Below are 114,460 nucleotides of genomic sequence, written 5' to 3'. Positions count from 1 at the left end.
CGGCCAGCTCGCGCGGCTGAAGGCGGGCATCGACCCGCAACAGTGGAACAACATCCGGCTTTCCCTGATCGACACCTGGCCTCTGGCAAAGGCGGACGATCTTTTCAGTCTCGCGCAAACGGAAAGCGCGCCCCTCACCGTGCTGCTCTACGCGCGGCATCAGGGAAAGGAAGGGATGGCCTGGCTGCAGCGCCATCTGGCCGCCGCCGGCACGGACCCCGCCTTCCAAAGCAGCCTGCTGAGACATCACGACTACCACCAGCTCATGTATCTCAGTCCGGACTACGATTTCGAGAAACGGGCGGAGGTGGTGGCCGGGTTCGAGCCTGGCAAACCCGCCGAGCAGATCCGTCTGGAACTGGGCAGCCGGGATGTGGTGAGCGCGCTGGACGGGGGGCGGGACTGGCGTTTCGCCTTCCGCAACGGGACCGCCACGGCGGAGGAGATCTACCGGGAAATGGCGAAGGCGTTGCCGGACCTGGCGGCGAAATCCCCGGAGGCGCTGAAGCTGCAGCTTTTCAAGGAACTCTCGGAGTTCGGCGGGCCGCAGGCCACCAGCCTGCTGGACCACCTCCCTGCGGAGAAGAAATGGGAGATGGTGATGAAGGCCCCTCAGTGGCAATTTCTGAATGGGAACCCGCAGGATTTTCATGACTTTATCCGCACCATCCCGGCGGACACAGGGAACCCGGAGGTGTGGGAAACCCGCCTGCGGGTGTGGGAGGACAAGACGCGGAGATACCGTGAAAAGCTGGGGGCGGAGCAGTATGACCAGTGGGTGGGAACCCTGCCGGACGGCATCGACCGCGAGATGGCATCCTTCGCCCTCGTCAAGCAGATGAGAAACGGAAAGCCGGAGTTGAAGGAACGTCTCATCAGCCAGATCAAGGACCCGCAACTCAAGCAACGGATGGAGGGCGCGCAATGAAGACGTGGCAACGCAGGGCGCTCACGCATGCCGTGTGCCTGGGGATCGGGCTGGCGGGTGCCGTGGCACTGAAGCAGGCGGCCAACTCCGGAGGGCAGGACGTTCCACCGGCCGGTGGAAATGCAGCGCACGGCGGGAAAGGGGAGTCCATCCCTGATCGGCCCGGCAGACCGGTGGGGGCGGATGTGCTTTCCAAAGGTCCTGCGACGACGACGACCACTGGCGGAAATGATTTCCGGGGCGCATGGGATGCCATCGCTTCGCGCAACCTCACCGTCAGCCAGCGGCTGGAAATGCAGATCGGCGTGCTGCGGGAGTGGGCCATGGTCGATATGGAAGGGGCCATGCGCGCCGCGCTGGACAACGCGTGGGACGGCGGCACGCAGAAGGGTGGCGTGGGTCCGCTGATGGTCGCGTTCGATGAGGCGTTCCGTGCCCGGCCCATGGATGCGTGGGATCTCCTCCAGTCCGGAAGGCTGGGACTGGGGACGGAGCTTTTCCGCCAGCAGTGGATCGCCAGCGCGTCAAAGACGGAGCCGGTCTTTGTTTTTTCCGTGGCAAAGGAGCTCCCATACGCGCTGCGCATGGGAGCCATCCAGATGGCCATGAGGGCTGCCATGGGAAATCCTGAGCTGGAGGACCGGATGAGGCGGAAGATCGCGGACCTGCCGGATGAGCCGGGTTATGACAACTACATCGCCATCGCCTTCAACGCACTGCCTCCCAGTGAGGAAAACGCGGCGGAACTGTCCGGGCGTCTGGCCGCCGCGACGAACGAGCGGGCGAAGACCATGCTGCTGCATGAATTCTCCGCCGCTCTCCGTGAGGCCGGGGCCGCCACCCTCAGCGCGGAGTGGGCGAAGCTGTCGCCGGAGATGCAGAAGCGGGCCGCCGTCGCCTTTCTCAACGGTCCGCAGGGGACGAAGAACGCCCCGGCCGTGCTGGACATGCTGATGGCGACGGACCAGTGGGACCGCGTGACCGCCGCCGGCAACCAACTGACGGAATACAGCCGGAACCTCCAGGACACGAAGCAACTGGCGGAGTGGGGGATGACGCTGCCCGAAAGGCCGGAGGCCGAGTATCTCTTCCGCCGCACCATCGACCCGCTCATCAACCGCGACAACGCCGGAGCGCGGGAGTGGATCGAGTCACTGCCTGCGGGCAGCCCCCGGAAGGACCGCGTGCTGTTCGCCTACACCCAGAACGCGATCTACGCCCGGAATGACGAAGCCCTTTTCCAATGGGCCGTCGAGCGTATGACCGACCCGGACACGAAAGCCGCCGCCCTGCGTTCCTACGACGGCTGGGCGAAACGCCGCGGCCTGGGAGGGAAGTGATCGTGGGAGGCGCTGGGAGTGCCGGTCTCCAGACCGGCACTTCGCTTCGTTGGCTCCTCCTGGCCAAGAAAAACGGCACCCCGCAGGGTGCCGTCAAATATCAGAAATGGGACGGAGCGGCGCTCACCGGTCCATCAGCGCGAACTTCAGCTCCGCTTCGGAGACGACCTCGCCGTTGACCAGGCAGCGGCACTTCGTCTGGCCGATGGCGCCGCGGATCTTCATGATGTCGCTCTCGATGACCACGGTGTCGCCAGGCATCACGGGGCGGCGCCATTTCACGCTGTCCGCGCTCATGAAGTAGCCGATCTTTCCGGCGTTCTCCGGCTTGCGGAGCATGAGGATGGAGGAAACCTGGGCCATCGCCTCGAGTTGCAGCACGCCCGGCATGATCGGGTGGCCGGGGAAGTGACCCTGGAAAAACGGTTCGTTGATGGTGACGTTCTTGATCGCCACGCACTTGTTCTCCTCGAAGTCCACCACGCGGTCCACCATCAGGAACGGATAGCGGTGAGGCAGGATGTTGAGCACCTCGTTGATGTCCAGGACGCTCTCCGCATCCGGGATGGTCACGGCGGCGGGCACCATGGAGCGCATGCGGGCGTATTCCGCCTTGATCTTCGCGGCCATCTGCGTGTTCGGGCCATGGCCGGGCTTCACGGCAATGACGTGGCCGAGGATGCGCTTGCCGGAAAGCATGAGGTCGCCGATGAGGTCGAGCGCCTTGTGGCGGGCGAACTCGTTGTTGAAGCGGAGAGCTTCCTTGGACATCACCTCGTTGCCACGGATGACCACGGCGCTTTCGAGCGAGCCACCCTTGATGAGGCCTTTTTCGAGCAGCGGCTTCACATCCTCATAATAGACGAAGGTCCGAGCGGCGCAGATTTCCTTCTCATAGGTGGTCGGGTTGACCTCGCTGGAGAAATACTGGGTGAAGCGTCCGTCCGGACCGACGTTGGTCACGGAAACGCGGAACGTCTTGCTGGGGACGATGGTGATGAGCGTGCCGTCACCGGTTTCCAGATGGATCGGCTCACGGATTTCCCAGATCTTGCGGAGGGCATTCTGCGGGACGATGCCGGCCTTCTTGATCAGCTCCACGAACGGGAGGGAGGAACCGTCACCGATGGGCGGCTCGTTCGCGTCCATCTCGATGAGGGCGTTGTCCACGCCCATGCCGGTGAGGGCGGAGATTACGTGCTCCACGGTGTGGACCTTTACGGAGCCTTCCGCCAGGGTGGTGGCGCGCTCCACGGTCTGGACCTTGTCCACGTCCGCGTTGATGAACGGCTGGTCCGGCAGGTCGATGCGGCGGAACTTGAAGCCGTGACCCTCCGGTGCGGGCTTCAGGGTGAGGGTGACTTTCTCCCCGGTGTGGAGGGAGGTTCCTTCGAGAGTGGCGGAGCCTGCGAGGGTGTGCTGGACGGCGGCTGACATGAACGGGCAGTTTGTGGCCCCACCGGCAATGTTCAAGCCGGAATAAGGCCGGGATTTCCGCAACCTTCCGGCCCTCAGCCGCCGGTGATGTCCACCTGCGGGAAATGCTCCGTCTTCCAGGTGTCTCCGCTTCCCGCCGCAGCGGCGTTCTTCAGGTTCACGATCCGGCGGACCGCCGCCCCGGAGGCGAAATCCGGCTGGGTCACCAGCCAGTCCGCCGCCTCATCCGGAGAGTTGTTCCAGAGTCGGAAGAACACATGGCCGAAGGCGGCGGCCTTTCCCTCCGCGGTGGGGATGGAGTCGAAGAACACACGGGAATCCCCGCCTTGGTTCGCGAACCGGAACTCGCCGTGCAGGCGCTCCATCATCCAGTTGTATTTCTCCGGATTATCCTTCCATGCGCGGTCCGCCATCGACATCGCGGTCTGCAGGTCCGACGTGCCGATCCGGCCGATGTGGCTGTGCAGGGCGCTGTTATACAGGGCGGTTCCTTTCAGGGTTTCGATGAAAGCGGCGGCCGCCCCCAGGTCCGTCTCCGTCCATTTGTTCATCGCAACGTCGATGGCGAACTGGGTTTTCGTCTCCACGGGCAGGGAGGCGATGTGGCGGGCGCAGCCTGCGGGATCCAGCTCCATCCACCTGCGGATGAGGATCTGCCACTCCAGTTGCTTCTTCGCCTGCGGGTCGGAGGCATCCAGCGCGTTCAGGTAGGCCAGCGCGTTCTCCGCCGTCATCCCGTCCACCTCGCGCACCCACGCGGAGATGCGGTCGGCGGGATTCTTCATCCGGATGGTTTTGGCGATCTTCGCATCGATGGAGACCCGCCCGCCGGAGGCATCATCCGCCTTGGATCTCAAACTGCTCATGGATCGTCCGGGCTTTCCCGTCTCCTCGTCCAGAGAGAGCCAGGCCTCTTTCCGCTGCCGGTCCTTGCTTTCCGTCTCAGCCTGCTCCAGGCGGTTGACATTCATCGCGCCACTGAGTGCGAATCCACCGGCGAAGGCCACGGCCACCCCCACCATCCACGGCCACGAACGGACCAATCCCGGCGCATTGCTCATCCTGCCACGCTCTCCGGCATGGCTGTATGATTCAAGCGGAAAGCTTGTTCATGATGAACTCACCTTCACCAGCAGCCCGCGCTTCTTCGCGGTGCGCAGGGAGAGGGAGAAAACAAACCCGGCCAGGGTCAGGTAGAGCGCGTTCAGGGCGAAGGCGACCGCCATCGACCGCCAGTCCGCGCCACCGTGGGTGAGGATGTGGCGCATGCCCTCGAACACATGGGACGGCGGCAGCGCGTGGGCCACCGGTTGCAGCCAGGAGGGCAGGGCGGATACCGGATAGAACACCGCCGCCACAGGCTGGATCATGAACGGGATGGCCCATGCCAACGACTCCGCCCCGTGTCCGTAGCGCAGGATCAGCGCCGTCACCATCACGCCCAGGCACCAGCCGAACAGCATCAGGTTCACATAGAACAGCACCAGGCTGATCTTGAACTGGAACAGATTGAACGCATACGCCACCCACGCGATGACGATCATCACCACCGTCGTCACGAACACCCGCAGCACGCCCACCACGCAGGTCGCCGCCAGATACTCTGTCATCCTCACCGGCGCGGCGAAGACGTTCAACAGGTTCCGCGTCCATACGTCCTCCAGGAAGGAAATGGCCACACCCTGCTGGGAACGGAACAGCGTGTTCCACAGGATGATGCCGCCGATGAGGAAGGTGATGACTTTCGGGAAATTCCCGCCGCCTTGTCCCTGCAGGTAGCTGGTGAGGAAGCCCCACACCAGGAGCTGGACGATGGGCCAGAAAAACAGCTCCACCAGCCGCACCGGATTGCGCGTGTAGAGCAGCACGTAGCGGGATACCAGGGCGTAGATCGTGTTCGGGTTCATGCCGGTGGGTTCTCCACGGGGTTCTCATGGCCACGGGCCACCTTGATGAAGACGTTCTCCAGATCCTCCTCGTCGAAGTGCGCCACGATCTGTTCCGGCGTCCCTTCCGTGAGGATCTCCCCCTTATGCAGGAAAAGCACCCGGTCGCACACCTCCTCGATGTCGCGCATGTTGTGGGACGTGTAGAGGATGGCCGGGCTGCGCTCCTTCTGGATGCGGCGCACCAGCTTGCGCACCTTGTCCGCGATGTCCGGGTCCAGCGACGCCGTCGGCTCGTCCAGCATCAGAAGGTCCGGATCGTTGAGCAGCGCCTGGCTAGGTTCACGCGGGTGGATTCCCCGGCGCTCAGCCGTCCGGTGATGGAGTCCGCCAGCCGGGTGATTTCCAGCAGTTCCAGCAGCTCGTCCACCTTCTGGTTCGGCTTTGGAACCCCATAGAGCCGGGCGAAGATGCGCAGGTTGTGCTTCACCTTCAGGTTCGACGGCAGGGCGGCGTAGGTCGTGCAGAAGTTCGTCCGCCGCAGGATCTCCAGCCGGTGTTTGGCGAAATCCTTCCCGAACACATGGATGCTCCCGCCGTCTGGGGTGATGAGGCCCAGCAGCATGCTCATCACCGTCGTCTTGCCCGCACCGTTCACGCCCAGCAGTCCCACGACCTCGCCCGGATTGACCGTGAACGAAACATCCTTCACCGCCCTGAAATCGCCGAATGACTTGGCGATGTGGCTGACTGCGAGGATGGGTTCCGGCATGCGGCCGATACTCTAATGGGGAAGGGGAGCTGCGCAACGACGGAAGAGGGGTAGTCGCCCGCAGTCCGGGATTCCTTGATGGGGCTTGCTTCCCGCTTGCGGGCGTTGATCCGGGCTGAATAAGATCGGGGATGTCAGACGTCCACATCGCCGTTCCCGGTGAAGCCCAGCGCACCATATCCGAGGCGGAGGCGCGGGAAACCTCCTCCCGCAAGGGATGGCCTGCAGGAACGCTCTACTGGAAGGACGGCATGCCTGACTGGCGTCCCGTCACGGAACTGGCTCCGGTTCCGGCAGAGTCGCAGTTGAATCCCTACGCGACGCCTACGGTGGCGGAGACGGTCGCTCCGCCGCAGCCCGGGATGTTCACGTTCGTAAAAGATCCGCGTGGTATCACGGTGGTGCTGGTTGTCCTGCTGGGCCTCATTGTTCTCATCGATACGGTCTCCCTGTTGCTCAACTTCTCCCAGCATGTGATGCTGTCACGGTCCTTCACCGATGAGGAAGCGACGGCCAATGACAGCCGGCAGGGCATGGTGTTTGTCGTCCGTCTGATCACCTTCATCGCCACGACCGTCTGCTTCTGCATGTGGATCCACCGGGCGAACAGGAACTCGCGCGGCTTCGGGGCGCAGAACATGCAGTTCACTCCGGGATGGGCGGTGGGATGGTACTTCATTCCTTTCGCCAACCTGGTGAAGCCCTGCCAGTCGATGGCGGAGATCTGGAAAGTCAGTGGTGATCCCTTCGGCTGGACCCAGCGCAAGGCGGGGCCGGTCGTAGCCACGTGGTGGACGCTCTGGATTCTCAACAACATCTCGTCGAATGTCGCAAGCCGGCTCTCCGGAAACGCCCGGAACATCGTCGACCTCCAGGCATCCACTGTTGCCTGGATGGTAGCGATCGGAATTTCCATCGCCTCCGCCGTGTCCGCGATCATCCTGGTCCGGGGCGTGTATCGCCGCCAGGCTGCACTGGTCAGGGGCAGCCGTGATGAGACGGGGGGAGTGTGAACCTCTCCGCTTCATCCGTTTTTCACGGTCACCGCATCATCCCTTCACCCGGGTGGTGGCGGAGTGGTGTCCGTGAACGCCCCGCATCCTTTCCCCCGCACCTCCGCTCCACGCCACGCGCCGTTGCCGCCGGGCGCATCGTGGAAATCTTGTGTATTCACCATCACGGCGCTGCTGCCGGTGCCGGGTGTCTTCATCCTTTATGGCATCGACGGGCTCATCCTCCCGGCGATCATCCTCGGCGGTCATTCGTGCCTAGCCTTCGCCGCCGCCGCCATTGCCGGGATCTTCCTCTGCTTTGCCGCCCGTGAACGACGTGAACCGTGCCGTGGACTGCTGACCCTGGCCCTGGCGGGAAACCTGGCATGTGCCGCGCTGGCGTTTGTGTTCATGTTCCGGCTGCATGAGATCCGCGAGGAACCCGTTCCCAGCAGACCTTCCGTTCTCAGGACGGCGGGTCACTGGCCCGGCAGTCCGGATTAGATCATTCCTGTTTGCTCCTGAGAATCCTCTGGATAAGCCCGCTGTCCGATACGTAGCCGACCACCACCACCAGGGAGAAGAGGAGAAAGCACGAGCCCACAATCCATCTGATCCATTGGGGGCCATCTGCCACCCACTCGCGGGGAAAGATGTCAAAGGAGGCAACCGCACCGATGACGAGAACGGCACCAGACAGGAGGATCAGAATCTTCGCCGGGGTTCTCATGGTCCCATCATCATGAACGACCGCTGTGGAATGCAAGGGGTGTGTTTCCATCGCCTGACCGGCTGATCACCTCGTGGGTGAATAAAAAAAAGACCGGCGTTTCCGCCGGTCTTCTGAAGGATGTAAGGGAGCCTTACTTGTTGAGGATCTTCGCCACGGCGGGAGCGCGCAGGCGATGGGACTCCGGCAGGCCGCCGCCGAGCAGCGGGCGGCAGTAGGCGTGGAACGCCTGGGTGACGCCGTTGCCTTCCGCGTTGATGAACTCGTCGGGCATGTGCTTGGTCTTGCCAGCCACCTTCTTGATGTCCACCAGTTCGTAATCGACGCTGTAGTCGAGTACCGGGCGCTTGATGGCGACGGAACCGTCGACATCGTCCCACATGGCGAACTGGACGGCCTTTTCACCCACCTCGCGGGCTTCGCGGGCGTCGCGGTCGGAGACCACGCCCATGAAGGAACGCTGCAGGTAGCCGAAGGTGTCCGAACGGACGCGCTTGATGCCGAGGCCGTCGCGGATGGTGTTCGCGAGCAGGTCACCGAGGGCACCGGTGCCGGAAAGCTGGATGTTGCCGTGGGAGTCACGCTCTTCCTTGCCGAGCAGCTTGGTGATCATCGCGGTGCCGTTCGCATCGGAGATGCCTTCGGAAGCGGCGATGGTGACCAGGCCGTGCTCCTTGTAGACGCGGTCCACGTCGGCCAGGAACTTGTCCGTGTCGAACGCGCGCTCCGGCAGGTAGATGAGGTGCGGGCCGTCATCCACATACTTGCGGGCGAGGGCGGAGGCGGCGGTGAGGAAGCCGGCATGGCGGCCCATCACGATGCCGATGTAGACACCGCGGAGCGCGCGGTTGTCCAGGTTCACGCCCTGGAACGCCTGGCTGACGAAGCGTGCGGCGGAACCGAAGCCCGGGCAGTGGTCGTTTTCCTCGAGGTCGTTGTCGATCGTCTTCGGGATGTGGATCGCGCGGAGATCGTAGTTCGCGGCCTTCGCCTGCTCGTTGACGATGCGGACGGTGTCGGAGGAATCGTTGCCGCCGACGTAGAAGAAATAGCGGATGTCGTGGGCCTGCATCACCTTGAACATGCGGGCGCAGTATTCCTCGTCCGGCTTGTCACGGGTGGACAGGAGGCCGGAGGATGGGGTGCCGGCGACTTGCTCCAGATTGTGGGTCGTCTCCCGGGTCAGGTCGACGAAGTTCTCATCGATGATGCCGCGCACGCCGTGGACGGCTCCGTAGATGGAGGTCACCTGGCTGAATTTGCGGGCTTCGAGGGCGACGCCGACGACGCTCTGGTTGATGACAGGGGTTGGGCCGCCGCCTTGCGCGACGAGAACTTTTCCTACTAAGCGACTCATGGGGCCGCGAAAATGGGGGAACCGGTGTCAGATGCAAGCCCTGATGCGGGGCGGATTTGCAGAAATTTCGCCATCCGGGGCATGGAAATCATTAACCACAGATGAACACAGAAAATCACAGATAAAGGCAGGCTTGCGATGTGATCAGGACATCAGCAGCACGCCGCAGATGATCCCCGCCACGCACACCGCCTTTGCCCGGAAGTGCTTTTCCTTGAACCCGATGATGCCGATGAGCAGGGAAATGACCACCGCTCCACGGCGCACCGGTGAGATCACGGAGATGAGCGCGTCCGGCTGCGCCACCGCCGTGAAGTAGAGGATGTCCGCCGCCAGCAGCGACAGGCCGATGGCCGGGATGGCCCAGTGCCAATGGAACGCAGGGCCTTTTCTCCGGAAGAACTGCACTGCGACGGCGGGCAGCAGGATGAGGCCCATGTCCACGCTGAACCATGCCTGGACCGTGGAAGGGGTGAGCCCGGCGTTCTGGAGCAGGAACTTGTCATAAAGGGCGGACGCCGCTCCCAGAAACATGGCACCCACCATCCACCACACACCGCGGTCGCGGTGGAAATGGATGCCCTCTTTCCGGCCCACCATCGAGAACGCGAGGAAGGAAATGATGATCAGCGCCACCCCTGCCCACTGCCGGGCGTTGGGGGATTCATGGAATACCAGCACGGCGAACAGGACGGTCCACATGGGGGCGCTGGCACGGATGGGCCCCGCCACGGACATCGGCAGCCGCTTGATGCCGTTGAACCCGCAGATCCAGGAGGTCACCACCAGGACCGCCTTCGCCAGGATCATGAGGTGCTCCCGGCCGGACAGGGCATCCACCCGGAAGAAAGGGGAAGGCAGTGTCGCGGGGGAAACCGCCGACCACACCATGAACGGCAGCCATACCGCCGCCCCGGTGCAGATGCTCAGGAACAGCACCGGCAGCACCGCGTTGTCCCGCACGGCGAGCTTCTTGAAGAGATCATACACGCCCAACAGGAGCGCGGAAAGGATGCTGAGATAGAGCCAGGACACGGGGAACGGCCCCTCCATCGTCCGGATCCGCCCTGCAATCCAGCTTCATTTCCGCCGAAATCTCCGGGAAGGAGCGCCTCCGGCCAAAGTCGGAGCCGGGGCTTCCCGAACAAGGTGCGGATCGCCCTCAATTTAGACCACAGTCGCATTGCCAGCAGGGCAAAAGCACCTAACATTCTGCCTGAAATGACCCCATTGACCGATCTCCTCGTTTCCGCGGTAGCGGAAGGCAAGCTGCTGGAATCCGCCCGCACCAACATCGAGAACCTGCTGAATGGCAGCACCGGGGAGGTCGCGCAGAAGTCGGTGGAGGAGTTGGTCCACTCCGGAAGCTGGGAGGAACTGAACGACCGCTTCTTCAAGACGCTCGCCTTCGGCACCGGCGGCCTGCGTGGCCGCACCATCGGGCGCAAGGTCACCGCTGCGGAACAGGGGATCGGCGGGCCGAACGGGCGCCCGCAGTTTCCGTGCGTGGGCACCGCGACGATGAACTATTTCAACGTGAATCGCGCCGTGCGCGGCCTCATCGAATACACGAAGAAATTCGTCGGTGCGGACCGCAGGCCGTTGATCGTCTTTGCTCATGACACGCGCCATTTCTCCCGCGACTTCGCCGAGTATTGCGCGAAGGTCTGCGCGGACTTCGGCTGCGATGCCTATCTCTTCGAAGGGCCGCGCTCGACCCCTCAGCTTTCCTTCACCGTGCGTGAACTCGGAGCGGATGCCGGCGTGGTGCTCACCGCCAGCCACAATCCTCCCCACGACAACGGCTTCAAGGCCTACTTCAACGCTGGCGCGCAGATCGTGGATCCTCATGCCTCGGGCATCATCAATGAAGTCAACGCCGTCACCAGCGAGCACTACACCCCGGTGGAGGAAGCGGAGCGCGGCACGGTCACGATCCTGGGCGTGGACATGGACGAACGCTACAAGGCGCGGCTGAAAACGCTGCTGCTGAAGCCATCCCTGCTGGAGAACGGTTCGGCGAAGGTGGTGGTCACCAACCTCCACGGCACCGGCGGCCACATCGTCGTGCCGATGCTGAAGGACTTCGGATTCGAGGTGGAGACCGTGCCTGAGCAGGATGTGCAGGACGGACGTTTCCCGACCGTGGAGTCCCCGAATCCGGAAAACGCTCCGGCTTTGAAAATGGGCATCGACCTCGCGGAGGCAACCGGTGCGGAGATCGTCATCGGCACGGACCCGGACGCGGACCGCATGGGCGTGGCCGTGCGTGATCGGGAAGGGAAGATGGTGTTGCTGACCGGCAACCAGATCGGCTCGCTGATGGCATGGTACCGGCTAAAGACCGCGTTCGAGATCGGCTGGCTCACACCATCGAACCGCACCCGCGCGGTGCTGGTGAAAACCTTCGTCACCACGGAACTGCAGCACGCCATCGCGGACGGCTTCGGCGTCAGCATCGTGGACACCCTGACCGGCTTCAAATACATCGCGGAAAAGCTGCGGAAGTATGAGGACGCCATCCCGGCGGACAAGAAGGGGGCGGGCTACCGCACGCTCAGTGAGGAGCAGACCCGCGCGCTGCGGTTGGAATACTCCCGCTTCTTCGTCTTCGGCGGTGAGGAAAGCTACGGCTACCTGGGCTCCGACGCGATCCGTGACAAGGACGCGAACGGCGCCGCCGTCATGTTCGCGGAGGTCGCCGCTTATGCGAAGTCCGTCGGCAAGACTCTGCCGGAGCTGATGGATGATATCTACAGTGAGTTCGGCTACTACCTGGAGCTGGGCAAATCCCTCACGCTGGAAGGCGCTGACGGTGCTGCGAAGATCCAGGCTCTGGCGAACTCCTACGCGAGCAACCCGCCGGAAGTCGTGGACGGCTCCGCGGTCCTGCGCGTGCGGGATTTCTCCAAGCAGGATCTCTTCGACCAGGAAGGCGACCTGATCCCGAAGGAAAAGATGCTCTTCGTGGACCTCGAAGATGGTCGCTCCTTCGCCGTGCGCCCATCCGGCACGGAACCGAAGATCAAGTTCTACCTCTTCGGCAAGGCCGCTCCCGGCGGTGACCTGGGCGCGACCAAGCAGGCGGTCGGCGACGGCCTGGCCGGTCTCTGGAAATGGATCGAGGCGGACGCCGCGACGCGGGCCTGATGCCGCATTCCATGAAAGCGCGGTTCCCTTGGTTGGGAGCCGCGTTTTTGTTGTGGTGGATACCGCTTTCTGATATTGCGGCGGTATGAAACCCATCGCCCGCTTTGACTCCCCGGAAGAAGCCTATCTGTTCCGCTCTTTCCTCGCATCGAGGGGGATCGGTTCGGCGGTGCTGGATGAGTATGTGTCGCAGCTTTTCTGGAACTACCGCTTCGCCACCGGTGGTGTTCGTGTCGTCCTGGAGGATGATGGCGACCGTGAGGATGCGGAGATCCTGAAGGAGGAATATCTGTCGGCTCTATCTCCGGAACCGGAAGAAGAAGTGGTCGGCTGGCCGGTGGTTGCCGTGCTGTCGCTGGTCATGGGCGTGCCGATGCCCGTCTTCGGAAAACGCCGCGTCCCAAGGAAAGACGATGCCGCATGAGTAAGGAGGGGGCACACTCCTGTGCCCCGGCGGCATTGGCGAATGAAGGGGTAGAAATCATCGGTTATAAGTTATCAGCATAAGACGAAGGTTGAGCGCGAATCTTGCGGATCCCGAAGAGATCCGTTTCTCTGCTTTGCGTCCTTTGCGGCTTTGTGGTGAAACTTTTCTGATTCGCCAATGCCGCCGGTGGACAAGAGTGTCCACCCTCCTTTCACCCTCCTCACGCCCCCCGTTTCGCCAGCGCCTCGAACACAGGCCCCGGCACATAGCGTTTCACCGTGTCCTCCCAGCCGACGGGGCCGGTGAGGGACTTGATCATGCTGGAGGATACCTCCGCGATGTCGCGCGGCGGCATCAGGAACACGGTGGTGATGTCCGGCGCCATGTCCGCGTTGAGGTGCTTCATCACGCGCTCGTATTCATAGTCGTGTGAGGACCGGATGCCGCGGATGATGTACTTCGCGTCCATCTTCTTCGCGTAGTCCACGAGGTAGCGGTTGTCGAAGTGCTCGATGGACAGCCGCTCATGCGGCGGGATGGAGGCGCGCAAAAGCTCGATGCGGTGGGGGACTGTGAACGTATAGGTCTTCGACGGGTTCTCACCGATGGCGACAATCAGGCGGTCGAAGAGTTCAAGTCCACGCGCGATCATCCACAGATGGCCGTTGGTGGGGGGATCAAAGGAACCGGCATAGACCGCGGTGCGCATGCGGAAAGAGTGGGATGCGGAGTTCAGGATGCAAGATTCAAGATGGGGTGATGAATGATAGTGTGGTGGTTCTCACAAGCGGAATCCAACCCGACGCCTTTGGTCTGGAAAAGACCACGGTGATGTGGATGTTATCGTCCGTCCCGCCTCGCGCCGCCGGAACGCTGGAGAGAGATGAGTGATATCCCACATGACAGATCCTTGAAATCCGGAGCGGTCAGGTTTCTGCCGGTCATCCTGGCGTGCAGCCTGATCGGAGGCATTCTCACTTGGTCCGTCGCCCGCTCCCACGTCGGACCGGGAGTGAGCTTTTGGCCTTACTTCAAGGATGGCCTCGTCCTCGGGGCGCTGACAGGTGCTGTGACAGCGATATCCCGGTCACCTGCGATAAGGATCATCATGGGGCTGTTGCTTCTGGCAGCCTGCGGATTCCTCTACCACTTCCTCGTTATCGCCATGATGAGCGTTTGAGCGTCCGGATATGTCGGATCCCGCATCCTGAAACCTGTATCTCTTCAAATCGTCCCCTGGTTCAAGGCGTGGACGATCTCCCCGGAGGCGGAGGTGTACTGGTAGGAAGAGCGGAGCGTTTCCGTCAGGTAGTCCTTCGCCGCGGCGACAGCGGCGGGCAGATCATCCCCGAGGGCGAGGCGGGCGGCGATGGCGGCGGAAAGGGTGCAGCCGGTGCCATGGGAGCCGGGGACATCGAGCCGCGGTGTGGTGAAGCGGTGGACTTTCCCATCCTCGATCAGGAGATCGAGGCAGTCCGGGGAGTCGAGGTGACCGCCTTTCAGCAGGACGTTCGTCCGGTAGAGGGTGGCCAGCTTGCGTGCGGCGGGTTCTACGGATGCGGCGTCCGGGATCTTTTCACCCAGCAGGGTCTCCGCCTCCGGCAGGTTGGGCGTGATCACGCGGGCCAGCGGGAAAAGTTGTTCCTTGTAGGCGGTGACGGCACCGGGATCCAGCAGGGTGTCTCCGGTGGAGGCGATCATCACCGGGTCCACCACCAGCGCGGTGGGCGTCCGCTGGCTGAAAATGCGGGTCATCGCCTCGATGTAGGGCGTGGACAGCAGCATGCCGGTCTTCAGCGCGGCGATGGGGAACGTGTCGAACATCAGCTCCACCTGGTCGGTCACGATGTCCAGCGGGGCCGGGTGGACCGCCCGGACGACATTCGCCGTTTCCGAGACGATGCAGGTCACCGCGGTGAGACCATGGACACGGAAGTGCTGGAACGTCTTTAGGTCAGCCTGGATGCCTGCGCCGGAAGAACAGTCGGATCCGGCGATGGTGAGGGCGACAGGCGGCGTGGGCATGCGCGGGATTGAGAACGGAGCCGGGAGGCCGGGCAATGATGAAAGAATGATGGTGGATCGCCGCCACCATCATTCGTGCTTGGCAGCGTGCCGCGCCAGCGGGAGCATCCGCCCATGGCAGATGTGATCCGGGAATTCGACGGCCTGCGGGTGAAGGTGGACGATGTGGTCTACATGCCCAGCCTGGACGCGCCCACGGACAAGCCGCACCCCTTCGTCTATTTCATATCAATCCATAATGATTCTCCGGTTCCCGTGACTATCAAGGGACGTAAATGGGTGGTGAAGGAGGCGAATGGAGAGGTCGTGGTGGTGGAGGGGGACGGTGTGGTCGGCCAGAGGCCGGTCATCCAGCCAGGCGACCATTTTTCCTACAACAGCTACCACGTCGTGGCCGGGAATGCGGAGGCGGCAGGGGCCTTTTTCGGCGAAACCGCCGCCGGGGAATGGATTTTCACCCGGATCCCTGACTTCAAGTTGGTTATCCCCGGATGGGTCTGAAATCCCACGCGATTCGGGCCTTCCGGCAGGAAATCAAAGAAAAAGACGACTTTAGGCTTGCGCCGCCTGGGGGGTAGGGCTATTTCCCGCGTCCCGAATTCTCAATTATGGCAAAGAAAAGTTGGATCGCACGCAACGAGCGCAAAGCAGCAACCGTCAAGAAGTACGCTGAACTCCGCTTGAAACTCAAGAAGGAGAAGGATTATGTCGGACTGTCGATGCTGCCTCGCAATGCGAGCCCGACCCGCCTGGTGAACCGTTGTGAGATCACCGGCCGCCGCCGCGCTTTCCTCCGCCGCTTCCGTCTCTCCCGGATCACTTTCCGTGAACTTGCCTCCGCAGGCATGATTCCCGGTGTGACCAAGTCGAGCTGGTAAGCTGGCACGGGATACGCTATTTTCCGACGCGGAATGGAAATTTCCCATTCCGCGTCTCCTTTATGCCAATTTACGAATACGTCTCCGAAGCCTCCGAAGATCCCGAGCATTCGTGCCGAATCTGTGCCAAAGGCTTTGAATTGAGACGACCGGTGGACCGGGCTCCGTTGGAGGTTTGCCCGCTCTGCAAGAACCCGGTCAAGAAGGTGATTTCCCGTGTGAACTCACCGGTGGTTTCGAAACCCATGTCGGTGACCGATGCCAAAAAGGCCGGCTTCACGATCCTCCAGAAGCGCGATCAGGGCGTTTACGAGAAACTCTGACCTCGTAATGCGATGATCGACCTCATTTCCCATTTCCAGTTCCTTGCCAGCGTCGCGCCGGATCCCGCCACCGAGTTCCCGAGCACGGAAAAGGCGCTGCTCTACATCGCGGGAATCATTTTCTTCCTGCTGCTGAACGCGTTCTTCGTCGCGTCCGAGTTCGCGATCGTGAAGGTCCGGCCCAGTCAGATCGAAGGAGAACTGAAGGAAAATCCGGTGAAGGCGGCAACTGCCCTGAAGGTGGTCAACAACCTCGACGGCTACCTTTCCGCCAACCAGCTCGGCATCACCATCGCCTCACTGGCGCTCGGTTTCCTGGGTGAACCGTTCGTCGCGGCCATGGTATCGCCCCTGCTGATGCAGACGGGCATGTCCGTATGGTGGGTGAAGGGCATTTCCTTCGCCCTGGCCATCGTCTCGTTCACCTTCCTCCACGTGGTCATCGGTGAACTGATGCCCAAGTCCATCGCCATCAGCCGCTCGGTCGGTGTGACGATGAACCTGGCCGCGCCGCTCCATGCTTTCTACAAGACCGCGCACTGGGCCATCCTGGTGCTGAACGGCACCGCCAACTGGCTGCTGAAGAAGCTGTTCAACATCGAGCCGATCCGGGAAGGGGATCACACGCACTCCGCGGAGGAACTGGCCTTGCTGGTCGCGCAGAGCGAGAAATCGCAGGAAGTCACCGAAACCGAGCGCGAGATCCTCATCAACGCCCTTGGTCTGAACGAGCTGTGGGTGCGTGACGTGATGACGCCGCGGAACAAGGTCATCGTCCTGGATGCGGACGCGCCGTTCTCGGACGCGCTCGATACCGCGATGCGGAGCAAGCACACCCGCTTCCCGCTGGTGAAGGGGCACCTCGACCAGGCGGTCGGCCTGATCCATATCAAGGATCTGTTCAAGACGATGCGTGAGCCGGAACCGAGCCTCACCCGCATCAAGCGCGACCTGAAGATCGTCCCGGATACCATGCCGCTGGACATGCTGCTGAAGTTCTTCCTGAAGGAGCACGCGCACCTCGCGCTGGTGGTGGATGAGTTCGGTACGCCGGCGGGTATCGTCTTCCTCGACAACGTGATCGAGGAACTCGTCGGGGAGATCCAGGACGAGTTCGACAACGAACGTTCCCAGTTCAGCCGGATCAATGATGACGAGTTCATCGTGGAAGGTTCGATGACGCTCAACGACCTCGAGGGGTACGTCGAGGAACTGTATCTGGAGAGTGGTGAGGTCACCACCGTGGGCGGTTACCTGACGCAGCAGCTCGGCCGGTTCCCGGAAGTGGGTGAAACCGTCGAGGTGCTCGGCTACGAGGCGAAGGTCACCAGCATCGACGGACGCCGTGTGGGGCAGGTCCACTTCCGCAAGCTGCCGGAACCGAGCGCGGAGACTTCCGCAGCGGTTGAAGATTCCTCCGCCGCCTGATTGTCTCCGGTGATGCGGATCGATATCGTCACGCTGTTCCCTGAGGTCGCGCTCGCTCCGCTGAGCGACTCGATCATCCAGCGCGCGCGCGCGGCTGGGTTGGTGGAAGTGCAGGCCCACCAACTGCGGGACTGGTCCGTGGACAGGCACAAGAGGGTGGACGACACCTTGTGCGGAGGTGGGCAGGGAATGTTGCTGAAACCGGAGCCGCTGTTCGCCGCGGTGGAGGCGCTGAAACAGGCGGATACGCTTGTGGTGCTGATGACCCCACAGGGCAGGCCGTTCAGGCAGGCCGTGGCGCAGGAACTTTCCAAGGCCTCCCATCTGCTGGTCCTTTGCGGACATTACGAAGGGGTGGACCACCGGGTGATCGAGTCCTTGGTCGATGTGGAGCTCTCCATCGGTGACTACGTGCTCACCAACGGAGCCATCGCCGCAGCCGTGGTGTGTGACGCGGTGATCCGTCTGCTCCCCGGTGCGCTGGGCGACGAGCGGTCCCATGTGGAAGAGTCCTTTTCCGATCCCAACCTGCTGGAGGCTCCTTCCTATACCCGACCGATCGAGTTCCGGGGCATGAAAGTGCCGGATGTCCTCACCTCCGGCCACCACGCGAACATCCAGGCGTGGAAGAAGGAAATGGCTCTGGAACGGACGAGGGTCAACCGTCCGGATCTGTTGGATTGAATGATCAACTGGTAGGGGCGGAGGGATGAAGTTCCTCCCTTTTCTGATGGCCCCAGTGATCTGTGTGCTGCTCCCAGCTTGCACGATGGGGAAGACGGTGACGGTGCCGGTGAGCGGGGGATGTGGCTTTTCCGGGTAGGTGATCAGCCCGGATGCGGCTACCTGCAACCCTGATGGGGAGTGCACGGTGTGCAAGAACTGCTAGTACAGCAAAAACTGCACGTCCGGTGGGAAGTGCAGGGTGTGCAGGAATAGGAAGTAAGGGGGGCGGGTTACTTGAGGGATGCCAACCACTTTTCCCGGAATGCGGGATGGCATGCCTCTGTCTCGAATACCCGGGAGAAGGTGAGGTTGTAGAGATCCGCGTTGCGGTCACCCCAGTTGATCTGGTCGCGGACGGAGTCGATCATCTGGCACTGGATGAGTTTGTTGCGCCTGTTGTTGCCGAGTCCGTCGGTGAAGTCGCCGTCGAAGGAGATAGTGAACCGCTTGACCTTCATGCCGTTGGGGTGGGAAAGGGCGGCGAGTTTGAGCATCTGCATCTGCAGGAGCTTCGGATGGTCGGCGTAGTTGTCGGCGTAGGCGTTGATCTGGATGACCCAGCCGTCTTCCCAGACGGCCGTGCTGTCGAGATAGCGGTCTCCGAGCTCTTTTTGGGCGAGGCGCTTGATATTGCTAGGGACGTCGGCGGTCCTCTTTCGCTCCGCCTCTGCTGCTGCGGCGGCCTTTTCGGCTGCGGCGGCTTTTTCCGCGGCTTCCTGGGCTGTCAGCACTTTCCGATACTCTGCTTCTTTCCGGGCCTCTTCGTCGGCGTTGAGGCGGTTCTTTTCGCGGAGGGCGGCTTGTTTGGCCTCACGGGCACGGGCGAGGCGGGCTTTTTCTTCTTCGTCGGCGCGCTGCTCCGGGGTCATGGCTGCGAGGCGGGTTTCCTCGGCGGCTCTGGCGGCGGCGGCTTGTTCCTGAAGGTCTTTCTGAGCTGCGGCTTGCTTTCGGGCGACTTCCTTGTTTGCCATGACTCCGGCGACAGCGATGAGGATGAGAAACGCGACGAAGGCGATGGAGGCCCATTTGAGGAGGGTGAGGCATCCGCCGCGCTTTCTCACGGGGACATGATGGGCGGAAAGGGGAGGAGGAGACATTTCAAGAATATGTATGAAGTTGAATATCACAAATTCACTTCCAAAATAACTCCGCCAGCATTTATGAGTTCTCTAGTGGCGTTCCTTAGAGGAGCTAGATTACTATCTAGCGGAAATAGTTTTACTGCCCCTTCCGGAATACCTGGCCCTTTTCCAAATAGTACGTCATTTCCGTGATTCTCGACAATTCTGCCCAGTTCACTGCTTTTGACCGCCTTCGTTAAAATTAATGCGTAATGTTGAACATCCCGGTCTTGGGTGATCCTGGTTTGCAGTGGCCGATTCTGAGGGGTCGATAGTTTATCCAACCTCTCGAGTATGATCGAGAGCGCGTCCCCTTCTTTGGCATCGGCTCTGATAATGTTTTCTCTCGCTGCCCGATAAATTGGGTTGTCGGGCTTTTCCTCCAATAAAGCGGCTTGAACCTCTGCTTCCAGTTGGGGTTTCAGGACCTCGACCCCCATGATGTCATTATCGAAAAAGATCGTCCTTTCATGGGCGATATCGAAGGGAAGCCGGGTGGACTGGTGAGTGATGCAGACAACGGGAAGTCGTTTCGCGTGACGCACCGCGAGCTCGTACATGACGTTGGGATTAAGGTCGGTGAGGTTTGCGATCACCAACTCCGCCTCCAGCAATCGGCGGACGATGTCGATGCTGATAGAGCCGGTCCCGTTCACTTCATGGGAAGCTCTCACCTCGAATCCCATTGGCTCGAGGACAGGGCGGATGACCGAAGCGAGCAAACCATCGGTGAGGCGTCTGGTGCCGGACGCCCCATCGCCGATAGGCGTTATGAAAAAGCACTGCTTTTTCTTATCCTTGTTTGTCGGGGATGGATCTTCCTGCTTCTTTGTCATGGGAGGGGAATCATCCAACCATATCTCCCCGGGTGATCAAGCTGCTTTGTTAGAGGGCCCCGGGTGGGGTCAGGCTTAGGTGCTGACGATGTTGGAGGGGTAGGAGGCGGCGAGTGAGCGGGCGTTTTCCCGGTTGAGGGAGAACCAGGTGGTGGCGTCTTCCTCGAAGCGGGGGGTTGAGGTAGGTGCCGATGACCATGTCCTGGGTGTGGCCCATCTCCAGGGTGACGGTGGCGATGAAGAGTTTTCCGTCGAGACCCTTGTAGGTGATCTTCCAGCTGCCGGAATGGGCGCCAGTACCGCGCTGGGTGAGCTTGGCCGTGAGTGGACCGATCTTTACGGGCTTCACCACTGCGGAACCATGGGAGGATGGTGCCTTGGTCATGGGTGGAAATTAACCGTCTTTGAAAGCATTTTCAGGAGCTTTCGGAAACAATGGTCCTTATTTTAAAGGGATTTCCCGATTATGCTGGTAGGGGCGGAGGGATTTGAAGCCTCGACCCGGCCCTTATAAAGAACCCGCTCTGACCGCTGAGCTACACCCCCGGATATGATGCCCGGAGCATCATATTCGGTGTGGGTGGCGGGTATTGAGGATCACGGGACGATGAAAGCAGCAGTACCACCGCGAGTCAAGTTGGGTGCGCTGACGGCCAAGCACCATCATGCTGTCTGTGGTCAGAAGGCCATTCGGTTTGACAGTGATGGCTTTGGAGCGTCCGTTGGTCGGAGAGATGGCGTGCTACTACTTGGGTTGGGACATAGGAGCTTGGAGGACAAAGCAGAAGGACGGACTGTGGCTTCTGGATGGAGATGGAAACTCGCTCGGAAAAGCCGCATGCGGGCTGCAGCAAAGCCTCGCAGATGAGCGGGATCTGGACGGGTTTCTGGAATTCTGCTTCGGGAAATGCCTTGGGACCGAAGTGACTCCTCGCCGTGGGGATCGGGTGGTTATGGCGGTGGATGCCCCTTTTGGATTCCCGAAGGATTTCAGATCATTGCTGGGGATAGACGGAGAGGGAGGGTGTTCAGAACGGGTGGATGCGAAAGCCATCGACATCGGTTACCTCTATCGCGGGACGGAACAGTTTGTCGAAAAGAGGATGGGACGGATTCCGCTGTCGCCCGTAATCCACCAGATCGGTTCGCAGACGACGAAGGTGATGCATTTTCTCTGCCGCTTCCTTTTCGATTCCTCGAAGGAGAAAGGAGTTTGGTCGGTCATTAGTCCGGGTGAAGTGGAGGTGACCGTGATCGAGGTTTATCCTGCCACCTGCAAGACGCGGGGAGGCGAAACGGGGGGAGAGGTCGATTGCCCTGAAATTCTGAACGATTTCACGGGAATCAAGTCGGTGTCAGGGAACATTTCAGATGATGAGGAAGACGGCTTGATCTGCGCGCTGTTGGCGAGGCTCTTTGACGGCAATCGCAAGGCATTTCATGAACCAGGGGATGATATTGACCCGGCGGAAGGCTGGATCTGGTATCCCCGGTCCTGCGATAAGTCGGGTAAGTCCTCCGGATCCGGCCGATGCTGACTTTACTTGATCTTCATCAGCTCCTCCGGACTCCATGCGTCGGTATGGCTGGCGGTCGCCTTGCGCACGGCGGTGACTTCCTCAGGCTCCACGGGTGAAGCGGTGTGCCCCCATTCCCTCCGGAGGTAGGTGAGAAGCGAGGCGAGCTTGACATCATCCAGTGCTGCGCCCATGGGAGGCATGTCACCGGTGTGGACTTTTCCAAGCACCATGATGGGTCCACGCACGCCGTGTAGGACGATGCGGATCGGACGGCCGGATGGTCCCAGCACCCACTCGGAATCCAGCAGCGGGGGAGCAAGGCCTTCCAGCCCGCGGCCATTCATCTGGTGGCAGGCGGCACAGACGGAGGCGTAGAGTTCCTTGCCCGTATTGAACCGAGCCTGCTGCTCTGGCGTCAGAGGCTCCGGTCTGAGGGTGGCGGTGACACCCGCTTTATCCGGCCAGACGATGACGTTGGCGAGTGCGATGATCTTTGCTTGGGTCGCCGGATTTTCGGTCAGCGCCTTCCAGCCGGTCGGCTCTTTCTCAAGTTCCAGCGGTCTGCGGGAGGATCCGGAAACAGGCAGCAGGCCGTCCAGCAACGCCACCGCCCGTTTGGCATTCCCGCCCTGGAGGGCTTCCGCCGCCAGTTCCGCGACCTTGCGGCAGTGTTCCGCCTGGCGTGATCCCATCACCCCGCGTGCGAGTTGGGTGAACATGCGGTTGCTGGCTGGCAGATCTTCCTGCCAGGCGGGTAGTGAGGAAAGCTTGGCCAGAATCTGGAACTCCCGGTTTTCCAGGCCGCTCAGGAAGGCGTCCGGCAGATGCTTGTTCTCCGGGTGATTCCGGACCGCTTCCGCGAGCTGCAGGTCCAGTTCCGGGTTCCGGAGTTCTCCCAACGAAAGGACTGCCTGGAGCATCGCCTCCGGTGGTCCTCCGAGAGCGGCTTTCATCACCAGAGGCTGGATGCGGGTGTCCTTCCCATCCTTGAGGAACGGCTCGGAGAGGCGCACGGCGTGGGACAGCAGAACGGAATCCACGCTGCCGAGGGCGGAGACGAGCGTATCGGCATCCAGCGCGCCGTTGCCTAGACCCTCCAGTGTCCACAGGGCATGGACGCGGCCCATGGTGGAGCCTTCCGTGGCCAGCTTCCGCAGGGCGGGGATATGATTGGTTCCGCCCTGTGTCACCAGATGACGCTGGGCTTCCTCGCGCCACCAGTGGTTCGGGTGGGACAGCCGCGCCAGCCATTCGTCGCCCGCCGGAGCAGTGACTCGGCGGGGGATGGCGGCGGCGGGATTTTCCGGGACGATGCGGTAGATGCGCCCGCGGTTCAGGTGCTTGTCCAACTGCCGGTCCAGGATCTGATTGCGCAGATAACTGGTGAGGGAGATACGGTGCTGCAGGATGCCACGGTAGAAATCCGCGATGTACAAGGCACCATCCGGTCCAGTGGTCACGCTCACCGGGCGGAAGCGTTCGTCGGTGGAGGTGAGGAACTCGTCTGAGGAATGGGCATTGGCGGCGACTACCGCTCCATCGGCCTGGGACAGGGTGCTGCGGCGGACGAAATTCCCCGCCGGTTCCGGGATGAAGTAGTTGCCTTTCAGATCGGGCAGCAGATCGCCGTCATAGATCCAGTTGCCCCCGGCGGCGGTGAATTCCTTGAGCCGGCCGTTGCGGAGCATTTCCGGGCGGTAGCCGCGGTTGATGCCGGGGTTCACACGGGCGGGCCAGACGAGCTGGTCCGCGGCGGCGTTCACGTTCGTCCCGGAAAGGGCGGGGTAGTTCGCGTTTCTGGAAAGATAGTGGGAGGGAATGAGGTCCACGCGGATGTGGTCGCTGTTCGAGCAATGGTAGAGGCGGCCGTAGGCATCCTGGGCAAGGCCCCACTGCCCGCGGAAGCTGGTGGGCTCCATCTTCCACTGGCCGCCTGCGGTGAAACGGAACTTCCGCGTGTAGGCGGCACTGTAGATCCAGTTGTCATGGCCCCAGAGCAGGCTGTTGGGCGCCCGCTCCGGATTCGCCAGATGGGGGCGCTTCGGATCGACCTTCACCCCATAGTCTCCGGCGACGGTCTCTCGCTTGTCCGCCTTGCCGTCCCCATCCGTGTCACGCAGGAACTCCAGCAAGGGCGGCGTGCCCACCAGTACTCCATCCGCCACGGGCAGGATGGCCCTCGGCATGACCAGATCATCCGCGAACACCTTGGAGTCTTCAAAGAAACCATCTCCATCATGGTCGGACAGAACCACGACGCGACCGGTGGGCAGATCCTCGCCGTTGCCGTCCACATCCGGCATGTAGCCGCGCATCTCCGCCACCCACATGCGGCCGTCCGGGGTGAATGCCACCGCCACCGGTTCCTGGACCTGCGGCTCGGAGGCGGCCAGCTCGATCCGGTATCCCGGAGCCACCTTCAGCGTCTTCAGCGCGTCCTGTGGCGGGAGCGGCGGTGCGGGCGGGATCTGGTCGGCCGGGACCAATGATTTCTGGACTTCCCCCGGCTTGTCCAATGCATCGCCGATCTGCCCTGGGCAGAGTGGGGAAAACGCGGCGCAGAGCGGCAGCAGGGCGAGCCTGGGAGAGCGTGGGATCAGGAAACGCATGGCGGAGCAAACGAATGGGTTGGGACCGATACCCGCCACTCTGCCAATGGCTTCCAGAGAAGGAAGCGTTCAATGGAAGAACATCGAAGAATGCTTCCGAAAGATCAGCCCGCCACCCGGCGCTCCCGGTGGCTCATTTCCCGAACTTCACCACCCGCACCTTGTGCGTCTCGCTGTCGCCGATGTAGAGGTCGCCGTTCTCAGGGTCGATGCCGATGCCGTGCAGGCGTGCCATGCGGCACTTCAACGGGTCCGGCTGGTCCGGTCCGTCGCCCTTCTTGCCGTCACCTGCGATCAGTTCCAGCGTGGCGGGGGATTTGCTGAGATTGATGGCACGGACGGTGTGGGACTCCGTGTCCGCCAGATAGATCATCTTGCCATCCGGGGAAATGGCGACTCCCTTTGGTCCGGAGAGCGTGGCTTCCTTGGCGGGACCACCGTTGCCGGTGAAACCTTGTTTGCCCGTGCCGGCGACATGCTCGAGGTGGAGCGAGTTCGCATCGATGCGGTACACCGCATTCCCTTCCCGGAGGGCCAGCCACAGATCGCCGTTCGGGGCGATGTCAAGGGCGCGTGGTCCCTTGAGGGGAACCTCCGGACCGACCTTCGCGCCATCCGGGGTCGCGTCCTTCTTTCCGTTGCCGCACCAGGTGGAGATGGTGCCGGTCTTCATGTCCACCGCGCGGATACGGTTGTTGGAGATGTCGCAGATCAGGAGGTTCGAGTAGTCCTTGTCGAACTGGATGGAGTGCGGTTGGTGCATCTGCGCCTTGTCGGCGAGGCCGCCGTCACCGGAGAAGCCCGCTTTGCCCGTGCCCGCCACGGTGCTGACCTTGCCGGTTGCCTTGTCCATCTTCCTCACCACGTGGTTCAGGCGCTCCACCCAGTAGAGGTTGCCCGCCTTGTCGAACCTCAGCTCGTAGGGTTCGTTACAGGTTACTTCGGCAGCAGGTCCACCGTCTCCGGAGTATCCTTTCTTTCCAGTCCCCACCACGGTGGTGATCTCTTCCGTGTGATGGGAAATGCGACGGATCACATGGTTGTTCGTATCCGTGAACCAGATGTCCTTGTCCGGTCCGACGATGACGCCGAAGGGCTGGTTCAGCGTCGCGTTTTTCGCGGAACCTCCGTCGCCATCATAGCCCGTTTTGCCATTGCCGGCGACGGTTTCGATGGTGGCGGCGGGAAGCAAGGTGCTGAGAAGAAGGGAGAGGAAGATGGGTTTCACACCGATGGATGGGGAAGGATTGTCAGAGCGGAACGGGAGACGGGATTCAGCAGGGTTCTCAGGACCTGCGGGATCGCCGGAGGAGAAATGTGAGGCCGGAGATGGCAAGCAGGGCGGATCCGGGCTCAGGGATGACGTCGGCGAGGGTGGTGCCCAGCCGGATTTCATCGAGCTGGATGTTGTTGCCAACGTTGACAATCTGGAGGAAGTCGCCGGATTCGATCTGATCGGTGGATTTGACGGCGTCGGTGTTGGTGGCTTTCGCCGAATATTGCCCGGCCGTGGCCTCGGTCAGATAGGACTCCGCACCGAGGGGGGATTCCATCATGGTCTGGAACTGATCCGTGGTGAGCGCCCAGATGGTGGCGGTGCCGCTGCCCGAAGTTCCCGCCACGTTGGTGAAGGAACTGATCATGATATAGTTGGTGTTTGTCGCAAGCTGGGGATCGGTGGAATCCCCGATTGTGGACAGGGTCCCGGTGTTGTAGTCGGTGCCGATGACGTTGCTGGTTCCCGAGCGGGTATCGGAGAAGGTACGGAAGCGTACGACCTCCGACCCTCCGGCGGTGTCACCGATGCGGACCTCAAAGCCGGCGCTGCCCGACGCGCTGTGGGCTCCGTTGAACCGGATGAGGTGGCTCATCCAGATGGTGCCGGAGAGCGATGACGGGATGGAAAGCGTGGAGCCGAGGACGACCGTGCCACCCGTGTTGACATAAGAACCTCCACTGGTTGGAAGCAGACTGCCGAAGCTGAGACTGCTGGCGTTGATGTTGCCGGCGCCTGTGGAGGCGGTGTTTCCTCCCCAGATGCCCGAAAAACCAATGGCCGAGCTGCTGACAGCCTGGCCATTGAGGAAGCCGGATGTGCTGTAACCTTCGAAACCTTCGTAGAGCAGGAGCGCGGCCCGGGTCTCGGATTGCGAACATGCGAGAGCCAGCAGCGGGAGCAGATATCGGCGGCAGAGGGAGTATTTCATGGGCTTTACCTCTCCCTATTGGCAGGGGTAGGGATTGGCAAGGTTCCGCATATGGTCCTTTTGTGGGGGGGTCAGAGGGACTGGTGGAACGTATCTTTCTCCGAAAGGGAAAGAACGAAGCCGGTGAGCAGCTCGATGGTGTTGGCGATGTCCGCCGTGTCCGCCGTTTCCACCACGGAGTGCATGCAGCGCAGGGGGAGGGAGACGAGCGCGCTGGGGATGCCCTCGCGGCTGTGGAAGATCTTGTCGGTGTCCGTGCCGGTGAAGCGGCTGCTGGCCTCGTGCTGGATGGGGATGTTCTTTGACTCCGCCGTTTCGATCAGACGCTTCACCACATGCGGATGGTTTGAGGTGCCGTGGGTGAGGGATGGTCCGTGGCCGAGTTTCACATGGCCGTGCTTCGTGTGGTCGATGCCCGGAGTGTCCGTGGCGTGGGTGACGTCCAGGCAAACGCAGGCGTCCGGCTTCAGGCGGTAGCTTGCCATCATCGCCCCGTGGCCGCCGATTTCTTCCTGCACGGCGTTCAGGCAGAGCAGGGTAAAGGCGGGCTTCTTTTTCCCGGCGGCGATCTTTTTCATCACCTGGGCGATGATGTAGCCGCCGATGCGGTTGTCCAACGCACGGCTGACCAAACGTTTCTCGGTCATCTGCATCGGCTCATCCTGATAGACGGCCGGGTGGCCGGCACGGATGCCCAGCGCGGCGACTTCCAGCGGGCTGCTCGCGCCCACGTCCACCCACAGATCATGGACGAGGGGAGCCTTCTCATGCCCCGCGTCATCACGGCGGAGATGGATGGCGGTATTTCCGATGATGGCTGGCACCGGACCCTTGTCGCCCAGAATGTTCAGACGGCGGCCCCGCGCGGTCGCGGCGTCCGACCCTCCGACGCGGTCGATACGGAGAAAGCCGCGGTCATCGATGTGTTTCACCATGTAGCCGATCTCATCGGCATGCGCCTCCAACATGATGATTTTTTTCGACTTGCCGGGCAGTGTGGCCCAAGTGGAGCCGTAGGCATCGCACTCCACGGAAGCGGCGTATTTCCCGATGTAGGAGGCCCACACCCTCTGGCCGGGCATCTCAAATCCGGTGGGGCTGGGGGTGGAGAGCAAGTTGAAGAGGAAATCTTTGTCGTCTTTGGTCACGGCAACATTCCAAGCAACTCCGGCGCGGCTGGCAAGGGCGGGCTGAGGAAGCATGTAATGACTACTGCGACCGTCCTTCATGCGGGGTGTTCCCGCTTGATTTGTTAAGGTCTCCGAAATAATCTCTCCGCCCCCGATCTCCAATGGCCAAGCCCCGCTCCAAAGTCCGCAGCGCTTCGTCCCGTCCCTCGAACCAGAGGCGGGGGAGATCCACCTTTCTGGAGGCGCTGGGGGATGTGAACCGCCGGGCGCATGAACATGCCAACCAGCGCAGCGGGCGCCGCGGCATGAAATCCGTGCAGGCGGCGATCGCCGGCAGTGCGCCGATGGCGGATGACCTCCAGCCGGGAGTGGGCAGGAGAATGTTGCGATGGCTTGCGGCCATCGTGCTGCTGCCGCCATGTTGGATCACCGCGTGGACTTTCCTGCAGCAGTTCTCCACGCTGACGATGGAGCATGACTTTTGGAAGAGCGCCGAATTCTTCTATTTCGCGCTGGGGGTGGTTTCCATGGTTGGATGGTTCTGGTCGGGGCTGTTCCAGCCTTTCTTCCTCTACCTCTACGTGCTGGGGCATGAGCTGACCCACGCGGTGTTCGTCTATCTTTTCCGCGGTAAGGTCACCGGCTTTCATGTCAGCACTTCCGGCGGCTATATCACCACGAACAAGACAAACCTGGTCATCGCGCTGTCGCCGTACTTCGTGCCGCTGTGGTCGGTGGTGGCGGCGGTGGTATTCGTGCTGCTGCGGTTGTTCTTCGACCTGACGCGGGCGTGGGATCTTTCCTTTTACGGGGTGATGGGCCTTACCTGGACCTTCCACATCGTCTGGACGCTGTGGATGATCCCGCGCGACCAGCCGGACCTGAAGGAGAATGGCACCTTCCTTTCCCTGGTGGTGATCTTTTTCGGCAACCTGCTGGTGCTGGTAGGGCTGATGTGTGTGGCATCCGCCGCACCGTGGGAGAGCTTCAAGGGCTTCGGCCGGGAGTGGCTGCGGCATGCCGCCGTGTGGGGGGACGTGATGCTGAGGGGAGCCGACGGCCTGCTGCGGGAGCTGCGGACCTATGGAAAATTCTGAGCGGGCTTGGCTTGAAAAGATCGCCCGTCGATGGAAGCTGCCGGGGTGATCTATCTGGACGCCAACGCGACGACGCCACTCCTGCCGGAAGTGCTGGACGCGATGCTGCCGTGGCTGCGCGACGGATTCGCGAATCCATCCGGCGCGTATGCCGGGGCGAAACTGGCACGGAAGGCCATCGACACGGCCCGTGGTCAGGTCGCCGATCTCCTGGGTGCGGATCCGGAGGAGATCATCTTCACCGGCGGCGGGACGGAAAGCGTGAACACCGCGCTATGGTCCCTGCACCGGTTGGCCGGGGAGGGCGCGGTGGTTGTTTCCGCCATCGAGCACAGCGCGGTGTTGCGGTATGTGGAAACACTGGGCCGTGAGGTGAGGCTGGCTCCGGTGGATGCCGGTGGACGGGTGATCCTGGAAAAATTTTCCGAGCTGCTGGATGGCGCGGCCTTTGCATCCGTGATGGCGGCCAACAACGAGACGGGGGTGATCCAGCCGCTGGCCGAACTGGTGCGGTTGTCCAAAGAGAAGGGCGTCCCATTCCACTCGGACGCCATCCAGGCGGTGGGCAAGACCGGAGCTTCACTCACCGCCATCGGTGCGGACATGCTTTCCATTTCCGCCCACAAGTTCCACGGACCGAAGGGAGTCGGTGCGCTCTGGATCAGGAAAGGGCTGAGATTCACCCCGCTGATATCCGGTGGCGGACAGGAAAGCGGCAGGCGCAGCGGGACGGAGAATGTTCCGGGGATCGTGGGCATGGGAGCCGCCTCCGTGGCGATGAAACGGTCTACGGAAGACGGAATGCTCGGACGGGTTCGGGAAATCCGGAACGCCTTTGAAGCGGCGGTGCTGGCAGAGGTCCAGGGCGTTACGCCCAATGGTGCGCGGGATCATCGCCTGCCGAACACCTGCCACCTTTCCTTCGAGGGCTGTGAAGCGGCGGGTCTGCTCATCCTGCTGGATGACGCGGGTGTTGCCTGTTCGGCGGGTTCCGCCTGTATGACCGGAAAGCAGAAGCCGTCCCATGTGCAGCTTGCGATGGGCATTCCGGAGGAACTGGCGAAGAGCAGCCTCCGCATCAGTTTTTCCCTCCTCAGTACGATGGAGGATGCCATGACGGCTGCCGAGGCACTGAAGAAAGCCGTGGAGAAACTCCGGCGCGTCCAGGGACTGGGCGTTGGCCCGGTGCAGGTCTACACGCCCTGAGGGCACAGGCGCGCGCGCTCAGCCTCCGAATTTGAAGATGATGAAGGCGATGAAGGCGGCGATGAGTCCCGCTGCGATCCAGATGGCGGCCTTTTCGCTCGGTTTCATTTGCTTCTTCGGCTTTGCCGGGACCGGCACATAGGCGGCCGGGCGGGTGCCGGGTGTGGCTGCGGTTGGAGCTGAACGGACGGTCGGGGCTGCCGGAGCCGCCTGTTGTACGCTGCCGCCGCGAACTGTAGGCGCGGTCGGAGTGACCTTTGCGGGAGTCGCAAGGCGGGCGGTGGGAGCGGTCGGGGTGGCTTTTGCAGGGGAAGCGAGCCGCGCGGTTGGTGCGGTCGGTGTGGCCATGCGGGCGGTGGGGGCTGCTGAGGCCGCCTTTGCCTGCACCATGGAAGTCGTGGGGCGGGGTGGGACGGTGGGGTCCGGAGCCGGAACCAGGGTGTCTCCCACGAAAACGGAGGAGGTATGGACGCTCGGCTTGAAACCTTCCGGTGGAGTGAGGGTCCTCGGCGCGCTCTGGGTCTTCGCGGCCGGGGCGGTATTCTGGATGGGACCGGTGGGAATCTGCTTCGCGGCAGGGGCACCGGGACGTTTCACGCTGGGAGCCTGCGGCCCCGGGGGCTTCTCCTTCGGTGGAGGAGGGGGCGGTGCGCTCTCGTTCTGGAGAAAGACATGCAGGGAGCGGCGGGCATCCGGCGGACGGTCATCCGACAGGCGGTTCATCTGCCACATCACCCAGTCGCACAACCAGGTGGGAAGGTCGGGCCGCAGCTCTGAGAGAGGCACCACCGTGTGGTGGAGATGGGCGGTCATGACCTCCATGCCGGTTTCCCCGTTGAAAGGATACTCGCCGGTCAGTGCGTGGTAATACACGCACCCCATCGCATACATGTCCACGCGGCGGTCCAGCGGCGCGCGCTCGAACTGCTCAGGGGCCATGAAGAAGATCGAACCCATCACGGAATCGTTCTGGTCGATTTCCTGCCGGGTCGGGGCAGGCATCAGCTTCGCCAGCCCGAAGTCCACGATCTTCACCTGGAACTTCCCGGACGGCAGCCAGTTGAGCATCAGGTTGCCGGGCTTGATGTCCCGGTGGACCAGTTCCAGTTCCTGCGCGGCGATCAGTCCCTCCTGGGTCTGCTTTGCCAGTTCCTTGAAATCCTCGAAAGTGAGTGGGGCGCTCTCAACCAGCTCGTCCAGTGTCTTTCCGCTGATGAGTTCCATCACCACATAGGGGCCGTCCGCGTCCTGATCCACATCATACACGGTGACGATGTTGGGGTGCTGGAGGGACGCCAGGGAGCCGGCTTCTTTCTGGAGTTGCTGGGTGGCTTCCTTCTGCAGTCCCGGATCCCCATCTGCCGAGATCCTCTTGATGGCAACCTCCCGGTTCATCCGGGTGTCATAGCCCCGGTAAACCGAACCGAGACCTCCTTGGCCGAGTTTTCCGCGGATTTGGTAGCGTTCTTGCATGAATCAGGGAGACATCCGTTCAAGCCGCGCTCCACTGGAGGCTGCGTACACGGGGAAATGGACCCCGCATCGTTCGCATCGGGGATTTCCTAGGTTCGGTTTGGGTTTCCGTGGCAGTTGCCATCGTTCCCCAAGGTTAGGAAGCGTGGGGGAAATTTCAACCATTCATCTTGTAAAAACCACCGCCGCTTCCCGCTTGCCCGGCACCCCGGATCATGCTTGCCTCCCCGCCTCATGAAAATTCTCGTCGCCTACTCCGGTGGTCTCGATACCTCCGTCCTGCTCAAGTGGCTCAAGGAAAAGTACTCCGCGGAGATCATCGCCTATTGTGCGGACGTCGGCCAGGCGGATGAACTCGACGGACTGGAGCAGAAGGCCCTCAGCACCGGTGCCTCGAAATATTTCCTCGGTGACCTGAAGGAGGAGTTCGCCGCCGACTACATTTTCCCGATGATCCAGGCGAACGCGATCTATGAGGGCCGCTACCTGCTCGGCACCTCCATCGCCCGCCCGTGCATCACGAAGGGCATGCTGGACGTGGCCATCGCGGAAGGCGCTGACGCCATCGCTCACGGTGCCACCGGCAAGGGCAACGACCAGGTCCGCTTCGAGCTTTCCGCCGCTTCCCTGGCCCCGCAGATCAAGTGCATCGCTCCATGGCGCGACTCTTCCTTCCGCAAGGACTTTCCGGGCCGGGCCGAGATGATCGCCTACGCCGAGGCGAACAACATCCCGATCAAGGCCTCCATGAAGAAGCCTTACTCGATGGACCGGAACCTCCTCCACATCTCGTTCGAGGCGGGCATGCTGGAAGACCCATGGTATGACGGCACCACCCCCGCCGACCGTGAGATGTATGTCCTCTCCACCTCTCCGGAAGACGCTCCGGACAAGGCGGAGTATGTGCAGATCCTTTTCGACAAGGGCAACGCCATCGGCCTCCAGGCGGACGGTCTCGCCGAGATCATTTCCAATCTGGGCGACTTCAAGGTGCTGGGCGAAAAGGACGGCTACACCCTCCTGACCCCGTATGGCATCATGCGCGTGCTCAACTTCCTCGGTGGCAAGCACGGCGTCGGCCGCGTGGACATCGTGGAGAACCGCTTCGTCGGCATGAAGTCCCGGGGTATCTATGAAACCCCCGGCGGCACCATCCTGCTCGCCGCCCACCGCGACCTGGAGACGCTCGTCGTGGACCGCGAGGCGATGCACATCCGCGACTCCCTCATTCCGAAGTACGCCCAGCTCGTCTACAACGGCTTCTGGTTCGCACCGGAGCGCGAGGCGATCCAGGCACTGGTCACCTACACCCAGCAGACCGTCTCCGGCGAAGTGCGCGTGAAGCTCTACAAGGGCAACGTCATGAACGCCGGCCGGAAGTCCCCGCACAGCCTCTACTCCGAAGCCGTCGCCACCATGGAAGGCGGACAGGAAGCGGCCTACAACCAGGACGACGCCACCGGTTTCATCGCCCTCAACGCCCTGCGCCTCAAGGCCAGCGCGCGCCAGGCGAAGTGAGCCGCAACGCTTGGATTTGAAAGAGACGCCATCTCTCGAGGGTGGCGTCCTTTTTGTGCCTGTACAAGGACGCCGTCCCTGTCGTCTGAACGCTTGAAATCGCTGTTAGGTCCGGGCAGCTTGCATGCAGCGGAGCAGGTACCCGTCCAAGGTATGATCAATGATCTCGTTTCAAAACTGAAGGACCGCCACTACGCGGATCTCCTGGCGAAGGGAAGGCTGGTCTGCCCGGACTGCGGTGCGGCCGCGACCGATGCCCCGGATGCAGGAGCCAGCACGATGCGGTGCGCTCGTTGCCGCACTACGGTCCTTCTGGAAGAATGGTCGAGGGCGGGCCGCGACGGACTGATGGTGGGGGACGCGGATTCACCGCCGCCGGACACAAAGATTGTCCGCAGCACGAACGGAGGGGGCACCACTTGGCATATTCCCGCGGGTGGAAAGGGCGGCTGCTTTCTGTTGTTCGCCGGCATCTGGTTGTCTGGCATAGCGGTGGTCAGTATGCCGATGATCTTCGGCTTCATCACCGATCCCACGAAACAGCAGGGAGACATCCCTGGCTGGGCGATCATCCCATTTCTGGGCTTATTTTGGATCATCGGACTGGGCGTTCTGTATTTGGGTTTGAGGGCGCAGTTTGCCCAGTACCTGCTCACGGTGGATGGATCCATGATCGCACTGCGCCGCGAGATGTTCGGACGCGTGAGCGAAAAATCCATCGCGCTCGATGAGGTGGTGAGGATCGTGCAGAAGGAATTCTACCAAAAGAATTACCAGTCCGTATTCGGGATCGAGATTGAAGGAAAGCGCAGCAAACTTCGGTTTGGATCGATGCTGGAGGATGATGAAAAGGCTTGGTTGGTGGCGGATCTGCGGCGGGCGTTCATGCAGCCGGGTGACATCCTGCCACCCATGGCATCGCATGCACCGTTGACGGCAACGCCTCCCGCTGGCAGGCAGTCGTCATTCTCGTTCACGCTGGAAACGCCGTGGCTCGCCATCCTCATCCCCGCGTTGATCGTGCTCCCTGTGGGGATATTTTTCGTCTGCATCGGTTTTTGGGTGATCAATCCCGGAAATCCACAGGACCGGGGGCCCGATTGGGTCAGACTGTTCGGTGCCGCTTGGCTGCTGATGTCATCGGTAGTGACGATCTCGGCTGCCTCCGGAGCTCTGTTCGTCCTGCGCAACCGTGGAGCCCGGAGCCAATTCGATGGCGACGAAACGAACGTGTCCATCCGCTTGATGAAGGGCGAGCGGTCGATTCGGGAAAAATGGTACCCCCGCAGCGAAGTCACCACCGTAAAGGCGGTCACGCGCGGAAAGTATGGCACCACTGAGATGAAGCGGGTGCTGCTGCTGGTGGGCGGGAAGAAAATCGAGATCGCCAAGTGGGTGCCTGCAATCGAGGCGGATCAGTTCGTCCGTGCCGCCAATGCAGCGTTGCATGGAAAATAAGGGTTTGCCGAGATGAGCTGTTTGCAGAAACTCCGGGAAGACGGGTTCGTTCCGGCAGCCTTCATCTCTGATTTGTGCGGTTTTCGCGAAATTCCGGACTAATTCTGCCCAGGTGGCAGCCCGCGATTTGTCTGCAACCTCTGGTTGTCATGGCCCGGGAAATCCCGTTGAATGCCGCCCCTTTCACCCTCATGTCCGCCGAACATCTCTCCACCGCCCTTTTCCGCGAAACGCGGGGGGCTGGATTTTTCCGGGTGCTGGCGGGAAAGAACGCACCGTTCTACGTGGACGTGCTGGATGCCTTGGAGGTGGAAACCTCGGACCGTTCCGACGGCATCGGCCGGGAGGAGGCGGTGGCGTTGATCGTGGAAACGCTGGAACGCCATCCCAACATCGAGTTCGAAGACGAAGAGGGCGAGATGCCAGTCGATCTGCGGGAGAAAGCTCGTGCGCTGCTGGAGTATCTCCTGAAATGCCATTGGCTGGAGGAACCACCACGGCGTGGCTGGCGGCGGAAGATCCATTTCGACGCCCACGGTGCGACCATCCTGACGGCCCTGCGGAAAGTGGCGTGGCCGGATGCGGCGGTGTTCACCGACAAGCTGACCGGCGTCTGCGCCATGCTGGCGGATGAGGTGGAGCTGGCCGAGCGGCCGTGGCAAACCATCGAGAACTGCCTTTCCAGCGTCCGCGAGGGACTGAACGAGCTGCGCTCGATGCAGAAGTCCGTCCAGCGCTTCACCCGCAAACAGCTTGAGGAGGAAACGCTGCGCGGAAATCTCGGTGTCGTCTTCGATGACTACTCGGAACAGATTTCCCGTTCCTGCTATGCGGCGCTCGTCAGAGCGCGTCTGCCCACGCGACTGCCGGACACGGTGCGGCGGATCGCGGAAAGGCTGGGGGATGATCCTCCTTCGCTGGCGGACATGCAGATCGAGGTTCTGAAACGGAACCCCGGACTGACAGCGGAAAGTGCGCGGGCAAAGGTCGCAGGAGAACTGGAGGAGCTGATCGGGATGCTGGAGCGGGTGTTGCCGATGGCGGACGAGATCGACCGCCGCACGGCGGATTTCACCCGGCGGTCGCTCGCACGTTTCCGCTATCTGCAGGATGTGACGGGGGAGCGGCGCACTGAGATCAAAAGCCTTTTCGAAGTAGCCAACCGCCTCATGGCGGGAAAGAAGCTCCAGCGGGTGAACGCTTCCTTGCCGGATCTCCCCGATCTGTTGCTGCCAGCGGTGAAGCTGCCCGCCGGGCTGGATTCACTTTACTCTCCGCCGAACCGCCGGCCTCCGCTGGAGCAGGACGCGTTCGAGGACGCCGTGTCCGATACCGACCGTGAGTCCGGCCTGCATGACATGCAACGGACCATCCGCGAGTCGCTTTCGGTTGCGCGGGCGAACCGGTTCATCCGGGCGCTGCCGGGAGGCAAGGGCGAGCGGATCGAAAGCAACGACCTGGACCTGGGTGACGAACTGAAGGCACCGGACCTGGTCGCGCTGCTGCTCCATGCGGAGGCTCCGGAGGCCCGTTACCGGCTGGAGGTCAGCCGTGTCACCGATGAATTTTCCACCCCTCCCACCGATGAACTCCACGGGGTGAGGGTCGAACATTTCGCCATCATCAAGAAATGAGTGCCGAAGAACCGAACGCTTTCACCATCGACGCGGCTCCGACCTTGCTATCGCTCTCGGAGAGCGACCGCGAGCGGCTTGCCGAAGTGCTGCAGGAGCTTCTCGCCGGAGGCTCGATCAACGGTCTGGAGGCTTCCCGCACGGCCCTCTACCACTGGGCGCGCCAGCACGACGACTGGGTGAAGGAGATCGCCTCGCTCAACGGGCTGGATGTCGCGGTGCATCATGAGGAGCGCCTCATCCAGGCGGTGCCGAAGGCGGCATCCCTGCGCCTGCGGTTGACGCAGGATGCGACGCTGGTGTGGCTGGCCCTGTGGTATGCAGGTGACGTGAGGTGGCGTGATGAGGGCGCGGACCAGGCATTCCTCTCCGTCGCGGAGCTTGGTGACCTGCTGCGGGACCAGTTGCTGCCGGACGTCACCGGGCAGATCCCGAAAGGAAGGTTGCGGGAAATCCTGCGCCAGGCCGCGCGGCTAAACCTCATCAAGCTGACCGCGGCGGAAGCGTTCGAGGACACCGGGATCGAGGTGCTGCCCGCCATCCGCCGCGTCCTGCCATTCCGCGAGCTGGCCGCCTGGCAGGAAACCGCCGCCCACTTCCGCAGTGATCCCGCGGACGAGGAAGGCGATGAAGCCGCATTCCAGGAAGAGGAGGAACTTTCATGAGCCGGGCCATCCGACTGACAAAACTGCACGCGCTCAACTGGTATGGCTACCGGGACTCGCTGCCCGTGCGTGGGAATCTCGTGCTGGCCGGTGTCACCGGTTCCGGCAAATCCATCCTCATGGACCTGCTGATGCTCGTCCTGGTGGGACCGGAGCGGGCGCACCACCATTTCAACCGTTCCGCCACCGGCAACAAGAGCGACCGGACGATCAAGAGTTACTGCCTGCTCGACACGAAGCGTGAGGAGAACGGACAGCCGCAGTATTTCCACGACAAGGGCATCACCACCTACATCGCCGCGGAGTTCACCTGGCCGGACGGCAAGCGGGTCGAGACATGGGGCCTCCGTTTCGAGTTCCGCTCCGCCGCCGAGAACGACGGCACCACCACGCCGTTCTTCTGCGAGGCGGCGCTGGAGAAGTCCGACTTCCTGACGGAGGCGGAGGATGGCAAGCCGCGGCCGAGCGCGCTGGGCGCGTTCAAGCGCATGATCGACTCAAAGGGCGGGCGCTTGTTCTCGTCCCCGCGCGAATACCTGCGGGACATGTCGAACCCGCAGCACCTCAACTTCAACAAGGATGTGCTCCAGCGCCTGCTGCCCAGCGCGATGTCGTTCACCAACCTCAAGAGTTTTGACGATTTTTGCCGCCAGTTCGTGCTGCCGGCGGAGGCCGTGCCGGTGGAGGATGTGGTTTCCTCTTTCCGCGATTTCCAATCTTATGAAAGGGAGCTTGCCTCGCTGACGGCGCAGCTCGACCGGTTGGTGCGCATCCGGGATCTCTCGACAACGCTGCGCGATGCGGAGCGAGATCAGGCGGTGGCCACCTATCTGGCGGCGGAGTTCGCCCATCTCCATGCTTCCACGGAGATGGAGCAGACATCGCGCCGTCTGGGCGACCTGCGGAAGGCGAACGAAAAGGACGAGGCGCGGCTGGAGGAACTGGCGGAACTGATCGAGGCCGGCAACCGCCGCCGCGAGTCGTTGACGACCTTGCTCAACGAATCCTCCGACGGACGCCTTTACAAGAAGCTCTCCGATGACATCGGCAAGCTGGAGCAGGAGATCGAAAAGCTCCGGGACATCGCCAGCCGCCTCGGCAACGGCCTGGGCAAGCGCATCAAGTCCGCGAAGTCATGGATGGAGCAGGTGGCGAAGGCTCCGCTGCATCCCTTTGTGGACACCACCCGTCTCGGAAGCGCCATCCGCTTCCTGGAAGACTGCGAGCGGGAACAGACCGCGTCTTCCCTGTCGTTGCTGGCGGAAGCCGCGAATGAGACGGTGAAGGGCATCCGCTCCCGCTTCGAGCCGGAGCGCGAGGAGCTGCGTGTTCTGAGGAACGAGAAATCTGAGCTGAAGGCGCAGATCGACCTGCTGCAGCGGGGCGTCTCGCCGGGGCCGCAGCCGCTGCTTTCGGCGCTGAAGGCACAGCTCCCCTTGTTGCCGGGAGAGACACCGCCCCGCGCCCTGCGGGAGATCTGCGAGGTGACTGATGAGTCATGGCGGGCTGCCGCCGAAGTCGTGTTTGACGAGAAATTCGCCGTGCTTGTTTCCGGCGGGCACTATGAACAGGCAGCGGCGATCCTGGCCCAGCTCCCGGCTTCCGATCTTGCGGACGGGGGCATGCAGCGCCTCATCAGTGCGTCCGCGGGCAAGATGTCGAAGACGACGGTCAAGAAAGGCTCCCTTGCGGAGATGCTGTCCACGGAGGACGATGACGCCCGCGCCTGCATCGACTCCCTGTTCGGGGAGATGATCCGTGTTCCGCACGCTTCCCAACTGGACAAGCACGCGTCGTCGGTGGCTCCGGACGGCCTGTATAAAAAGGACGGCATGCTCGCCCGTCCGGTGCCCTACAACGGGACGCCGTTCATCGGAAAGGAAGGCCTGCGCCGCCAGCTTGAGATCAAGAATGCCCGGGTGGCGGAGATCGACGCCGCGCTGCGTAGGCTGGAGCCGCTGGAGAATGAGGTGGAACGCCTGATCCGTGAGCGATCCGCCGCCGTGCCGGAACATGAGGACGTCATCCGCGAGCTGATCCGGGTGGAGGACCTGCCGAAGAAGCAGGAGGAGCACGACGAACTGACGTCGCAGATCCAGGCTATCGCGACCGATGAGTTCGACCGCATCCATGAGGAGATCGAGGAACTGGCGGAGCAGGTAAAAGGCTACCACGCGGAGAACACCGCCATCCTGAAGAAGGGCCGCATCCGCGAGATCCAGGATACGGAGAAGCTGCTCAAGCAACTGGAGGAAACCGCCGCCCGCCGCGAGGATGACTTCGCCCGGGTGAAGCTGTCGGTGGATATCCACCGCCATTTGGAGCGCTACACCACATGGAAGAAGGAAGCCTCCGACTACACCCCGGCATCGGATGTCCTCGCGAATGAGTTCCGCAAGGCCGCCGCCGCCGCTGAGGTGAAAACCACCGCCACCATCGGGGATCTCAAGGTGGAGATGCTTGGCTTCAAGAAGGCCTTCACTCCGAAGTTCGATGACCTGCCGGAGGACGGCACCGACACCGCTCCCTACGAATCACGGCTCGCCCAGATCCAGGACGCCAATATCCCGGAGTACGAGAAGAAGTCCGGCACCGAGAGGAAGCGCTGGGAAACGCTGTTCCGCACCCAGGTACTGAGCCGCATGCAGCAGGCGCTGAAGAACGTGGAGAACATCATCGCCATGCTCAACAGCCAGCTCAAGCGGCCCATCGGGCATGACCGCTACCGGATCGAGCGCAGGCCGAATCCGGAGTACAAGATCTACCGCGACCTCATCGACATGAACGCGGTCCACCATGAGGATGAACTGTTTTTCTCCCAGATGGGTGGCGAGCTGCAGGACGCGCTCCAGAATTTCCTCCGCCTGCTGGTCCAGAACGCCAACAGTCCGGAAGCGGCGCGGCTGCTGGATTACCGCCAGTATTTCGACTACAAGCTGTTCGTCACGGACATCCGCGATCCGGACCGTCCGCCCATCGATGTGGACAAGCAGGGTGGCAAGATGAGCGGTGGTGAGAACCAGAGCCCTTATTTCGTCGCCATCCTTGCCAGCTACCTGCACGCCTACAACCGCCATGAGAGCCGTCGAAAGGATCCGTCGCTGGCGCTGGTGCCGATTGACGAAGCCTTCTCCAAACTCTCCGGCGAGCGGATCCAGAACTGCATCGAGGCCATGAGCGAACTCGACCTGCAGGGCATGTTCTCCATGTCGAGCGGCAACATCCCCTACGCGTTCAGCCAGTGTGACGAGCTGATCGTCATCTCGCGGAAAGACGAGCGGCGGGGTTCTCGGATCGGCGTGCGCAATGTGCCGGTGATCCTCTACCGGGACTCTCCGGAAGGCAGGAAGTGGATCTCTGACAGCGACCACCAGGGCACCGAGACATGAACCCAACCCTCAGCGCGTTCGCGGAAATCTACCTCCGTTCCTCCGCTGCCAGGCGGGGAGGGAAGAGGGATTACACGATCGACTGGGAGAAGTTCCTCCTCCTTGCCGCAGTGCATGACGGGGATGAGCGGGAGATCGCAGTGCAGGAACTCCTCGCCGCTGAGCGAAGGTCGGGGGGCATGCTGGTCATCGAGAGGGACCGGCTGGGTCATGAAAAATTTCTGAAATTGAAGCTCGATGGGGGAGAGCAATGGTTGTTCGCAGCGACCGGATGCGCCTCTCCTTCGGAAGAACGCGGCAAACTGGCGGATTTTTTCCGTAGGGCATCCGACATCACAGTGCCGCATCCCTATCAGGAGGGTTGGAGGGCATGGTGTGCCGGGCTTGCCGCATGCGCCTCGGTGGGAGATCCCATTCCACCGTTCAAGCGGGACGATGCCGCGGGCAACGAACGGTTTCTCGCTGTACTCGTGGCCGTCCTGAACTGGCAGGAGGAAGCGCTGATCCAGCGTGCCAGTTCGCGGATCACCGGTGACTCGAAACAACTGGGGCGTTGGCGTGCTAGGCTGGAAACTTCCATTGAGGCGATCACCTCCGGCGAGAAGACGTCTCTGGCGGACTTCGGCATCGTGGATGCGCCTCGTTCCGCGTGGATCCACGGTCCACTGGAGCTGGAGTTCGCGGGTGGACGTATCGACTTCGGGCTGCTGTCTGCGCCCACGGCCATCTCAGCCATCGATCTCGCCGCGGCATCGTTCATCCGATGCCGGACGCGAGCCTGCGTGACGGTGGAGAATGAATGCGTATTCCATGAACTCGCCGCGGCGAAAACCGGTGTGCTGCTGATCCATACCAGCTTTCCCGGAGCCGCCACCCGGCTCCTGCTCCAATGGCTGCCTGATGATATGGAGTTCCATCATTTCGGCGACAGTGATCCCGCGGGCTTCGCTATCCTCCACGATCTATGCGAACGGACGGGCCGTGCGTTCAGGCCGCTGATGATGCGGTTCAGGGAAGGGATGAATAACGTCCTGCTGACGGAGGGAGAGCGAAAGGTCATCACTCGTTTGTTGTCTTCGTCCCATCTCTCCGGGCATTGCCTCTTGGAACTGGACAAGATGCTTGCCGCCGGGATGAAAGGGGATTTCGAGCAGGAGTCACTGCCGATGCAGGCGGTTCTGGATGAGATCCGGGCGATCTTCAGGGACTAAATCCAGGGGCGATCGGTGATGGACTTGCCATGCACCCCCGCGGCGAAGCCGACGGGGAACGGAAGCGCTTTCTCCGAAAGGGCCGGGGGTGGACGGCGCATCGCCCTTGATGTCTCCCAAGCTGGATATCGTTTCTTTTCCTCCACGGGCCGGCACCTTTCCACAAGGGAGCGGTGTGGAGGTCCGTGGATTTCCCCGGCAACGTGCTGATGTTTGGAAAAATAGGGACAATCGCGTGCTTGCAGATAACCTACCGGCAAATGTTGGAAGGCATCATCGGCAAACTGAAGCTGGCGAATCTCTCCAGACTGGTAGCCGACGGGAGCCTGTGCTGTCCGGAATGTGGGTACAGGGCGAGGTCGGCTCCTGATGCCGGTCGGGATGTGGCGCGCTGCGAGTCGTGCGGAAAGGAGTCGCTCGTCGATGAATGGGTTCTCGCGGGCAAGGATGCCAAATTTTTCGGAGACGCCGACGAGCCTCCGCCGGAAACGAAGATCGTCCGGGAGGAGGACGCCGGTGAGGTGGTGTGGAGGATTCCGTCCGCCGGCAAGAGCGGCTGCCTTCTAGCGTTCGGAATTCCCTGGTGCGTGTTCACCTTCGGGCACGGCGCGTTCATCATTCCAGCGGTGTTCAGCTCCACCGTGAACGGTGAAGTTCTGCGGTGGGTGATCGTTCCGTTCTACCTCATTTTCTGGGGTGTCGGGATAGGGATGTTATATGCGGGATTGCGAAACAAGTTCGCCAGGCATGTGTTGAGATCGGACGGTGAGACAATCTCTCTGGCGAGAGAGATGTTTGGGAGGAGGAAGGAAACGAGCATTCGCTGCGACGAGGTGAGATCGATCGCGCAGAAAGAATTCTATCAGCAGAACTACCAGCCGGTCTATGGCATCGAGATCAGAACGGCGGTGAAGAAACTGCGCTTCGGTACGATGCTTTCGATCGGGGAAAGAGCGTGGTTGGTGGCGGACCTGCGGCGGGTGGCAGGGAAAGACGAAAGCCGTCCGTTCGTGCCGGCGGAGGTGGAAAGGGTGATTACGACAGGAAAGGTTTCGTCGTTTTCATTTCCTCTGCCAATGGCTTGGAAGTCGGCGACAGGATTTGCGATCATCATGTCTCTCATGGGAGCGGGATTTGTCGCAGTCGGTGTTTTCCTGCTCGGTGGCGATGAGTCCCACGGAGGATACCGGAATGATTTCGTCGGAGTGGTTGATTTGTTTTTCGACGTCATCCGCTGGTTGTTTCGGATCGTATGGACGGCGATCGCGCTGGCGATGACGACTGGCCGGGCTTATGCTTCTTTGGAAGGCGTTCAGATCGTCGCGTGAGGAAGTCCGGTTGGAGGGAAATGATTCGGAGGTGGCGGTGCGGACAATGCGGCACGGATTGGTCTGCCGTGAGCGGAGTTTCCCGCGACACGCGGTGACGGACATCCGTTCAGTGCTGTTCATGGCGGGAGGACCTGCGGCGGCGAAAAGGATCGAACTGATCGTGGATGGAAAGGCGGAACGTGTCGCCCTGTGTGTCGAGGCTTCCGCGGCGGATGCGGTGGTGGCGCAGGTCCGCTCAGCGTTGGGACCATAAGGGAGGTCTGTGACCGTCGCTTTTTCTTCCCGAATGACCAGCGACGGCCCTAGCCGCCTTACATGGTTGTTATTCCGCTCCGGCGAGGCGGAGCTGGGTGCAGAGCCACATCGGGCCGCCATCCACTTCGTAGTTCAGATCCGCGTAGTAGGCGATGTAGCCGCTGTCCGGTTTCGTCACGGTGGCGGTGATGGATTTGCCATCGCCGATTTCGAGCGGTTGGGATTCCCAGCGTGCCTTGCGGAAGTCCTTGGTGTCCGACTTCGCGACCCACAGGCGCGCTTCCTTTGCCGGTTGGTCGGCGGTGACGGTGAGGTTGAGTTTCCCATCAGCAGCTTCGCCGTGCTTCCAGCCGATCTTCGGCAGAGCGGTGCCGGTGAACTGGGCGCGAACGAAGGCGGCGATGTTGTCCAGCGCGCGGATGGGCAGCGGCTGGCGTGCGCCGGCGGCGTCCACCTCCATCAGGTTGTGGCCGGCGTTCGGCGTGTAGGAGATGTATTTCTCACCGGGCGTTTCATCCCAGTAGAGGTTGAGTGCGTCCGGGCTCCAGTAGGGGTCGTTGTTGCCGAGCAGGATCAGCTTCGGCATGGTGTATTTCGCGCGGTAGGTGTAGGGATCGACGATGCTCCACAGCCGTTTGGCGGCGGCGGTTTCACCTAGCGGGATGAGGCCACGCTTGGTGTAGGGGGAGATCTGATCGCTCGGCTTGCCGAACCGGTCCACCTGCAGCGGGAGCTGGGCGGGGATGTTCAGCATGTCGATGACCATCGGAGCGATGGCGATGACGCGTGGATCCGATGCTGCGGTGAGCCAGGTGGTCCAGCCGCGCTTCGAGGCACCGGTGACGAGGAACTTGTCCGTCTTCACGCCCCATTCCTGACCAGTGAATTCGCCCACGGCATCCATCGCCTTCACCACCGTCTTTACCATCGGGAAAAGCAGCGGCCAGGTGGCGTCCTGGGTGTCCAGGTAGCGGATGAAGGTTTCCGCAATGAGATCATCCTCGCGCTTGCCGTCGTAAAGCGGCTGCTTCGGCACGCCGAGCACGATGGCCACCGGCGCCTTCATCTTGTTGGCGAGGAACGCGCCATACATCGCCTTGTCCGGTTTGAAGCTGCCGCCTTCGTTCAGCAGCACCATTTTGCCATCGGAGGTGACATTCTTCGGCTTGAAGATGACAAGGTCATGCTCCCACGGGATGTCCTGCCAGACCTGGGATTTCAGGTTGAGGTGCCAGTAGTCGCACTCGCCGAATTCGCTCTTGGTGACCAATTTCCAGCCACTGTCAGGTTCCGCCCTGGCCACGTAGGTGGAGAGTTCCTGCGGCAGCGCGGCCTCCTTGGCGGAGACCAGCGGAGAGGCAAACGGAATGAGGCAGGCGAGGCACAGCAGCAGGGGAGAAGACCATTTCATGGGATGACGGATGGGTGTTACGGATGGAACATCGGATGCGGCACCGGAAATGTTACACGCCGGTGCGGAAAAAATTCCGGAAACTCAGTGGGAATGGTCCGACGGAGCCTTTTTCCCGCATCCGCAGCTATGGCCGCAGTTCCCGCCCTTCGCCTTCGGCTTTGCCAGCCGGACGAGGAAGATGGTGAGGGTGGTCGCCACGATCACGAGCGCGGCGACGGTCTGCCATTCGAGTTGTATCATTCAGAAACCCATCAGCCTTCCTGCCTGGAATACAAGCAAAGATGCCACGTAGGCGAAGCCGGACATGAAAAAGAACTGCCCGACGGCCCATTTCAGCGAGCCGGACTCCCGCGCCACCACCGCGCTGGTGGGCAGGCACTGGAGCGCGTAGATGAAGAATACGAGCAGCGACACCACCGTCAGCGGTGTGAATAGCGGCCGGCCGTCCGGCCATGTCGCAGCCGTGACCTTGTCGCGGATCAGGTTCGTCGTCGCGTCATCGTCTTCCGCCTCCTCCGCGTGGAAGAGGATGCCGAGCGTGCTGTTGAAGACTTCGCGCGCGGCGAAGGAGGTAAGAATCGCGGTGCCCACCCGGCCATCGAAGCCCAGCGGCTTTACGACCGGCTCGATCACGTCTCCGATCCTGCCCATGGCGCTGTACTCCAGCAGTTCCGCGGCGTCTTCGGTGCCTTCTTTTTTCGGGTAGGTCTGCAGCGCCCAGAGCAGGATGCAGAGGCCCAGGATGATGGTGCCCGCACGGGCGACGAAGGCCCAGCCCCGGTCGAACACGTGGCGCAGGATGTAAGACCACTGCGGCAGGCGGTAGGGTGGCAGTTCCAGCAGGAAGTGATTCGTCGTCTTGTCAGGACCCAGGCGACCGCGGACAACCCGGGCGACGATGAAGGCGGTGATGATACCGATGGCGTAGACGGAGAAAAGTATGGTGGCCTGCTGCCACGCAGGGCTGTCCTTTGACAGCAGCAGCGGGATGAGAAGGAAATAGACCGGCAGACGGGCGGAGCAGCTCATCCACGGGGCCACGAAAATGGTCACCAGACGTTCCTTCGGAGAGTCGATCGTGCGGGTGGCCATGACGCCGGGGATGGCGCAGGCATGGGCGCTGAAGAGAGGCAGGAAGGACTTTCCGCTCAGTCCGGCGAAGGCCATCACCCCATCCATCATGTAGGCGGCACGCGCCATGTAGCCGGAGCTTTCCAGCAGGCCGATGAACAGGAACAGCAAGACGATCTGCGGCAGGAACACCAGCGTGCCGCTCAGGCCTGCGATGACTCCGTCCACGATGAGGGACTTCAGGTCGCCGTCCGGCATTTTTCCACCCACCCATTCGCCGAGACTGCCGAACAAACCTTCGATGAAGTCCATTGGGACGGATGCCCAGGAGAAGATCGTCCAGAAAATGGCGAACATGATCGCCACGAACGCCACCCAACCGAAAAAGGGGTGCAGGAAGAAACGATCCAGCTTGTCGGAGAGGGTCTGCTGGTGGGCGTCCGGTCGGCGTGCTGCGATCTCGCAGACACGGTCGGTGAACTTCTTCCGGCTGACATCCGTGTCGTCGTTGCCGTGGAGCCACGGTGCCGCGGCCGGAGGAGGGAAGGGGGCGCGGAAGGTCTGCTTCAGATCGATGATGCCTTTCTTCGCGTTCGCCTGCATCGGGACCACGGGCACGCCCAGTTCCTCGGACATCTTCACCGGGTCCAGCCGGAGGCCGGATTTCTCCGCCATGTCCACCATGTTGAGGGCCAGCACCACCGGGTGGCCTTGCTCGATGATCTGCAGGACAAAGGGAAGCTGGCGCTCCAGGGCGGAGGCATCCACCACGCACACCACCAGATCCGGAGTCTTCTCACCGGGCAGGTTTCCGGACAGGGCGTCGATGGCGACCCGCTCATCCGGCGAGGAAGCACGCAGGGAGTAGCAACCGGGCAGGTCCAGCACCGTGATCTTTTTTCCGTGCGGAGTGAAGGTATCACCGCGCTTCACCGCGACAGTCACACCCGCATAGTTCCCCACGTGCTGGTTCGCGCCGGTGAGAGCGTTGAAGAGGGTGGTCTTGCCGACGTTGGGATTTCCGACGAGGGCGATGAGTGCGGGTGATTCGGGATCAGACGACGACATGGGAAGTACGTGCGAATTCAGAAAACAGGGGAGACGAACACCTGGGCGGCCAGTTCCTTGCTGATGGCCAGACGGGTGCCGGAAATGGAGCAGACGAGATTCCGTCCTCCCGACAGCTTCCGGATCTGCGTTTCCTCCCGGAAACCGAGATCACGCAGTCGGTCGGAGGATGGGCCGTCGATGCCGCTGATCCGGAAGTCACGGCCTGCCTCGACCTCATTGAGGGTCTTGGCACTGGTGGATTCGGGGGCGTCTGCGGGGCGGATGGGCATCCGCGCTGAGGGTCGTCTTTTGAGAAGGGGTTGCAATAAGAAAAGGCGCAGCCTTCGCTGGGAAAGCCGCGCCTCAGGGAGAATGGGTGAGGATCAGGACAGCACTTCGCGGTGGAAGGTCAGCCAGTCGTCCAGGTTGTTGAGATTCACTGCATCCGGCAGGGAACCGTCGTCCGGAATACCGTTCGCGGAGAGGATGTCCTTCCGGATGTCGTCACCGTGGTGGTAGCCGGTGATGGAGTCGTTGAGCTTCTTCACGGAGGTGGCGTCGAGCGCTCCGCCGGACTTTTCGAGAATCCATGCTTCAAACTGTGGATAGGTCGGCTTCTTCTCCGCAATGAACGCATCGAAGTCGGCGTTGGCGATGCCGAGTCCGTCGAGAACCATCTGGTCGTAGCCTTTTCCGCAGGCCGGGTAGTCCGGATGGAGCTTTCCGGCAGCACCGAGGGAGGCCTTGAGCCAGAGTCGCGGCAGGTGGAGGACGCCGAGAGGGCCTGCGGTGCCGGAACTGATGAGTGGGATGATCTGGGACATGGGATATTCTTGGATTTGTTGGATCGCGCGACCGGTGGAGAGCGCGATTCTCCATCCATCGGCCAATTCATCTCTGTTGGCAAATCCGTTTGTTAGGGAATCGCCCGCGAGGTGAACCCGTGCGCGGGACTTTGGGAATGTTGCGGGGATTTTTCGAGATTTCCGTTTCCATCGGCGGGCAACCCGGGCAGCTTGGCGCACCGATAACCGCCATGTGGAAAGGCCGCTTCTCCCAAGATACCTCGTCGCTCGTCCAACAGTTCGGAGAGTCCATCTCCTACGACTGGAGGCTCTACCCGCATGACATCGCGGGATCGATCGCCCATGCCCGTGCGCAGGTGAAGGCGGGCATTCTCACGGAGGAGGAGTTTTCCCAGATCCGTGACGGCCTGCTGGCCATCCTGGAGGACATCAAGGCGGGGAACTTCGAATTCAAGACGTCCCTGGAGGACATCCATATGAACATCGAGTCGGAGCTGACCCGGCGGATCGGTCCGGCGGGGGCGAAGCTCCACACCGCACGCTCCCGGAATGACCAGGTGGCGACGGACACCCGGCTTTATTCGCGGACGGAGATCGACGGACTCATCCGTGCGGTCACGGACCTTCAGAACGCGCTGTTGGGTCAGGCGGAGCGCTATGCGGAGTCCGTCATCCCCGGCTACACTCACCTCCAGCGCGGGCAGCCGGTGACGGCGGGCCATCATTTCCTCGCCTATGTCGAAATGCTGGAGCGTGACAAATCCCGGCTGGCCGACTGCCGCAAGCGGCTGAATATTTCCCCGCTGGGTTCCGGTGCGCTGGCAGGTTCCACCATCAATCTGGACCGGGTGCAGATCGCAGAGGAGCTTGGTTTCGATGGGATTACGAAAAACTCGATGGATGCCATTGCTGACCGGGACTACATCGCGGAACTGCTGTTCGTCATTTCGCTCTGCGGGGCGCACCTTTCCCGCCTGAGCGAGGACCTGATCCTCTGGTGCAGCAGCGAGTTCGGCTTCGCCGCACTGTCGGACGCCCACACCACCGGCTCATCCCTGATGCCGCAGAAGAAGAATCCGGACGTCTGCGAGCTGACCCGTGGAAAGACCGGACGTCTGGTGGGCAACCTGATGAACCTGCTGGTGGCCATCAAGGGCCTGCCGCTGACCTACAACCGGGACCTGCAGGAGGACAAGCCGCCGCTTTTCGATTCCGTTGATACCCTGAACCTTATCCTCGCCGTGAACACGGAGATGATTGCGGCCATGGAACTGCGGGAGAAAAACTGTCGCGCCGCCGCGTCCGACCCCATGCTGCTGGCCACGGATCTCGCCGACTATCTGGTGAAGAAGGGGATACCGTTCCGCCACGCCCACGAACTGGTCGGAAAGGCCGTCGCGGAAGCGGTTGCCACCGGAACCCCGCTGGACCAACTGGATCTGGCCGCCATCGACCCCGCCTACGGGCCGGAGGCGAAGGATGTCTTCTCCCTCGAACGGGCGTTGGCCTCCCGGACCAACCCGGGCGCTCCTTCGATCCAGAACGTCCGTGCGGAAATCAGCCGCTGGAAGGGTGTCCTTTCCGGTAGTTGATCAAAATAAGGCACGGATGGTTCCAGTCTTGCCAAGCCCCTGATTCCCCTTAGGGTCGGGGGCGAGCAGATTTCTCCCGAAATCCTCCGATGTCCGCAGCCGGTCAAACGCGACCTGCCGGTTCAATTCTCCTTTTACCGAGGGCGTTGGATTCCGGCTGGCGGCAGGAAATGAGGGAGAGCTGCACACGGGCGGCGGCGCAATCCGACCGGCTCCGAACACGGCAAAGCGACCTCCGCACGCAGCGGTGCTTTCCCCCGGTAACAAAAGGCCGGTTTTCGGAGTCCATGTCGGCCAACACCGGGGTCCTATCCTCCAACATTGCGGGGCACTCCAGCCCGCCGCGCCAAGGACCGCCCGTAACACCCAGACCCATGCGAAAACATGTCGAACGCAACACAAGATTCCCGGAACTCGGGAGATAAGCGCCGCCGCTCACGCGGTGGCCGTAACAGAAGGAACAACCAGAACCGCGGCGAACGCGGCGGAGATCGCGGCGAACGAGGCCAACGGGATGGCAACAAGCCCCCGCGCGCCGAGGAATTCCGCCCGCAGGGCAACCGCCCGGCCCGGAAATACTCCGCGCCGAAGCTGACCTGGTGGCAGAAGCTGCTCAAGGCCATCGGCCTCTACAAGGAGCCGGTCCGTCCGCCGCGCCCCGAGCGCAAGCCGGATGTGTCCAAGCCGCAGGGCGGCGAGGCGAAGGTGAAGTCCAACACCCGTGTCGCACGCACCACCGAAGGCCAGGCTGCCCCGGGCGAAAAGCGCGAGCGCGGTGAGCGTGGTGAACGCGGCGAGCGTGGTGGTCGCAACCGGGACAACAACCGCAGTCGTGGCGGCGACGCCGGCAGCGTGGAGTCCTCCCGCGTCTATGTCGGCAACCTGTCCTATGACGTTTCCGAAAGCGACCTGATCGACCTCTTCAAGGGTATCGGCGGCGTCCGCAACGTGGAGATCGTCTACAACCGCACCACCCACCGCTCGAAGGGCTACGGCTTTGTGGAGATGCTCCACGTCGATGAGGCCAAGCGCGCCGTCGAGGTGCTGCACGACCAGCCATTCATGGGCCGCAAGCTGACCGTCTCCGGCGCCAAGTCGAAGGGCCAGGACGAGCGTGAGGACCGCGAGGAGCGTGAAGACCGCCCGGAGCGTGCTCCGCGTGAACCGCGCAATGCCGGTGGACATGTGGTCGAAGCTCCCGTCATCCCTGCGGCTGCGGCTGCTGCCGCGGCTCCGGAAGCCGTCGAGACCGTGACCCATCTCCAGGACCCAACTCCTGCTGAAATCGTGGAAGCCGCGGTCGAGAACGTCGAGGCCGTCGGTGCTCCGGAAGTCATTGTCGAAGCCGTCGAGCATCAGGTCGCCGACGCTGTCGATGCCGAGCCTGCTTCCGAAGAGGAGAAGAAGGACGCCTGATCCCGCTTCCCCAAAGACGACATTCCAAGCCCCGCCCGGTCCGCCGCGGCGGGGCTTTTTCGTGAGAGTGCCTGGGCCAAGATGGCCCAGTCACATTCGGAAGATCCAGCTATTCCGCTGATCTGCTCCTTGCTCCTCCGGCATCGATCTGACTAGGCTTCCTCCCTGATGGCCACCGCTGAAGACCAGATACAGAAGCCTGCCGGATGGGATGGCACCACCCTGTGGATCATCAGCGTGGGGATCTTCTTGGTGATCCTCGCTTATGGAATTCCCATTGCTGCAAGTCATACGAACCTCAGGGAGGGATTGCAGGTGGGACTGATCAACGGTGTCTTTATAGGAACAGGAGTCAGCATCCTCTATCTGATTTGGTGCGCTCTGGTCTGTGTTGCATCGAGGAAGCGCTGGAAACCATGGCGGAAGCTTCTGCTGCTGTTTCCGCAGATTCTGATGTTCGGCTCCGTGGTGGTATCCCTGGTAACGAATCCACCCACGGCGAAGAACGCCTTCCGGCAGGCCATGAAAGCGCCTTTCCCCGATAAATCGCAGAACCTTCGTTACCACTCCTGGGGAGGTGGCATCACCGACAGGACAACAGTCTGGTGCTTTGAGACCACTCCGGAAGCAGTGGAGAAGTTGATTGATGAAATAAGTTTCGACAGCAAGAAGGTCTGGTCACCGGGAGATCCCGGATCTTTCCCTGGTAACTGGCCATTCCCGGACGCCCCGGATCTTCAGCGATGGAAAGGGAGCGAACGCCACGAAGGACAGAGGAGATCATCCTTTCGTCACCTCATCATCGACAAGGAACGGCGTCTTGTCTACGCCTGCTACAGTAGCTACTGACGGAGCCGGCAGTATCCGAATCACAGCCCGCTTTGCTGGATCAGATCCCGGAGCTGGGTCTGGAACTCCATCACATCCTCTTGGGATGGGCGGTAGCCCGGGGTATCCGCGTCGAGGCCGGGGCGGCCGTTCTGGTCCAGCATCCAGATACCGGTTTCGCCATCGCTGAAGGTCACGCGACCGCTGACCAATGAACCTGGCAGGGCGATATGATCCATGGTCACCGTGACAGCGCCGGTCGGGACAGGGGCTTCGGGCTCCGGCTTTTTCTCTTCTTCCTTTTTCTGCTCCTGAAGCCTGATCTCCAGATCCAGCACCAGGAAACGGGCGTCCATGTAGCTGATGGAGATGTCGAACTCATCCTTCAGCCGTTTCTGGAGGTCGGAGATGGTGGCGCCTTCCGCCGCCCAGGCGTGGAGGGAATCTTTCTGTTCGGGGGTGAGTTTGCTGGCGCTGAACATGGTGCTGTTCTGACCCATTGGGAGGGATTTCCAAGCCCCAAGAAAAGGAATCTGCCGGATCAGCCGAAGGTGCCGTTCTGGCGGGCTTGCACGGCCAGCCGGAACGCCTCTTCCTCCCCGTGTTTCTTCACGGAAAAGCGGATGCTGCGGCGTTGGCCGGGGGATGGGGACCAGGTGGCCTGCCAGAAATAATAGACCACTCCATTGCCCCCTGAAATCGTCACCTTGGAAACGCCTACGACACCGGAAGAATTGCGGGAGGACTTCGAACAAACGCGCGCCCTGTCGTCCTCGGCGAAGGTCCTGAGCAGGTCATCCCGCCAAGCCCGTGCCGCTGCCAGCGAAGCCTCCATCCCGCCGAAGCGGCGATCCGCGAAGTACTTCGCATACCGCGTCCCCCGCCGCTGGAGGCGCACCTGCCAACCGAAGGTACTGCTTTCCGCCCGCTCCATCCGGGTGATCGCAAAATTATCCATCACAACTTCCATGGGTCCGATGGTAACCTCCGGGTGCTTCCGGCACTTGTCAAAGCGAAGCTTGTCAAGGGGCGGAGACCTCCGGGAGAGTCGGGCGTGCTGCGGACCCTGGAAAAACACTTCGGATTTGACGCGTTCCGGGAAGGGCAGGAGCCGGTGATCCACGCGCTGATGGACGGTAGGTCAGCTCTGGCGGTGTTTCCAACGGGCGGAGGAAAGTCCCTCTGCTACCAGCTTCCGGCGTTGCTGATGGACGGGGTGACACTGGTGATTTCCCCGCTCATCGCGCTGATGAAGGACCAGGTGGATCGCCTGACCTCACGGGGCATTTCGGCGGCGAGGCTGGACTCCACCCTGGATGCGGCGGAGGTAATCGAGATCAACCGGAAGCTGGATGCCGGAGAACTGAAGCTGCTCTATGTGGCCCCGGAACGCCTGGCGAACGAGCGGTTCCGCCAGCGGCTGGAACGGTTGCCTATCGCCATGGCGGCCATTGACGAGGCGCATTGCATTTCGGAATGGGGGCACAATTTCCGGCCGGACTATCTGAAACTGGCGATGATCCTGAAGGAACTCGGCGTGAAAAGGATCCTCGCACTGACGGCGACGGCGACGCCATCGGTCGCGCGGGATATTTGTGACCGGTTCGGGATTGCTCCGGAAGATCATGTCCAGCTCAGCTTCCACCGCACGAATCTGGATCTGAGGACCACGGTCTGCGGGGTGAAGGAGCGTAAGGCGCTGCTGCTGGAGCGTGTGCGCGAAACGGAGGGTGCGGCGGTGGTCTATGTCACGCGGCAGGAGACGGCGGAGGAGATCGGTACCTTTCTGGCGCGGAATGGCGTTTCCGCGCAGGCCTACCATGCGGGTCTGCCGCCGGAGACGCGGGCGGCGGCGCAGCTCGCCTTCATGGATGGGAGCATCCGGGTGATTGTCGCCACCATCGCGTTCGGCATGGGCATCGACAAGGCGGACATCCGTGCGGTGTATCACTACAACCTGCCGAAGAGCCTGGAGAACTACAGTCAGGAGATCGGCCGTGCGGGGCGCGATGGAAAGCCGGCGGTGTGCGAGATGCTGGCGTGCGGGGAGGATCTGGTGACGCTGGAGAATTTCATCCACGCGGACACCCCGACCAAGCGGGCGCTGGCGAACCTGCTGGACCGCGTCCTGCGGCTGGGGAACACCTTCGATGTCTCCGTCTATGATCTTTCCGTGTCGTGCGACATCCGGACGCAGGTGGTGGCGACGGTGATGACCTATCTGGAAACGGACGGCCACATCACGGCCACCGGCACGTTCTACTCCACCTATCGGGTGAAGCTCCTGCAACCGGAGGCGCGGATCTTCAGCGGACGCCCACAGGAGGAATCGGATTTCCTGCGGAAGCTGTGGAAGCTGGGGGAGGAGAAGCGGACCTGGAGATACTTCGATCCCTCCGCTGCGGCGGCCCAACTGGAGGTGACGCGGGAGCGGGTGGTGGCAGCACTTTCCGAACTGGAACGGGCAGGGGATGTGGCTCTGGAAATCTCCGGTGTGAGGCAAGGCTACCGCATGCTCAAGGAGGGGAATCCGCGCGAGATCGCGGAGCGTTTCGCGGAACGGTTCTCCCGGCGGGAGACCGCGGATCTGGAAAGGCTGGGGATGGTATCCGACCTTCCGGGACGCAGCGAATGCCTCACCGGCTGCCTGACGGGCTATTTCGGAGAAGATCTGCCCGCACCCTGCGGTCACTGCGACCGGTGCAGGGGGATAGATGCGGAACCCATCCGCCGGCCACAGGTAAGAAAGCCAGCGGATGACGAGTGGGCGGTCATGAAGGGTTTGATCGACGAACGGCATCCCGCGCTCGCCACGCCACGGCAGCTCGCGCGTTTTCTCTCGGGCATGACCAGCCCTGCGGCGACGCGTGCGGGGCTGACCCGGCACGATGCCTTCGGGATGCTCGCGGACATTCCCTTCCGGGAAATCCTGGACCAGGTGAATGCCGCGAGAGGCTGATCCTGAGGCGGAGCCTTACCCGATTTTGTAGCTCACCCGGTCGTCGGTCTCGAGGTAGTCGAACAGGGTGCTGGTCTGTGGATCGATCCCGACCTCACCGCAGACGCCGACGAACCAATCCTTCTTCTCCGGATTCTCGTAGGGGTGGTAGGCTTCGATTTCGTCGGACCATGCATTCTTTTCGTCCTCGGTCTTCGGCGTTCCGTTGGCATCGAGCCATTTGGCGATCTCGGTGTCAGTGGCACCTTTCTCCAGTTCCTTGCGGACGTCGGCTCCCTTTACCCCTTTGAAGCCGAAAAGCATATTGTCGAGCGGGCAGTCGAAATGGAAATCTCCCAGCGTTCCGGCGATATCCGCACGACCCTTGTCCGCCATGCGGGAGAGGATGGCGTAGCCGCCGATGCGGACACGTGGGCTGGTCGGGGCTTCCCTGGACAGATCTTTGGCGTTGCTCATGATGTTGGTGTGGTTAGACCGCCAACAAACGGCTGTTGGTGCGCTTGTCAAATCGCGGGACATGCTTCGGGGTTGCCGTGACCGCTTCCTGGCGGTCATGTTGGACTGGTCAGGCGTATGAAACCCATCAGCAGCAATCCTGTCACACTCCGGAACTTCGATCCGGCGGCAGGTGGCCTGCCGTTCGCGTTGGAGGCGCTGGACCGGGAAACGCTCGCCGCTCCGGTGAGGTCCAACTGCTTCACCATCCTATGGGTGAGGGAAGGGGAGGGCCGGTATCATCCCGACCTCATGGAGCATCCCTTCGCCGGGCCGGTGCTGCTTTTCGCGAATCCTTATCAGACCCTGTTCCTCAAGCCGGAGTCCGCCATTTCGGGAACGTTGATGAGGTTCCATGCGAACTTCCTCTGCATCGAGACCCACCATAAGGAGGTGGGGTGCAATGGCGTGCTGTTCAACCGCCTGCACGGCGAACCGATGGTCAGATGTGATCCAGCGCTCGCGCGGGACGTCGGCACATTGGTCGGACAAATCGAGGAGGAGTTCACCGCCGGTGATGTCGCCCATCGTGAGGCGGTGCTGTCGCTCGTGAAGATCCTGCTGATCAAGGCATCCCGGATGAAACTTGAGCAGATGGCTGCGGCCTCCACTCCCGGCAAAGCCGCATCCCATCCGGTATTGGTCTCCCTCCTGGAACTGATCGAGCGCGATTTCCATAGGATCCACCGTCCCCACGAATACGCGGCTCGGTTGGGAATGACACCGAAAGCCCTGGGGAGGCTGGTAAAGGAGGAACTGGGAAAAACTCCCACCGAGCTGATCCGCGATCGGATGCTGAAGCATGCGAAATGGCACCTGCTGCACACCCTGCGCCCGGTGAAGGAAATCGCCGCGGAGGCGGGATTCATGGACGAATTCTATTTCAGCCGGTTGTTCAAGTCGGCCACCGGTTTTTCCCCCACGGCTTTCCGGGAGTTCGAAACCCGGATCCGGAATGGGAGTAATTTGTCCATGTGAAGGCTCCTCCCGTCCATTCCCGGAGGCATGGGCCGCGTCTAACCTCTCCGGATGAAGCAATGGATGGAAAGGATGGCGGGGACGGATCGGCTGGGCATCACACTGACACGGTGGGGCCTGATTGTGGTGCTGCTGTGGATCGGCGGCCTGAAGGTGTTCAAGTATGAGGCGGACGGGATCGTTCCGTTTGTCGCGAACAGTCCGACGATGAGCTTTTTCTACAAGTATCCCGCACCGGAGTACAAGAATCACATGAACCCGGAAGGAGCGCTCATCCTGGCGAACCGCGAATGGCATGAACGCAACCGGACCTACCTCTTTTCCTACGGACTTGGCGCGGTCATCGTCATCTACGGGCTGATGCTGGCGCTCCATCCCTGGCTGCCGCAAGTGGCGGCGGTGGGAGGGTTGCTGGTGGCCATCATGTCAGTGGTCACGCTGTCATTCCTAGTCACGACCCCGGAGAGCTGGGTGCCTCCGCTGGGAGACACCGAGCACGGATTTCCCTACCTCAGCGGGCGTGGCAGGCTGGTCGTGAAGGATGCCATCATGCTCGGTGCCGGGTTGGTGGTGATGGCGGATTCCGCGCGAGCGTATCTGCGGAAAACAAACGGCAACCGATAGCCTCGAATGGCATTGATGGCGGATCAGATCGACCGCAGGTAGTCGTGGAAGGCGGCGGTGTCCGTGCCGAGCTTCGTCGCGACCTTCGGCTTGTCCGCAAGGACGGCGAGGCGTTCCGGGATCTCGATGACGCCCTTGCCAAGCTCCGCTTCCATGACGTCCGGGAACTTCGACGGGTGCGCGGTTTCGAGGCTGATGGTGGCGGTGCCGGGGTGACCGGCACGCCATTGGCGGGCGGCCAGCCATGCGACCGCACCGTGCGGGTCGATGTCGTAGCCGTGGATGGACTTCACCTCGCGGATGGCCGCGCGGGTCTGGTCGTCGCTGAACATCACGCCGTGGATCTTCGCCTTCATGGAATCCCATGAGCCGCCGAAGAGTGCCTGCATGCGGACGAAGTTCGAGGGCGCGCCGACGTCCATCGCGTTCGAGATGGTGGCAACGCTGGGGCGCGGCTGGTAGTCGCCCGAGGAAAGGTAGGCGGGCACCACGTCATTGCGGTTGGTGGCGGCGATGAAATGCTCCACCGGCAGGCCGAGCTGTGCGGCCAGCAGTCCGGCGGTGAGGTTGCCGAAGTTGCCGGACGGCACCACGAACACGGGCTTCACACCTTCCGGGAGCTGGCGGGCACTGTGGATGTAGTAGAAGCTCTGTGGGACCAGCCGGGAAAGGTTGATGGAGTTCGCGGAGGTGAGGTTCAGCTTCGCCGACAGCTCCTGGTTCAGGAAGGCGGACTTCACCAGAGCCTGGCAGTCATCGAACGAGCCGGCGATCTCCAGCGCGGTGATGTTGCCACCCAGGGCGGTGAGTTGCTTTTCCTGCAGGCCGGACACCTTTCCTTCAGGGTAGAGGATGATCACCCGGGTTCCGGGGACGTTGTGGAAGGCGGAGGCGACCGCACCGCCGGTGTCACCGGAGGTGGCGACCAGCACGGTCAGTTCCCGGTCCTCGTCGCGGGTCAGCCAACCCATCAGGCGGGCCATGAAACGCGCGCCGAAGTCCTTGAACGCGAGAGTCGGTCCATGGAACAGCTCCAGGATGTGATCGCCGGGAGCCAGGGTAACCAGCGGAGCGTCGAAGGTCAGCGTGCCTTCCACGATGTCCTTCAGCGCGTCGTGCGGCACATCCTCACCGAAGAAGGCCTCCGCCACCGCGTAGCCGATCTCCTGGAAGGAAAGGTAGCGCCAGATTTTCCAGAAATCCCCGCCCAGCACCGGTAGCTTGTCCGGCATGTAGAGGCCGTTGTCCGGCGGCAGGGAGCGGAGGACCGCTTCCTTCAGGTCAACACGGTGGGCGGGATTGTTGGTGGAGTGGTAAAGCACGGTTTTGTAAGCTCTAAATCTGAAGCTCTAAATTCTAAACGGAAAATTCGGTGCCCTTTCAACAGAGGCGTTTGGGATTTCGTGCTTAGGATTTGGTGCTTTCTTCAATCACATGCACGCCCGTGGTGTTGATGGGCGAAACGTAGGCCTGGTTGGTGAGCGGGACGGCGGAGAACACCTTGGAAACGGCGTCCGCCACCTTGCGGGCGGATTCCTCCCCTTCGCAGAGTGCGAAGACGGACGGACCGGCGCCGGAGATGGAGAAACCGAGGGCTCCGGCGGAGAGGGCCGCGCGTTTCGCCTTGTAGAAATCCGGGATCAGCTTCTGGCGGCGCGGCTCCGCGATCACATCATGGATGGAGCGGGAGATCATGCCGTAGTCTTCCTGGATCAGGCCGCAGATGAGGCCGCCGAGGTTGCCGATCTGCTGGGTGGCGTTTTCCAGTGGGATTTCCTTAGGCAGGATCTCGCGGGCGACCTTGGTGAGGATCTCGATGTCCGGGTGGACGACGGCCGCCCACAGGTTCTTCGGCGCGGGGAGCTGGGCGATGTCCAGTTCCGCGTTGGAGCGGATGAAGACGATGCCGCCCATGAGGCAGGGACCCACGTTGTCCGCGTGCCACGCGCCGTCGGCAAAGGCCTCACCGGCCATGGTGAAGGGGAGGAGTTGCTTCCGGCTGAGCGGCGAGCCGATCAGCTTGTTCACGGCATACGCACCTGCCACGGCGGAGGCGGCGGAGGAGCCGAGGCCGGAGCCGAAGGGCATTTTCTTGTGGATCTCCATCTCGATGCCCCGGTCCATCATGCCGAGGTGCTTCAACAGGTCCAACGCGGCCACTCCGGCGGTGTTCTGGGCGGGGTTTTTCGGCAGCTTCCCGTTGTCGCCGGTAATCTTGGTGATGTGCAGCCCGGGCTTGTCGGAATGACGGACGACCACTTCGTCACCCGGCGCGTTGATCGCGAAGCCGAGGACGTCGTAGCCACAGGCGACGTTCGCCACCGTGGCCGGGGCGAAGACGCGGATTTCTTTGGAATCGGGCATGACTGGATGGAGTGGAAATGCCGCCACTGATGGCGGGCGGGAGGTTTAGTGGGGAGAGCGCCGGGATTCAAGCGCGGAGACTCGCGGTGTGGATCATGGGATGCCACGGGGGTAAAAGCGAAACCGCCGCTTCCCGGAGGAGAGCGGCGGTTTTCAGCTTCACAATCAATTTGCCTTTCCCAAGGGAGGAATGGCGACCCGTAAGGGAGTCGAACCCTTCTTGCCAGAATGAAAATCTGGAGTCCTAACCGATAGACGAACGGGTCGTTGTCGCGGTGCGGGGCGAAAGAAACGACAGAGGCCCGGGTTGCGCAAGATTTTTTTGAGTGATTTTTCCGATTCATACCAAGGATGCATGAAATTCCACGCAACAAAGTGACGGAGGCATGGTTGCGGCTTGTCAAGAGGGGAAGGATTCCTAGTCTTTTCCGCCTCCGGGCAATCCCAATCATTCACCGGAAATCTCTTTGTCATGAACACGACCCTGCTCGCAACCGCTGCCAATGAAGCCCGTGGCCTCGCCATGGATGCCGTCCACGCCTGTTCCTCCGGCCACCTCGGCCTGCCCCTCGGGTGCGCGGACATCGGCGCGGTGCTGTTCGGTGAAACCCTCCGCTACAATCCGGACGCGCCGAAGTGGCTGAACCGGGACCGTTTCATCCTCTCCGCCGGTCACGGCTCCATGTTCATCTACGGCTGGCTGCATCTGGCCGGTTACGCGGTGCCGCTGGATGACGTGAAGAACTTCCGCCAGCTCCACTCCATCACCCCCGGCCATCCGGAGTTCCATGAAACTCCTGGCGTTGAGGCCACCACTGGCCCGCTCGGCCAGGGTGTTGGCAATGCCGTGGGCTACGCCCTCTCCGGCAAGCGCGCCGCAGCACGCTTCAACACCGCGGAGCACACCATCTTCGACCACAACGTGTTCGCCCTCCTCGGCGACGGCTGCCTCCAGGAAGGCGTGGCCAAGGAAGCGATCGCTTTCGCCGGCCACAACAAGCTGGATAACCTGGTGCTCATCTATGACTCCAACGATGTGACGCTGGACGCCATGGCAGATGTGACGCAGAGCGAGAACGCGGAGCAATATTTCGCCTCCCAGGGCTTTGACGCCGTGACCATCGACGGTCATGACTTCGCCGCGATCGCGAAGGCGCTCGACCACGCCCGCAACGACAAGAACGGCAAGCCGAAGGTCATCATCGCGAAGACCATCATCGGCAAGGGCATCGCCGAGGTGCAGGGCACCGCAAAGGGCCACGGTGAAGGTGGCGCGAAGTTCGTGGATGCCGCCAAGCTGGGCCTCGGCCTGCCGGAAGGCTCCCACTTCTATGTTTCCGAAGGAACCCGCGCTTTCTTCGCGGAGCGCACCGCTTCCGGGAAGGCCGCGTTCAAGGCATGGCAGGCGACCTACGACGCGTGGGCGAAAGTGAATCCGGATCTCGCCGCCGAACTTACCGCCGGTGTCGCACAGTCCGTCCCCGCCGACCTCAGCGACAAGATCCCGGCCTTCGCCGCGGACTACAAGGACGCAACCCGTTCCGCGGGTGGCACCGTCCTCAACGCGGTGGCGAAGGCGATCCCGCAGGTGATCACCGGCAGCGCCGATCTCTTCGGCTCCACGAAGAACTACATCAACGGCGGCGGTGACTTCTCCGCCACCAACCCGACCGGCCGCAACATCTGGTTCGGCATCCGTGAGCACGCCATGGGCGCGATCTGCAACGGTATCGCCTATGACGGCCTGTTCCGCATCAGCGGGGCGACCTTCCTCGCTTTCGCGGACTACATGCGCGGCTCCATCCGTCTTGCAGCGCTCGCCGGTCTGCCGGTGACCTTCATCTTCACCCACGACTCCGTTGGTGTCGGTGAGGACGGCCCGACCCACCAACCGGTGGAAACCGTCAGCGGCCTGCGCGTGATCCCGAACCTGGACGTGATCCGCCCGGGTGATGCGGAGGAAACCGCCGGTGCCTTCATCGCCGCGCTCAACCGCACGGACGGCCCGACCGCCCTCATCCTCAGCCGCCAGGCCATCCCGCTCATGAATGACGTGCCGGTGCAGGAGCGCCGGGACGGTACCGTGCGCGGTGGCTACATCGCCGTGAAAGAGAAGGGTGAACTCACCACCATCCTCCTCGCCACCGGCTCCGAAGTGCAGCACGCCGTTGCCGCCGCCGCCGAGCTGGGCGATGGTGTCCGCGTCGTTTCCCTGCCTTGCCTTGAGCGCTTCGAGCGCCAGAGCCCGGAGTACAAGGAAAGCATCCTGCCGAAGGCCGTGAAGAAGCGCGTGGCCATCGAAGCCGGTGTCTCCGGCCTGTGGTGGAAATACGTCGGGGACGAAGGCAAGGTCATCGCCATCGACCGTTTCGGCATCAGCGCTCCTGGCAACACCGTGTTCAAGGAACTCGGCATCACCAAGGACGCCGTTATAGCCGCCGCGAAGTGATCCTTCCGGAAGTTTGATTCCAATGGGGAAGCCCGGTCACGCGACCGGGCTTTCTTTTTTGATGGGTAGCGAGTCTCGTGAGAGCTTCGGCGGGGAGGATTCCTACTCAGCTCAATGCGAAGACTTCCCGCGCAGCTTGCGGATGCCGTTCACCAGCAGCAGCACGAGGATACCGGCGATGAGGCCGCAGATGCCGTTGAGAAGAGAGGAGACGATCGGTGCGAGAAAGCCACCAGTGGCAGCCGCGATGTGCTCGATCTGCAGATACAGCCAGTGGATGCCGTGGACCACGATGCCTCCGCCAACCAGGAACATGGCGGCGGTGCCGAGGATGGAGAGAAGCTTCATCAGAAGCGGGGCGGTCCAGAGGATGCCGCGGCCGACTGCTTTCGGAGCCGCGCCTTCCCGCTGGGTGAGGTAGAGTCCGGCGTCATCGAGTTTCACGATGCCGGCGACAAGTCCATAGACTCCCACGGTCATGATCATGGCGATGGAAGAAAGGGACAGCGCCTGGCGGACCAGATTTTCATTTTCCACGACCCCCAGCGTGATGGCGATGATCTCCGCGGAGAGTACGAAGTCGGTGCGGATGGCCCCCTTGATCTTATCCGCCTCGGTCTCCACCTTTTCGTCAGGTGTTGTGGCAGCCAGTTCGGAAAGATTCTGCCCGGCTTCCTCTTCGGACTTCTTCCCGCGGTGCTGGAGGGCGTGGTGGAGTTTTTCGACTCCTTCGAAGCAAAGGTAGAGGCCACCGATCATCAGCAGCGGGGTGATGGCCCAAGGTGCGAAGGCACTGATGAGCAGCGCCAGCGGGACGAGGATGAGCTTGTTGACGAAGGAACCCTTCGCCACCGCCCAAACGACGGGAAGTTCCCGTTTGGAAACCACGCCGCTGACCTGCTGGGCATTCAGTGCGAGATCGTCACCCAGCACACCCGCTGTTTTCGCCGCGGCCTTTTTGGTGAGGATGGAGACGTCGTCAAGGATCGACGCGATGTCGTCGAGGAGGGTAAGTAGGCTGCCTGCGGCCATGTTGGCAGGATGATCCGCGAGGTTCGGGGAAAGTCGATGACGGAATTGAAGATCCAGGCGTCACTTCTTCGCTGACTTCGACGGGTCTGCGTCCGGTTGGATCTCCTTGCCGCCGGAGGGGATGCAGATGAGGTTGCGGGCCACATCGATGTACTGTCCCTGGGCGGACGCGTGCATGTAGAGCTTCTGCTTCCTGCGCTTGAGCGTTTTCAGGATCTCACCGGCCTGTTCCTCATCGATGCGGTCCTGAAAGTCCGCGAACCAATAGATCGCGTCCACCTTGTCGAACTCCCGGGAGAGGATGGCGTCGGCGGTGGATTTCGGTCCTTCAGGATCGTTGTAATAGGTGTTATGGCGGCTGGCGAACACCTCGTAGACTTCCGGCACGGGGAGGGGGCGGCTGAAGTCCACCTTGGTGCGGGAGTCCTTCTTTTCATCCCGGTAGAACGGATCCTGATAGAGGTACCAGAAGCGCTTGAAGGAATCCTCACTGCCGCCGCGGCGCATCTGGGAAACCACCGCGTCGATGTTCGGCCGGGTTTTCCCCCCGCTGATGCCGCAACCGACATGCAGGACCACGGGGCTGCCTTTCGCCACCCGGTCCAGTTCGTGGATGACCTTCGGCAGGTGCTTGGTCATGGATCCGGAAACGTCCAGCACCACACCGATGGAGCGGACGTTGAGCGTGGTGCCGAAAACGATGAGGCCTTTTCCGCCGGCCATGCCATTCCCCATACCCATGCCATCACCGGTGCCCATGCCGGTTCCATTTCCAGAGCCACCGCCGCTGCCCGCACCGCCGAGGCCTCCCGTGCCCATGCTGCCACCGAGTGCGCCCAGCGAACTCATGGTGCTGGAGGATGTTGGTTCCGGGAGGGTGAAGGCGCTCGCCACATTCGCCGCTGCGACCCGGGCGGTATTGGGCTTTGCGATGCTGACCTGCATCTTCTTCTGGCTGGGGGAGGACGCAGGGGAGCCGCCTCCTCCGCCGCTCGGCTTGAAATCGACCGTCTTTTCCGGCTCGGGTGGAATGACGGCGATGACCACGAAAATGCCGATGGCCACGATGATCCCATGGAGAATCAGGGAGACAGCCAACGATCCGGCGCCCAGTTTCCGGAGGAAGCTGCCTTTCGCGGGTTTCAGGAGGATGCCGGAATCATCAGTTTCCGGAGTGAGATCGGTGGCCGTTTTCATCAGGTAGATCGCAAGCCGCAGGGCGGAAAGCTGGGGGTAGTTTCGCTCCGGAAGGGGGAACGGCATTCCCCGTTAAGCGACATTCTTGTGACATACGCGGGCGTATGGGGCAGGGGTGATGCCGGACAATCAGAATCTCCCGACAATCAGCTGAGATTTTCAACCAACTGTTCTTCAAGGATTTGACGCTTGAGGTGGGAGGGCGGTGTGGATAACGATCCGGTTTCTTCGTGTCACTTGTGGCGCGGGACGGAGTAACACCCCCCATTTACTCATGAAACTGCTGAAAGCCTACCGGAAGACCTCAGATCTTCCACTTCACCGCCTTTTGAAAGGAACCGCCGGACGGATGCTGATGTCCGTCAGGCCGGATCTCTCGACAGCGATCAAGAGCAAGCCGTTTTCAAACCACCCACCCCTCAGTGGCCGGCTCATCAGGAACGGCCACTTCATGAAGGCGGTGGGCGAGGAGGATCATGCGATGATCCGGGATTTCCTGCGCGACTACTGGGCGTCAGGAGCGTCGGATGAATTCTACGAGGGACTGTCCCATCGCTACGAAACCCTCTTTCTGGCCTATCATTCGTCGATCGTGGACAAGACCCGAAGCGCGATGGATGGCATGCGCAATTCACTCCGCCGGATGGTTGAGATCGGTTCCGGGGATGGGAAGATTCTCGATCATTTCCGCCGCTGCCTGCCGGATCTTCCGGAGTTCCACGGCGTCGATGTGAACCTCCAGCAGGTTGAGAACAACCGGCTGATCTACCGGGAGAGTGGCCGGATGTCCTTCCATCACTCGGACGGACTGCGTTGGATGGAGCAGAATGGTGGTCCGGGAACCGTGCTGGTGACCAACGGCGGGGTCTTGGAGTATTTCACCCGGCCGGAGCTGGAGGGGCTTTTCGGGCGCATGAGCCGTGAGTGGGGTGGTTGTGTGGTTTCCCTGACGGAAAGCATCGCGGCCGACCATGACCTTACACGTGAACCTGGCACTTATCCCTACGGTTGGGAACTCTCGCTGTCCCACAACTACATCGCGTTGCTGGAGGAGGCGGGTTTCACCATCACCCATGTGAATGACCGTCTCACCACGCCGGAGGAGGCGGATACGGTGGGACGCTGGCTGCAGGTGGTGGCGGTTTCGACTTGAAGAACCGGCCGGAAATCAACGCCTGCGGCGGAAAGCCATGAGCCCGACGAGACCGGCGAACAAGGCCGATGAGGAGGGTTCAGGAACCATGTTCACCGTGTCTCCGGATGCACGGGCAAGCACGACACCTGGTATCGGCTTGTTTTCTTCTTCGGCATAATAGCCCCACTTCTGGACGCGGTCCGTGTGATTGTCCGTCTCGAATCCGCTGCCGGAGGTGTTGGTGAAAACGATGCGATCCCAGGTGGTGTCGCCCTCGCCGAAGAAATTGACGAAAGCATAGGGTTCACCGGCGTTTCCTCCCTTGAAGTCACCTTCGTTGGGATTGCCATGGTATTCCCGGGTGGTGGCGAGGCGTGCGAGGAGGGTCTCCGTGCTGAATCGGGCGATCAACGTGTCACCGCTGAAGAAGGAAAGCTCGTTCTGGTTGTCACCGGCGGACCACCACATGCCGAAGTAGGCATGATTGTTACTGAAGGAGAGGGTGGAGGTCTCCACGCCGCCGGCACCCTGCACGGAGTAGCGGGAACCGCCCGTGCCCGCGCCTCCATAGACGTCTGCGTTCCTGATGCTCAGCCGGTCGTAGGTGCCAACGCCATCCCAGTTGACGTTGGTCAGGTCTCCGGTGGAGAGGTTGTTGAAGTCGAAGACACTGGTGTGGGAGAGCGTGGAGTTCACGCTACCCGGGTTCTCCGCGTAGGTGATGAGAAGGGAATTCTGGGCGAGCGTGGTGCCTGTGGATGCTGCCATCAGGGCAAACGCGGCCGTGAGGCCGAGGGGGCGTTTCATTTGGGGTGGAAAAGGGGGGGAGAGAACGGATGGAGATTCCCATGGATTGCGGGTTTCCGCCATTCCGTGATCGCGGGAGAGTGGAGGCAGCGGCATCTCAGCCCCGTTTTGGGATGGAGCCTGTGGCTCCGGGCTGATACATCCGGCGGGTAATTGATCATCACCCGGAACAAATCATGGAATTGAAAGAGGCGGACTATGCCGCATCACCTTCGCTCAAACACCACCGCTGGATTTCGGCGGCGGTGGCGGTGGTGGTGCTGTTGACTGCCGGATACCATCTGGGTGTTGGCCGCGCATTCCGTGAGGGAGCATCATTCGTACTGCCTCTGGTTCTGATCTGGCAGTCGGATCACCTGGCTCATTGGGCGATCCGGGCCAGCGGACACTGGCTTTCCGCGACGAACGCGGACAGGTGGCTGAGGAGGCTGGGGTGGGTGATCCTTGTGCTACTGAGCGCGGACATTCTGATGGAGATATGGGCGGGCCATCGGTGGATGGCGCGGCTTCTCACCGCCTGAACTGGGTGACCTTGTGGGAGCTGTCTTCGGTGCTGATCGTGGCGGTGGGGGACTCGTTGTCCCACTCGAATTTCACCGCCTTCTGCCGGTTTTTGAATGGATAGAAAAGAACGCTGCCATCGTCAGCCGGTTTCCAGTTGAAGTTGGCGGTGTTCCACCCGCAGACGAGGCGGCCGTTGGGGGCGAACTGGACCCACTGGCGGCTGGACTCACCACCGGGCAGAAGCTTCTCCGGCATGCGCCATTTCAGCTCCGCCAGTTTGGCGGTATCAATTTTGTCCGCGGATGCCTTGGGAGAGGCTGCTTGCACGAGTGCGGTCTGTCGCTTGAGTTCGTTGTCCACTGCGACCGCTTCCTCAAGTTTGCCGAGCTGGGTGAACTTCAATTTCATCGCCTCCAGGGATGTGATGTAACTACCCGTGAGCGGACCAACGGCCTTGGAGGCAGCGTCGATATAGATGTTCCTGAGAGCGGCGAGATCCGCGGGAATCGGATCCCCGGTTGATGGGTGCTTGCTTCCTCCGTTGTCCGCCATCCGCTTGATCTCCCCATCCACCGCGAGGGCACCTTCCAGATCTCCGGACTGCGTGTATTTCAGCTTCAGCGAGTGGAGGCTGTCCACATAGCGCTTCGTCAGGGGATCCAGCGCCGCGAGGCTCTCCTTCTCGTAAGCTCCTTTCAGGGACGCGAGGGCCTCCGGTGCCTCCTGGGCGAAGCTGCATGTGACCGGAAGGACAAGCGTCAGCAGGAGGGTGGAGGCTTTCATCAGGATACGAGATTCCCTGCCGGTCATTGCCGCTTCAAGGAAAAACGGGATGCACGCAAGTTGATGGCCGTGGGATGGTGGTCCATCCCACGGAAACCCGATCCGTCACTCCAGCCTCGCCAGCAGGTCGTCGCTGTCCACCTGGTCGCCTTTCTTGACCAGGATCTCCTTCACGATGCCGTCGGCACTGGCGGAGACGGTGGTGAGCATCTTCATCGCTTCCAGCACGATGAGCTTGTCACCCGCCTTCACTTCCTGCCCGGCGGAGACTGCCACTTCGGTGACCATGCCGGGCATCGGAGCACAGGCTTGGGTAGGGGAGGAAGGGTCGCCTTTGGGCCTGCTGGCTTTCGCCACGGAAACGAGCGACTTGTCCGCCACGACGGACTCGCGCGGCATGCCGTTGAGTTCATAGAACAAGGCGCGGCGGCCCTCGCTGTCCGGCTCACCGATGGAGATGAGCTTGATGATGAGGATTTTGCCGGGGTCGATCTCGACTTCGATCTCCTCTCCGATCTGCAGGCCGTAGAAGAACGCGGAGGTCGGCAGGCTGCTGAGGTCGTCGTATTTCTTCCGGAACGCGATGAAGTCGGAGAACACCTGCGGATACATCAGGTGGGAGTAGAGATCGTCATCGGAGGCATCGCGGCCGAGTTTGGCTGTGAGTTCCGAGCGGGTGGCTTCCAGGTCGATCGGTTCGGCGAGTTCGCCGGGCCGTTTGGTGGTGGCTTTCTTGTTGCCGAGCACGACTTTCTGGACCTCCACAGGCCATCCGCCGTCCGGCTGGCCGAGACCACCGGAGAGCATGTCGATGACGCTTTCCGGCCAGTCGATGGAGCCGGGCTTCAGTTTGGGCACATCGGCGGATTTGATTCCGCGGGTGATGAGGAACATCGCCATGTCGCCGACCACCTTTGACGATGGCGTCACCTTCACGATGTCTCCGAAAAGCTGGTTCACATCCGCATAGGTGCGGGCGATCTCGCGCCAGCGGTGGCCGAGGCCCATGGCGTTCGCCTGCTCACGGAGGTTGGTGTACTGTCCGCCGGGCATCTCATGGTCATAGACCTCCGCTGTTCCGGCGCGCGGCGCGGAATCGAAGGGCTTGTAGAAGCCGAGCACTTCCTCCCAGTAGTCGGAAACCTCGTTGAGCGCTTCGATGTCCAGCCCCGGGTCCTGTTCGGAGTTCGCCAGGGCGGCGCAGACGGAGTTGAGGTTCGGCTGGGAGGTGGAGCCGGAAAGGGAGGCCAGGGCCAGGTCCGCGATATCGACACCGGCACGGGCGGCGGCGATGACGGAGGCGGCGTTGAGGCCGGAAGTGTCGTGGGTGTGGAAGTGGATCGGAATGCCGATCTCGCCCTTGAGCGCCTTGACGAGGTTGTAGGCGGCCTGCGGCTTGCAGAGACCCGCCATGTCCTTGATGGCGAGGATATGCGCGCCCATGGCCTCCAGTTCCTTGGCCTTGGCGACGTAGTATTTCAGGGAATACTTGTCCCGCTTCTCGTCGAGGATGTCGCCGGTGTAGCAGATGGCGGCTTCGCAGAGGACCTTGCCATGCCCGCGGACCGCCTCCATGGCCACCTTCATGTTCGGCAGGTAGTTGAGGGAGTCGAAGATCCGGAAGATGTCCATGCCGCTGTCGGCGGCGTGTTTCACGAATCCGGCCACCACATTGTCCGGATAGTTCGAGTAGCCCACCGCGTTCGATCCGCGGAAAAGCATCTGGAAAAGGATGTTGGGCACCTTTTCCCGGAGCTGGCGCAGGCGTTCCCACGGATCCTCGCTGAGGAATCGCATGGCGGTGTCGAAGGTGGCTCCGCCCCAGTTCTCCAGCGAGAAAAGCTGCGGCAGGTTGCTGGAATATGTCTCCGCGATGTTCAGCATGTCGAGACCGCGCATGCGGGTGGCGATGAGCGACTGGTGCGCGTCCCGCATCGACGTGTCCGTGATGAGGAGCCGCTTCTGGTCGAGGATCCACTGGGTGAACTTCTCCGGTCCCAGCTCGGTCAGGAGATGCTTCGTATGCTTGTCCGCGGGGAAGCCGCTGCCGCGCTTCGCGGGGATGGTCGCGGAGGGAAGCGGGGACGGAGGTCTCCAGTTCTTCGCGGAAGGATTGCCGTTGATGGTGATGTCCGAGAGGTAGGCCAAGGTGCGGGTGGCCCGGTCTCGCTTGATCTTGAAATTGAAGAGGGACGTTTTGGTGTCGATCAGCTTCGTGTGGGCCTGCCCGGTGCGGAAGGTCTCATCCTCGATGACGTTCTCCAGGAAAGGGATGTTCGTCTTCACCCCGCGGATGCGGAACTCGCGCAGGGCGCGGTCCATCCGTTGGCAGGCGATGGGGAAGCTGCGGCCCATGGCGGTGACCTTCACCAGCATGGAGTCGTAGTAGGGTGTGACCACGGAACCGGCGTCGCCGGAGGCGGCATCCAGGCGGATGCCAAAGCCCGCTGCGGAGCGGTAGTTCAGGATGCGGCCGTAGTCCGGCGCGAAGTTCTTCTCAGGATCCTCCGTGGTGACGCGGCACTGGATGGCGAAGCCATTGCAGGGCATCTGATCCTGCTGGGGGATGGCGATCTCATCACCGAACAGGGAGTTTCCGGCGGAAACGAGGATCTGGGAACGGACGAGGTCGATGCCGGTGACGCACTCGGTCACGGTATGCTCCACCTGGATGCGCGGGTTCATCTCGATGAAGAACCAGTCGTTCTTGTCCATGTCGTAGAGGAATTCGACGGTGCCCGCGTTGTTGTAGCCGATGCCCTTTGCCAGCGAAACGGCGGCATCGCAGAGTTCCTTGCGCACTTTCGGATCGAGGTTCACGGCAGGGGCAACCTCCACCACCTTCTGGTAACGGCGTTGCACGGAGCAGTCCCGTTCGAAGAGATGGACGACGTTGCCATGCTGGTCACCCAGGATCTGGACCTCGATGTGCTTCGCCCGGGAAATGTAGCGCTCCAGGAAAACGGCGGCGTTCCCGAAGGCGTTGAGTGCTTCGTTCTGTGCCTCCGCGAGCAGGCCGGGCAGTTGGGAGGGCTTATCCACCACGCGCATGCCACGTCCGCCGCCACCGAATGCGGCCTTGATGATGAGTGGAAAGCCGATCTCATGGGCCACGGTCAGCGCCTGGTCCGGGTCGGTGATCGGTTCCTCGGTGCCGGGCAGGGTGGGGACCTTGAATTTCTCAGCAAGCTGGCGGGCGGCGGTTTTGTCGCCCATGTTCTCCAGCAGCTCCGGGGACGGTCCGATGAAGGTGATGCCTTCCCGTGCGCAGGCGCGGGCGAAGGCGGCGTTCTCAGACAGAAAACCATAGCCCGGGTGGATCATGGTGACGCCTTTCGACTTGGCCAGTTTGACGATGCCCTCGACATCCAGATAGGCTCCGACGGGGCCTTTCGAGGAGTCCAGTTGGTAGGCCTCATCCGCCTTGAAACGGTGGATGGAGAAGCGGTCTTCTTCGGCGAAAATCGAGACGGTGCGGAGACCGAGTTCGTTGGCGGCGCGGAAGATGCGGATGGCGATCTCGCCGCGGTTGGCGGCCATCAGTTTTCCGGGATTGGATTGGGTTTCCAGCATGACTCGGAGAGTCTAAGGGGCGGGAAAAGCGTAGGGGAAGAGGGAATTTCCAATGATTCAAAGAACGCAACCGGCCGCCGATGATGCGGGTTAAAGTTTTTTGCGTTCCTGCGGAATGTGGCATGTTAGACAGACATGTGGATGATTCTCGCACAAACGGTGACCGTGGATGGAGCGGTTCCCACCGAACCCCTCAGCTGGACGGAACAGGCGACCCGCTACGGCCAGAAATCACTGGATACGGTGGTGGCGTTCGCTCCGAAGGTGGGCCTGACCCTGCTGATGGCGCTGGTGGGTTGGAAGCTGGCGAAGCTGCTCAGTGGCTGGCTGCAGAAGCTGCTTGAGAACAAACGGATCGATCCATCCCTCAGACCCTTCCTGGGCAGCCTGCTGGATGCGGCGTTCAAGGTCGCTCTGGTCATCACGCTGATCAATTACCTGGGTATCCCGACAGCCTCGTTCGTTGCGGTCATCGGCGCGGCCGGACTCGCGGTGGGCCTGGCCCTTTCCGGTACTTTGCAGAACTTTGCGGGGGGCGTGGTGCTGCTGATCATCCGGCCGTTCCGGGTCGGGGATATGATCAAGGCACAGACCTTTGAAGGCATCGTGACGGAGATCCAGATCTTCCAGACCGTCCTCAGGACGCCGGATAACCTCACGGTGTTCATTCCGAACGGAAAATTGGTGAACGAATCGATCATGAATTTTTCAATCGCCGGAACCCGGCGGGTGGATCTCACCTTCGGAATTGGATACGAGGACAGCATCGACCACGCACGGGACGTTGTGATGCGGCTCGTGGCCGAAGACACGCGCATCCACGAGAGTCCGGCACCCGTCGTCATTGTCCAGAATCTGGGGGATAGCACGGTGGACATCCAGGCCAGGTTCTGGGTCGCGTCCGGGGATCATTTCAGGGTCTCCTGCGAGATGCGGGAGCGTGTGAAAAAGACCTTTGATAAGGAGAAGATCTCCTTCCCTTTCCCCCAGGTGGACTACCACATGATCGGTCAGGCGCCGAAGCCCGAGGGGGCGTGAAGGAGTGAGGAAATCTCAGCGTGTCCAGGAGAGGTCATGGATGTCCCTCGGACGCGGTGCGTGCCCGGATTCCTGCAGACCGGCGAGGGCATTTCCTCCGATGCGCGCCGGTTGACGGTAGAGTTGCTTGAGCGAGGCGTCCCTGAGTCGCAGCGCGGTCTTGAAGAGGGACATGAGATTGGGGGAATCGAGCTGCTGCCGGTAGTCGGGGAGGACACTGGAGCGGATGTCCGATGGGGCACAAGGCGACCATTCCAACGGGAATCCGTCAGCGGCGACGGCCTCTGCAAGCGTGGCTTCCGCGATGGCAGGAAGACGGTCATCTGCGTCCAGACCGGCGAGCCACCGGTCGGACAGTTCGAAATCCGCCGCAGCATCCTTCCACAGGATGACATCCTGGTGCCTCAGAGGGAAGACATGTCCTTCGGCGTTGATGGCGATGAACGGAATGAACGGAAAAAGGACGGGGAGGCAGGTGTTCGGATAGATGGCGAGGTTCAGATAGCGGCGGGCAACCCGGCGGTATTCCGCAGGGTCGGACAGGTTGCACCACAGGACCTTTGAGGCAGGTAGGATTTCGACCGGCGGGATGGTGACGTTGACGGTGTTGTTCGCCGGGTCGATGTAGAGCGGTCCGAGTTGGATGGCGTTCTGGAAATAAAGATCCTTCAGGATTCCATAGATGCGGCGCGGCCGGATGCCGAGGTCCGTCCATTCCTTCATCCACTCCTTGCCAATCGCCAGCGAGCGTACCCTCCGGGTGATGGTTTCGCATTGTCCCCAAGGATACTGTGGAAGGTGGCCGAGGTCCCTGTCCGCCTGCTTTCTCAGCTCCATGAACCGCCCGAAGAGCTCGTCCGAGCGGGACAGGAGGGATTCGATGAGGCTGGCTGGCCAAGGATCGGAAACCAGATCGAGTGCCGCCGCGTTTTCGAGGAGTTTATTTCGCATTCGTGATTGCTAAGAATAACTGATGAAAAGCACTCTCCCGGCCTCCCTTACAAATGAAAAGTCCAATCGGCAAAGCGGCGAGAATCGGAACGGTGGCAGGCCTGGCCGCCCTGGCAGCGACTGAAACGGCGGAAGCGGCGGCGGTGCTCTCCACCTCCATTTCCATGGTGGATCTTTCCACGGCGGCGGACAACGGCGCGCTGGTGCTGGACATTGATGGCGATGGGACGAACGACTTTTCCATCACCGGGGAGTACTACGGTCCCAATCCTGCCCTCAGTTTCAATGGTGCCTCGACGTCCGCATGGATGGTCTCAGACGGATTCGCGGCCAGTACGGTGGGGGAAGGCTATGAATTGGCCAACGGATCGCTGCCGAACGGAGCCTCCTACGTGTCCACCACGATCCTGTTCGATCCGTTCGCGGGCGTTTCCTACGGTGAGTTCTACGCCGGGGTCAGGTTCTTCCGTGACGGAGAGCTCCATTTCGGTTGGCTGAAGTTCGATATGCCGACGGACGGCACTCTGAACGGAGCCACTCTGGTTTCCGCAGGTTGGGAATCAGAAGCATATGCTCCGTCAACGGTCGGCGCGGTGCCGGAAGCAAGCGCGCTCTTCATCAGCGCGGTTTTCGGCGGATTGGCCGCCGGGCGCCGCCGGCGGTGACGGTCTGTCGGCCCGACGTTTCAATGGAGGGCGAGTTTCTCCCAACAGAAATCCCCGAAGCATGACTTGGCTTCGGGGGATTCCACCCCGTGCCATCCGCATCCGCTGACTTCCTCTTCCTGGAGTGAGAAGTCATGCGCGTGGGTGGTGGTGAACAGATAGCGGAAATCGAAGTGCCAGTGGCCGTCCTCCTGTTTTTTCGCATTGGCAGGCATCCAGTGGGCGTCGATGTCCACGGGATGATCCCCGGACGCCGCGGGATGTGGTTGCACTGTCACGCCGGTTTCCTCCAGCACCTCGCGAGCCGCGCTGGCAGCCAGTGAGTCGTCACCTTCGAAATGTCCGCCGGGCTGGAGGAAGCGGTTCAGTGTCTTGTGGACGATCATCAGGATGCTGTTCCTTTCCTCGTTGAAGACGACCGCACTCGTCGTGATGTGGCCGTTGAAATTCTTCCGGCTGAAAAGGTCGTCGTTCACCGCCAGATAGTCGGTGAAAACCCGCAGGCGCTCAGCCTCTCCGGGATGGCGGGAAAGATAGGCGGAGACGATATCGAGGACTTGGGACTTCTGCATCAGCGGGCTGCTCCTTAAATCGGCTGGCGGCGGAGGGCAAGTGATGGGATGCTTTTCCCAAGCAGACGTGTCAGATCTTTTCACCACTCCCGCCGCCCTCAAAGACAAACCGAATCCATCCGAGCCGCTGGCCGCCAGGATGCGGCCGAGGTCGCTTGATGAAGTGGCTGGCCAGAAGCACATCCTGGCCGAAGGAAAGTTGCTCCGCCGGGCCATCGAGTCAGACCGCTTTACTTCGCTCATCTTCTACGGCCCGCCGGGGACGGGGAAGACCACCCTGGCCAGCGTGATCGCGAGGACAACCGGTTCCCGGTTCGAGTCCCTGAACGGCGTCGAGTCGAACGTGGCGGAGATCCGCGCCAAGATCGACCAGGCCCGCACGTGGCGCGAGCTGCGGGGGGAAACGACGATCCTTTTCATCGATGAGATCCACCGCTTCAACAAGGCGCAGCAGGACGTCTTGCTGCCGCACATCGAGCGCGGCGTGGTGCGGTTCATCGGCGCGACGACGCACAATCCGTATTTTCATGTGAACTCGCCGCTCGTCTCGCGGTCGCAGATTTTCCAGTTGGAAGCTGTGCCTGTGGAGGATGTGGTCGCGGTGCTGGAGCGGGCCATCTCAGATGAGGAACGCGGTCTGGGCGGGCGGGGAATCCAGGCGGATGAGGATGCCCTCCGGCATCTGGCGGAAAAGTCCGATGGCGATGTGAGGAAAGCACTCACCGCACTGGAACTGGCGGCGCTCACCACCCATGCGGACGAAAGCGGCGTGGTGCGGGTGACGCTGGCCGTGGCGGAGGAGTCCATCCAGCGGAAAGCCGTGGTGTATGACGCGGACGGCGACGCCCACTACGACACCGCCTCCGCGTTCATCAAATCCATCCGCGGCAGTGATCCGGATGCGGCGCTCTACTGGCTGGCGAAGATGCTGCACGCCGGTGAGGACCCACGTTTCATCTCCCGGCGGCTGGTGATTTCAGCCTCGGAGGACATCGGCCTGGCGGATTCCGGCGCCCTGCGCGTGGCGTTGGACGCCCACGGCGCGCTGGAGTTCGTCGGCATGCCGGAAGGCAGGATCCCGTTGGCCCATGCCACCGTCTATCTGGCCACCGCCCCGAAATCGAACACCGCCTACGCGGCGCTCGGAAAAGCGATGGCGGACGTGGAAAGTGGCCGCACGCTGGCGGTTCCGCCGCATCTCCGGACCAGAACCCGCAAGAAGCTCGCCAGTGCATCCGGGGAGACCGAAGAGAATTTGCGCTACCTTTACTCCCACGACTACGAAGGTGCTTACATCCCGCAGGCCTACCTCCCGGAAGGCCGCACCTACTACCAGCCCGGGGAGCAGGGGATGGAGAAGCGGATCAAGGAACGCCTGGACTACTGGCGTTCGCAGATGGGGAAATAGGGAACTTCACTTGTCACCGGACTTGGAAGCCTTGGCAGGGTTCGCAAGGGTCCGCTCGATGAACTCGATGATGCCGCCGGCCACGTCCTTCTTGGAGGATTGCTCGATGCCTTCCAGACCGGGGGAGGAGTTCACCTCCATGACGACGGGGCCGTGGTTCGAGCGGAGCAGATCGACACCGGCGACGTTGAGGCCCATGGCCTTCGCCGCGCGGATGGCGGTGGCGCGTTCCTCCGGGGTGATCTTCACCTTTTCGGCGGAGCCGCCACGATGGAGGTTCGAGCGGAACTCGCCCTCGGGAGCCTGACGTTTCATGGACGCGACGACCTTTCCTCCGACGACGATGCAGCGGATGTCAGAGCCTTTCGCTTCCTTGATGAACTCCTGGACCAGGATGTTCGCGTTCAGGTCCTTGAACGCCTCGATCACAGAGCTGGCGGCATTCGCCGTTTCCGCCAGTACGACGCCGACTCCCTGGGTGCCTTCCAGCAGCTTGATGACCAGCGGCGCGCCGCCGCACATCTCGATGAGCTTGCCGGTGGCGTCCGTGTGGTGGGCGAAGCCGGTGACCGGCAGGCCGACGCCGCGTTTCGCCAGGATCTGCATGGAGCGCAGCTTGTCGCGGGAGCGGGCGATGGCGACGGAATCGTTGAGGGTGAAGACGTTCATCATCTCGAACTGGCGCACGACGGCGTTGCCGTAGAACGTGTGCCGCGCGGCGATGCGGGGGATGACGGCATCCGCCTGCAGTTCCTCCCCGTCCACGTAGATGCGCGGCTTGCGGGAGGTGATGTTCATGTAGCAGCGCAGGTAGTCCACCACCCGGACCTCATGGCCGCGCTTTTCGGCGGCCTTGACGAGCGCATCGGTGCTGTAGAGCTGCGGGTTGCGGGAAAGGATGAGGAGCTTCATGGGGCGATGCACGCGGATGGGTGCAATAGACGCGCTCCGGCCATGGTCAACCGGAATTCGTGTGACGGGATTGGAATATGGTAGTGCCGGCCCGTAGCCAGCCTGCCGTCATTTCACCGGAGAGTAATCCGTCGCCTTGAGAAGCTCGGATTTCACGCCATCCTCCACGGTCAGGGAGCCGCCTGCAGCGGCTTCGGAAGCGGCCCGCGCCTTGATCCATTCAGGGTCCGCGCGGAAGGCGGTGAAGGATGCCTTGCCCGCCTCCGGGGAGGCGTGGGCGAGGAAGTAGATGAGGGTGTTGTCCGCGCCCGGCTCGCCCTTCGCAGGTGTGAAGTAGTGGAAGTGGCGCATGCCATGTTTCGTGAACAGGGCGACGGTGTGCTCGCGGAAACGCTTCAGGAGATGCTCCAGGTTGCCGGGGCCGGTGGTGTAGGTACGCAGCTCGAAGGTCTGCGGCGCGTCCGCGGCGGCGTAGGTGATGGTGGAGAAGTCGGTGGGGGAGAGGAAGCGGTTCTCGGACTTGGCGACCAGCTTGCCGCCTTCCTCGGATTTCGCCTTGGCGGCGACCCACTCCGGATCCGCCTGGAAGGCGGCCCATGATTTGTCGCGGGCGGTCTTGTCCGGGTAGGAGAGCAGATAAACCAGCTTGTTCTCCGTGTTTTCGAGCGGCAACCAGTAGCCGACGTTGGTCATCCCGTGCTTGGCGAAAAGCTTCGTCGTATGGTCGCGGAAGCGTGAGTTCAGCGCATCCAGCTTTCCTTCCGCCGCATAGTAGGTGCGGAGTTCGAAGCAGGTGTTGGTGGAGCTTTCAGCCGCGGTGGCGGACATGGCGGAGAAGATGGAAAGGGTGAGGAGGCGGAGGAACGTGACGCGTCTCATGGCTTTGACCGAGACTGGAAACGCAGCCATGGATTGGCGAGGCAAATCCTCGCTTCACACCCGGAACAGTCCTCCGCGTTTTCCCGCCAGGATGGCCGCCCCCATGATGGCCACGGAAAGGAACACCATCGCCCAAACCCCCAGTGCGGCGGCCAGTTCGGTGCCATTCCCCAGCGTGCTGAGCAGGGTATAGATGGCCTTCGTGATGGGGTAGTGCTGGGTCTGCTGGGCGAGGATGAGGCTGTCGCTCACTTCCAGCATGGCGAATGCGAAGGCGAGGATGGAGCCGGCCATGAGGTTCGCCCCGATGAGCGGGATGGCGATCCTCCGCAGCGTGCGTGACGGCGTGGCACCCAGCGAGCGCGCGGCTTCTTCCAACGCGGGGTTGCTCTGCTGGAGGCCCGCCACGGCGGACCGGACGATGTAGGGAAGGCGGCGGAAAGCGTAGGCGATCACCAGCAGCAGGAACGGGTTACCGTCCACCCCGATGAGGAAGTGGAACGGCTTGTCCTCCTGCGACAGCGCCAGGTAGCCGAAGGCCATCACCAGCCCGGGCACGGCGAGCGGCAGCATCACCAGAGCATCCAGCCACGCCCGGGATCTGAGGTCCGAGCGAACCACGACCCATGCCACCGCAAGTCCGATGGCGAGGGCTACGAGCGTGGCACATCCCGCATACATGAGGCTGTTCTGGATCGACGGAACGACCAGACCGTTGCCCAGCGCTTCCATGTAGTGCCGTGCGGTGAATTCATCTGGCACCACCGTGCCATACCAGCGCCCGGCCAGTGAAAGGAGAATTACCCCGAAATGGGGGACGGAGGCGAGGAGGAACACCCCGAGGAAAAATAGGGCGCACGCGGTAGAGCGGATGCCGCCGATGCGCTTCAGGCCGGATCGTCCCTTCGGGCGCGGTGCGGTGCCGAGGGGGGAGCGCCCCATCACCAGCTTCGACAGGGAAAACACCACCGCCGCGACGACCAGGAGGATGGCGGTGAGGGCGTAGGGGATGGGGTTTTTGTCCAGTCCCTTGATGCCATCGAAGATCTGCACCGGGGCGACCCGCGCGTAGTCGAAAACGAGCGGCACCCCCAGCTCCGTGAAGGCCCAGATGAAGACGATGGAGGAGCCTGCGAATACCCCCGGCATGGAGAGTGGCAGGGTGATGCGGAAGAAGCGCTTCCACGGAGGGCAGCCCAGATTTTCCGCCGCCTGTTCCATCGCTGGATCCAGATTCGACAACGCGGCCGCGATGTTCATGTAGAGGATGGGGTAGAGATGGAGGGCGTTCATCACGACGATGCCCGCGAACCGTCCGTGCGCGAGCCAGTCGTAGGGCAATGCCGCATCCATCATCCCCAGGTCGATGAGCAGGGCGTTCAGCGCTCCGTTCACCCCCAGCATCTGCTTCACCCCTACCGCCCCGACGAAGGGCGGGACGATCAGTGGCGCCAGCACCAGCACGCCGAGCACCCTTCGCCCCATGAAATCATAGCGGTGCCCGATGAGGGCGAGGGGAAAGGCAATTGCCAGCGTGGCGATGGTGCTGGTGATGCCGAGCGCGAAGGCATTCCAAAGGCCCTCCCGGTAGATCGGATTCCGGAACACCGCACTGATGAACTCAAGCGTGTAGCGGGTGGAGCCATCCGGCCCCTTCAACTCGAAGGCCTGCTTCACCACCATCCCCGCCGGATAGAGGAAGAACACCGCGAACAGCAGCGTGACGATGGCCGTCAGGAAGATGGCGGTGCCCCGTTTCATCGGGCGGTGGTGGTTTTCGCCCGCGCCATCGCGGCGGCGCGGCGGTAGTTTTCCCTGAACCATCCTCCCAGTTCGGTGGCGCGCGCGGCAGCCTCCATGGGGTCCTTCGAGTCGAGCCGGGCGTCACCCTTGCCGACGGTGGAGTAGGGAACCATGGACACGTCGGAGAATACGGCCAGAGCGTCCTCAGGCATGCCGGCATCGCGGAGCGCCTGCCAGGCATCCTTCATCTCCTCATGGGAGTCGATGCACATCACCTTCACCAGATTCCGGATGGTGTTGAATGCCTTGCTGCCGGTGAGTTCCGGGCGGTAGGTGAAGTTCCCCTCATCCGCGTAGGGATGAACGCCGGGCATGCTGGAGGTTGCCAGATTCTCCGGCGTATAGACGTCCTTTCTCACTGGCATGCGGTGCAGCGAGCGGGCGATGGGGCCATGGGGGGTGCCGGGCTTTCCGAACCAGATCCGCTGGGCCTCCGGCGTCAGGCAGAACCCGACGAACGCCTGTGCGATCTCAGGATGAGGCGCGCCTTTCAGCACGGCAATGGGGTCTCCGCTCAGTGTGGTGCCCGCATGCGGGGCGATCCACTTCAGCCGCGGGCGGCCATCGGCGGTGGTGAAATCATCCTCATAGGATCTGCCATAGAAGTCGATGCACATGCCCGCCGCGGCATTTCCCTGGACCACATCCTGCGGGGGCTTCGGAGCGCTGTCCGTGAAGTAGCGGGCATTCGCCGCCATCCGCTGGATGAGCCGAAGGCCGTTCTCCCATCCCCTGGCAATCGCCGCATTGTCATCGCCGGGAGATGCCGCCATTTCACGCTGGATCTGGTTCTGGAGGATGAGCTCGAACGTGCGGGCGACGGAGCCGCTTTTCGTGGGATCCGCCAGTGCCAGGGATCCCGCGTAACCCGGATCACCCAGATCATCCCACTGTGTCGGTTCCGGCAGGCCCATGCGCTTGAGCGCGTCAGGATTGTAGCAAATTCCGAACTGGGACATGCACGTGGCCACCCAGGTATGGTCGGCGGCGTAGTAACGTTCTCCGGTGAAGGTCTCCGGGATCGCGCTGCTTTCTCCGAACCATTCGGGATGCTTCCTGAAAACATCCAGCGGTACCAGTCGCCCGAGCCTCGCCTGGCCGGAGAAGTCGGGTTCGCCGCCGCCGAAAAAGATGTCGATGCCGATGCCCTCGCGCCCTCCGTCCGTCGCCGCCTCGAACCCGGCGTCCAGCACCATCCGGATCTCGGAGGTGCCGCCCGGCTTCCGCCAGTCCAGATAGATCGTCCGGCCCGTGGAACGCTTCCACCAAGCGGCGAACGCTTCCTCGAACTCCAGCCGGATGGACTCGTGGTGCGGGGTGATGATCACCAGCCGGTCGTCCGCCCCATGAGGGGATACCGTCGCGGTCTCGCGGCGCAGGACCACGGGCAGGGCCACGATGACCGCCAGCAGGCCCAGGATCAGCAGCGCGCGTGTTTTCACCTCCGGGAGATCAGGGTTTGAGGATCACCACATCCGCATGGCGGCAGGAGATGGAGACATGCGCCCCTGGTTCATGCATCACCTGCGGGTTCATCTCCACCACCTGCTGGCGTCCCACCGCCGTGCCGATCTGGTACTGGATGCGCTGCCCAAGATACGTGCGGTCGATGACGGTGCCGGCGAGCGTGTTCTCACCATCCACCTGTTTCAGCCGCCATGCTTCCGGACGGATGGAAATGTTCACCCGCTCACCGGAGGAGGGACTCCATGAGGGATCGCCCATCCGGCCGATCAGGGCCCCGGCATCCGTCTTCGTGATGCAATAACCGGCCTGCTGCTCCACCGCCTCTCCTGAGAAGATGTTTGTTTCGCCGATGAACCCCGCGACATGAGCGGTATGGGGAGAGCGGTAGATCTCCTCCGGCGTTCCGATCTGGCCGATCTTCCCGTGGTCCAGCACCGCCATCCGGTCCGCCATCGCCAAAGCCTCCTCCTGGTCGTGCGTCACGTAGATGCCGGTCAGGCCGTTCTCCTTCACGATCCTCCGGATCTCGCGCCGCATTTCGATCCGGAGCTGGGCGTCCAGGTTCGACAGCGGTTCATCGAGGAGCAGGCACTTCGGTTTCACCACCAGCGCGCGTGCCAGCGACACCCGCTGCTGCTGGCCGCCGGACATCTGGTCGATCGAACGCCCTCCGAAGCCGGGCAGCTTCACCATTTCCAATGCCTCTTCCACCCGCTGCCTGATCTCCGCCTTCGGTACCTTCCGCTCCTCCAACCCGAAGGCAATGTTCTGGGCAACGGTCAGGTGCGGCCACAGGGCGTAGGACTGGAATACCAGCGCCGCCTCCCGCTTGTGCGGGGGCATATCCGTGACCTCGCGGTCACCGAAGAAAATCCGGCCGGAAGTCGGCGTCTCAAGTCCGGCGATGCAGCGGAGCAGGGTAGTCTTTCCGCAGCCGGAAGCCCCCAGCAGGAAGAACAGTTCACCCTGTCCGACCGTGAGGCTGACGCCATCAAGCGCCCGGACCTTGCCGAAGGATTTTACGATGGATTCTGAGCGGATGGAGTCCATGGATACAAGCGTGGGACCATGCTTCCGCAGAAGCGTTGGTAAGCAAGCCGTAACGGTGCCAAATCCGGATCCGAATTTTTTCGGAAATAATCCAAAGATTCTCTTGCAAAGCCTCATGCAGGCACTTACCAAGTGCCCGCCCACCCAACCGGAAAAGCTCGGATGGCGGAATTGGTAGACGCGCTAGACTAAGGATCTAGTGGGGAGACCCGTGGAGGTTCGAGTCCTCTTTCGAGCACCATCCGTTGGGAAGCAATGAATCAGGCCACCTGCAAAGGTGGCCTTTTTCGTATCTTAGATCGAACTCATCTGTAGGAAGCATTGACAATCCGGTTGTGCCGCAGCCACCGGTCAATCGTCGTTGTCCGACCTCCGCGCATTCAGTTCGAACCTGGATTCATTCCCAGGAAGAGAGGTTGTTGTGCTCTTTTCTCCACCTTCCATTGAGCCGGGGAGATGTTGCAGGAATCCAGATGGAAAGCCTCTTCCGTTGGGACCAGCCATGGCCTGGCAGAACATTCATCTGTAGTTAGGAAATCCTACGACGTCGGTCAGATGAAGCTAACCGGCGGATGTGATTGTCCAGCGCACTCCTGCCACGACGTCAGCGCCTGTGGGGAAAGCCGAGCATCAGGCATGATCCGCAGAGCAGTATGGGGACGCCTCGCTCCGGCACTTGGACGATCTGCACCATGTTCAGGAAGCTCCGGTTGTCGATGCCGCTGGAACCGTCCACGGCGAGGAAGAACGTCTGCCCCTCCGCGATGGTGAAGGTGAACTTCACGTGGTTTTTTCCGTCCACGAATGTGCTGTAGGCATTGGGGACCGTGTTGGCGTGGCCCACGTTGCTCTGGTTCATCGCGGTGAGCAGGCTGAAATCGAACACTCCTGATGCGTTGCCTACGGTCGCGTAGATGTTTTTGGGATTGGAGGCGATGTTGGAGTTCGTGTTCCGGGCCATGACGCATGCTTCATCGATCCATCCCAACATGCCTTGCATCACTCATTTCCAACAAATGTGCGGGAAGAGCAAATGCATGTGGATTTTCGGCGATCGCCCGGAGATCGATGGAACATCGCGGGACAACGACTGTTACATCTGCCGGAGAAGTCGGATGGCCTCCGCTGACGGACGGGCTCAACGGGAGAACTTCATGCGGTAGAACCACTTTGTCTCTCCGGATACGGGATGCCCCTGCGCCTCGATGCGGCGGAACCCGGGGGATACGTCTGTCTGATCGGCGGAACCGGCGAAGGGAATTTCCGTCCAGACAACCAGATCGGGGGAGGACCAGAGGGTGGGGGTCACGTTCGGATCATGGCGGATGACGGAGGAAAGCGAGATCTGTCCCGGGCCTTGGGAGATCCGCAGGCCATCCGGATTCATATATCGCACTCCGGCGGGGATACCGCCGGACTCCTGATTGAATCCCGTGCTGCCCGCCAGTCCGGATTCGGTGAGCCACTTGAAGTATTGGTCGGCGGTGGATGCCTCCGCGGAGTGGTTGCCTTCACCCACGGCGTTCATCGCGGAGACGACATAATGGTAGGTGGTGCCAGCGGTGAGTCCGGTGTCCGCGAAGTCGAGTCCGGTGACGTTGCTGTCGAGGGTGAGATACGGTCCGCCGGGATTGGTGGAGCGTTTCACCTTGTAGCGGGTTGCGCCGGCGACGGTTTCCCAGGTTAGCGCGGCTCCCGTGTCACGGGCATTGGCGGTGAGGCCCGCAGGTGCTCCCGGCAGGGTGCCGCCGTAAAATTCCAGCTCGGCGATCGTCGGGGTGCGGAGATCGGAGGAGAGGTAGCGGACATAGCGGTAAGTCCCGGCGGACGGATTGGTGGCGATCGATGTCAGGATGTTGTAGTTCGGTCCTGAGTCGAACATTGCAAAGGTCACCGCGTCCGAGAAGTCGGCATTGTTGGCTCCCTGCACGCATCCTGCCAGCATGGGGCTCGAGTTGTTGTTCATCGGAGTGATGCGGATGCAGTTGATCGCCTGCGGGGAGCCGAGATCGAGCCCCACCCAGCCGCTGATGGCGGTTGCCTGGAAATAGGTGTTCAGCTTGTTGTCGACGATGTTCCCCAGGACATTCGCCCCGTTGGCGGTGACTCCACCGCTGATGAGCGTGCCCGGCAGCTTCTGGACAGCCGGAGGGTTGAGGATGATCTGCGCGGAGTCCACGCTCTCGCCTTTTCCGCTGATGGTACTAACCACGTAGTAGTAAGTGGTGCCGGAGGTGAGGCCGGTGTCACGGAAGGTCGGCTCCGCGATGTTGCTGGCGATGGTGGTGTAGGGTCCTCCATCGGTGGTGGAGCGCTTCAGGTTGTAGCCCGTGGCGTATCCGGCATAGGGAGGGTTCCAGTAAACAACGGCATTCGTTCCGGAAATCCGTCCCTGCACGTTCACCGGCGGGGCGGTCGGGAGAGGCGGTCCAGCGGCGTAGAACTTGAGCTCGGCCACGTTCGCGTAGCCGCCGTTCGGCGAGAGGTAGCGGACATAACGGAAGGTGCCGGGATGGGTGACGGCGAGCATCGCTTCCGCACCCTTCACCGGACGGATGTTGATCTCCGCCAGTTTCTCGGGAGAGCTGAAGTCCGGGCTGTTGGAGCCTTGGAACACGCCGCGGATCATCCGGTCGCTGTGATCGTTCCGTGGAATGAAACGGACCGCGCTGATCTGTTTGGCGGTGCCGAGATCGAGACCGACCCATGCGTTGTCCGCGCCGCCCGGCTCGATGGTGGTGGCGGGAAGATAGTCAAAGGCCTGGATGTTGTTCGCTTTTTCCGTGCTGGCGAGGATCGGCAACCTGAGGGGGTATTGGTCGATCACCGGATGATCCAGGTTTGGCAGTTCCGAGAAGGTGAAAGGCAAGGTGATCGCCGGTGACACACCGTAGTCCGGAGCGACCGCCTCCACCTCGATGAAGCCCGCGTTTTCCTCGCGGATGCGGCGCACGTCCTGCGCGAAGAAATGGTTGTTCGCCGTGGCGCCGATCCACACCCGCTCGCTCGCGCTTTCCGGGTTGAGGTTCCTGCGGTAGTAAACATTGTAGACCAGCACCGCCGTGGGAGAGTGGGTCCATTTCAGGCGCAGTTGGGTGGAGGTTCCCTCATCCGGGTTCACGGCCTGGCCTTCCAGCGCGAGCGTGGATGGAGCGGACGGAGTGGAAGTCGCGCCGTTGCTGATCTGGATCCGTCCCAGGTTGGACGTGTAGCTGGCGATCGCGCTGGGGCTGGAGTAGCGCGCGGTGATCAGCACGATCTTTTTCCCGGCATAGGCGCTGAGAGGGAAATCCGTCGTCGTCCAACTGGTGTCGGTCGCGAGACCAGCGGTCGAGTAAACCATGGTCGTCGGCGCGTCTTCGAACGCCAGGCCGATCTCGATCTTCGCGTCGCTGGCCGCAGAACTCTTGTGGATGAAGCGCAGGCTCGTGTTCGCCTGTACGCTGAGTTGCGTTTGGTAGAGCTTCACCTCCTGCGGCACTTCCGCGGCGAGCGAACCGGAGACCTTCAGTGAGCTGCCTCCGTAGTAGGCTTCGGCATAGTCGATGACCGGCGTGATCGACTTTGCACCCGGCGTGGTCACGATCCAGCGCCAGGTGGGCAGCAGGTCCTGCACGCTGAGGTTCGTCCACTGTCCCGCCATCGATGGAGTGCCATCGATGTGGTAGCGGACTCCCTGTCCGGCGTTGAAGTTGGTGACGAAGGGGAGTGTGGTGACCGCGGAATTCGCCGGAATGTAGTGCGCGAATCCGTTCCAGTTTGGATAGGTGGCGGTGGTTGCGGTGTTGGTGGGATCGCCGTTGGGGCCGGACCAGTAGAGTTCCTCCTGCTGGTTGACCCGGGTGGGGCCGCCGTCGTTGAGCATGCCCTTGAAGAATGGCGTCTCACCACCGTAGATGCCCACGGAGGTATTGTGCGGCTGGCCCTCCGGGAAAAGATAGCTCCAGGTGATGTCGAGTTCGTTCGCGCCGTTGGGATCCGGAGTCACGCCCAGCTTGCGGTAGTTTTCCGTCCAGATGCCCGCATACAGGTCATACGGGCTGACTCCCTGACTGAGTGCGAGCGAGCGTGAGTTCGGCAGCCCATTCGCATTGTTGTACCACCAGAAGTTCAGGAACATCGCGTCGGACACCCGGTCGCCGGTTGGCGTCCTCAGGTAGCCGTCGTTGGAGGTGGTGTAGGCGTTCTGGAAGCTGCGGCTGCCGTTCTCCGCCATCGCATCATACCAGACGAAACGCAGGTGGGATGCTCCCACGGCCGTCGCTTTCGCGCGGAAGTACTGGATGAAATCGCGCATGTTCTGTGCATCCGTCTCATTCGTCTGGTAGTTCTCCTGATTGATGAACCAACCGTCGAAGCCGTAGTAAACGGCGGCCTCGATCAGCTTGTCCGCCACTGGGAAGGTGCTGCCGTCCTTCACCAGCAGGTCGCGGACGCGCTGCAGGGCCGCGTTGTCCGGAGAACCGTTCCAGCCGTAGAAGATCTTGCCGTAGATGCGCACGCCGTTGCGGTGGGCGGCGTCTATAGTGTGTGCGGTGGGTGTGAGGATGGTTTTTGTGTCGCGGTCGGACGAACCCCAGAACACCATGTCATCCGTGTATTGCCACATGCTGGGTGCGAACAGCCGGTAGGTGCGGAACCCGCTGGGACTGGCGACAGGGATGGTGTTGAACGTGGTGATGGACTGCACCCGTGCTTCCCCCGGCCGAGCATGGGGATTCACGTTCCAGAGTGAATTCAGAGCGGGGTTTTCGGAAACTCTCGGCGCCGTGAAGCGTGCGGCCAGTGGCACGACGCTGCGGTTGTAGGGCGCGTTCGGATCGGTCTCCGGACTCCAGTTCAGGATCTCCGTCGGGTTCCACTGCGGAGCGGCGGGGGTGAACTCGTATTGTGCGGTGGATGACAGATTGCCGGAGAGCAACAACGCCAGCGAAAGCGCGAGGGACTTTCCGGCGGGGCATGGGTTTGAGGAGGAGGACGCGGGCATGGGATTGGCTTTTTGGCTGTCCGGAGCCACCGGCCTTCAGCGAACGGATGCGCATGAAAGCCGGAGGTCCGGATGAGGTGCACAGGCACCCGGAACCAGAGGAGCCGTTCAACGGTCTCCACTGATTCCCTCTTTGGGTTTGGTGGTGACCGCTACCAGCCCCCATCGGTATTTCAACCGAATGTGGATTTCACGAATCCAGTGGTGGACCACACCAACATCAGGTGGATGTCCGGAGACCTTGTGAGTCCATGGCGAAAAACCGACACCCGCACCGGACGGAGCCGGTACGGGTGCGATCTATGCCTCCCATGAAATATTGATCAACGGATGTCGCGGGGGTCTTCCCGGTCACCTCCACCCATCCGGAAGCGGAAGCCGCCGCCGCGGAAGTTGTCGTCGAACTTGAATTTTTCGATCCGTTCGCGCACGTCCTTCGGAGCGGCGGACTTGTCCTGGTCCGTGTCCCATGGGCCGGCCCAGATTTCCCTGCCTTCGTGGTCGCGCACGGTGATGTCCTTCTTCCCGTCACTGGACTTCATCTCGATGCTGCCATCGTTGTCCATGAAACGGAATGTGGCGTCTGATTTGAACTGGAAGCCGCGGAAACCGTTCTTCCGGGGGGTACTTCCCGGGTCACTTTCCCGTTGGAAAGCGTCGCCCCGGCGTTCCCTGAACTCACGGAGTTGTCCGGAATCCCTCATTAGCTGGCGGTCGATCATGTCGCGGATGCGGTCGGCCTGGCCGTCCGGCATGCTGTCGAGATCAAGGTGTCCGAGTTGGCGTGGATCAACCACGGTGCTGGCACCTTCAGGACGGGTTTCGAGTTTGACCGTTTTGGTCGCCTTTGTGCCCTGGTGGATGAAGTCGATGGAAACATCGTCGCCCGGCTTGCCTGCGGAGATCTCCCTGGAGAGATCCACGGGAGAACCGACGGTTTTTCCTCCGACATGGGTGATGACGTCATATTTGGCGAAGCCTGCCTTCTCGGCGGGGCCGCCGGGGGCGAGGTCGCGGATCATCACGCCCTCGCCGGCGCGGAGGCCGATGTGGGCGGAAAGCATTTCCGGGATGTCATCGCTGATGATGCCGATGAAGGCGGTCGCTTCCTTGGCGGTTGGCACAAGGGGGCGGGTGTTGACCTCTAGCCCATCCCCGGACTTCGGGGCGGAATCCGGGGCCTTCACCGACGGGGGAGGTGGCGCGTCATCCTTCGGCGGCTCGATGGCCGGGGCGGGGAGGATGGCGAGCAGGCCTAGGCCTGCCGGGATGATCATCTTATGATGGATCGTTTTCATATTTACATACGGTAAGCGCAGTAGTTATGGAAATCTGTCTTTTTATGTTTGTGGTCAGTCCATTTTTTCCGGGACGAAGATATACTCCGTCCGTGGTTGTTCGACGACGACGGTCTTTCCTTCGGTGTTCCGGAGGGTCACCTTGTCAATGTAGGTGAGCTTCAGCACGCGGTGGGGTGTTCCTGACTGGTGCCACGCGACGCCTTCATCCTTCGCATCGGAAAATCCGGTGTTCATGATGTAAGGGGTGTAGTTGGAGGATGGTTGGGAGATGGAAGATCTGACCGGGTCAGGAGGGGACTGCTGCGCGATCCGGCCCGATGGGGCGGGGATGCGGTCCGGCATGAGGAGGGCGGTGGCACCGCCAATGAGGGCGACGGCCGCGGCTGCGGCCCACATGGGGCGGTTGCCCTTGCGTGGGGCGGAACGGACCGGAGCGGTCTTCGGAAAGAGGACAATCTTCTCGTTCACCGGAAACGGTACATCCGCGACGATCTTCTCCATCCGCAACATGAAGTCCGCGGAGAGTGCCGCGGGAGCGCGGCCGGAGAGTTCCTTCCCGAAGCGCAACTCCTCCGCCGACAGGATGATGAGCTGGTCATCCGCCGCCGCCTCGAGGCGCGCAAGGAAGTCCTGGTCCAGCGCGGTGGGGTCGAGGCCACGCAGCGCCTTCTCAAGCTCCTTGGTGTCGGAAGATATGGGATCGGATGCCATGGGTGGGATATGTCAGATGGAAAGGTCACCGCGCCTGCGGGCGCCGCCGAGATGTTTCTTCAATGCTTCAAGACCATAGCGATACCGGGAGGCCGCCGTGTTTTGGGAAATGCCGAGAGCTTCACCGATTTCAGCGAAGGTGCGTTCACCCCATATTTTCATGGTGATGACTTCGGCGAACTTCGGGGGGAGTTCCTTAAGCCCGTCCTCGAGCTGGGTGCGGGTTTCATCGTCCGAGCCCCCACCCTCGAACCATGGATGGAATGCTTCCTTCGATTCCTCCTCGATGTCCGCGCCCACATTGTCCTCCCTGCGCTTGCGGCGGTCATCCTTGCGGCTGAGATCGATGGCCAGACGGCGGATGGCGGTGTAGAGATAGGGCATCCAGGATTCCTGGCCGCCGACGAATTCACCGGAGCGCAGCTTGTCCACCAGCTTCACCAGCGCGTCCTGAAAGACATCCTGCGCATCCTCCAGCGAACGGGTCTGCTGGCGGGCGAAAAGCAGGAGCTTGGGGCCGTTCTCAGCCAGCCACTCCCGCCACGCGGAGGCGGCTGGAGAGGTTTCTGAGGCGGCGGAGAAACTGGCCATGGGAGAGGACGTTTCCATATGAGCGTCATCGCCCGGGAAATTTGTTTGTGCCAATTTTTCCGGTGTTGGAACATCGAGAGGGAGGCACGGGGCCTGCGCCGTGCTTCTCCCTGCTCAAATCTTGCACTTCGCCAGCTTGAGCACCCGCGTGAAATGCGGTTTCTCCACCGGGGTGATGGAAAGGCGGGTGCCTTTCTGGCAAACCATCATCTCCTGCAGGGTGGCGTCCGTTTTGAGGACTTCCAGCGGCAGCAGTTCATCGAATTTTGCCACGAATTCGAAGTCCACCAACCACCAGCGGGGATTGTCCGGATTGGACTTCGGGTCGTGGTATTCGCTTTTCGCGTCGAACTGGGTGCTGTCCGGGTAGGGCTCGGACGCCACACGGGCGACACCGGCGACACCGGGAGGGGTGGCGTTCGAGTGGTAGAAAAGGGCAAGGTCGCCGACCTGCATATCCTTCCACATGTAGTTGCGCGCCTGGTAATTGCGCACGCCGTTCCAGGGTTCCTTCTTCACCTGTTCCAGCTCGTCGATGCCGAAGACATCCGGCTCGGATTTGATCAACCAGTGTTTCATGCGATGGCCTTGACGAGTCCTTCGCGGGGAGCGGGGAGGGGGAGGTGTTCCGGGCCGAGTTCGAGTCCCTTGCTGGCGCGGACGTCCATCTCGATGGCTTCCAGCACATCCAGTTCCGGACGGAAATCCGCGGCATGGTAGGAACTGCGGACCAGCGGACCGCTGGCCACGTGGCGGAAACCCTTCGCGAGGGCGATCTCCTTCAATTCGTCGAAGGCATCCGGGGTGATGTATTCCACCACCGGCAGGTGCTTCGGCGTCGGGCGCAGGTATTGGCCCAGCGTGAGCACCGTGACATCGTGTTCGAGGAGGTCGTCCAGAGCCCGGAGCACCTCGTCCCGGCGTTCGCCGAGACCCAGCATGATGCCACTCTTGGTCGCCACGTTTCCGTTGACCATGGCCTTCGCCTTTTTCAGGACGGTCAGGCTGCGGGCGTATTTGGCGCGGGAGCGGACCAGCGGGGTGAGCCGCTCGACGGTCTCCAGGTTGTGGTTGAAGATGTGCGGACGGGCGTCCATGACCATGGAGAGAGCCCAGTCGCGGTCGTTGAAATCCGGGACCAGTACCTCGATGATGATGCCGGGATTGGTGGTCCGGATCGCCTCGATGGTCTGCTGGAAATGTTCGGCGCCACCGTCCTTGAGATCGTCCCGGGCGACGGCGGTGATGACCACGTGGCGGAGGTTCATCCGGCGTGTGGCCTCGGCCACCCGGGCGGGTTCATCGCTCTCCAATGCGTCCGGACGGGCGGTTTTCACCGCACAGAAGCCGCAGGCACGGGTGCATTTGTCCCCGGCGATCATGAAGGTCGCCGTTCCCTGTCCCCAGCACTCCCAGCGGTTCGGGCACTGGGCCTCCTCGCAGACGGTCACCAATTTCAGATCGGTGATCAGGGATTTGGTGGACCAGAACGCCGGGTTGTTCGGCAGGCGGACCTTGATCCAGGATGGTTTCTTGTCCCGGTGGAGGGCCGGGTCCATCTTCATTTTCGGGCCGCAGGCAGACATGTTTCGGCGGTAGGTTATGGGGGGATACCCCGGGGGGAAAGGCGAAATTTTCCGCCCGCCGGGAGATCGTGCGGAATGTCGCGGGATGGTTCCTCACAGTTGGCTGGGTGGAGCGCCTCAAGAACGTCCCGGGAAGGCAAATGATGGCTGGAAATTTTCCACCGTTCTGTGCCTAAGATGCGCCGCCGCCGGGGAGTCACCGGCAGGTATATCCCACGCCACTTTCCCATGATGATGAACGAGCCTCCCGCCACGCCCGCCTCGCAGGAACCGATCCAGGGGGAATACGATGTCGTCGTCCTCGGCGGCGCGCTGTCCGGTGGTGCCACCGCCACCCTCCTCATGCGGCGGAATCCTGGCATCCGGGTGCTGGTCATCGAGCGCACGGAACGTCTGACCCGGCGGGTGGGGGAGGCCACGGTGGAGGTCAGCGCCTACTTCATGGGCCGTGTCCTGGGACTGACGAAATATCTGAACGAGCACCACATCGTGAAACAGGGGCTGCGCTTCTGGTTCAAGAACGACGATGTGAAGCAGCTCGATGAAGCCAGCGAGCTGGGTGCGCTCTACCAGGTGAGGCTTCCTTCCTACCAGCTCGACCGCTCCACATTTGACGAAGAGGTTCTGCGCCGCGCAGCGGAGGCGGGGGCGCAGGTCATCCGTCCGGCGGTGATCCGGAATGTGGAGTTGAACGACGGCGGCCAGCAGACTGTGGAGTTCAAATACCAGGGGGAAACCCGCACGGTGAAGGCCCGCTGGGTGGTGGATGCCACCGGCGTGGCGGCCCTGCTGGCCCGGAAGAACGGCTGGTGGGTGCGCAATACGGAGCACCCCACCGCCGCCGCATGGTCCCGCTGGAAGGGGCTGAAAGACTGGGACGGCCTGGAGCTTTCCGCAAAATATCCCGCATGGTCGAAATCCGTCCATAGCGTCCGGGGCACCGCCACCAACCACATCATCGGCGATGGCTGGTGGAGCTGGTGGATTCCCCTCAAGGGTGGTGATACCAGCGTGGGTGTCGTCTTCGACCAGCGCATCGTCCCGTGGGAGGAGGGGGGCAGTGTCGCCGACAGGCTGAAGGCTTTCCTGATGAAGCATCCTGTGGCCGCTGAGATCCTGAAGGACGCGGAATACGATGAGGAGGACGTCCACTGGCGGCGGAATCTGGCCTACTACAGCACCACCTTTTCCGGAGATGGCTTCGTCCTCGTCGGCGATGCCGCGGCATTCATGGATCCTTTCTACAGTCCGGGCATGGACTGGATTTCCTTCTCCACCAGCAGCGCGGCGAACCTCATCACCCAGCAGCGCAACGGCGGTTGCATGAAGACCCTGGTGCCCAAGCACAACCGGGACTTCTCCGTCTGCCACCGCCGTTGGTTCGACAGCGTCTACAAGGACAAATACCACTACATGGCGGAGTGGGACCTCATGAGCTTGGCCTTCCGCCTGGACCTCAGCCTCTACTACTGGGGAGTGGTCCAGCCGCCCTTCGCGGAGGGTGCGTCGGCGCTCTACAGCCCGCCCTACTCGCCGCCGAGCGGGAAGGTCTTTTCCGCGCTGATGAGCTGCTACAATCGCCGCTTCGCCACCATCGCCAAGCGCCGCCGCCGCCTCGGCCTGCTGGGTCGGACGAACAAGGGCAACCGCTGCCTCATCCCGGGCTTCACGCTGGAGCGGAAGGACATGTTCCGCCTCTTCGGCCTGCTGAAAGATTGGGCTGTGCTGGAACTCAAGGAAGGCTGGAAAAGCTGGGGCCGCAAGCCAACTGAGAAGGATGACGATCCGCTTTCGTTTTTCCCACCGAAAGGATCCGCTCCTTCCACGGACGCGACCGTCCCTTCGAATGCATCCACTGTTGCGGATCCTTCATGAGACGGGCCACCATTTTCTATCTCCTTGTTCTCATCATCGTCGGTGGCGGCATCCTCGCCGTGCTGAAAATGGGGGGCGACCTGCCGTTGCCTGTTCATGCGGGAGTTTCCGGCAGTGCGGTCCATTCGGTACCAGCCGCTCCTGAAACTGGCGCTGTGGATAGCATGTTTTCCACCCTGCGGGCGAACTTCTCCCACCCGCTGAGCCACCTGTTCATCCAGCTCCTGGTCATCATCTCCGCCTCACGGTTGGTCGGCGCGCTGTTCACCAGGTTCGGCCAGCCGTCGGTTATCGGGGAAATGGCGGCGGGCATCCTGCTGGGGCCGTCACTCTTCGGCTGGGTGTCACCGGAGTCATTCGTGTTCGTTTTCCCACCGGACTCGCTGGGGGCGCTGAAACTCCTGAGCCAGATCGGCGTCTGCCTGTTCATGTTCGCCGTGGGCATGGAACTGGACATGAAGCACGTGCGGAACAAGGCGCATACCGCCGTGGTCGTCAGCCACGCCAGCATCGCCATTCCGTATCTGCTGGGGGTGATCCTGGCTTATTTCCTCTTCACCAGCCTGGCCCAGCCGGGGACGAACTTCCTTTCCTTCGCACTCTTCATGGGCATTTCCATGAGCATCACCGCATTTCCGGTGCTGGCCCGCATCCTGCAGGAGCGGAAGATGACGAACACCTATCTGGGGCACACCGCCGTGACCTGCGCCGCAGTGGATGACGTGACCGCGTGGAGCGCGCTCGCTTTCGTCGTCGCCATCGCCGGATCCACCAGTCTCACCGGCTCCGCGCTCAACCTGGGTCTGGTCGTCATCTTCATGGTCATCATGGTGTGGGCAGTCCGCCCGCTGCTGCCGAAGATCATCGGCTCCGCCGAAATCGAGCGGCCGGATCCGTCCCGCCGCACGCTCGCCATCGTCGTCTGCCTGGTACTTGCCAGCGCCCTCTGCACCGAGGCGATGGGCATCCATGCCTTGTTCGGCGCTTTCCTCGCCGGTGCCATCGTCCCGGACAAGCACGGCTTCCGCGAGAAACTCAGCCTGCGGATCGAGAACTTCAGCACCGTGCTGCTGCTGCCGCTGTTCTTCGCCTTCACCGGCCTGCGCACACAGGTGGGCTTGCTCAATGATTTTAGCAGTTGGATGATCTGCCTGGCCATCATCGGCGTGGCCACCCTCGGGAAACTCGGCGGCACCGCCTTGGCCGCGCGCTTCACTGGCATGAACCTGAGGGACTCGCTCCAGCTCGGCGCACTCATGAACACCCGCGGCCTGATGGAACTCATCGCGCTCAATATCGGCTACGATCTGGGCATCCTCTCGCCGCGCATCTTCGCCATGCTCGTCATCATGGCTCTGGTCACCACCGCCATGACAGGACCGCTCCTCACCTGGTTCGGCAGGATCAAGGTGAGGGAAGTGCAGCCCGCCGGTGCCGGAAAGGTGCATCCCGTCTGATTTCATCCACATGAGCAACTTCCTCCGTCCCCGCATCGCTGTCGTCGGCAGCGGTCCCTCCGGTTCCATCCTCACCGCGCTGCTCGCCGACAAGGGAGCGGACGTCACCCTTTTCAACGGCGGAAAGCGTCCGGAGATGATCGTCGGGGAATCCGGCATCCCCGCGCTGGTTCCCGTCATGCGGCGGCTCGGCATCGAGGAAGAGGTTGCGGCCATCGCCCAGCACAAGCCGGGCGCCACTTTCGCCTTCGGCAGCGAGAGCCCCATCCAGCTCAGTTTCCGCTCCATCGAGGGCATCCTGCCCGCATACTCCTATAACCTGCCGCGCCCGCAGTTCGACCAGATCATCGAAAACCGCGCGCGCCGCAGCAAGGCCCGTTGGATCGAGAAGGAAGCGGGTATCATCCTCGCTCAGGAAGGCTCCGGCCGCGAGGTCATGTTCGATGACGAAACGCTGGCACTGGTCCCCGAATGGGAAGGCAGGCAGCCGGACTTGATCGTGGACGCGACGGGCCGCCGCCGCACCGTCGCCAGGTTGCTCAAGATCCCCGTGAAAACCGGCCCGCGGAAGGATGCCGCCCATTTCGCCCATTTCACCAACTGGAAGCACCCCGGGCCTCCCGGGCAGATCGTCATTTCCCGCACAGTCTATGGCGGTTGGAGCTGGCAGATCCCCCTGCGCGACTGCATGTCGGTGGGTGTGGTCGTCCCCGGAGAAACGCTCCGGGCTTTCGGCTCCACACCGGAGGAACGCCTGGAGGCGGCCATTGAGAAGGATCCCATCCTCTCCGCCGCAGGAGCGGATCGCCAGCGTATCTCCGGCGTGCCCATCTACTCGAACTACCAACTCATCAGCGACCGGTCCTTCGGCCCCGGCTGGGCGGCGGTGGGGGATGCCTTCGGCTTCGTTGATCCCATGCTGTCCCCCGGGATGTGGATCGCCCTGCGGAGCGGCGAGTGCCTGGCTGATTTGATTAACCCGGACGGCCCGAACGACTGGGATGCGATGCTCCGGACCTATGAGGACGAAATGAGGCACCGGCTGGTTTCCTGGCAGGAACTCATCGAGAAGTTCTACAACGGGGAAATGATGGCCGCCTACGCCACCGGCGAGCGCTTTGCCAACAGTGTGTTCGGCCCGCTGTTCAAGGTGGTCAACCGTCACATCGACCGCCACTTCGCCTCCATGTGCTGCGGGGCCTACACGGAAAAACCCTACAGCCGGAAGCTGCTGGGCTTCCTCTGCAAGAACCCGCGGGGATTCGATCCGGCGAACTACCGGATCGGCGCCTAGGGTCGCCTGTGGCTGCTGCGTCCCGCAGCAGACCGTGGCATCGGCGTCCCGCCGATGTTTTTCCGGAGACTCTGGGTTCCGGTATCCGGTCACTCCGCGGGAAACTCGAAGACCGGCCGCAGCTCGATCACATCGCCCGGCTCGGCAGGCACCCGCCGCGCCCAGCCCAGCGCTTCCTCATAGGAATCCATCTCAAAGATCCAGTAGCCGCCGATGACTTCCTTGGTTTCGATGGCCGAGCCTTCCGTGACCTTGGGCGTTCCTCCGTCAAAGGTCACCCGCGCGCCCTTTTCGATCGGCTGGAGTCCGTCGATCTCGATCATCTTCGCCGCCTGTGCCAGCTCCTCGTTGAACCGGCCCATCTTTTCGATGGCATAGGCCGGTGGCTCGAAATCCTCTCCGGCCCGCTCCTCCGCGGGAGTTCCGGGTTGGTAGACACGTGGGATCATCAACATCAGGAATTTCATGGCGGTGGTGGTTTGGTGGTGGTCGGGATCAGCGCCCGTATCAGGCACCATCCGATAACATGACGGACGGCGCATCCGGAAATGGACATCTGCCGGAAGATTCTCCGTGCGACGGTTCCACATCATCCACAGTGATCCGCCCACCCAGCTACTTCCTCAGCTTTTCGACCGCCTCCAGCGCCTTCTCGTCATGCTTGGTGAGATCCGCCTTCAGGAACGCTGCGTCCTGCGGCAGCAGCATCCGGAAGTTCTCCAGAGTATCGATCCCGGCCTCTCCCTCCGTGAACGTGCAGTCGAGCACATGGCCGCCGTGCTGACGGTCATCGCTGAGGAAATGGAAATGGTAGCCCGGCACGTTGATGCCCTTCACCCACGACGGACAACGGAAGCCCACCAGCGTCCCACGCACGTTCTCCAGGGTGAAGAGCGATTGTTTTTTCGCAGCCTCCGTCAGGGTGGGATAGGGAGGGCTTTGCTTCGGCACGCTGCGCACCTTTATCATCGGAAAGCTGCCCGTCACCTTTACCGCGTAGAACAGGTTCTCTGAGGGGATCTCTGCGTCCAGCCGCTTCTGCAGCGCCTCCAGGGATTCCGTGGCTCCCAGCGCCAGCGTCTTGTCGCTTTTGAAGAAGGTCATCGCGGCAAACGGGGTCTCCACCGTGGCCGGTATCTCCCGCACCTTTCCGTCCGAGGCGATCTGGTAGAACTTCCCATCCAACGCCAGCATCTCCCCGTCCAGATCATCCAGCGTCCCTATCCCGAAGTCACCGGCCTTGCCCAGTTCGCCGAAGCTCACCCCGCCGTCGAAGATGCCCTGCACCAGCGCGTCGATGGTGGATACCTGCACCAGCGTGTCCCCGGCTTTCAGTGAGCCGGTGAAATGGACCGCCGCGATGATGGAGAATGCGGCGAGCGTGGTGCAAAGTGGCAGTTTCATTTCTGATAGATAGACTCCGTGCATTCCCTTTGTGAAGCGGAGATTGATCGCCGGTTCCGCTTGGATGATCTTCTCCCGGATCTGATATCTTTTCCTTTGCCAACTCCGGCGGTCCGCCGATGTTGGGGGCACCTCGTCCTCCACCATGCCAGACAGCACCATCATCCAGGCCCGCGGGGTGGCCAAACGCTTCGGTAATTTCGAGGCCATCGCCACCATGGATCTGGAGGTGGGGAAGGGGCAGTGCGTCGGCCTGCTGGGGCCGAACGGCGCGGGGAAATCCACTTTCATCGGCTGCCTGTATGGCGTCGTGGCGCGCAGCGGCGGGGAGCTTTCCGTATTCGGCATGGACCCGGCCACGCAGGCGCGCGACATCAAGCGCCGGATCGGCGTGGTGCCGCAGGAGAACGCGCTGGATGACGGCCTCACCGTGCTGGAGAACATGCGCATCTACGCCAGCTTCGGCGGGCTGTCACGAAAACAGGCGGACCCGCGTATCCATGAACTGCTTTCCTACATGGCCCTGGAGTCAAAACGGGACGCCACCATCAAGACCCTCTCCGGCGGCATGAAGCGCCGCCTCACCTTTGTCCGTGCCCTGCTCGCCGATCCGGAACTCCTCATCCTCGACGAGCCGACCACGGGACTGGACCCATCCGTCCGCCACCTGCTGTGGGAAAAGGTCATCGAGCTGCGGGAGCAGGGGAAAACCATCCTCGTCACCACCCACTACATGCACGAAGCGGAGGTGCTGTGCGACCACATCATCATCCTCGACAAGGGCCGCGTCGTCGGCACCGGCGCACCGCGCGAACTGATCGAGCGGGAGACACCCGGCTTCGTCGGCATCTTCCCCGCCGGCACGGAGGAGCTGCTGAAACTCCACCTGCAGCCCTCATGGGAGCTGTTCCATCAGGGCCGCCAGTCCTGCATCCGCGCACCGCGTTTCGATGACCTGCTGGACCTCCAGCGCCTTTCCGGCCAGACCGCACTCCAGCTCCGCCCCGCCAATCTGGAGGACGTCTATCTCAAGCTCACCGGGAGTGAACTGAGTGATGATGAATGAACACGGATAAGAGAAAATGAACCATCATTTCCATCTCTTCAATCTGCGTCCATCCGCGTTCATCTGCGGTTCAACTCTTCTTCGTCCACAGCCTGACAACTTCCCATGAGTGAATTCTTCCTAACCCTCCGCCTCGGCTGGCAGGTGGTCATCCGGAACTGGATGGTCTACCGGAAGGACTTCCTCGCGAACATCTCACCCACATTGGCGGATCCCGCGCTCATCCTCGGTTCGCTCGGCATGGGCCTGTCCGGGTTCGTCGGGCAGATCGACGGCATGAGCTACGCGCAGTTCCTCGCGCCGGGCATGATCGCAACCACCGCGCTGTTCACCGCGTTCTTCGAGAGCAGCTACGGCTTCTACGTCCGCATGACCTTCGAGTCCGTGTTCAAGGCCATGCTCACCACGCCCATCGGCGTGCGGGAGGTGGTGATGGGGGAGTTCATGTGGGTTTTCGTCCGTGCCGCGCTCATGGGCCTTGGCGTTTCCCTGGTGCTGCTGGTGCTCGGCCTGCTGCCGAACCCGCTGGCCATCCTCGTCTGTCCGTTCATCGCGGGCTTCCTCTCGCTTCCCTGCGCCGCCATCGGTCTGCTCGCCTCCGCGTGGGTGCGGAACATCAACCAGTTCCAGACCGTCTATTCCTTCCTCATCGCGCCCATCTTCTACCTCTCCGGCGTCTTCTTCCCCATGGCCTCCGGTTCCATCCTGGGCACCGTCGTCCAGTTCTCGCCCTTCTACCACGGGGTGAAACTCATCCAGTTCTCCGTCTGGGGGCATGCTCCATGGGATGCCATCCTCTGGCACTCCGGGCTGCTGGCCGCGTTCACCGCAATCCTCTGCGGCTTGTCCTTCCCGCTAATCGGGCGGCGGTTGACGACGTAGGGGGAAAAGGGAGCGGCCATCTTCACGGTGGCTGCTGCGTCCCGCAGCAGGCCGTGGCATCGGCGTCCCGCCGATGTCTGAAGCGACATCGCCGGTAATCAACCATCGCACCGCAGAGCGCGTTGGCCCCCGACCCTTGACAGGCAGGCCTTCAATCCTACCTTCGCGGCGATGAAATTTCATTCCCCCATGCCGCTGATGGCAGGACTCGCATCCGTGGCATTTTTCGCCGTCACGGACCACGCTGCCGCAGTCGTGATCGCAGGCTACGATTTCAGTTCCGCCTCCGTCACGAACCCGAACAAGCATAACGCCACCGCGGCCAACATTGCCGCTGCCCAGCCGGGTGTCGAGGCGTCGCTTTTCACGCCTGCAGGCACAAGTTCAAAGACCCCCCACCTCGATCTCCATTTCGGATGCGACGAACACCGCCTACATCCAGGGCAGCTATACCCCGGGCATCGCTGACATCTTCACGGGGGAGCGCTACCACACCTTCAGTGTCACGCTCACCAGCGGCTACAACCTCGGATCGCTGACTTTCCAGTACGGCGGCACCAACCTGACCTCCTCGGCCTCCACCACGGCCTTCGCTGCCCAGATCCAGATAGGCACCGCAGCGTTCGCGGATCTGCCGGTTACCAGTGGAGCGACCATCCCGGGCAACACCTCCAGCTACACCCCTACCGGCACCTACAACGCCGATCTCTCCGCCTATCAGAATGTAACCGGCACGGTCACTGTCCGCATCTTTGCCGGAGACAATTCCAACGACAACGGCGCCAGTGCCCGCATCAAGGATGTGGCCCTGAATGCCACCGCTGTCCCGGAACCGGCGACCGCCGCATCCCTCGCCGCGGGACTCGCCGTTTTCGCGCTCCGCCGCCGCAGGCGGGCATGATGGGGCAGGGGAAGGGGCGCATCGGCGTGCGCCTCTCCATAGGTTGTATCCTGTCCGGTCATCGCACCCATTGTGGTTGGAATCTCCTCGGTTCTGGTGACCATATCGGAAAGATAACGCCCTCCCTATGATGCCGCCCTCTTCCCGTTCCAATTTCCTTCTCCGCCGCCTCATCTTCATCCCCTTCGCGTCGCTCACCGTGATCCAGGCCGCCTTTGCAGCGGAGCAGGGGACGCGTGTCCTCGGGGACCGGGAGTTTTTCACCCAAGGCAGCTTCATCGCCTACGCCGCCCCGTGGTCCACGGACTTCGGAGCGGGGAAGGCGCTGCGGCACGGCATCGACTACCAGGATGAGATCACCGTCCGCCCGGAGACCTTTCCCGCGGACGTGGGGATCTCCTGGCACTGGCCGCTCACCCCGCCAAAGGAGACCGGCGTCTATGGCTACCACGCCATCTCCTATGGCAGCTACGATGGCGGCATCCCGGAAAAAGCCATCCCCTCCCGACAGGTGAAAGCCATCGCCACCCTCACGGAGACCTTCCGTTTCTCCACCGCACGGCCCATCGGTGACTTCAATCTCCTCACCGAGTTCTTCCTCACCAAATCCCCCGGAACGGAAGAAAAGGTCGCCGAGGTCGGCTTCTTCCTCCGCACCGCGAAGTCCGCCGTCGAATTCGCCGACGCCGGCGAGCAGCACGGCATCTTCACCGATCCCGCCGGGCGGAAATGGAAAGTCGCCACCCAGTCCGCCCCGCACGGTCCCTACCACATGTTCATCCCGGAAGACGCCGCCGAAGTCCCGGAAGGCACCATCGACTTCAAGGCCGCCCTCGATTTCCTCCGCGCGAAAAAGCAGATCACCGGCGGGGAATGGTTCAACGGACTGGCCTTCGGCATCGAGCCCATCACCGGCTCCGGCTCACTCCATGTGGAGCGCCTTTCCGTCCGCTATGAATAGAGGAGGGGCATAGTGGCTGCGGCGTCTCGCCGCAGGCAGTGATTGTGGCGTACCACCGCAATTCCTCAAGGAAAGGAGGATGTATTCTCATTTCGAGCGCTGCTTGGAGGAAAGCCGTTGGATTGCCACTGATTGCACTGATTTACTGATTTACTGATTTGAAGAGAGAGAGAATCGATTGCCGCTCATTCACATTGCAGCCCTATTATCCAATTCTGAATCAGTAAATCAGCGCAATCAGTTGTAATCTTGACCAAATTCCGGGTGCAGCTTTCCAAAATGAGGTGACCCTGGATAATATTACGTTTTTCCATCACATTGACTAGCAAGGCATTGTCGCCATAGCTCGATTGTACCATCCCAGGGCTTCCAGAGCGACGGCGGGACGCCATCGCCACAGCCTGCGGCGGGACGCCGCAGCCACGTGTCCTTTCAACAGGCGGATCTCGTGCGCATCGGCGTGCGCCTCTCCGGACCTACGCGATCATGTACTACGGATGAATCGACCGTGCGTCATTTCCGCTCCAGAATGATGCCGCTTTCCTGGACGCCATCCAGGACCGCCCCCACAGCACTTCACCCCCGGAAGTTTGTATGAATCTGTTCCGCCGCTTCGTGCGCAGCCATGAACTGTTGATCGCGCTCAGCCTCGTGCTGGTCGTCAATGCCGTGTTTGTCGGCTGCATCCACTCGGGCATCCTCCCGCACAAACTCTACTACTATGGCAGATTTCTCCTGCTCGGGTCCACGTTGGGCACGGTCGTGCTCATTGGCAGTGGATTCTCCGGCGTGTTCGCCCTCCTGCGGCCCATGCTCAAGTGGCGCATCTCCCCCTGGTGGTATCTGCTCGCCTTCACCTGGGCCGCCTCCATGTGCACCCTCACCCTGATGGGGAAGGTAGCCTTCACCCAGGCTTCGCTGTCGATCCTCAGGCCGGACCTCTCGGTCATTCTCATGCCCGCCGTGGCGGTCACGATCTTCGTCGGCTCCTTCGTCGGTGAGATCGTCTGGGTCAGCTACGCCATCCGCAAGCTCTCCGCCCGCTTCACCCCGTTCATCGGCAGCCAGATCGTCGGCGTCGTCTGGACCCTCTGGTGGATGCCAATGGTGTTGCTCAATGTCGGAGTGTTCCCGGACCTACCGCCCTTGGCGCTGCTGGTCAGCATGCTCGGCATCGCCGCCATGTGTTCCTTCGTCTACCACCACACCAGGAGCGGCATCGCGGTCCTGATCCTGCAGATGATGGTCAACTCCTCCTCCGTCATCTTCCCCGTCATCCCGCACACCGGCGGCATCGGCACCTTCGTCGCCTACGGCATCGTCTATTACACCGCCGTCGTCCTGCTCTACCTCCGCTTCGGCCCGAAGCCGATCCTGCCGAGCAAGGCAAGCGAGCCGGAGATCATGGCGGCAGGGCAGGCGCAGTGAGTTAATGAAGCAGACCGGAGTGCGCCACTCCATTTCGTTTCCCGTACCCCCAAATCGTTCGCAGTTCGATCACATCCTTTGCTACTGGTAGGCACCCGGCAGCCGAGCGTTTGCTCTGAAAGGAGCTTAGCAGCGCGGCATTCTTAATGCTTTCAGACCTTCACGCTCACCACCTTGCCGTTCTTCCAGGTGATGAAGGGCATGTTCCAGCGCCTGTGCTCCTCGAGCAGGGCTTTACTCATGGGCTTGGCTGCGGCGATTCCGCGTTCTTCCGGAGTCGTCGGAAACCGTGCCCCGGTGTCTGCGGTCGCGTTTGCCTTGGCTTTCATGGCAAGAGAAATGCTTTTAACTGCCTCAGACTCGCACCTTTCGAGCAAAGGGTCAAAGTCGAAGACCGCTGAGTATTGTTCTAAATCGTCACCGGCTCCGGCAGCTCCTCGTTGAATTTGCACATATTCTCCATCGCTCTCCCTCCTCCTAAACAAAGTCGTCCCCGGCACGCTCCACAGCGGGGTTCCGCGCTGGTATACATGGAGAATCATAAACATTTGGTGGGTTGATGGTGATTCGGTTGGAACGATGCTCTCAGTCTCATGGCGGAGAGACGATAACGAACAGCGGATCAGGAAATGGACAAGATTTAGATCTCTTGCCGTTGATTGATTCAGAGAATGGCTCCGCCTTGAATGCCTATAGGCAACATATCGGCCAAGGTATTACAATGCAGGGACTGACCCCTTTAATTGATGGCGGCTGCTTGGATCGCCTCCGTAGATCTATTACTAAAGGAACTATGAATTGGCGATTTAGAAGCAAGCAAGGGTGGATGCCGAGCCACTCTTTAATGCTGCGAATGCCAAATACATTTGCCAATATCTCCCAGGGCGGTCGGCGTGCCTCTCGCCCACCACCCCGCCGTTATTCTCGGAACTAAAGTTCAAGAATCGCTCGTGGATTAATCATCGTCCTCAAGATTTCTTAATGTAATGTTTCTTTTGTTGAGCTCGTTGATAAAAAAGGAAAGACTTGGACTGTTAATTCCGGTTTTAAGTAATACTTTGGATTTTGTGTATTCTTTTGAGGCGAAATCATAGCTCGAATAGACTTTTTCATTTTTGCTAATCCATCGAAGCGATCGAGCATCCAGTCTATCTCTTAAATTTGGACAAGCGCCAATTCGATCGGTGCAGTTGGCTATCTGCTTTCTTTTTGCATTGTTAAACCAAAGTGGCAGCAGCCAGCATTCCAGTTGCTCGACAGCTATGGCGAAAATAAACTTGTCCCCGTATGCTTCCCAATCCTCAGCGCCGATTTCCTTTTTCAGTCTCTCAGTGACTTTGAGAATAAGCTGATCGGGTGACAATGTTCCATTCTTATCGCGTTTCGGCACATCAAATCCTGGATCTTCGGAAACATCTGTATCTATCTGGATTATTAAATAGTCGTGGTATGAAAATGCTTCCCGGTATTCTTTTTGTCTCAGGTATTGGATTACGAGTGTCCAGCCTCCGTGGGGGTCTGATTCTAAATTGGGCCTTTCTTGATGGATGTCGGGTTCTCTTTGGTTTTTGAAATAACCGACCAAAACATTTGTTAGTATTGCGTGATCGGTTACGCCTTCGCAGATCAAGCCAAAATCGGGCATGGTAAATTTTTTAAAAATGTTCAGGAAGGCCGCCTATCAGGCCCCTAACAAAGGCTTCGGATAGTCTAACTGGATTTACATTGTTTATTCTCTTGGGTGCTTGAACCCTTCGGGCTATTGTTCTTCCTTCGCTGTCCCGTCTGATAGTGTAGAGGCGCTGATTTGAGTCAGTTAAGTCCAAGCCGTCTAGAATGGCGGGATTGTGCGTAGTACAGATTATCTGCTTATCATATTTTTCTGCAAGTTGAATTATTTGTCTCATTGCCTCGGTGCATAAGCGCGGGTTGAGAGCGTTGTCGATATTGTCGAATGCGAAAAACTTTGGTGTTCTCCAGCTGATGACTGCAGAAAAATAGAAAAGAAGATACAAGAAACCCTCGTTTGCACTCCTTTGGTCGAAAGTTTTCCGCTCGGGATCGATCCATCGATCTCGGATTTTAAGTTTGGCCTGATTTACAGATGAATCGTCAGGAGTAATAAAATCGTCAAACCAGCCAAATAAATGTAGCCGGGCTTTCAAATCTTGTAGTCTATTTTCGAACTTTGGATCAGAGAATGTTTGGAGTAATCGAAATAGTCCTTCGCCTTTAGGGCCTAATGGTAGGGCGGCGCCTTCTGGTGGCGGAGTTCTTAATGTCGTGTTTTCAGGCGCAAATATGATGAAATCTGAAAGTGACTCGGCTTTCAGTAGATCTTCTTGCTTCTCGACTTCATCCACCGCACCCATCAGTATTGCGATAAAATGGATCGGATCTGACTTTAGTGAATCCTTTAACTCAATCAAATCGGAATCTGTTTTAAAGCTTGGAAGCTCGAACAGAGAGTCAATGGCTTCTCTGGCCTTTATTTGCCCCTTCTCACCTAGATCCAAGAAGCGTTTTTTGTATTTATCGGCATTTGAATCATTCGAAAAATAATTAGTTATCCAACCTTCAAAAGATCCATCCTCCTTGTTTATCTTTGGTGATAAAGAAAAAGGTTCGCATTTTTTCCCTTCCCCATATGCAATTGTAAATTGCATCGAACCATTTGGTTTTGGCGGATCAGAAGAGTCGTCCTGTGGAAATGCGGGCAATACCCATTCAAAAGAGGTGTCCCTAATCCCGCGCGAAGTGAGGTAACTATTGTCTAATTTTTTTGCAACTGAAGCGCTTGCGAATCCTATTCCCTCCAGTAAGTTGCTCTTTCCGCAACCGTTCTCTCCAATGATAACGGTGATTCGGCCTAGTTTTAGCTTTAGGTCGCGAATGCTTTTGAAGTTCTGAATTCTAATCTCTTTAATCACAATTGATAAAGTTTTCTATTGCGGGTTGCCACTAGATGGCAGGTGTCTTCTGGTGTTCTAAGATAGGCTTTGGCGGCGCACTGCATTTTCCTTTGCGGATCGTGTAGGATAGTGCCTTTTTGTGTGAAGACTACAGGCATCGTTTTGTGGGTCAACGTTTGTCGTTGTATGTTGCTGGCGCGCTCCGTTAGGAATCAGGCAGGCACGTACACCTCCGCGCCCGCCTCGGCGAATTCCTTGCTCTTCTCATCCATCCCGGCTTTCAGCGCCTCTTCCTCGCTGAGGCCCTGTTCGGCGGCGTATTTGCGGACGTCGTCGGAGATCTTCATGGAGCAGAAGTGCGGGCCGCACATGGAGCAGAAGTGGGCGGTTTTCGCGCCGTCCTGGGGGAGGGTTTCGTCGTGGAACTCGCGGGCGGTTTCCGGGTCGAGACCGAGGTTGAACTGGTCCTCCCAGCGGAACTCGAAGCGGGCCTTGCTGAGGGCGTTGTCGCGGTATTGGGCACCGGGGTGGCCTTTGGCCAGGTCCGCGGCGTGGGCGGCGAGCTTGTAGGTGATGACGCCGACCTTGACGTCGTCCTTGTTCGGCAGGCCGAGGTGTTCCTTCGGCGTGACGTAGCAGAGCATGGCGCAGCCGTACCAGCCGATCATGGCGGCGCCGATGCCGCTGGTGATGTGGTCGTAGCCGGGGGCGATGTCCGTGGTCAACGGCCCGAGGGTGTAGAAAGGGGCCTCGTGGCACCACTCGAGCTGCTTGGCCATGTTTTCCTCGATCATGTGCATGGGCACGTGGCCGGGGCCTTCATTCATGACCTGGCAGCCCTTCGCCCAGGCGCGCTCGGTGAGCTCGCCCTGGACCTGGAGTTCGCCGAACTGGGCCTTGTCATTCGCATCCGCGATGGAGCCGGGGCGCAGGCCATCGCCGATGGAGAAGCTGACGTCATAGGCGGCGCAAATGTCGCAGATTTCGTCCCAATGAGTGTAGAGGAAGTTCTCCTTGTGGTGGGCCAGGCACCACTTCGCCATGATGGAGCCACCGCGGGAGACAATGCCCGTCATGCGGCTGGCGGTGAGCGGGACGAAGCGCAGGAGCACACCGGCATGGATGGTGAAGTAGTCCACGCCCTGCTCCGCCTGCTCGATGAGCGTGTCGCGGTAGAGTTCCCAGGTGAGATCCTCCGCCTTGCCGTTCACTTTTTCCAGCGCCTGATAGATGGGCACGGTGCCGATGGGGACGGGGGAGTTCCGCAGGATCCACTCCCGGGTGGCGTGGATGTTCTTGCCGGTGGAGAGGTCCATCACGGTGTCCGCGCCCCACTTCGTGGCCCAGCGCATTTTCTCCACCTCTTCCTCGATGGAGGAGGCGACGGCGCTGTTGCCGATGTTGGCGTTGATCTTGACGAGAAAATTCCGGCCGATGGCCATCGGCTCGCACTCCGGGTGGTTGATGTTGAGCGGGATGATCGCGCGGCCAGCGGCAACCTCGCTGCGGACGAACTCCGGGGTGATCTCCGCCGGGATGCGCTGAGGGAACCGGCCGAAGATGCCCGGGGTGTAGGGGCTGTCCGGGGACTGGTGGGATCCGTTGTGCTGCTTGTCCAAGTGGTTGCGGAGGATGTCATCCTTCATGTCCGCCATCTGGGCGCGGCGCATGTTTTCCCGGATGGCGACGTATTCCATCTCCGGGGTGATGACGCCGGCGCGGGCGTAGGCGAGCTGGGTGACGGCCTTGCCGGTGGCGCGCAGCGGCTGGCGGCGGTCGGCCGTGAGGCCGGGGAACTCGACGAACTTGTTGGCGCGCTCCGATTTCGAGGCGAACTCGACGTGCTTTTCCGTCAGGTAGCCGTTGTCCTGCGGCTTCACCGGGCGGCCCTCGTAGGCCTCGACGTCGCCGCGCTTCAGGATCCACTCGCGTCGGAGGGCGGGCAGGCCTTCCTCGACGGTGCCGGTGAAGGCGGGATCGCCCCACGGGCCGGAACAATCATAGACGCGGACCGGCGCGTTCGGCTCGATCTTGCCGTTGAAGGACTTCGTGTCGGAAAGGGAGATCTCGCGCATGGGGACCTGCACCTCCGGGAACAGCTCGCCCTGGACATAGACCCGGGTGGAGCGGGGCAGGGGGGCGCGGGAGGCGTCGTGTTTCACGGTGGATGCGTCAGGAGCCGGGGTGCCGGTGGATTCGTCGGTGGAGATCATGGGAGAAGAAAGTTTGCTGGTTTTCAGTGTTCAGTTTTCAGGAAGACTTGTGAGGCGGTAGGAAATGAAAATGGCCACGTTTGCGGAAAACGTGGCCGGAAGAGAGAAGAGGGATGGGCTCGACTTCCTACGGCGGCGTGACCCGCGTCAGGTTCGGAGGGTCTATCCCGCGCATCGGAAAATCTCGGCTCCATGATCGAGGAGCACCCCTGTCGTATGTGGGGAAACGCTGGAGGATGCCGTTCTTTGTGTCAAGAAAGCGCTGGAGGGGGAGGAAGGGACGGCAGTCAGCCTCATTTGGTCCTCGTTTCATCCCGTTCGGCCAGGCGTTCGGCCTCCGCACGGGATTTGCCCTGCCGCTGGTAGGCCTCGATCCGGTGGGGCCGGGCAACGGCATCCAGGAAAGGCTTGCGGATGCCTTCACCGGTCGATGGCGGTAGCTGGAGGCAGCCGCATGACAGGATGATCATCAGCGAAAGGGCGGTCGGCTTCATCGGTACCGGGACGTTCTGCCATGGATGCCGGGGGGATATCCAACCGAAAGAACGACGGCGGGAAGCGGGATGGAGAGAAATTTCAAATCTGTGTAAGTATTTCTTGATCTGGTTGCCCGAATCAGCAACGGTGCGCGCCCGGTCGCGGGGCGTAGCTCAGCCTGGTAGAGCGCCTGCTTTGGGAGCAGGATGTCGTCAGTTCGAATCTGGCCGCCCCGACCACTTAACAACCTCCTTTTCAGGAGGTTTTTTTGTGCCTGCGTGGAGATGAAAGAAGGGCAGGACCAATTATCTGGACCAAATTGGGAAGCAGCATGGGATTTACTGCAAAGGCGAAGTCGATACCCAATCGGTGCTCCTTCCTGACTCGCCAATGCCGCCGGTGGACAGGAATGGGAGCGCAGCAGACATAGCGGCTCGCCGCAATGTCCACCCTCCTTTCTGGGTATTTTTGTCTGATCCTTGTGGACTTTCCCACGCCCGACCTTTGGGATCAGTGGATGACCCTCCTCCGGTCCACCGCTCTCGGATTATTGCTGCTCGCCCTGTCCTCCTGTGGCGATCCGCAGGCTGCCGCAAAACGGGCCGCCGCCGAGCGGGAGATCGCCTTCGCAAAGGCGGAAGTGGCTTCTTTGGAACTGAGAATCACCAGTCTGAAAGACGATGTCGCCACCTATGAGAAGCACGCAAGCCGCCCGGAGGAGCCGGAGTATGCGGCGGTGATCCCGGAGGCGCGGACAAAGTGGATGGATGCGCGGGATGAACTGCGGGACGCCGAGCGCAGGCGGGATGAAGTGTCCCGCACGATCCGGCAAAAGGAAGCGGAACTGGATTTTAATCGCTAGAGGGCGTGCGGATGGAGCCCTGCTCCTTCCTTCACCGGCGTCTCCGCCGGTGGACGAGACCGATCAATGCCAGCGATGCGAGCGCGGCCGCTGTCGGCTCCGGCACGGTCTCGACCCGGACGTTGTCGAGGTAGAGCACGGAAGTGCTGGTGTTGCCCACAGCGGCTAGGAAAGCGGTGGTGGTCTGGGTGAAGGTAAGGCTGGAACTGAAACCGGTCACGGTGCCGCTGCCGATGAGGTTCAGCCCATTGAAGGCGCTGATGTTGAACTGGCTGGAACCCTGTGTGTAGCTGATGACGAACGAAATGAAGGAGTAGTCCGTGTCATTGTCCGCGGCCGTCGCGGAGTAGGTGCCGAACTCCGCGAGAACGACCGCGGAACTATGGTTGGGTGCCGCATTCTCCGAGCGGGCGGCATAGAGGATCAGGGTATCGCTGGCGTTTCTTCCAAAACCGAGCGTCAGCGTCTGTGCGGTGACGGTATCACCGTTCGTGGCGGTGCTGCGCAACAGCATGCGGGGCAGGGAGTTTGTGTTTTGTGCGGCGCTGCCCAGGGAGGTGACGGCGAAGTCCGCGCTGATGCGGAGTTCATTCTGGCCCGGCAGCGCCGTGCTGAAAGCGGGCAGCGCATCCATGTCGAGCACCGCCGAGCCACCGTTGGAGGTGGAGACATCGGAGATCATGATGGCGCGGGTTCCGTTGGGACTCGTGTCGGTGTAGCCTGCGGTATTCCCACCCACGGGATTGTTCGCAAATCCGGGCGTGGGATCCGGCGTCGTATTGAAGTCCGAGGCGAATACCAGCACCGCTTGGGCGGTGGATGGCAGGAATACCGCGGTGAGCGCCAGCCAAAGGCAGGGGGGAAATGGGTTTTTCATGGCTTACTGATTTATGGAGGGGCGCTCGACCGGGGTCAAGAAGGCTGTGGGCACCCGCCATGGGGTTCTCGGGTTTTCCCCATGGCAAAGCGCATGTCGGTGGACGGCAAAGCGCACCCCGTTCAGCGTCCGAGGATCTTCGGATCGTCGTTGCCGATGTCGCTGCGCACATTGTCCCGGCGGACATCCTGTGCCGTGCGGCGCTGCTTGGGGGCGACATTCGCCGGAGAGGTGGGGGCTGGAGGGGCGCTGTCCTGGTGTTCGGTTTTTTTTGGTTTCATGGTTTCAGTTGGATTGGGGTTCGCGTCCCGACCCGCATGCTTCGTGCCATCCGGCTCCACCTCAGTTCTGCGCCCGCACCACGCGCAGCCGGATGAAGCGTTTCCCTGCCGCCGTCTCCGGAGTCAGGTCCCTTGCCTGGATCGTCCTCATTCGTCCATCGTCCTCCATGGTCGTCAGTTCCACCGCACCGGGGTCGGATCGCCAGTCCACCAAATCCGGCGATACCTCCGCGACACAGGAGATGTCCGGAGATATCCGCCTGCGGAAGGTGAGTGTCTGGTAGCCCGCGGCTCCGATGACGATGCTGCCGCGGGTGCCCGGTGGAGTCGGGTCTCCAGCCTGCGGCTCACTCCCGGAAACGAACTCCAGCAGATTGTTCAATCCATCGCCGTCCGGGTCGGCCAGATCTCCGGAAATGGAGGGATCATTGAGATGGGCGGCGTTGAATTTCGAATGCCGCCAATCATCAAACGGCCTGTCATGAATGGCCACACTGGCGGATTGGACGGTGGTATCCGCGAGGTAGCCTGCACCCGGAGCAAGCGCCACGCCGACGGACTCCGTGCCCTCCGCCAAGGTGTCGGCCAGCGGGGAGATGGGGAGCGAAACCGTCGCCGCTCCGGCGGGGAAAGTCGCCGTGGCTGGTAGGGCCGTATAGTCGGAACCAGGGGTGGCATCTCCGGAGACGGCGAGCTGGACGGTCAGCGGCTGGGTGGTTGACTGCGTCCGGCTGAGAACGATCTGCCCGACGGGTGCGCCGGGGCCGTAGGGCTCCGCCGTAGTGGTGTTCGCCCCCCACAGTGACACCCGGACATCGGGCTCCGGGACGGTGCCGTCCCGGTGGACGAAGCGCACCGCATCCGCGATGACATAGCCGTTGTTCACATCGATCAACGTCCCGCTCGTGCGGATGGTCACGCTGCCCGCCGTTTCGGAGAATCCTTGGTTGAAGGTATGCTCGCCGAGGGAGTTCCAGGCACCGCCGTTGGTCTTCTGGTTGACGGACACGGTGGTGGTGCCGGCGGGCAGATTGATGTCCACCGGCACATTCGTTGCCCGGTTTCCATTTTCCGCCCAGCGGAGGAATATCTCATACTTTCCTGGCTCCGGCAGGGTGGGTGTGTAGCGGACGGACTTCGTGCCCTTGCCCGTGTTGTTGTCGTGGAGGTAGCTGCCGTTGTGCGCGCCGGTGCTGGCACTGCTGGCCAGCCACTCGCCGGTGGTCGTCACCCCGGTGGCATCCGCATTGTCCACGATGATGCCGCCCACCGGTTCCGTGCTGGCCACGGTGAGCTTCATCTTGTCCGCCAGCAATTGCGCCCGCAGCTTCGGGTAGGATACCTGCTGGACGGAGACGCCGTCATCGATGGCGAAGCATGCGGCGGTCGCGGCCGACTGGCCGGTCATCATGAAAACCGGCTCCATCCGGAAGGAGCCGAACGAAACGTGGCTGGCGGACAGGCACCAGGGGACCAGCAGATTTTCGCACTCGCCCACCTTCGGCACGATCGCCCGGTAGGAGATGGGATAGGGACCTTTGACATTGATCTGGACGTCCCCTTCGTTGCGGACATGGCCGCTGGCATTCACGTAGCGCTGCGTGTTGTGGGAGTCCATCGTGTAGGCCGCCAGGCCGATGGAGTCCGGCGCGACCTCCACCGCGGTGCAGTGTTTCTCCGTCATCACATAGTCGGAAATCATGCGCCGGGCCTCGCGGATGTAGAGCTGATAGGGCCAATGGTTGTTGTCGGGGAACTCGTCGAGCGGCAGGCCCCAGGCGGCGTTGGCGGTGCGGATGTTCTCCGGCACGCGCGGGTGGTTCTGGATCGTCCAGACCAGCCCCCGCTGCCATCGTTCATGCTCCCTCACCACTTGCTCCCGGGTGGCATAGTCCGCCTCGACGTAGTTGTTGTTCCCGCCGATGTAGTCGCAGGATACGGCACCGTCATTGTTCGAGTCCGTTTTTCCATTCGGCATGCCGTCCCACTTGAAGAACCGCGTGCGGGTGAACGTGGCCGGGTTCGACTCGATCCAGCGGAAAAGGATCTCATACTCCGCTTCATTGTAGCCTTCCGGTTTCGTGATCATCACCCGGTTCGCCGGGACGTTCGTCAGGCACATGCGGAAGCAGTAGGCCTGGATCAGGCCATCCGCGGTGCCATTCGCCCCGCTGGGATTCGGGTTCACGCCTGGCAGCAGGCCGCTGGAGGGATCGTTCGGGACGACGTAGGCGCTCACCGCGCGGTCGAACTGATGGCCGGAAGTGTTGCGCTGGATTCCATTGATCGTTTCACCATAGGTGGCGTTCGCTTCCCGTCCCACCGTGTAGCTCACACCGGCTTTCTTCAGCAGGTCACCCTCGTAGGACGCGTCGATGAACATCGTCGCCCGGAAGACATTCCCGTTGTCCATGGTGACGGAGACGATCCTTTGGCCATTCATCACCACGCTTTCGATCCGGGAGAAATGGTGGACCGGCACCCCGGCATCCGCCGCCATTTCATCGAAGACCTGCTCAGCCCGCTTCGGCTCAAAGGTGAACCTGGCGCCGGAGGCTCCGTATTTCGCGCCGACACGGGTGTAGAACTCCCGTGACAGTCCCTGGATGTAGTCATTTCCAAAACTGCCGATGTCAGTCTGTCCGAGTCCGGAGGAGCTCAGGCCGCCCAGGTGGTTGTTGAAGTTCAGCAGCACCACGGACTTCCCCATCCGTTTCACCTGCACGGCGGCCGTGACACCACCGGCCGCGCCTCCATAGACGCAGACATCCGTATCGATGATGGAGGCGCGGCCGGTGGTGTCACGGCCGCGCCTCCATAGACGCAGACATCCGTATCGATGATGGCGCCATGACTGACGCCGGCGACGGAAAGCACGGCGATGCATCGTTGCACGGCCGGCCACATCCCGGAACCGGTGGATGGGTGGCGGAGTTTCACGGTGGGTTCTCTGAAGCTGCCATTCAATCCCAACGGCTCCATCCTTCAAGCCACGAATTCGATGGCTGGATGGCGGAAATTTTCACCGCCCCGCGCTTTTTTCGTGAAACCCTGTAACGATTCCGTGGACTTTCTTCTGTGGAGAGTATGGCAACACATCCACAACAGCAGCCAGGGGGCGATTCCCGGCCTGATGATCCGCTCGCGGGGTTCGATCCGGTGGATCTCCTCATGCAGGGAGCGGGGGACACCCATACGGAGGGAGGGAAAGGCACGTTCGATCCACCCACCATCGGCGAACTTGCATCACTGTTCCCCCGGTTCTCCATCCAGCGTCTCATCGGCCGCGGAGGCATGGGGGCGGTGTATGAGGTCCGGCAGTTGGAACTGGATCGCACCGTTGCGCTGAAGATCCTGCCGCCGGAGATCGGCGGGCGGCCCGGCTTCTCCGACCGCTTTGCCCGCGAGGCGAAGGCCCTGGCAAAGCTGAACCACCCGGGCATCGTTACGCTGCACGAGTTCGGCCAGGCCGGGGGCCTCCATTTCATCCTGATGGAGTATGTGGACGGGGCGAGTCTGCGCGATCTGCTGGAGCATGGCCGCATTTCACCACGGGAGGCATTGGCCATCGTCCCGCAGATCTGTGACGCCCTCCAGTATGCGCACGACCACGGCATCATCCACCGCGACATCAAGCCGGAGAACATTCTGCTCGACCGGCTGGGCCGCGTGAAAGTGGCGGACTTCGGTCTGGCGAAGCTCGCGGAGTCCGCGGACGAAGCGTCCGCCACATCGGCCACCGGAGGCTCATTCCACCTCACGGAGATCGGGAAAGTGATGGGTACCCCTTCCTATATGGCTCCGGAGCAGCTTTCCTCCCCTGGGAGGGTGGACCACCGGGCGGACATCTATGCGCTCGGTGTGGTGTTTTACCAGATGCTCACCGGACAGCTTCCGGACAAGGCCCTGGAGGCACCGTCCTCGAAGGTCAGGCTCGACGTGCGGCTGGATGAAGTGGTTCTGCGTGCCCTGCAGGCAAAGCCGGAACTGCGCTTCCAGCAGGCCAGCATCATGAAGACCCAGGTGGAGGGATTACATCCGTCCATGGCGCCGCAAGCTGCGGCCTCAAATCCGTGGAACCTGGACCACCGCTCGAAGGCCACGCTTTTCGGACTGCCGCTGCTGCACGTCACCTCCGGGCCGGATCCGGAAACAGGGCAGGAAAGGATTGCCAAAGGGATCATCGCCATCGGAGGCAGGGCGCGGGGCGTGCTGGCCATCGGTGGAACGGCTTTTGGTTTCATCGCGATGGGTGGGTTTGCGACGGGTGTCATTTCATTCGGTGGTTTCGCCACGGGCCTTTTCGCGTTCGGTGGCTTGTCCGCCGGACTTGTCGGTGCGCTCGGTGGCATGGCCGTGGCACCGGTCGCGGTCGGGGGGGCGGCGCTGGGTTACTACAGCTTCGCCGGCAGCGCATTCGGAGTACATGCGCTGGGATCCAACGCGAATGATCCGGAGGCGAGGGCATTCTTCCGTCCATGGGGACCTGCCATGCTCAACCATGTCGGTTGGATTCTCACGGCGCTCATGGCCTTCGTTTTCCTGGTGGGGTTTGGCGTTCCGATGTGGGTGCAGCGGAATCTCACCCGGGGCGGGGAGATGAGGCGTCAGGATCGCAGACGGGGCATTCTCACCATCGTGCTGGTTGCCGTGCCGACTTTCATCTTCGCGTTCGTCTACACCCAGTTCGTGTCCCGACCGGAGAAGCGCGAACCCTCCACACCGCGGGTGCTGCTTGTTCAGCCGACGCCTGCAACGCCAGTCCCGATCCCGGTTTCAGAATCGGAGACCATTGTGCCTCCAACGGCGGATGCCCCATTGCCGGAGAGCGTATCACTGGAGGTCCGGGAGGACGGAACGATTCGCATGAATGGCGAAACCCTCGAGTTGGCCGAGTTGACCTCGAAACTCGCCGGGTGGGTGGCACGGAAGAGCGATCTCCGCGTGACCATCCATGCGGACCAATCCGTCAAGTATGAGAGGATGATGGAGATTGTGGACGGTTGTGGGAAAGCGGGTGCATACAATCTCGCTTTCGGTGAAAAATCGGCCGCCACTCCGGAACACCGCTATTTAGATCTGATGTTGGAAGGCGCGGAACTGGAGGCGATGTATCAACCGGGGCATGCAAAGAGGGCCGCGTATGGGACGAAAGTGGAGGAGTTCCTCCGCCAGAATCCCGGCATTCCGGGGGGATCGACACGCGAGCTGGCGAAACAGATGCGCCCCGGCCAGATGCAGGAACTCAGCACGTTGATGAAGGATCTCTCGCCGCAGAATCCGGATATTTTTGCCGCCCATCGCAGGCTGCGCGTGCTCGAAGAAATGGAGGAACTCTCCGGCGATGAACTCCAAATAGAGATCTCGCGTGTGATCAAGGCAGGGAATCTGCCAAAAGAAAATCGGCTGGAGATTCGCAAGGTGACACCGGGAGATCCGTCAGCGGTGAAGATGAAAGTCACGGTGAACTCCAGCGAGGGGGATCATGTCGTGGAAGTCGGTGTATCTCCGGA

The 114,460-nt window shown here is 61.6% G+C and carries 103 protein-coding genes, 4 tRNA genes and 1 riboswitch (2 of these 108 only partly in view); of the genes, 48 read left to right on the top strand and 59 right to left on the bottom strand.

What is annotated here, in order from left to right; all coding sequences use genetic code 11:
* Positions 1–928 carry the 3' portion of a hypothetical protein gene (locus OVA24_RS14150; protein ID WP_267670530.1) on the top strand. It extends 647 nt beyond the left edge of the window, so 928 of the gene's 1,575 nt are visible here — the last part of the coding sequence; its start codon lies beyond the left edge, outside the window; it ends in the stop codon at positions 926–928.
* Positions 925–2,268 (top strand): hypothetical protein, encoded by a 1,344-nt coding sequence (locus tag OVA24_RS14145; protein ID WP_267670529.1) that lies wholly within the window; start codon positions 925–927, stop codon positions 2,266–2,268. The genes OVA24_RS14150 and OVA24_RS14145 overlap by 4 nt, the downstream gene beginning before the upstream one ends.
* A gap of 123 nt (positions 2,269–2,391) precedes the next feature.
* Here OVA24_RS14145 and OVA24_RS14140 read toward each other — a convergent pair whose 3' ends face one another.
* The 5 genes from OVA24_RS14140 to OVA24_RS14120 all read right to left on the bottom strand — a co-directional run bounded on the left by OVA24_RS14140 (position 2,392) and on the right by OVA24_RS14120 (position 6,363).
* Positions 2,392–3,705, bottom strand: coding sequence for a bifunctional UDP-3-O-[3-hydroxymyristoyl] N-acetylglucosamine deacetylase/3-hydroxyacyl-ACP dehydratase (locus OVA24_RS14140; protein WP_267670528.1), 1,314 nt, complete (start codon positions 3,703–3,705; stop codon positions 2,392–2,394).
* A 74-nt stretch (positions 3,706–3,779) separates the two neighbouring features.
* Positions 3,780–4,766, bottom strand: coding sequence for a hypothetical protein (locus OVA24_RS14135; RefSeq protein WP_267670527.1), 987 nt, complete (start codon positions 4,764–4,766; stop codon positions 3,780–3,782).
* Between the two features lie 48 nt (positions 4,767–4,814).
* Positions 4,815–5,612, bottom strand: a complete 798-nt coding sequence (locus tag OVA24_RS14130) for an ABC transporter permease (RefSeq protein ID WP_267670525.1) — start codon at positions 5,610–5,612, stop codon at positions 4,815–4,817.
* A complete protein-coding gene (locus OVA24_RS14125; RefSeq protein ID WP_267670524.1) occupies positions 5,609–5,896 on the bottom strand; it encodes an ATP-binding cassette domain-containing protein in 288 nt (95 codons plus the stop codon). Before OVA24_RS14125 ends, OVA24_RS14130 begins: the two co-directional genes overlap by 4 nt.
* Complete coding sequence (locus OVA24_RS14120; protein ID WP_267670523.1) at positions 5,896–6,363, bottom strand: ATP-binding cassette domain-containing protein; 468 nt, start codon at positions 6,361–6,363, stop codon at positions 5,896–5,898. Before OVA24_RS14120 ends, OVA24_RS14125 begins: the two co-directional genes overlap by 1 nt.
* 131 nt (positions 6,364–6,494) lie before the next feature.
* Between OVA24_RS14120 and OVA24_RS14115 the strand changes: the two genes are divergently transcribed.
* Together OVA24_RS14115 and OVA24_RS14110 are read left to right on the top strand one after the other, a co-directional pair.
* Positions 6,495–7,376 (top strand): DUF4328 domain-containing protein, encoded by an 882-nt coding sequence (locus tag OVA24_RS14115; protein WP_267670521.1) that lies wholly within the window; start codon positions 6,495–6,497, stop codon positions 7,374–7,376.
* A gap of 72 nt (positions 7,377–7,448) precedes the next feature.
* Positions 7,449–7,859: a hypothetical protein gene (locus OVA24_RS14110; protein WP_267670519.1), complete on the top strand. Its 411-nt coding sequence runs from the start codon at positions 7,449–7,451 to the stop codon at positions 7,857–7,859.
* A 1-nt stretch (position 7,860) separates the two neighbouring features.
* Here OVA24_RS14110 and OVA24_RS14105 read toward each other — a convergent pair whose 3' ends face one another.
* The 3 genes from OVA24_RS14105 to OVA24_RS14095 form a co-directional block, all read right to left on the bottom strand.
* Positions 7,861–8,085, bottom strand: a complete 225-nt coding sequence (locus tag OVA24_RS14105) for a hypothetical protein (RefSeq protein WP_267670518.1) — start codon at positions 8,083–8,085, stop codon at positions 7,861–7,863.
* A 133-nt stretch (positions 8,086–8,218) separates the two neighbouring features.
* Positions 8,219–9,442, bottom strand: a complete 1,224-nt coding sequence (locus OVA24_RS14100) for a 6-phosphofructokinase (RefSeq protein WP_267670517.1) — start codon at positions 9,440–9,442, stop codon at positions 8,219–8,221.
* 144 nt (positions 9,443–9,586) lie between these two features.
* Complete coding sequence (locus tag OVA24_RS14095; protein ID WP_267670516.1) at positions 9,587–10,477, bottom strand: DMT family transporter; 891 nt, start codon at positions 10,475–10,477, stop codon at positions 9,587–9,589.
* Positions 10,478–10,663: 186 nt separating this feature from the next.
* Here OVA24_RS14095 and OVA24_RS14090 point away from each other — a divergent pair, with 186 nt between their 5' ends.
* Together OVA24_RS14090 and OVA24_RS14085 are read left to right on the top strand one after the other, a co-directional pair.
* Positions 10,664–12,592: a phospho-sugar mutase gene (locus OVA24_RS14090; protein WP_267670515.1), complete on the top strand. Its 1,929-nt coding sequence runs from the start codon at positions 10,664–10,666 to the stop codon at positions 12,590–12,592.
* A gap of 85 nt (positions 12,593–12,677) precedes the next feature.
* Positions 12,678–13,016 (top strand): hypothetical protein, encoded by a 339-nt coding sequence (locus tag OVA24_RS14085; protein ID WP_267670514.1) that lies wholly within the window; start codon positions 12,678–12,680, stop codon positions 13,014–13,016.
* A 223-nt stretch (positions 13,017–13,239) separates the two neighbouring features.
* On the opposite strand, the gene coaD is transcribed toward OVA24_RS14085, so the two are convergent.
* Positions 13,240–13,728, bottom strand: a complete 489-nt coding sequence (gene coaD / locus OVA24_RS14080; RefSeq protein WP_267670512.1) for a pantetheine-phosphate adenylyltransferase — start codon at positions 13,726–13,728, stop codon at positions 13,240–13,242.
* Between the two features lie 201 nt (positions 13,729–13,929).
* Here coaD and OVA24_RS14075 point away from each other — a divergent pair, with 201 nt between their 5' ends.
* Positions 13,930–14,199, top strand: coding sequence for a hypothetical protein (locus OVA24_RS14075; protein ID WP_267670511.1), 270 nt, complete (start codon positions 13,930–13,932; stop codon positions 14,197–14,199).
* Positions 14,200–14,243: 44 nt separating this feature from the next.
* Here OVA24_RS14075 and thiD read toward each other — a convergent pair whose 3' ends face one another.
* On the bottom strand, positions 14,244–15,044 hold the full coding sequence (gene thiD / locus OVA24_RS14070; protein WP_267670509.1) for a bifunctional hydroxymethylpyrimidine kinase/phosphomethylpyrimidine kinase: 801 nt from the start codon (positions 15,042–15,044) through the stop codon (positions 14,244–14,246).
* A gap of 114 nt (positions 15,045–15,158) precedes the next feature.
* Here thiD and OVA24_RS14065 point away from each other — a divergent pair, with 114 nt between their 5' ends.
* The 5 genes from OVA24_RS14065 to trmD all read left to right on the top strand — a co-directional run bounded on the left by OVA24_RS14065 (position 15,159) and on the right by trmD (position 18,357).
* On the top strand, positions 15,159–15,545 hold the full coding sequence (locus tag OVA24_RS14065; RefSeq protein WP_267670508.1) for an ApaG domain-containing protein: 387 nt from the start codon (positions 15,159–15,161) through the stop codon (positions 15,543–15,545).
* A gap of 107 nt (positions 15,546–15,652) precedes the next feature.
* The gene (rpsN, locus tag OVA24_RS14060; RefSeq protein ID WP_267670507.1) at positions 15,653–15,922 is read left to right on the top strand and encodes a 30S ribosomal protein S14; all 270 of its coding nucleotides are present in this window, start codon (positions 15,653–15,655) and stop codon (positions 15,920–15,922) included.
* Between the two features lie 62 nt (positions 15,923–15,984).
* Positions 15,985–16,245 carry an FmdB family zinc ribbon protein gene (locus tag OVA24_RS14055; RefSeq protein ID WP_267670505.1) on the top strand — a complete coding sequence of 87 codons (261 nt, stop codon included), beginning with the start codon at positions 15,985–15,987 and terminating at the stop codon, positions 16,243–16,245.
* A gap of 12 nt (positions 16,246–16,257) precedes the next feature.
* Entirely contained in the window at positions 16,258–17,673 is a 1,416-nt protein-coding gene (locus tag OVA24_RS14050) for a hemolysin family protein (RefSeq protein ID WP_267670503.1), read from the top strand.
* A 12-nt stretch (positions 17,674–17,685) separates the two neighbouring features.
* Positions 17,686–18,357, top strand: a complete 672-nt coding sequence (gene trmD / locus OVA24_RS14045; protein WP_267670501.1) for a tRNA (guanosine(37)-N1)-methyltransferase TrmD — start codon at positions 17,686–17,688, stop codon at positions 18,355–18,357.
* A 272-nt stretch (positions 18,358–18,629) separates the two neighbouring features.
* On the opposite strand, the gene OVA24_RS14040 is transcribed toward trmD, so the two are convergent.
* The 4 genes from OVA24_RS14040 to OVA24_RS14025 form a co-directional block, all read right to left on the bottom strand.
* A complete protein-coding gene (locus OVA24_RS14040) occupies positions 18,630–19,496 on the bottom strand; it encodes a hypothetical protein (RefSeq protein WP_267670500.1) in 867 nt (288 codons plus the stop codon).
* 26 nt (positions 19,497–19,522) lie between these two features.
* Positions 19,523–20,356, bottom strand: coding sequence for a hypothetical protein (locus OVA24_RS14035; RefSeq protein ID WP_267670499.1), 834 nt, complete (start codon positions 20,354–20,356; stop codon positions 19,523–19,525).
* Positions 20,357–20,405: 49 nt separating this feature from the next.
* The gene (locus OVA24_RS14030; RefSeq protein ID WP_267670497.1) at positions 20,406–20,741 is read right to left on the bottom strand and encodes a hypothetical protein; all 336 of its coding nucleotides are present in this window, start codon (positions 20,739–20,741) and stop codon (positions 20,406–20,408) included.
* 85 nt (positions 20,742–20,826) lie between these two features.
* Positions 20,827–20,902: transfer RNA gene (locus OVA24_RS14025), tRNA-Ile, on the bottom strand.
* A 119-nt stretch (positions 20,903–21,021) separates the two neighbouring features.
* Between OVA24_RS14025 and OVA24_RS14020 the strand changes: the two genes are divergently transcribed.
* Complete coding sequence (locus OVA24_RS14020; protein WP_267670496.1) at positions 21,022–21,894, top strand: hypothetical protein; 873 nt, start codon at positions 21,022–21,024, stop codon at positions 21,892–21,894.
* A 2-nt stretch (positions 21,895–21,896) separates the two neighbouring features.
* Here the strand turns inward: OVA24_RS14020 and OVA24_RS14015 are convergent, their stop codons facing one another.
* From OVA24_RS14015 to OVA24_RS14000, 4 genes are all read right to left on the bottom strand, one after another.
* Positions 21,897–24,485: a PVC-type heme-binding CxxCH protein gene (locus OVA24_RS14015; RefSeq protein WP_267670495.1), complete on the bottom strand. Its 2,589-nt coding sequence runs from the start codon at positions 24,483–24,485 to the stop codon at positions 21,897–21,899.
* Between the two features lie 133 nt (positions 24,486–24,618).
* Entirely contained in the window at positions 24,619–25,713 is a 1,095-nt protein-coding gene (locus tag OVA24_RS14010; RefSeq protein WP_267670494.1) for an NHL repeat-containing protein, read from the bottom strand.
* A 58-nt stretch (positions 25,714–25,771) separates the two neighbouring features.
* Entirely contained in the window at positions 25,772–26,692 is a 921-nt protein-coding gene (locus OVA24_RS14005) for a hypothetical protein (RefSeq protein WP_267670493.1), read from the bottom strand.
* Positions 26,693–26,763: 71 nt separating this feature from the next.
* A complete protein-coding gene (locus OVA24_RS14000) occupies positions 26,764–27,840 on the bottom strand; it encodes a M20/M25/M40 family metallo-hydrolase (RefSeq protein WP_267670492.1) in 1,077 nt (358 codons plus the stop codon).
* A 143-nt stretch (positions 27,841–27,983) separates the two neighbouring features.
* Here OVA24_RS14000 and OVA24_RS13995 point away from each other — a divergent pair, with 143 nt between their 5' ends.
* Positions 27,984–28,919 (top strand): hypothetical protein, encoded by a 936-nt coding sequence (locus OVA24_RS13995; RefSeq protein WP_267670491.1) that lies wholly within the window; start codon positions 27,984–27,986, stop codon positions 28,917–28,919.
* A 30-nt stretch (positions 28,920–28,949) separates the two neighbouring features.
* On the top strand, positions 28,950–30,125 hold the full coding sequence (locus tag OVA24_RS13990) for a cysteine desulfurase family protein (protein WP_267670489.1): 1,176 nt from the start codon (positions 28,950–28,952) through the stop codon (positions 30,123–30,125).
* Between the two features lie 18 nt (positions 30,126–30,143).
* On the opposite strand, the gene OVA24_RS13985 is transcribed toward OVA24_RS13990, so the two are convergent.
* Complete coding sequence (locus OVA24_RS13985; protein WP_267670488.1) at positions 30,144–31,598, bottom strand: serine/threonine protein kinase; 1,455 nt, start codon at positions 31,596–31,598, stop codon at positions 30,144–30,146.
* Positions 31,599–31,832: 234 nt separating this feature from the next.
* Here OVA24_RS13985 and OVA24_RS13980 point away from each other — a divergent pair, with 234 nt between their 5' ends.
* From OVA24_RS13980 to OVA24_RS13945, 8 genes are all read left to right on the top strand, one after another.
* A complete protein-coding gene (locus OVA24_RS13980) occupies positions 31,833–33,116 on the top strand; it encodes an argininosuccinate synthase (protein ID WP_267670487.1) in 1,284 nt (427 codons plus the stop codon).
* A 459-nt stretch (positions 33,117–33,575) separates the two neighbouring features.
* Positions 33,576–34,574 carry a hypothetical protein gene (locus OVA24_RS13975; RefSeq protein ID WP_267670486.1) on the top strand — a complete coding sequence of 333 codons (999 nt, stop codon included), beginning with the start codon at positions 33,576–33,578 and terminating at the stop codon, positions 34,572–34,574.
* Between the two features lie 149 nt (positions 34,575–34,723).
* On the top strand, positions 34,724–36,208 hold the full coding sequence (locus OVA24_RS13970; RefSeq protein WP_267670485.1) for a Wadjet anti-phage system protein JetA family protein: 1,485 nt from the start codon (positions 34,724–34,726) through the stop codon (positions 36,206–36,208).
* Positions 36,205–36,873, top strand: coding sequence for a DUF4194 domain-containing protein (locus tag OVA24_RS13965; protein WP_267670484.1), 669 nt, complete (start codon positions 36,205–36,207; stop codon positions 36,871–36,873). Before OVA24_RS13970 ends, OVA24_RS13965 begins: the two co-directional genes overlap by 4 nt.
* On the top strand, positions 36,870–40,262 hold the full coding sequence (locus OVA24_RS13960; RefSeq protein ID WP_267670483.1) for an SbcC/MukB-like Walker B domain-containing protein: 3,393 nt from the start codon (positions 36,870–36,872) through the stop codon (positions 40,260–40,262). The genes OVA24_RS13965 and OVA24_RS13960 overlap by 4 nt, the downstream gene beginning before the upstream one ends.
* On the top strand, positions 40,259–41,473 hold the full coding sequence (locus OVA24_RS13955; RefSeq protein ID WP_267670481.1) for a Wadjet anti-phage system protein JetD domain-containing protein: 1,215 nt from the start codon (positions 40,259–40,261) through the stop codon (positions 41,471–41,473). The genes OVA24_RS13960 and OVA24_RS13955 overlap by 4 nt, the downstream gene beginning before the upstream one ends.
* A gap of 185 nt (positions 41,474–41,658) precedes the next feature.
* The gene (locus OVA24_RS13950; RefSeq protein WP_267670479.1) at positions 41,659–42,801 is read left to right on the top strand and encodes a hypothetical protein; all 1,143 of its coding nucleotides are present in this window, start codon (positions 41,659–41,661) and stop codon (positions 42,799–42,801) included.
* 94 nt (positions 42,802–42,895) lie between these two features.
* Positions 42,896–43,057, top strand: coding sequence for a hypothetical protein (locus OVA24_RS13945; protein ID WP_267670478.1), 162 nt, complete (start codon positions 42,896–42,898; stop codon positions 43,055–43,057).
* A 69-nt stretch (positions 43,058–43,126) separates the two neighbouring features.
* Here OVA24_RS13945 and OVA24_RS13940 read toward each other — a convergent pair whose 3' ends face one another.
* The 5 genes from OVA24_RS13940 to OVA24_RS13920 form a co-directional block, all read right to left on the bottom strand.
* Positions 43,127–44,470, bottom strand: a complete 1,344-nt coding sequence (locus OVA24_RS13940; RefSeq protein WP_267670477.1) for a PhoPQ-activated pathogenicity-related family protein — start codon at positions 44,468–44,470, stop codon at positions 43,127–43,129.
* An 84-nt stretch (positions 44,471–44,554) separates the two neighbouring features.
* Positions 44,555–44,713, bottom strand: coding sequence for a hypothetical protein (locus tag OVA24_RS13935; RefSeq protein WP_267670476.1), 159 nt, complete (start codon positions 44,711–44,713; stop codon positions 44,555–44,557).
* Complete coding sequence (locus OVA24_RS13930) at positions 44,714–46,612, bottom strand: ferrous iron transporter B (protein ID WP_267670475.1); 1,899 nt, start codon at positions 46,610–46,612, stop codon at positions 44,714–44,716.
* 17 nt (positions 46,613–46,629) lie between these two features.
* On the bottom strand, positions 46,630–46,884 hold the full coding sequence (locus OVA24_RS13925) for a FeoA family protein (RefSeq protein ID WP_267670474.1): 255 nt from the start codon (positions 46,882–46,884) through the stop codon (positions 46,630–46,632).
* A gap of 93 nt (positions 46,885–46,977) precedes the next feature.
* Positions 46,978–47,418: a DUF5069 domain-containing protein gene (locus OVA24_RS13920; RefSeq protein WP_267670473.1), complete on the bottom strand. Its 441-nt coding sequence runs from the start codon at positions 47,416–47,418 to the stop codon at positions 46,978–46,980.
* Positions 47,419–47,630: 212 nt separating this feature from the next.
* Between OVA24_RS13920 and argH the strand changes: the two genes are divergently transcribed.
* The 3 genes from argH to OVA24_RS13905 all read left to right on the top strand — a co-directional run bounded on the left by argH (position 47,631) and on the right by OVA24_RS13905 (position 51,257).
* Positions 47,631–48,992: an argininosuccinate lyase gene (argH, locus tag OVA24_RS13915; RefSeq protein ID WP_267670472.1), complete on the top strand. Its 1,362-nt coding sequence runs from the start codon at positions 47,631–47,633 to the stop codon at positions 48,990–48,992.
* Positions 48,993–49,376: 384 nt separating this feature from the next.
* Positions 49,377–50,408 (top strand): RNA-binding protein, encoded by a 1,032-nt coding sequence (locus OVA24_RS13910; protein ID WP_267670471.1) that lies wholly within the window; start codon positions 49,377–49,379, stop codon positions 50,406–50,408.
* Between the two features lie 168 nt (positions 50,409–50,576).
* Positions 50,577–51,257: a hypothetical protein gene (locus tag OVA24_RS13905; protein WP_267670469.1), complete on the top strand. Its 681-nt coding sequence runs from the start codon at positions 50,577–50,579 to the stop codon at positions 51,255–51,257.
* A 20-nt stretch (positions 51,258–51,277) separates the two neighbouring features.
* On the opposite strand, the gene OVA24_RS13900 is transcribed toward OVA24_RS13905, so the two are convergent.
* Both OVA24_RS13900 and OVA24_RS13895 read right to left on the bottom strand, forming a co-directional pair.
* Entirely contained in the window at positions 51,278–51,736 is a 459-nt protein-coding gene (locus OVA24_RS13900; RefSeq protein WP_267670468.1) for a hypothetical protein, read from the bottom strand.
* Positions 51,737–51,777: 41 nt separating this feature from the next.
* A complete protein-coding gene (locus tag OVA24_RS13895) occupies positions 51,778–52,194 on the bottom strand; it encodes an AP2/ERF family transcription factor (protein WP_267670467.1) in 417 nt (138 codons plus the stop codon).
* Positions 52,195–52,227: 33 nt separating this feature from the next.
* Here OVA24_RS13895 and OVA24_RS13890 point away from each other — a divergent pair, with 33 nt between their 5' ends.
* On the top strand, positions 52,228–54,195 hold the full coding sequence (locus OVA24_RS13890; RefSeq protein ID WP_267670466.1) for a RecQ family ATP-dependent DNA helicase: 1,968 nt from the start codon (positions 52,228–52,230) through the stop codon (positions 54,193–54,195).
* A gap of 15 nt (positions 54,196–54,210) precedes the next feature.
* On the opposite strand, the gene OVA24_RS13885 is transcribed toward OVA24_RS13890, so the two are convergent.
* Complete coding sequence (locus OVA24_RS13885) at positions 54,211–54,651, bottom strand: DUF5069 domain-containing protein (RefSeq protein WP_267670465.1); 441 nt, start codon at positions 54,649–54,651, stop codon at positions 54,211–54,213.
* 117 nt (positions 54,652–54,768) lie between these two features.
* Between OVA24_RS13885 and OVA24_RS13880 the strand changes: the two genes are divergently transcribed.
* Both OVA24_RS13880 and OVA24_RS13875 read left to right on the top strand, forming a co-directional pair.
* Positions 54,769–55,668 carry a helix-turn-helix domain-containing protein gene (locus tag OVA24_RS13880; protein ID WP_267670464.1) on the top strand — a complete coding sequence of 300 codons (900 nt, stop codon included), beginning with the start codon at positions 54,769–54,771 and terminating at the stop codon, positions 55,666–55,668.
* Positions 55,669–55,719: 51 nt separating this feature from the next.
* Positions 55,720–56,292, top strand: coding sequence for a DUF417 family protein (locus tag OVA24_RS13875; RefSeq protein ID WP_267670463.1), 573 nt, complete (start codon positions 55,720–55,722; stop codon positions 56,290–56,292).
* A 23-nt stretch (positions 56,293–56,315) separates the two neighbouring features.
* Here OVA24_RS13875 and thrC read toward each other — a convergent pair whose 3' ends face one another.
* The 3 genes from thrC to OVA24_RS13860 form a co-directional block, all read right to left on the bottom strand.
* Entirely contained in the window at positions 56,316–57,614 is a 1,299-nt protein-coding gene (thrC, locus tag OVA24_RS13870; RefSeq protein WP_267670462.1) for a threonine synthase, read from the bottom strand.
* An 85-nt stretch (positions 57,615–57,699) separates the two neighbouring features.
* On the bottom strand, positions 57,700–58,656 hold the full coding sequence (locus OVA24_RS13865) for a homoserine kinase (protein WP_267670460.1): 957 nt from the start codon (positions 58,654–58,656) through the stop codon (positions 57,700–57,702).
* Between the two features lie 191 nt (positions 58,657–58,847).
* Positions 58,848–58,922, bottom strand: a tRNA-Glu gene (locus tag OVA24_RS13860).
* 206 nt (positions 58,923–59,128) lie between these two features.
* Between OVA24_RS13860 and tkt the strand changes: the two genes are divergently transcribed.
* Positions 59,129–61,105, top strand: coding sequence for a transketolase (gene tkt, locus OVA24_RS13855; RefSeq protein WP_267670459.1), 1,977 nt, complete (start codon positions 59,129–59,131; stop codon positions 61,103–61,105).
* Positions 61,106–61,216: 111 nt separating this feature from the next.
* Here tkt and OVA24_RS13850 read toward each other — a convergent pair whose 3' ends face one another.
* Complete coding sequence (locus tag OVA24_RS13850) at positions 61,217–62,137, bottom strand: DUF808 domain-containing protein (RefSeq protein ID WP_267670458.1); 921 nt, start codon at positions 62,135–62,137, stop codon at positions 61,217–61,219.
* 60 nt (positions 62,138–62,197) lie between these two features.
* Positions 62,198–63,400, bottom strand: coding sequence for a hypothetical protein (locus OVA24_RS13845; protein WP_267670457.1), 1,203 nt, complete (start codon positions 63,398–63,400; stop codon positions 62,198–62,200).
* Positions 63,401–63,608: 208 nt separating this feature from the next.
* On the opposite strand from OVA24_RS13845, the gene OVA24_RS13840 reads away from it, so the two are divergent.
* Positions 63,609–64,487 (top strand): class I SAM-dependent methyltransferase, encoded by an 879-nt coding sequence (locus OVA24_RS13840; protein WP_267670456.1) that lies wholly within the window; start codon positions 63,609–63,611, stop codon positions 64,485–64,487.
* Between the two features lie 15 nt (positions 64,488–64,502).
* Here OVA24_RS13840 and OVA24_RS13835 read toward each other — a convergent pair whose 3' ends face one another.
* Positions 64,503–65,276, bottom strand: a complete 774-nt coding sequence (locus OVA24_RS13835) for a PEP-CTERM sorting domain-containing protein (protein ID WP_267670455.1) — start codon at positions 65,274–65,276, stop codon at positions 64,503–64,505.
* A 176-nt stretch (positions 65,277–65,452) separates the two neighbouring features.
* On the opposite strand from OVA24_RS13835, the gene OVA24_RS13830 reads away from it, so the two are divergent.
* Positions 65,453–65,797 carry a hypothetical protein gene (locus tag OVA24_RS13830; RefSeq protein ID WP_267670454.1) on the top strand — a complete coding sequence of 115 codons (345 nt, stop codon included), beginning with the start codon at positions 65,453–65,455 and terminating at the stop codon, positions 65,795–65,797.
* Here OVA24_RS13830 and OVA24_RS13825 read toward each other — a convergent pair.
* A complete protein-coding gene (locus OVA24_RS13825; RefSeq protein ID WP_267670453.1) occupies positions 65,787–66,563 on the bottom strand; it encodes a hypothetical protein in 777 nt (258 codons plus the stop codon). The genes OVA24_RS13830 and OVA24_RS13825 overlap by 11 nt on opposite strands.
* Positions 66,564–66,668: 105 nt before the next feature.
* Positions 66,669–70,136 (bottom strand): pyruvate carboxylase, encoded by a 3,468-nt coding sequence (locus OVA24_RS13820; RefSeq protein ID WP_267670452.1) that lies wholly within the window; start codon positions 70,134–70,136, stop codon positions 66,669–66,671.
* Positions 70,137–70,277: 141 nt separating this feature from the next.
* Here OVA24_RS13820 and OVA24_RS13815 point away from each other — a divergent pair, with 141 nt between their 5' ends.
* Positions 70,278–71,174: a mechanosensitive ion channel family protein gene (locus OVA24_RS13815; RefSeq protein WP_267670451.1), complete on the top strand. Its 897-nt coding sequence runs from the start codon at positions 70,278–70,280 to the stop codon at positions 71,172–71,174.
* Between the two features lie 15 nt (positions 71,175–71,189).
* Here OVA24_RS13815 and OVA24_RS13810 read toward each other — a convergent pair whose 3' ends face one another.
* The gene (locus OVA24_RS13810; protein ID WP_267670450.1) at positions 71,190–72,125 is read right to left on the bottom strand and encodes a hypothetical protein; all 936 of its coding nucleotides are present in this window, start codon (positions 72,123–72,125) and stop codon (positions 71,190–71,192) included.
* Between the two features lie 53 nt (positions 72,126–72,178).
* On the opposite strand from OVA24_RS13810, the gene OVA24_RS13805 reads away from it, so the two are divergent.
* Complete coding sequence (locus OVA24_RS13805; protein ID WP_267670448.1) at positions 72,179–72,790, top strand: hypothetical protein; 612 nt, start codon at positions 72,179–72,181, stop codon at positions 72,788–72,790.
* Between the two features lie 20 nt (positions 72,791–72,810).
* Here OVA24_RS13805 and OVA24_RS13800 read toward each other — a convergent pair whose 3' ends face one another.
* Entirely contained in the window at positions 72,811–73,362 is a 552-nt protein-coding gene (locus tag OVA24_RS13800; RefSeq protein ID WP_267670447.1) for an NUDIX hydrolase, read from the bottom strand.
* 139 nt (positions 73,363–73,501) lie between these two features.
* Between OVA24_RS13800 and OVA24_RS13795 the strand changes: the two genes are divergently transcribed.
* Entirely contained in the window at positions 73,502–74,770 is a 1,269-nt protein-coding gene (locus tag OVA24_RS13795) for a replication-associated recombination protein A (RefSeq protein ID WP_345783444.1), read from the top strand.
* Positions 74,771–74,776: 6 nt separating this feature from the next.
* On the opposite strand, the gene rimK is transcribed toward OVA24_RS13795, so the two are convergent.
* The 5 genes from rimK to OVA24_RS13770 form a co-directional block, all read right to left on the bottom strand.
* Positions 74,777–75,682, bottom strand: a complete 906-nt coding sequence (gene rimK, locus OVA24_RS13790; protein WP_267670445.1) for a 30S ribosomal protein S6--L-glutamate ligase — start codon at positions 75,680–75,682, stop codon at positions 74,777–74,779.
* A 108-nt stretch (positions 75,683–75,790) separates the two neighbouring features.
* A complete protein-coding gene (locus tag OVA24_RS13785) occupies positions 75,791–76,561 on the bottom strand; it encodes an NIPSNAP family protein (protein WP_267670443.1) in 771 nt (256 codons plus the stop codon).
* A 54-nt stretch (positions 76,562–76,615) separates the two neighbouring features.
* Complete coding sequence (locus tag OVA24_RS13780) at positions 76,616–78,322, bottom strand: ABC transporter permease (protein WP_267670442.1); 1,707 nt, start codon at positions 78,320–78,322, stop codon at positions 76,616–76,618.
* On the bottom strand, positions 78,319–79,806 hold the full coding sequence (locus OVA24_RS13775) for an ABC transporter substrate-binding protein (RefSeq protein ID WP_267670441.1): 1,488 nt from the start codon (positions 79,804–79,806) through the stop codon (positions 78,319–78,321). Before OVA24_RS13775 ends, OVA24_RS13780 begins: the two co-directional genes overlap by 4 nt.
* 10 nt (positions 79,807–79,816) lie before the next feature.
* Positions 79,817–80,881: an ABC transporter ATP-binding protein gene (locus tag OVA24_RS13770; protein WP_267670440.1), complete on the bottom strand. Its 1,065-nt coding sequence runs from the start codon at positions 80,879–80,881 to the stop codon at positions 79,817–79,819.
* A gap of 156 nt (positions 80,882–81,037) precedes the next feature.
* On the opposite strand from OVA24_RS13770, the gene OVA24_RS13765 reads away from it, so the two are divergent.
* Positions 81,038–81,122 (top strand) — tRNA-Leu (locus OVA24_RS13765).
* Between the two features lie 363 nt (positions 81,123–81,485).
* Here OVA24_RS13765 and OVA24_RS13760 read toward each other — a convergent pair.
* The 7 genes from OVA24_RS13760 to lipA form a co-directional block, all read right to left on the bottom strand.
* Positions 81,486–81,872, bottom strand: coding sequence for a hypothetical protein (locus OVA24_RS13760; protein ID WP_267670439.1), 387 nt, complete (start codon positions 81,870–81,872; stop codon positions 81,486–81,488).
* Between the two features lie 147 nt (positions 81,873–82,019).
* Positions 82,020–85,868, bottom strand: coding sequence for an endo-beta-N-acetylglucosaminidase (locus OVA24_RS13755; RefSeq protein ID WP_267670437.1), 3,849 nt, complete (start codon positions 85,866–85,868; stop codon positions 82,020–82,022).
* Positions 85,869–86,191: 323 nt separating this feature from the next.
* Entirely contained in the window at positions 86,192–87,166 is a 975-nt protein-coding gene (locus OVA24_RS13750; RefSeq protein WP_267670436.1) for a S1C family serine protease, read from the bottom strand.
* A gap of 54 nt (positions 87,167–87,220) precedes the next feature.
* Entirely contained in the window at positions 87,221–87,880 is a 660-nt protein-coding gene (locus OVA24_RS13745) for a hypothetical protein (RefSeq protein ID WP_267670435.1), read from the bottom strand.
* 12 nt (positions 87,881–87,892) lie between these two features.
* Positions 87,893–88,471, bottom strand: coding sequence for an RNA polymerase sigma factor (locus OVA24_RS13740; protein WP_267670433.1), 579 nt, complete (start codon positions 88,469–88,471; stop codon positions 87,893–87,895).
* Between the two features lie 114 nt (positions 88,472–88,585).
* Positions 88,586–89,050: an EVE domain-containing protein gene (locus OVA24_RS13735; RefSeq protein ID WP_267670432.1), complete on the bottom strand. Its 465-nt coding sequence runs from the start codon at positions 89,048–89,050 to the stop codon at positions 88,586–88,588.
* Positions 89,047–90,057: a lipoyl synthase gene (gene lipA, locus OVA24_RS13730; RefSeq protein WP_267670431.1), complete on the bottom strand. Its 1,011-nt coding sequence runs from the start codon at positions 90,055–90,057 to the stop codon at positions 89,047–89,049. Before lipA ends, OVA24_RS13735 begins: the two co-directional genes overlap by 4 nt.
* Before the next feature lie 228 nt (positions 90,058–90,285).
* On the opposite strand from lipA, the gene OVA24_RS13725 reads away from it, so the two are divergent.
* From OVA24_RS13725 to OVA24_RS13715, 3 genes are read left to right on the top strand one after another with little or no spacing between them, the layout of a single operon-like run.
* Positions 90,286–91,932 carry an NAD(P)/FAD-dependent oxidoreductase gene (locus OVA24_RS13725; RefSeq protein WP_267670430.1) on the top strand — a complete coding sequence of 549 codons (1,647 nt, stop codon included), beginning with the start codon at positions 90,286–90,288 and terminating at the stop codon, positions 91,930–91,932.
* Complete coding sequence (locus OVA24_RS13720; RefSeq protein WP_267670428.1) at positions 91,929–93,389, top strand: cation:proton antiporter; 1,461 nt, start codon at positions 91,929–91,931, stop codon at positions 93,387–93,389. The genes OVA24_RS13725 and OVA24_RS13720 overlap by 4 nt, the downstream gene beginning before the upstream one ends.
* Positions 93,390–93,399: 10 nt before the next feature.
* Positions 93,400–94,683, top strand: a complete 1,284-nt coding sequence (locus tag OVA24_RS13715) for an NAD(P)/FAD-dependent oxidoreductase (protein WP_267670427.1) — start codon at positions 93,400–93,402, stop codon at positions 94,681–94,683.
* 89 nt (positions 94,684–94,772) lie between these two features.
* Here OVA24_RS13715 and OVA24_RS13710 read toward each other — a convergent pair whose 3' ends face one another.
* The gene (locus OVA24_RS13710; protein ID WP_267670426.1) at positions 94,773–95,150 is read right to left on the bottom strand and encodes a YciI family protein; all 378 of its coding nucleotides are present in this window, start codon (positions 95,148–95,150) and stop codon (positions 94,773–94,775) included.
* Between the two features lie 148 nt (positions 95,151–95,298).
* Positions 95,299–96,087 carry an acetolactate decarboxylase gene (gene budA, locus OVA24_RS13705; protein WP_267670425.1) on the bottom strand — a complete coding sequence of 263 codons (789 nt, stop codon included), beginning with the start codon at positions 96,085–96,087 and terminating at the stop codon, positions 95,299–95,301.
* Positions 96,088–96,232: 145 nt separating this feature from the next.
* Here budA and OVA24_RS13700 point away from each other — a divergent pair, with 145 nt between their 5' ends.
* The 5 genes from OVA24_RS13700 (at position 96,233) to OVA24_RS13680 (ending at position 101,325) form a co-directional block, all read left to right on the top strand.
* The gene (locus tag OVA24_RS13700; RefSeq protein ID WP_267670424.1) at positions 96,233–97,153 is read left to right on the top strand and encodes an ABC transporter ATP-binding protein; all 921 of its coding nucleotides are present in this window, start codon (positions 96,233–96,235) and stop codon (positions 97,151–97,153) included.
* 105 nt (positions 97,154–97,258) lie between these two features.
* A complete protein-coding gene (locus tag OVA24_RS13695) occupies positions 97,259–98,035 on the top strand; it encodes an ABC transporter permease (RefSeq protein ID WP_267670423.1) in 777 nt (258 codons plus the stop codon).
* 328 nt (positions 98,036–98,363) lie between these two features.
* A complete protein-coding gene (locus OVA24_RS13690) occupies positions 98,364–98,936 on the top strand; it encodes a PEP-CTERM sorting domain-containing protein (protein ID WP_267670422.1) in 573 nt (190 codons plus the stop codon).
* A gap of 127 nt (positions 98,937–99,063) precedes the next feature.
* Positions 99,064–99,897: a hypothetical protein gene (locus OVA24_RS13685; RefSeq protein WP_267670420.1), complete on the top strand. Its 834-nt coding sequence runs from the start codon at positions 99,064–99,066 to the stop codon at positions 99,895–99,897.
* Between the two features lie 594 nt (positions 99,898–100,491).
* Positions 100,492–101,325, top strand: a complete 834-nt coding sequence (locus OVA24_RS13680; RefSeq protein ID WP_267670419.1) for a CPBP family glutamic-type intramembrane protease — start codon at positions 100,492–100,494, stop codon at positions 101,323–101,325.
* A gap of 152 nt (positions 101,326–101,477) precedes the next feature.
* Here the strand turns inward: OVA24_RS13680 and OVA24_RS13675 are convergent, their stop codons facing one another.
* The 5 genes from OVA24_RS13675 to OVA24_RS13655 all read right to left on the bottom strand — a co-directional run bounded on the left by OVA24_RS13675 (position 101,478) and on the right by OVA24_RS13655 (position 106,944).
* Positions 101,478–101,654: a hypothetical protein gene (locus OVA24_RS13675; protein WP_267670418.1), complete on the bottom strand. Its 177-nt coding sequence runs from the start codon at positions 101,652–101,654 to the stop codon at positions 101,478–101,480.
* Positions 101,655–102,280: 626 nt separating this feature from the next.
* Positions 102,281–102,970: a hypothetical protein gene (locus OVA24_RS13670; RefSeq protein WP_267670417.1), complete on the bottom strand. Its 690-nt coding sequence runs from the start codon at positions 102,968–102,970 to the stop codon at positions 102,281–102,283.
* Positions 102,971–102,980: 10 nt separating this feature from the next.
* Entirely contained in the window at positions 102,981–104,255 is a 1,275-nt protein-coding gene (locus OVA24_RS13665) for an AAA family ATPase (RefSeq protein WP_267670416.1), read from the bottom strand.
* Between the two features lie 194 nt (positions 104,256–104,449).
* On the bottom strand, positions 104,450–106,450 hold the full coding sequence (thiC, locus tag OVA24_RS13660; RefSeq protein WP_267670415.1) for a phosphomethylpyrimidine synthase ThiC: 2,001 nt from the start codon (positions 106,448–106,450) through the stop codon (positions 104,450–104,452).
* 107 nt (positions 106,451–106,557) lie between these two features.
* Positions 106,558–106,671, bottom strand: a riboswitch (TPP riboswitch).
* Positions 106,672–106,743: 72 nt separating this feature from the next.
* Positions 106,744–106,944, bottom strand: coding sequence for a hypothetical protein (locus OVA24_RS13655; protein WP_267670414.1), 201 nt, complete (start codon positions 106,942–106,944; stop codon positions 106,744–106,746).
* 145 nt (positions 106,945–107,089) lie between these two features.
* On the opposite strand from OVA24_RS13655, the gene OVA24_RS13650 reads away from it, so the two are divergent.
* Positions 107,090–107,166 (top strand) — tRNA-Pro (locus OVA24_RS13650).
* A 278-nt stretch (positions 107,167–107,444) separates the two neighbouring features.
* On the top strand, positions 107,445–107,789 hold the full coding sequence (locus OVA24_RS13645; RefSeq protein WP_267670413.1) for a hypothetical protein: 345 nt from the start codon (positions 107,445–107,447) through the stop codon (positions 107,787–107,789).
* Positions 107,790–107,820: 31 nt separating this feature from the next.
* On the opposite strand, the gene OVA24_RS13640 is transcribed toward OVA24_RS13645, so the two are convergent.
* The 3 genes from OVA24_RS13640 to OVA24_RS13630 all read right to left on the bottom strand — a co-directional run bounded on the left by OVA24_RS13640 (position 107,821) and on the right by OVA24_RS13630 (position 111,672).
* The gene (locus OVA24_RS13640) at positions 107,821–108,666 is read right to left on the bottom strand and encodes a hypothetical protein (protein WP_267670412.1); all 846 of its coding nucleotides are present in this window, start codon (positions 108,664–108,666) and stop codon (positions 107,821–107,823) included.
* Positions 108,667–108,788: 122 nt separating this feature from the next.
* Positions 108,789–108,947 carry a hypothetical protein gene (locus tag OVA24_RS13635; protein ID WP_267670411.1) on the bottom strand — a complete coding sequence of 53 codons (159 nt, stop codon included), beginning with the start codon at positions 108,945–108,947 and terminating at the stop codon, positions 108,789–108,791.
* Between the two features lie 61 nt (positions 108,948–109,008).
* Positions 109,009–111,672, bottom strand: a complete 2,664-nt coding sequence (locus tag OVA24_RS13630; protein WP_345783386.1) for an FAD-dependent oxidoreductase — start codon at positions 111,670–111,672, stop codon at positions 109,009–109,011.
* A 125-nt stretch (positions 111,673–111,797) separates the two neighbouring features.
* Between OVA24_RS13630 and OVA24_RS13625 the strand changes: the two genes are divergently transcribed.
* A complete protein-coding gene (locus OVA24_RS13625) occupies positions 111,798–112,004 on the top strand; it encodes a hypothetical protein (RefSeq protein WP_267675303.1) in 207 nt (68 codons plus the stop codon).
* Positions 112,005–112,034: 30 nt separating this feature from the next.
* A protein-coding gene (locus OVA24_RS13620; RefSeq protein ID WP_267670409.1) for a protein kinase domain-containing protein crosses the window boundary here: on the top strand, positions 112,035–114,460 show its 5' portion. 616 nt of this gene lie beyond the right edge of the window; only the first 2,426 of its 3,042 coding nucleotides appear in the window; it begins with the start codon at positions 112,035–112,037; the stop codon falls past the right edge of the window.

The organism is Luteolibacter sp. SL250 (assembly GCF_026625605.1).
Taxonomy (GTDB): domain Bacteria; phylum Verrucomicrobiota; class Verrucomicrobiia; order Verrucomicrobiales; family Akkermansiaceae; genus Luteolibacter.
The sequence above is the reverse complement of the archived record's forward strand: the minus strand, read 5'-3'. Positions and strand labels throughout refer to the sequence as shown.

Bases quoted from the DNA above. Each gene is read 5' to 3' on its own strand.
- OVA24_RS13740 (WP_267670433.1), bottom strand. From the start codon at position 88,471: ATGGCCAGTTTCTCCGCCGCCTCAGAAACCTCTCCAGCCGCCTCCGCG.
- OVA24_RS14140 (WP_267670528.1), bottom strand. From the start codon at position 3,705: ATGTCAGCCGCCGTCCAGCACACCCTCGCAGGCTCCGCCACTCTCGAA.
- OVA24_RS13850 (WP_267670458.1), bottom strand. From the start codon at position 62,137: ATGGCCGCAGGCAGCCTACTTACCCTCCTCGACGACATCGCGTCGATC.
- OVA24_RS13880 (WP_267670464.1), top strand. From the start codon at position 54,769: ATGAAACCCATCAGCAGCAATCCTGTCACACTCCGGAACTTCGATCCG.
- OVA24_RS14065 (WP_267670508.1), top strand. From the start codon at position 15,159: ATGGCAGATGTGATCCGGGAATTCGACGGCCTGCGGGTGAAGGTGGAC.
- OVA24_RS13795 (WP_345783444.1), top strand. From the start codon at position 73,502: ATGCGGCCGAGGTCGCTTGATGAAGTGGCTGGCCAGAAGCACATCCTG.
- OVA24_RS13755 (WP_267670437.1), bottom strand. From the start codon at position 85,868: ATGCCCGCGTCCTCCTCCTCAAACCCATGCCCCGCCGGAAAGTCCCTC.
- OVA24_RS14040 (WP_267670500.1), bottom strand. From the start codon at position 19,496: ATGTCTCCTCCTCCCCTTTCCGCCCATCATGTCCCCGTGAGAAAGCGC.
- OVA24_RS13845 (WP_267670457.1), bottom strand. From the start codon at position 63,400: ATGCCGTTCCCCCTTCCGGAGCGAAACTACCCCCAGCTTTCCGCCCTG.
- OVA24_RS14050 (WP_267670503.1), top strand. From the start codon at position 16,258: ATGATCGACCTCATTTCCCATTTCCAGTTCCTTGCCAGCGTCGCGCCG.
- budA (WP_267670425.1), bottom strand. From the start codon at position 96,087: ATGAAACTGCCACTTTGCACCACGCTCGCCGCATTCTCCATCATCGCG.
- OVA24_RS13830 (WP_267670454.1), top strand. From the start codon at position 65,453: ATGGAATTGAAAGAGGCGGACTATGCCGCATCACCTTCGCTCAAACAC.
- OVA24_RS14035 (WP_267670499.1), bottom strand. From the start codon at position 20,356: ATGACAAAGAAGCAGGAAGATCCATCCCCGACAAACAAGGATAAGAAA.
- OVA24_RS13970 (WP_267670485.1), top strand. From the start codon at position 34,724: ATGGCCCGGGAAATCCCGTTGAATGCCGCCCCTTTCACCCTCATGTCC.
- argH (WP_267670472.1), top strand. From the start codon at position 47,631: ATGTGGAAAGGCCGCTTCTCCCAAGATACCTCGTCGCTCGTCCAACAG.
- OVA24_RS13655 (WP_267670414.1), bottom strand. From the start codon at position 106,944: ATGAAGCCGACCGCCCTTTCGCTGATGATCATCCTGTCATGCGGCTGC.
- OVA24_RS13935 (WP_267670476.1), bottom strand. From the start codon at position 44,713: ATGATACAACTCGAATGGCAGACCGTCGCCGCGCTCGTGATCGTGGCG.
- OVA24_RS14145 (WP_267670529.1), top strand. From the start codon at position 925: ATGAAGACGTGGCAACGCAGGGCGCTCACGCATGCCGTGTGCCTGGGG.
- OVA24_RS13955 (WP_267670481.1), top strand. From the start codon at position 40,259: ATGAACCCAACCCTCAGCGCGTTCGCGGAAATCTACCTCCGTTCCTCC.
- OVA24_RS13760 (WP_267670439.1), bottom strand. From the start codon at position 81,872: ATGTTGGGATGGATCGATGAAGCATGCGTCATGGCCCGGAACACGAAC.
- OVA24_RS13670 (WP_267670417.1), bottom strand. From the start codon at position 102,970: ATGCCCGATTTTGGCTTGATCTGCGAAGGCGTAACCGATCACGCAATA.
- OVA24_RS13885 (WP_267670465.1), bottom strand. From the start codon at position 54,651: ATGAGCAACGCCAAAGATCTGTCCAGGGAAGCCCCGACCAGCCCACGT.
- OVA24_RS13735 (WP_267670432.1), bottom strand. From the start codon at position 89,050: ATGAAACACTGGTTGATCAAATCCGAGCCGGATGTCTTCGGCATCGAC.
- OVA24_RS13715 (WP_267670427.1), top strand. From the start codon at position 93,400: ATGAGCAACTTCCTCCGTCCCCGCATCGCTGTCGTCGGCAGCGGTCCC.
- lipA (WP_267670431.1), bottom strand. From the start codon at position 90,057: ATGTCTGCCTGCGGCCCGAAAATGAAGATGGACCCGGCCCTCCACCGG.
- OVA24_RS13930 (WP_267670475.1), bottom strand. From the start codon at position 46,612: ATGTCGTCGTCTGATCCCGAATCACCCGCACTCATCGCCCTCGTCGGA.
- OVA24_RS14125 (WP_267670524.1), bottom strand. From the start codon at position 5,896: ATGCTGGACGAGCCGACGGCGTCGCTGGACCCGGACATCGCGGACAAG.
- OVA24_RS14085 (WP_267670514.1), top strand. From the start codon at position 12,678: ATGAAACCCATCGCCCGCTTTGACTCCCCGGAAGAAGCCTATCTGTTC.
- tkt (WP_267670459.1), top strand. From the start codon at position 59,129: ATGAACACGACCCTGCTCGCAACCGCTGCCAATGAAGCCCGTGGCCTC.
- OVA24_RS13675 (WP_267670418.1), bottom strand. From the start codon at position 101,654: ATGAAAGCCAAGGCAAACGCGACCGCAGACACCGGGGCACGGTTTCCG.
- OVA24_RS13695 (WP_267670423.1), top strand. From the start codon at position 97,259: ATGAGTGAATTCTTCCTAACCCTCCGCCTCGGCTGGCAGGTGGTCATC.
- OVA24_RS13635 (WP_267670411.1), bottom strand. From the start codon at position 108,947: ATGAAACCAAAAAAAACCGAACACCAGGACAGCGCCCCTCCAGCCCCC.
- rpsN (WP_267670507.1), top strand. From the start codon at position 15,653: ATGGCAAAGAAAAGTTGGATCGCACGCAACGAGCGCAAAGCAGCAACC.
- OVA24_RS13720 (WP_267670428.1), top strand. From the start codon at position 91,929: ATGAGACGGGCCACCATTTTCTATCTCCTTGTTCTCATCATCGTCGGT.
- OVA24_RS13900 (WP_267670468.1), bottom strand. From the start codon at position 51,736: ATGGGTCAGAACAGCACCATGTTCAGCGCCAGCAAACTCACCCCCGAA.
- OVA24_RS14135 (WP_267670527.1), bottom strand. From the start codon at position 4,766: ATGAGCAATGCGCCGGGATTGGTCCGTTCGTGGCCGTGGATGGTGGGG.
- OVA24_RS13700 (WP_267670424.1), top strand. From the start codon at position 96,233: ATGCCAGACAGCACCATCATCCAGGCCCGCGGGGTGGCCAAACGCTTC.
- rimK (WP_267670445.1), bottom strand. From the start codon at position 75,682: ATGAAGCTCCTCATCCTTTCCCGCAACCCGCAGCTCTACAGCACCGAT.
- OVA24_RS13985 (WP_267670488.1), bottom strand. From the start codon at position 31,598: ATGCAAGAACGCTACCAAATCCGCGGAAAACTCGGCCAAGGAGGTCTC.
- OVA24_RS13780 (WP_267670442.1), bottom strand. From the start codon at position 78,322: ATGAAACGGGGCACCGCCATCTTCCTGACGGCCATCGTCACGCTGCTG.
- OVA24_RS13905 (WP_267670469.1), top strand. From the start codon at position 50,577: ATGGCCACCGCTGAAGACCAGATACAGAAGCCTGCCGGATGGGATGGC.
- coaD (WP_267670512.1), bottom strand. From the start codon at position 13,728: ATGCGCACCGCGGTCTATGCCGGTTCCTTTGATCCCCCCACCAACGGC.
- OVA24_RS14100 (WP_267670517.1), bottom strand. From the start codon at position 9,442: ATGAGTCGCTTAGTAGGAAAAGTTCTCGTCGCGCAAGGCGGCGGCCCA.
- OVA24_RS13815 (WP_267670451.1), top strand. From the start codon at position 70,278: ATGATTCTCGCACAAACGGTGACCGTGGATGGAGCGGTTCCCACCGAA.
- OVA24_RS14005 (WP_267670493.1), bottom strand. From the start codon at position 26,692: ATGAAATACTCCCTCTGCCGCCGATATCTGCTCCCGCTGCTGGCTCTC.
- OVA24_RS13640 (WP_267670412.1), bottom strand. From the start codon at position 108,666: ATGAAAAACCCATTTCCCCCCTGCCTTTGGCTGGCGCTCACCGCGGTA.
- OVA24_RS14020 (WP_267670496.1), top strand. From the start codon at position 21,022: ATGCTGTCTGTGGTCAGAAGGCCATTCGGTTTGACAGTGATGGCTTTG.
- OVA24_RS13750 (WP_267670436.1), bottom strand. From the start codon at position 87,166: ATGAAAACGATCCATCATAAGATGATCATCCCGGCAGGCCTAGGCCTG.
- OVA24_RS14130 (WP_267670525.1), bottom strand. From the start codon at position 5,612: ATGAACCCGAACACGATCTACGCCCTGGTATCCCGCTACGTGCTGCTC.
- OVA24_RS13965 (WP_267670484.1), top strand. From the start codon at position 36,205: ATGAGTGCCGAAGAACCGAACGCTTTCACCATCGACGCGGCTCCGACC.
- OVA24_RS13800 (WP_267670447.1), bottom strand. From the start codon at position 73,362: ATGCAGAAGTCCCAAGTCCTCGATATCGTCTCCGCCTATCTTTCCCGC.
- OVA24_RS13910 (WP_267670471.1), top strand. From the start codon at position 49,377: ATGTCGAACGCAACACAAGATTCCCGGAACTCGGGAGATAAGCGCCGC.
- OVA24_RS13840 (WP_267670456.1), top strand. From the start codon at position 63,609: ATGAAACTGCTGAAAGCCTACCGGAAGACCTCAGATCTTCCACTTCAC.
- OVA24_RS14090 (WP_267670515.1), top strand. From the start codon at position 10,664: ATGACCCCATTGACCGATCTCCTCGTTTCCGCGGTAGCGGAAGGCAAG.
- thiD (WP_267670509.1), bottom strand. From the start codon at position 15,044: ATGCCCACGCCGCCTGTCGCCCTCACCATCGCCGGATCCGACTGTTCT.
- OVA24_RS14030 (WP_267670497.1), bottom strand. From the start codon at position 20,741: ATGACCAAGGCACCATCCTCCCATGGTTCCGCAGTGGTGAAGCCCGTA.
- OVA24_RS13625 (WP_267675303.1), top strand. From the start codon at position 111,798: ATGACTGACGCCGGCGACGGAAAGCACGGCGATGCATCGTTGCACGGC.
- OVA24_RS13895 (WP_267670467.1), bottom strand. From the start codon at position 52,194: ATGGATAATTTTGCGATCACCCGGATGGAGCGGGCGGAAAGCAGTACC.
- OVA24_RS13925 (WP_267670474.1), bottom strand. From the start codon at position 46,884: ATGCCCATCCGCCCCGCAGACGCCCCCGAATCCACCAGTGCCAAGACC.
- OVA24_RS13810 (WP_267670450.1), bottom strand. From the start codon at position 72,125: ATGCGAAATAAACTCCTCGAAAACGCGGCGGCACTCGATCTGGTTTCC.
- OVA24_RS13820 (WP_267670452.1), bottom strand. From the start codon at position 70,136: ATGCTGGAAACCCAATCCAATCCCGGAAAACTGATGGCCGCCAACCGC.
- trmD (WP_267670501.1), top strand. From the start codon at position 17,686: ATGCGGATCGATATCGTCACGCTGTTCCCTGAGGTCGCGCTCGCTCCG.
- OVA24_RS14120 (WP_267670523.1), bottom strand. From the start codon at position 6,363: ATGCCGGAACCCATCCTCGCAGTCAGCCACATCGCCAAGTCATTCGGC.
- OVA24_RS13995 (WP_267670491.1), top strand. From the start codon at position 27,984: ATGGCCAAGCCCCGCTCCAAAGTCCGCAGCGCTTCGTCCCGTCCCTCG.
- OVA24_RS13920 (WP_267670473.1), bottom strand. From the start codon at position 47,418: ATGTCCCAGATCATCCCACTCATCAGTTCCGGCACCGCAGGCCCTCTC.
- OVA24_RS13940 (WP_267670477.1), bottom strand. From the start codon at position 44,470: ATGAAATGGTCTTCTCCCCTGCTGCTGTGCCTCGCCTGCCTCATTCCG.
- OVA24_RS14055 (WP_267670505.1), top strand. From the start codon at position 15,985: ATGCCAATTTACGAATACGTCTCCGAAGCCTCCGAAGATCCCGAGCAT.
- OVA24_RS13770 (WP_267670440.1), bottom strand. From the start codon at position 80,881: ATGGACTCCATCCGCTCAGAATCCATCGTAAAATCCTTCGGCAAGGTC.
- OVA24_RS13990 (WP_267670489.1), top strand. From the start codon at position 28,950: ATGGAAGCTGCCGGGGTGATCTATCTGGACGCCAACGCGACGACGCCA.
- OVA24_RS13980 (WP_267670487.1), top strand. From the start codon at position 31,833: ATGAAAATTCTCGTCGCCTACTCCGGTGGTCTCGATACCTCCGTCCTG.
- OVA24_RS13805 (WP_267670448.1), top strand. From the start codon at position 72,179: ATGAAAAGTCCAATCGGCAAAGCGGCGAGAATCGGAACGGTGGCAGGC.
- OVA24_RS13825 (WP_267670453.1), bottom strand. From the start codon at position 66,563: ATGAAAGCCTCCACCCTCCTGCTGACGCTTGTCCTTCCGGTCACATGC.
- OVA24_RS13685 (WP_267670420.1), top strand. From the start codon at position 99,064: ATGATGCCGCCCTCTTCCCGTTCCAATTTCCTTCTCCGCCGCCTCATC.
- OVA24_RS13710 (WP_267670426.1), bottom strand. From the start codon at position 95,150: ATGAAATTCCTGATGTTGATGATCCCACGTGTCTACCAACCCGGAACT.
- OVA24_RS13960 (WP_267670483.1), top strand. From the start codon at position 36,870: ATGAGCCGGGCCATCCGACTGACAAAACTGCACGCGCTCAACTGGTAT.
- OVA24_RS13835 (WP_267670455.1), bottom strand. From the start codon at position 65,276: ATGAAACGCCCCCTCGGCCTCACGGCCGCGTTTGCCCTGATGGCAGCA.
- OVA24_RS14115 (WP_267670521.1), top strand. From the start codon at position 6,495: ATGTCAGACGTCCACATCGCCGTTCCCGGTGAAGCCCAGCGCACCATA.
- thiC (WP_267670415.1), bottom strand. From the start codon at position 106,450: ATGATCTCCACCGACGAATCCACCGGCACCCCGGCTCCTGACGCATCC.
- OVA24_RS13725 (WP_267670430.1), top strand. From the start codon at position 90,286: ATGATGATGAACGAGCCTCCCGCCACGCCCGCCTCGCAGGAACCGATC.
- OVA24_RS14015 (WP_267670495.1), bottom strand. From the start codon at position 24,485: ATGCGTTTCCTGATCCCACGCTCTCCCAGGCTCGCCCTGCTGCCGCTC.
- OVA24_RS13745 (WP_267670435.1), bottom strand. From the start codon at position 87,880: ATGGCATCCGATCCCATATCTTCCGACACCAAGGAGCTTGAGAAGGCG.
- OVA24_RS13865 (WP_267670460.1), bottom strand. From the start codon at position 58,656: ATGCCCGATTCCAAAGAAATCCGCGTCTTCGCCCCGGCCACGGTGGCG.
- OVA24_RS13875 (WP_267670463.1), top strand. From the start codon at position 55,720: ATGAAGCAATGGATGGAAAGGATGGCGGGGACGGATCGGCTGGGCATC.
- OVA24_RS13680 (WP_267670419.1), top strand. From the start codon at position 100,492: ATGAATCTGTTCCGCCGCTTCGTGCGCAGCCATGAACTGTTGATCGCG.
- OVA24_RS14105 (WP_267670518.1), bottom strand. From the start codon at position 8,085: ATGAGAACCCCGGCGAAGATTCTGATCCTCCTGTCTGGTGCCGTTCTC.
- OVA24_RS13645 (WP_267670413.1), top strand. From the start codon at position 107,445: ATGACCCTCCTCCGGTCCACCGCTCTCGGATTATTGCTGCTCGCCCTG.
- OVA24_RS13785 (WP_267670443.1), bottom strand. From the start codon at position 76,561: ATGAGACGCGTCACGTTCCTCCGCCTCCTCACCCTTTCCATCTTCTCC.